Origin of the sequence: Candidatus Blochmannia ocreatus, assembly GCF_023585745.1 — a bacterium.
GTDB lineage: Bacteria > Pseudomonadota > Gammaproteobacteria > Enterobacterales > Enterobacteriaceae > Blochmanniella > Blochmanniella ocreatus.
The window spans coordinates 230,687-346,029 of the sequence record NZ_CP097762.1; the positions used below are offsets into that span (position 1 = coordinate 230,687).

Below are 115,343 nucleotides of genomic sequence, written 5' to 3' on the forward strand. Positions count from 1 at the left end.
TAATAAAATAGTGACTAAATTATAGATTTATACAAGAAAAATATCATTTCTACTTGTTAGTAAAAGACTACTATGCAATTCATACATATATAATCTATAAAAAATTAATCATAAAAATATGCAAGCATCAGATTATATACTTGTAATTTGATCACATTTTAATAATTTAATAAAATTACATAACTTTATATATAGGACGACTACATTTTGATATTAGAAGCCAAATGTAATATATTAAAAAATTTTCTTAAAAAACAAATAATATGTTTTAGAAACAAATTAATTTCAAAAAATTAAATATATACGGATCATAATATTTATAAAGTATAAATATTGTCTATTAATGCAATGCATTATATAAAATTAACAATTTACTATAAAATAGTACAATATTATTAATACTTATAATTAAAAATTAGTATATTTATTTGATAATTTAATTTTTATTACTCAAAAACAATATTTAAAAAATAATAATAAATTTATTAATTTTTCTTAAAAGAAACGTTATTTTTATAACATATGATAAAAATCATTGCACTAATTATAATTAGTATTATATATCATGTTTTAATAAACATTACCTAAAATTCTGAAAATAAATAAATTAGATAATATTATTATCTAATTAATAAATTTATTAAAATAAATAACATTTTATTAAATTTATTTACAACATAAATATATACTTAAAAAGTTTAATAACTATAATTATTACATTTGAAATGTAGCATTAGTGAATCACTTACACTATAAAACATTTAATAAAAATACCATAGTTTAATACTAAATATATATAAATAATTAAATATTATCTTTAATGTATACAACAACAAATAAAATATACACTATTTCTGATACAAAAAATTATTTTCTTGATAAAATCTTGACCTAAAAATAAATTAGTTTTTAATATTTCATAATACTATGAAGAATAACACCACAACAACCAAAGCTCGAGATAAAATATACCTAACACGAGCGTTTCAATTAGCATGGAAAGGGCGATTTACTACGACACCAAATCCTAATGTAGGATGCGTTATAGTTCGTAATAATAAAATTGTAGGAGAAGGATATCATATAAAAGCTGGAGAAGCTCATGCTGAAATACACGCATTACGTGTTGCTGGAAATCTATCACAAGGTGCTACAGCTTACGTTACTTTAGAACCATGTAGTCACTATGGGAGAACACCTCCATGTACTACTGCATTAATTAATGCGGGGATAAAACGAGTTGTTATAGCTATGTTAGATCCCAATTTCTGCTCAAAAGGTAGAGGATTACATTTACTACAACAAGCAGGAATTCAAGTGGAACACAGTCTGATGTTATCAGAAGCTGAATCAATAAATAAAGGGTTTCTGAAACGTGTACGAACTGGATTACCATGGATAAAATTGAAATTAGCTGCTTCTTTAGACGGGAGAACGGCTATGTCTTCTGGAGAAAGTAAATGGATTACTTCTATTCAATCTCGACAAGATGTACAAAATTTTCGAGCAGAAAGTGATGCAATTCTTTCTACTGCGAGTACTATTCTTGCAGATAATCCAAAATTAAATGTACGTTGGACATGTTTTTCAAAAACTATGAAACATACATATGGAAAAAATCAAATTCGGCAACCATTAAGAATAATTATAGATAGTGCAAATAGAGTGCTCCCAACACATCGTTTTATACAATATAAAGGTAAAATTTTATTAGCTAGGTTAAAAAAAGATCATTTAAACTGGCCTTCCTCAGTAGAACAACTATTATTTTCTTCAATGTGCTATCATGGACAATACTATATAAATTTAATAGAACTTATAAAAAAAATTACTCAAATTCATGAAATTAATAATATTTGGGTAGAAGCAGGTGCTACTTTTTCTGGTGCTCTATTAAATATAGGATTAGTTGATGAACTTATCTTATATCAAGCTCTAAAATTTTTAGGTTCCGATGCTCGACCATTATGTTTATTACCAAATATTAAGTGCCTTAATGATATAAAATCATTTAAATTAATTGATATCAAAATCATTGGATCAGATCTACGTTTAAGATTAATGCCAAAAAATACATAATTTATTAAAAGTAATAATATTATGATATGATGTTTAATACAAATATAAATTAATTCGGACCCTAATTATGAATATTATTGAAAGTAATACTATGATAGTAAATAATGCTAAGATTGCTATAATTGTTGCACGAGTCAATCGTTTTATTAATAATAATCTACTTGAAGGCGCCCTAGATATCTTAAAAAAAATAGGGCACGTAAAAGAAGAGCATATAAAAATAATATGGGTTCCAGGAGCTTACGAATTGCCATTAATCGCAAAATTATTAGCTACAGAAAATAAATATGATGCAATAATAACACTAGGAACAATTATAAAAGGATTTACTACACATTTCAAACTACTCGAAAAAATATGTAATCTCAGATTATCTGAAATTTCTATAAATCATACATTACCTATTGGTTGCGGATTATTAACTACAGATAATATAGGACAAGCTATAGAACGTGCAGGTATAAAATCTAATAACAAAGGATCAGAATCTGCTTTAGCTGTTTTAGAAATGATTAATATCATACAATTACTTAAAAAGTAATATTTTTATATTCACTTAAAATAAAGTGAATTTTTTATTACTTTTATCTATTATATAGGAAATATTTTTGAAATCAATTAGTCGTAGACGTGCGCGTGAATGCGCGCTACAAGCATTATATTCTTGGACATTATCTCAAAATGATATTAATTCAGTAGAATTACATATTTTAGTAGAACAAAATATACAAAATTGTAATACATCTTATTTTCATACATTATATACAGGCGTAATAAATTACTCTAAAGAACTCGATCAGTTGATGATTCCATTTCTTTCTAGAAATTTAAATACATTAGGATATATTGAACATTTAGTATTAAGAATTGCTTTATTTGAACTTACAAAATGCCAATCAACCATACCACACAAAGTTGTTATTAATGAAGCTATTGAACTTGTTAAAACATTTGGCGCTGAAAAAAGTCACAAATTTATCAACGGCGTTTTAGATAAAATAACTAAAAAAATTTTTTTACACAATAAAACAACAATGTTAAATAACACTTAATACAAAATTAATTTTAATTAAATTATTAATAATATTACATATCGGTAATACAGATTATGTTACGTGATTTATTGAATACTAAAAAATTTACTAAAACTTGTTATTTATGTGCTACCGGTTTTGGAATCGGTACGATCCCCAAAACACCCACTGGCAGTATTGCATCACTATTCGCTATACCTATATGGTGGATATTAGTAAAATTATTTTCATATAAATTTTATTTTTGTTTTTTAACAATTGGAATAATAATAGGTACATATTTTTGCAATCAAACAAATAAAATAATTGGAATACACGATCATAAATCTATAGTTTTAGATGAATTTCTTGGTATGTGGATTACTCTGATTATAGTACCAACAAATAATTGGTATTATATAATGTTTGCGTTTACATTATTTAGAATACTCGATATAACCAAACCTTGGCCAATATCTTGGTGCGACCGTACAATCAAAGGGGGTTTTGGAATAATTTTTGATGATATAGTAGCTGGTGTTATTTCAGTGTTTTTAATAATTTTATTTAGGCATTTTACTTAAAAAATACATAAACAATGATCCATTATATAGTATCATAGATACTGAATCTTAAAAAATTTTAAATATAATTAATACTACTTTTATTACATTAAAAATATAAAGCTACCCTTATTTTTATGTTTAAATACATAAAAATAAAAATTAACACGCCCAATCTATAATTTTATTGTAAATACCAATACTATCTAATCCTAAATCCGCAAGTATTTCTAATCGTGAACCTTGAGGAATGAAGGAATCAGGAAAACCAATATTTAAAACCGGCGTTAAAAACTTATTCCTCATAAGATACTCATTTACTCCGCTACCTGCCCCACCTAATATAACGTTTTCTTCTAAAGTCACTAAGAATTTATGATGTTTAACAACATACCGTATTAATTTTTTATCTAACGGTTTAACGAATCGCATATCTACTAATGTAGCATTCAGTTTTAACGCAACATCATAAGCTGATTTCAATAAAGCGCCAAAATTAAGAATAGCAATGCAGCGTCCTTCTCGCTTTATTACACCCTTGCTTAATGGAATAGGCGATAATGATTTAACATCATCTATAATTTCATCAGATAAATCAGCAGGACCTTTTGGATAACGTACAACACTAGGACCATCTTGATAACTATATCCCGTATATAACATTAATTGACATTCCTTCGCATTACTTGGAGTCATTATTATTATATTTGGTATACAACGTAAATAAGACAAATCAAACGCGCCTTGATGTGTTTGACCGTCTTCACCAACAATCCCTCCTCTATCAACAACAAATAATACAGATAATTTTTGAATTGCTATATCATGAATTACTTGATCATATGCTCTTTGTAAAAATGTTGAATAAATTGCAACAATAGGCTTATAACCAGCTATAGCTAATCCAGCAGCAAAGGTAACAGCATGTTGTTCAGCAATAGCAACATCAAAATACTGTTTTGGGTATTTTTTAGAAAATTCACTCATACCTGAACCTTCTCTCATTGCAGGAGTAATTCCAATAATTTTTTTATCATTAGCTGCAACTTGACATATCCAATCACCAAAAATAGAAGAATATGTTGTATTATTAATTTTTTTTGAATCTATAAGATATGACGAATCTTTTTGATCTAAATTAAATTTTGGAACCGCATGCCATTTTATAGGATCATTTTCTGCTGGTTTATATCCACAACCCTTTTTAGTAATAACATGCAAAAAATTAGGACCTTTACGCATGTTGCGTATATTTTTTAAAACCAATAACAATTCTCCCATATTGTGACCATTAACCGGACCAATATAAGAAAAACCAAGCTGAGAAAATAGAGATAAAGATTTTTTATTTTTAACGTTCTTATTAAGATATTTAATAAATTTTTTTCTATAAAAATAATTAACAGATATATCTTTATTATCTGATTTTAACGAAAAATATTTTGGTTTAGATATACAAGTACTGTAAGCATTTAACGCCCCTACATTTTCAGAAATGGACATTTTATTATCATTTAATATAATTAATAAATTAGGTTTTATATATCCAGCATGATTAATTGCTTCAAAAGCCATGCCTGCAGTTATTGCCCCATCTCCAATAACACATACTGTGTGTCGACCTAGGTTTTCTCTCTCTGCAGCTATCGCCAATCCTAATCCTGCACTAATAGAGGTAGAAGAATGCCCTACAGATAACACATCATATTCACTTTCATCACGGCATGGAAAAGGATGTAAACCACCCTTTTTTCTAATACTGTAAATGCGTTCTTTTCGCCCCGTAATAACTTTGTGTGGATATGCTTGATGACCAATATCCCAAATTAAATAATCAAATGGAGTATTATATATATAATGTAAAGCAATAGTAAGTTCCACTGTCCCCAGTCCTGATGCAAAATGTCCGCTAGATTTGCTTATGCTGTTTAAAAGAAATTGACGTAATTCATCGCATAATTTTATTAAATCATCCTCAGACAATTTCCTTAATTCTATAGGATTCTGCACTAAATCTAATACAGGATATTTACTGAAATTAAAATTCATATTGAATATATTTAATTGGTGTTATTCGCAGTATTGTAATAATTATTATTTATAATAAATTTTTACTTTAAATAAAATATTAAAATTTTAATACATCAAATTCTTTATAACATAATATAAACACTATTCAAAATATAAATTTTGATTTGTTCATATTTTACATTTTTATGTAATATTTTTAAAAAAATTTTGTTTATCCAAATTAGATATTACACCAAATAATAAATGTTATATTAAACATGAAATTTATATATATAGGATTAATATATTTATCATTAATATATTTACATATGGTTTTGTCATAAAGAAATTCTTAATTTTGATAAATTAAAAAATTTTTTAACAGTTAATATATTATATATTAGAAATATATATATTTTTCTTAACACACAGACATTAATTATATATTATAATCTTTGTAAAATTATTAGCAATAATATTAAAAACCTTATAAATCTCTTATTTATGATTATGTTTATTATTTATGTTTAACTTAAGAATTATTTTTATCAATTTTTTTTTGATATATAAAATATATGTATTTCTCAAAAAAAATATTTAAACACTCAAAAAAAATTTTTATAAAATTACTATAAATTTAATCACTGTATTTAAATATAACACTACATTTTTATGAATATTAGATATTGACACAAAATAAATATCTGCAAAATTACAAAATTAACATAATATATGAATATATTATTGCTAATAAGTTCTATACATATATGCAAACCAATTCTAAATAATCCTTAATTTTAATATTTTAAATAAAACATTATTATAATGATATACTATAGTTTTTATACACTAAATTAAATAACTTTTAATAAAATTAAAAAATCACATATATGTATAACATGCTCTAATTTTACTTAAATTTATACTATCTGAAACTATTGACAAAAAAACTAGAAATTATACATTATAGATCTATTTAAAATTAAAAAAATTCATAATATAATCAATATTTTTAAATTTTAATAAAAAAATATTTTTCATATGAAAATAATTACCAAATTTTCTCCAGAAATTACTATAAAAAGTCGTCCTATAAGAATTTTTTTTATAAATATTCTTATTACAAACATTAAAAATATTTTTAAGAGAAATAACGAACCTATTACTATAATACGACATTGGGATTATCTAGAAATAAAATGTAAAAATAATCAAAGAATATATAATATTTTACAAAATATACCAGGAATTCATCATTTTTTATTAGTTGAAGAATACACATACACCTCATTACAAGATATTTATCAAAAAATCGCATTAAATTTTAATAACAAAAACATTATATTTGCAGAAAAAACTTTTTGTATAAGAGTAAAACGTTACGGTAATCAAAACTTTACTTCAAAAGAAGCTGAATGTTATTTAGGTAATAAAATTATTCAAATGATAAAAAACATAAAAGTTAATTTAACAAATCCTGAAAAAATTATATATATAGAAATTAAACATAATAAACTCTTTATAGTAATTAAACGTTATGAAGGACTGAATGGATTTCCTATCGGTACACAAAAAGAACTATTATCTTTAATTTCTGGAGGATTTGATTCAGCTGTCTCTAGTTATATGTTAATACGTCGAGGATGCACAGTAAATTATTGTTTTTTTAATTTGGGCGGCTCAACACACATTATTGAAGTACAAAAAATCGTATTCTACTTGTGGAATAAATTTAGTAGCTCGCACAAAGTTAAATTTATTACTATTGACTGCGCAGAAATAATTAAAGAAATTTTTTCTAAAATTAAACATAATTATATGGGAATAATATTAAAACGTATGATGATGCGAATTGCATCTGTGATAGCAAATCATTTAAAAGTTAAAGCATTAATAACAGGAGAAGCAATAGGACAAGTGTCCAGCCAAACTTTAAATAATATTACTATTATCGACAATGCTTCCACACACGTAATATTTCGTCCTTTAATTTCTTATGACAAAGAACAAATTATTAACTTAGCTAAAAAAATTGGAACAGAAATTTTCTCAAAAAATATTCCTGAATATTGCGCAATAACATCAAAAAATGCAAGTACAAAAATAAATAAAAAATATATTGAATTAGAGGAAAAAAATTTTGATTTTTCTATACTTGCACGTGCAGTATCTCAAGCTAAAACTATTAATGTACATGATATTCCTAATGATGTAAAAAATAACACTTTTTTTCAAAAAATTAAAACTACACATATTCTAAATAAAAACGATATTTTACTAGACATACGCCCAGAATCTGACAGAAACAAAAAACCACTATTTTTAAACAACACAAAAATACAACACATCCCATTTTACGAATTAATCAATCAATTTTCTAAACTAGATCAAAATAAAACATATTTATTATATTGTGATAACGGTATTATCAGTAGGTCACAAGCAATATATTTATATGATAAAGGATTTATCAACATAAAAATTTATCAACCTACTAAGTAATGCGCCAAAAAATTTAATTATCTTGTTTTTAAACAAGATATAAATAATATTTTGTTAATTTATCACAATACAAATCAATGTAATACTTATAATATAATAATTTTTCATCAAAATTTATTTTTGATACTAAAAATATATATTAACATATGAAATTATGTATTTTATTTATAAAAAGACAATTCTCTTTATTTAAATAAAATATTACATACCAATTTTTATATCAAAAAAATTAACTTATTAAAAATAATAAATATAAAATATTTTTATTTATTTAAAAATACACAAATTGTAGATATAACTACTGCGCAACATAATACTAACCAAATTCCACCTAACTCCAATAAAAATCCACCTAAAATTCCACCACAGCCTAATCCTAAAAACTGTCCGACAGAATAAATACTGATTGTTGTGCTTCTATAGGTATGCGATGATATCTTATGTAAGATAGCAGGTAATATAGATTCAATTAAACTAAATACTATAAAAAATAATTGCATACCAAATAAAAAATTGAAAACAAAATGTGCACTCATGCACATAAGTAATTCTGCCATTAATAAAATAATCATACATTTAAACAATATATGTGTTACACAATGCTTTTTTTCCAAATAAAGAATATATGATAATACCACTATCGATGATATTAACATTATAATACTATAAACTTTCCAATGTACATTTGCAGAAAAACCTAAATTTATCAGTACTTTAGGCATAACAATAAAATTTAATATTAAAATAATATGTATAAAAAAAATATTAAAACTCAATCTTATTAATTGAATATTAGAAACAATTTTTTTAATTTTATTAAAAATAATGAAAAAAGTTTCATTATTTTTTGAAAAATTGTTAGACAATGTTGGTATTATAAAATAAGTTAAAATTATAGCTAATATAGCCAATATTGTGATTCCATGAAATAATCCGTATAATCCATACCTATCAGTAATAATAGGGCCAAATATTATAGAAATAAAAAAAGTAATACCAAAATTTATACCAATAAACGCTACAGCTCGCATATGATGTTGCGATTTTACTGAATCTAATAAAAATGCTATTAGTGATCCGCTGATTGCTCCTGACCCCTGCAATGCGCGGCCAATAATCAGACCCCAAATATGCTGAGTAATAGCAACAATTTCGCTACCAATAGCGAACAAAACTAAACCACCAATAATAACTGATTTATAACCAATTTTATCAGAAATTAATCCACAAGGTATTTGAAAAATTACTTGCATAAAACCATATATACCAATAGCTATACCTAATAAACACCCATTTACTCCCTGTAATAAAAACATATGCGCAGTCAAAACAGGAAGTATCATAAATACTCCTGACATACGCAACATATATATCGCGCTTACTCCTAATATGACGTACAGCTCTTTTTTGCTCATTATTAAACTAATACTATTCAATTAGTAAAGTACATTTTTAATATAGATTAATATTTCAACTATATTAGTAAACAAAATGAAAGTATTCTATTTTAGAGATTAATCATAAAAACATGATTTTAAAATGTTATATAAAATATAATTACTGTAACTGTAATTATATTTTACACCAAAAACATCAGAATGTTATTCATTTAGCTAATAAAAGGAAATCTAAAAATAAAGATAAATTTATGGACAAAACAATAATTACAGATAATAAAAACATTTTTTTTGCCCATAAATAACTATTTTTAATAACTTTATATCCATAAGTTCCAACATATAACCACCATATACTTAGAATACTTGTAGATATTAAAAATATATAACTGGCATATCCTAAAATAGCAAATAACGCAATCATTATAATTAATCCAACTATACAGATAGTCATGTGTGTCTGAGTTAAACTTATACCTTTTTCTGCGGGTAAAACAGGAATGCCGGCTAATTTATATTCACCAATATTTAGTATTAAAATAGAGTAAGAATGAGGAATTTGCCAAAAAATAAACATAAAAAATAATATTATAGCTCCCAAATCCAAATTGTTTGTAACAGCACAATATCCAATTAAAGGGGGTATAGATCCTGATATACTGCCTGCAACTGTACTATAAACAGATTTACGTTTCATCCAAAAACTATATACACCTAAGTATACTAACATACCTATTGCAGCTAAATACACAACTAGTAAATTTTTTGTAAAAATTAAAAACAAAAATCCTAATATACTTAAAATTCCTGCATATAATATACTATTTATATAAATAGTTTTATTGCAACGGACTAAAATTCTATTTTTAGTTCTTTCCATAATTGCATCAATATCTTTATCAATAATATTGTTAAACACGCAACTCCCAGCCACAACCAACGCGCTACCTATCATTGTTTTTATAAATAAAGGCCAAAATATATATCCTTTCAACGCTATTAAAAACCCTCCAATAGAAGAGGTTAAATTCCCTATAACGATCCCAGGTTTTATTAAAAAATAGTAATGCTTAATCATATATTAAAATGAGCTATTTTAGTTAAATCATTACATTATGATGTAAATGTTTCATAATCCATATACTTCCTAAGAATAAAACAGCAGCTATGAACAATGTAAATATTAAAAATATTAAATACCATAATTGCCTTAATGAGCCATATAGATGCAAAAAACACACTAAATGCACACCAATTTGAACCACGGCACATAATATTATAATTGTTATCAATATGTCTTTATGTACCATAGTACATAAAGACATACTAAACGGAAGAATTGTTAAAAACCCAGACAGTATAAATCCAATAAAATACGATTTCTGTGTATAATCATTTTTCATTAATTAAAACACTCCTAATAAATACACTTCAGTAAATACACATATCCATATAATATCAAGAAAATGCCAAAACAAACTTAAACATTGCAATCTTATACGATTTATATATGTCAACCCTTTATACATAATATGTATTACCATTAACACAATCCATATCATACCTATTACTACATGTATACCGTGAGTACCAACTAACACAAAAAAGGCAGAAAAAAAAGCATTACTGCTCGGAGTATTTCCTGCTTTAATTAAATGATAAAATTCATAACATTCCATACTAATAAAAAATAATCCTAATATAAAAGTAATCAACATCCAAACATTTATTTGCTTAATATTTACTTTTTTTACATATATCATCACTTGACCATAAGAAATACTACTGAAAAGTAAACAACAAGTTTCTATAAACACAAAAGGTATTGAAAATATTTCCTCTTTGTTATGCATAACAAGACAATCCATCATACCATGACTTAAGACTGCATATATTGTAAATAAACTAGCAAACAAAATACAGTCACTCATTATATATAACCAAAAACCAAATATAATTTTTTTACTTAAACTATGAAATGTTTGCATTATTATTGTATTCAATTTCTTTAATTTTTTTTATCGGAATAATATATTCTATGTCATCATCAAATGTATGCATTATCCAGATTATCATCATTCCACATATACTAAAAATAACAAGCCACCATATATACCAAATCATACTAAAACCAAATATTAAACTAAAAAAAGATATCAATATTCCAGCGCTAGTATTTTTAGGCATATGAATAGGCTTGTATAATATATCAACCTGACTAGTACAACATCGTTTACTATTATTTTTTACATACCACAAGACATCACGATCTCTTCTGATAACGGGAATAACTGCAAAGTTGTAAAACGGTGGGGGAGAAACAGTTGACCATTCAAGAGTAAACCCATTCCATGGATTACCACTATGATCTTTATACATATCACGATTTAAAACGCTAATAACTATCTGAATAAATTGACACATAATACCCAAGCCAATTAAAACTGTCCCTACTGACGCAGTCAGTAACATAGGTGAGAACTCAGAATCAATATTTTCTCCTAATCGACGAGTCATGCCCATGAACCCTAGAATATATAATGGCATAAATGCTATATAAAACCCAATAATCCAAAACCAAAAAGCCCTCTTTCCCCATGTTTCATTTAAAACATATCCAAAAGCTTTAGGAAACCAATACGTAGCGCCAGCAAAGCATCCAAATAACACACCACCGATTATTACATTGTGAAAATGCGCAACTAAAAACAAACTATTATGCAATATAAAATCAGCACCAGGTACTGCTAATAATACTCCAGTCATACCTCCTATAGAAAATGTAATAATAAAGCCAATAGTCCAAAGCATTGGGGACGTAAAAATAATTTTACCACGATACATAGTAAAAAGCCAATTGAAAATTTTTACCCCAGTCGGAATAGCGATAACCATGGTCATAATTCCAAAAAACGCATTAACATTCGCGCCAGATCCCATGGTAAAAAAATGATGTAACCATACACAAAAAGATAATACTGTAATCGCAACAGTAGCCCCAACTAATGAAGTATATCCAAACAACTTCTTTTGAGAAAAAGTAGAAACAACCTCTGAAAATACACCAAACACTGGTAAAACTAAAATATAAACTTCTGGGTGACCCCAAGCCCAAAATAAATTTATATACATCATCATATTTCCACCAAAATCATTGGTAAAAAAATGAGTTCCTAAATAACGATCTAAAGTTAATAATGCTATAGTAACAGTTAAAATAGGAAACGCCACAATAATTAATGTATTTGTGCATAAAGCTGTCCAGGTAAATACTGGCATTTTCATCATCATTAATCCCGGGGCTCGCATATATAAAATAGTAGTAAAAAAATTTATACCAGTTAAAGTAGTGCCTATTCCAGCAATTTGAATGCTCCATATCCAATAATCTACACCAACTCCCGGGCTATACTCTTTACTAGATAATGGAGGGTAACCAGCCCATCCTGTTTGGGCAAATTCACCTATTCCTAAAGATAAATTTATCAGAATTACTCCTACCATAAACAACCAAAAACTTAAAGAATTTAAAAAAGGAAATGCAACGTCTCGCGCTCCAATTTGCAAAGGAACTATTAAATTCATTAATCCTATGACAAAAGGAGTAGCCATGAATATTATCATAATCACACCGTGCGCAGTAATTACTTGATTATAATGATGTATTGATAAAAATTCATGAGCTCCAACAGATGACAAAGCTTGTTGTGTTCGCATCATAATTGCATCAACAAAACCGCGCAAAAACATAATACATGATACTATAATATACATAATTCCAATTTTCTTATGATCTACAGAAGTAAACCACTCATTCCAAAGATACCGCCATTTTTTCAAATAAGTAATATATCCAATTAACATCATTCCTATAAAAAACATTAAAATTATTGTGGACATAATAATTGTATCTTCATACGGAATCGAATGTATTGTTAATTTTCCAAACATTTTTCATAATATCCTCATATTTAAAATATTATTGTGAATATAATATTTAATTAAAAATGTGAACTATAATTGCAAAATTTTTATATTGATTTAATATTTAAACTTATTAATAACTTCATAAAATAGATTAGTCTGTATACTTGAAAAATAAATTACTGCATTATTTTTGCTAGGAGCAGCTAACTCTTCATAAGTTATCATATTATTGATATGATAAGGAGATTGACGAACTTTTTTAATCCACTTTTCAAATTCCTTTTCAGTGTCTGTCACAATAACAGTAAATTTCATGTTTGAAAATCCTGAACCACTAAAATTAGAAGAAATTCCTTTATACTGCCCTGACTCTTGCGCTATTAAATTTAATTCTGTATGCATACCAGCCATAGCGTAAATTTGACCACCTAATTGAGGGATAAAAAAAGCATTCATAACAGAATTAGAAGTAACATTAAATTTAATCGGCGTATTTATTGGAAAAACTAACTCATTTACAACTGCTATATTTTGTTGAGGATAAATAAAAAGCCATTTCCAGTCCAACGATATAACATCAACAATTATTGGTTGCGTAATAGCAGATACAATGGGTTTTTTAGGGTCTAATTTATGAGTAGACTTCCAGGTTAAAATACCTAAAATTATTATAATAATAATTGGAACAAACCAAATTACAAATTCTATTATTTTAGAATGTGACCAATTGGGAGTATATTGTGCATTTCTAAAATTAGATGCTCTATATTTTAGAGTAAAAAAGAATGTCATTACAATCACTGGAATAATTATTAAGGACATCAAACCAAAAGCAGTTAACACCAAAGAACATTCTTCTGAACCGATTTGCCCTTTAGGATGTAATAATACCAAATTCGCACATCCACTTAAAATTGTTAAAAATATTCCTAATAATAAAAATATACATATTCTACAATATTTATATATACTTATTTTCATAAATCATTAATCTTAATAGATATTACAGTTAGTATTAGACATTACTAAACTTTTATTGTATTTGATAAATTAAATTATACATCTTTAATCTATCAAATCACCACATTATTGATGCAAAATATACATACATTTCTACTATCTTTAAATTTATTAAAAACCATATGATTAAAAAAATCAAATATTTAAATATTATAAATAGATTGAAATATATTTTATTTTGGATAAAAATTTCAAATTTGTTTATTTAAATTTTTTAAAATAAATTTAAATTATTTTAAAATTTTTAACTAATAAAAATCAATATAATTTATGTATAAAATTATTGTTTAAATTAAATTAATTAAAATTTTGGCAATAAAAATTTTCATGTAAGTATTCTTACTAAAAATTTATATCTTCATATATATTTAATATATTCAGTTTATTTTTTATTTTAAATAGTTAAGAAAAAATTTAAAGATACAAATATTAAAACATATCATACATTAAATACAATTAATATCTAATTTATTAGAACATATACTATAAAATATATTGTAATATATATATGTATTAATTTTTTAAAAAATTATTAACTAATATTCTTTATTCTAGAAGAACGTATTTTGCTTTTTCAAAGCGCTCTGATAAATCAAATATGCATTCAACAATTACTCAATTATTAATGAAAAGCTCTTCTAAAATTAAATTTTGAATCTAATCAACTATATCGATACACCACAATATAAGATGGCATATAATTTTTGTAATAAATAGCACATTTTTACATTATTCCGATATAGAAATACACCGAATGTATAATTAAATAAATTTAATCACATGAAGTACTAAAAATTATCTTTAGTACACATTTAAAACTAGTTTTCATCTATTCATTACAAATAATATACAGAAAAATCATAATAACGCGTTAATTAATTCTAAAAAATAAACTTTTCACAATAAAGAACGCAAAGATAACAACATTAATAATTTTGCTATAATACTGAAAAATAATCAACATTGTTTCTATAAAAATACTCAATAAAAAAATTAGAAAAAAATTTAATATTTCTGCTAAAATTTCTACAATCATCATGTAGAGCTGTACATTACATTCTTATATTATTTCTATTATTCAAAATAATAAAATAAAAATTTTTAAATTTATTGGGATTACAATAACACAATTTTAGAAAATTTTTTATAAAAAAATGTAAATAATAATGATTTAAATAATAAACTTACATTTTATAATGTAAACATAAACAACATTATAAAAAATAACAAAAATTAAAATTATAGATCATACGTTATACTTTAATCATATTAATTACTTTATATATATAATTAAAAAATCAAAAAATTACAAAATATTAAAACATTCAAAAAAATAAAAATATCAGATAATTTTTAAAATTCTAATTTTTATATCACTCTAAATCCTGTGTAAAATTTCGTTATTATTTTAACTAATAATTCAAAATTATAAAATATACATAAAACATCATATTCAAAAATATTAATAATTTATTTATTTCAATTAAAATCCTAAAAACAACTTAAATTATAAAAATAGTGAACAACTATATAAACTTCAAATAAGTTTATTCTAAAATATAAAATAGACTTTATTGCAATGAAATTTAAATTTCACACTTAACTGACTAACAAATCTTGAATAAAATATTAAAATTTATATTATAATATTTTAAAATTATATATTATGAAAATTTCAGTTAGAAATGTTTTCTAACTAATTAACACATTAACATAAAAATAATTCTTAGTATTAAACTGTAATAACATTAAATAAAATTAAACTATACATGACACGTGAAATATTTAAAATTATTCGACAATAAGTATATAAACCGCGATAAAATTAAATATAAACAACTAAACTGAATACTATCAATTAATATTATTTTAGATAATAATTTAAAAAAACCAGTAATTTTTTATTATGCAAATATTCAATACTTTATTTATATAAAATCTAAAAATTATTGAAATCATACCTTAAATACAGGAGTATAAATAAATACCATGAAATATTTTAATAATCCCAGAATACCTGCCTATCATAATGCTAACATAATACCGACAATTATAGAACAAACAATTCGTGGAGATCGTGCATATGATATTTTTTCTTTATTACTGAAAGAACGTATTATTTTTCTAACTGGTAAAATAGAAGACTACACAGCACATCTAATTATTGCACAAATGATTTTTTTAGAATCAGAAAATGCAGAAAAAGATATTCACTTATATATTAATTCACCAGGAGGATTAATTACCGCGGGAATGTCCATATATGACACTATGCAATTTATTAAACCTGACATCAGCACATTCTGTATGGGTCAAGCAGCATCCATGAGCGCTTTTCTATTAGCTTCGGGGTCTAAGGGTAAAAGATTTTGTTTACCAAATGCGCAAATTATGATTCATCAACCATTAGGATGTTTTCAGGGACAAGCTACTGATATTGCTATTCATGCTCAAGAAATATTAAAAATTAAAAATAATATTAATACGCTTATGGCAAAACATACAGGACAATCCATAGACATAATCAATAAAGATACGGAAAGAGATTGTTTTTTATCTGCTACAGAAGCTGTGAAATACGGAATAATAGACTGTGTTCTATCTAGAAGATAATAAAAAATTTAATAATTATTTCTAATACTTTATTACTTGAATATCATGTATAAAATATATATCTTATCACTTTCATATTTCAATAAAAATTTAAAATACAAACACAATCAAATAATATGTATAACAAAATAAAGGATATTAAACTGTGAATCGTAATAACCAAGATCATCCACCAAATATACCGCATTGTTCATTTTGCGGAAAAGACCAAAACCATGTATTAAAATTGATTACTGGATTATCAGCGTATATTTGTGATACATGCGTAAATTTGTGTTCTAATGTAATTAATCAAGACAACACAATTAAAAAAAAATTTATCAAGTTTCCTGAACCTTATGAAATTAAAAATTATTTAGATAATTACGTTATTGGTCAGGAACACACAAAGAAACTACTTGCAGTAGCAGTATATAACCATTATAAACGTTTAAATTATCAAAATACAATATCTATCAGTAATAAAGACTGTACCGAACTATCTAAAAGTAACATTTTACTAATCGGTCCAACCGGTAGTGGTAAAACATTGTTAGCAGAAACATTAGCACGATTCCTAAATGTGCCATTTGCAATATCAGATGCTACTACTTTAACGCAAGCAGGGTATGTCGGAGAAGATGTAGAAAACATTATACAAAAATTATTACAAAAATGTAATTATGATATAAAAAAAGCACAACAAGGTATCATTTATATAGATGAAATAGATAAAATTTCTAAAAAATCTGAAAATATCTCTATTACTAGAGATGTATCTGGAGAAGGAGTACAACAATCCTTACTAAAATTAATTGAAGGAACTATAGCAGCAGTACCACCACAAGGTGGTCGTAAACATCCTCAGCAAGAACTTATATATATAGATACAACTAATATTCTTTTTATTTGCGGCGGCACATTTTTCAATTTACATAAAATTATAGAAAAACGCATCAATAATACACGTAGTATTGGATTTAATATCTCGAAAAATAATCACACTGTTTCATCAAAAAATCATTATTTTTCATCATTATTAATGAAAACTGAGTCAGAAGATTTAATTAAATTTGGTTTAATTCCAGAATTTGTTAGTAGATTGCCAATAATTTCTATTTTACAAGAACTACAAGAAAAAGAATTAATTAAAATCTTAAAAGATCCGAAAAATGCTTTAATTAAACAATATAAAATACTCTTTGAGATGGATGGGGTAAAATTAGAGTTTTCAGAAACATCATTAACTGCAATAGCACAATACGCAATTAAAAAAAATACTGGTGCCAGAGGGCTAAGAGCTATTCTTGAAAATATATTATTAGATATAATGTACGAATTGCCTTCTAAAAAGAACATAAGTAAAGTAATAATTGATGAATCCGTAATATCCGGTATATCAAAACCATTACTAATATATAGTAAACATAACATTATCCCTAATGACAACAATCATTCATAAAAAATAATTATATATATTTATGATTAATTTCTGTTAAGAAAAAATAAAATGATATTTTATACACAATAAAAATATTTATATCAAAAAACAATACTCAATTTAACTAAATAATAAAAATATTTTAGCAAAATTTATTTTTTATTTAGATAATGTTCTGCACCAAATAGAAAGAGTTTCATTTCCTTTTCAAGAAAAGCACGATCTAATACTTTTAACATATTCAATTTATTTTCGTTAATTAAAATAGTCTGCTTATTTTGCCATTGTTCCCATGCTTTTTTCGAAATATTATTATAAATATATTGACCTAAACTTCCAGGATAACATAATTTATTTAATCCATCAGCTTTTTTCTTAAAAAATAAACAATAAACTATTCTAGACATTATTAAAATTCTCATTTGTTAAACTAATAAAAATTTTAGACTATTTATTATTATAAATAATATCAGTCACATCACTATTTATTCATAAGTTCTGTAAAATTATAGAAACTGGTTTTGGTAACCCAACATTCGGGGGATCTATTAAATCATACCAAGTCCCATCATGGGAATACTGTAATTTCTTATTCATATCTACTAACACTGGTTGTATAATTAAGTCTATATTACTTAATCTATATTTAAGTATAGATAAATATCTACGGGGATTATGATAAAGATCAACACTTACTAACCAAGCATCTAACATGCTAACATTTTTAAATTCAGGAAAACAAAATAAACCACCCCAAATCATTTTAATTGGACGTTTTTCTAACCATACCATATTAGTATAATATTTATAAATTTTAAGTAACAACAAATAGATGATTTTTTGTAGAAATATTTTCTTAGGTTTTTTCTTTGGGTATTGACTTACACTGTTTCTAAAAAAAGCTTGGCAACCTTTTTGTAAAGGACAAAAATTACATTTTGGATTTCTATTAGTGCATACTAATCTACCAAGGTTCATCATAGCTTGATTGAAAATGGACACTTTTTTATTCGGCAATAATTTAGTGCTTAATAACCATAATTCTTTATTCACATTAGATTTATTGCCTGATAAATAATAATCAAGAGCATAATATCTAATCAAAATCCTCTTGATATTACCATCAAGAATTGCGTAATGTTGATCTAATGTTAATGATAATATAGCTCCAGCAGTAGATTTACCTATTCCAGGTAAAGAAATTAATATATTAAAATCTTCCGGAAATGCACCATTATAGCGTGCAATTATAATTTTTGCTGTTTTATGTAAATTTATAGCTCTGGAATAATAACCCAATCCACTCCATAAACACAATACTTCGTCCAATTCCGATTGTGCTAATTGTGCGATCGATGCAAATTTTTTTAAAAACCGTCCGTAATAAGGAATAACCGTTTGCGCTTGCGTTTGCTGCAACATAATTTCAGAAACCCAAATACTATACATGGTTTTATTCAATTGCCACGGAAACGGACGTAGCGCACACGTATCATACCAAAACAATATGGTTTTCGAAAAATTACCATGTGACACATGCATATATTATTATTTCTAATACGGAAAGTATCATAAATTCTCACAAAAATAAATATATCAAAAATAAAATTACATTTCCATATACTATAGTGCGAGTAATATAAAAACTTAATAGATTAAAAATCTACGGCAATGTATACTATTATCATATAATTAAACATATAAGATGTGTTTATATTTACTGTTGTAAATATTTAAATCGATAACTAAACATCTTATATAACCCTATAAAATTTAGTTTCACAATTAAAATAGTTTAGATAAAACTACTTAAAGTTAATATTTTTCATAATGTATGAATATATAAAATATATTCAGTACAGACAATGCTTTATATTTTAAATAACATAAAATACTTAAATTAATAAAAATTAGTAAACATTGACAGTAATACATTAACATAACTATAGTTATATTATATTAATAACTGCAACACACATTGCATACACATAAACCATTTGATAAATTATAAAAAATTTACACATAACACAATTATTTAATTAAAGTCAATTTTTTTAACATTAATAATTATTATCTCATATTATGAGATAATAATATATTTTTTATATAAAACTATAAATACTACCAAATTATGGTATTGTAATAAATACTATAAAGTATTTAACCAACTTCTTAATATTACTTTCGCTGCGACAGCATTTAATCTGATATCTGTATGCTGCTTTCTAGCATACAAGAAATGATTATTATCATGTTTGAAAAAATATGAACGAGCCTCACTGCTGCTAAAACGTTCATCATGCATTTTAACTGTAATACAAAATCTTTTTTCTAATTGTTTAGCAAATTTTTTTGCTAATATAGTAATATGTTGCTCACTACCATCTACACCTAAAGGCAAACCTACTATTAATATTACTGGTTTCCAAGTGTTACAAATACTTTGAATATCTGACCAATTAGGTTTACCAGATTGAGTTGTCTTCAATACAGTCAGTGGATTGGCGGTACAAGTTAAAGTTTGTCCAATAGCAACTCCAATATATTTAGTACCAAAATCAAATCCCATAATAATGTCAATAACTGCCACTAAGCATGACCTATATGATCCACGACATTACAGATGTCGATACCTAATATTTTTGCTGCCTCTTTCCACCGAGAAACGACAGGAGTACGAAATAAAATTTTTTTATTAGCGGGAACAGTCAGCCAAGTATTCTCCATTAATTCATGTTCTAATTGACCTTTAGCCCAACCAGCATAACCAAGTGCTACTAGCACCTCTTTTGGTTGATTGGGAGTACCCAAAGTCTCCAATATATCCTTAGAGGTTGTAATCATAGCCTCTGCAGAAATATTAATACTAGATCCAAAACCTGTCTTGGGCGTATGTAAAATAAATCCTCTATCATCTAATAATGGTCCACCAGAAAATACGGGTGTATCTAACCTAACAGATGGGTCTCTTATAGCAGGGACAACCTTTAAATTAGTTAGTATAGTCTCTATTGTGCATTTTGCAACAGGTTTGTTAATTACAATACCCATAGCACCAGAGTCATTATGTTCACAAATATACACTACTGATTGCTTAAATAAAGGATCTGTCAATTTTGGCATAGCTACCAAAAAATAATTTTGTAAATTTGTAATTTCATGTGTTTGCATACATTCTCATAAATCCTCTACATAAAAAAAATCAAACTGTAATTTTATTATTTTAAATATTTAACATTAATTAATTATTTTATTCGCATATCCTTTATAAAACTTAACTATAAAATTACACACTATAATATAACCAAAGAACTCTAAAAACATATATAATACTATCAAAATAATGTACACTATATTTTTAGTATATGTCTGTTCATAAAGAACTTTTGCTTCAATATCCATTGTTACTATAATCATAGCATCATATCAATATATAACACCTATAATACTGAAATCTGCAATAATCCATATGCTTATTAAATTAATACTATTTATGTAAATTTAATACATATTATTAATTTTTGGTTCATAACAAACAATCTCCCGCTCAAAATATATATAAATCACTTACACTTTAAACCAACAGCATCACGAAGCACTCCTGCTTTATCTATTTTTTCCCAAGAAAAATGCTCGCGTCCAAAATGACCGTAAACAGCAGTATCTTTATAAATAGGTCTTAATAAATCTAACATAGATATTAAACTATACGGACTAAAATCAAAAAAATTATCTATTAATTTCATTAAAGTGTCACATGAAACTTTCTCTGTCCCGAAAGTTTCAATACTAATTGATATAGGACGTGATAGACCAATTGCATAAACAATTTGTAGTTCACAACGATCTGCTAAACCAGCAGCTACAATATTCTTAGCAGCATATCTAGCGCCATAAGCAGCTGATCTATCCATTTTAGATGGATCTTTTCCAGAAAAAGCACCGCCTCCATGTCTAGCCGATCCTCCATAAGTATCTACAATAATTTTCCGACCCGTTAAACCGCAATCACTCATTGGTCCTCCAATAATGAAACGACCACCAGGATTAATAAAAATTTTTGTATTACTAGATAACCACTGTTTTGGTAAAACCGGTTTAATAATTTCTTCCATAGCTGCTTCTTGTACATCCTTGACAGATATATCACAATGATGTTGAATAGACATAACAACTGCGCTAATACCTAAAACTTTTCCGTTTTCATAAGCAATAGTCACTTGACTTTTAGCATCTAATCCTAACCAAGGTAATATGCCATTTTTTCGTATCTGTGTATTTCTTTCTATTAATTTATGTGCGTAAATAATCGGAGCAGGCATTAAAACAGTAGTTTCATTAGTTGCATAACCAAATATACATCCCTGATCACCTGCTGCTTGTTTTGAAAAACATATAGAATTTTTTTCACAATTATCATTGTTTATGCTATATTTAATTTCAGCAGATTGTTTGTTCAAAACACTTAATATTACACAAGCATTAGCATTAAATACCATATCTGAATTAACATATCCAATATCCCGAATAGTATTCCGAGCTATTTCTTCTATATTAACGCAAGCAGTTGTAGTAATTTCACCTCCTATTAAAACTAAACCTGCCTTTACATATGTTTCACAAGCAACGCGCGCCCTAGGATCTTGCGCTAAAATAGCATCTAATATAGCATCAGAAATCTGATCTGCTATTTTATCCGAATGTCCCTCTGAAACAGATTCAGATGTAAATAAATATTGTGTCATCAATTATATTCCTTGCAATTAATAAAATTTAAAACTTATAATCTAATACTATAAATAGTAGCAAAAATATTTAAAATACATAAATTTAATTTCAAAAACCTACGCAAATTTATTAAACACAAATATTATAAAATTTTAGTCTAATAAATTAATTAATAAAACTTCATGAATAATAAAAAATATTCCTAAAAAAATAGCACTTAATTATATTTTCAAAATACCGTATGCATCACTGTCTTCCATCCATAACAATACATGATTATTTCATTAAAATAAAACAAGTAACCAATACTGAAAATAAATATTAAATTTACTTTTTGCAAAAGACACTATTGGTATAATATGCTGTATATTCTACGAAATGCTTTTGTTACAATTCTATATAAAACTATACCTTATGCATAAGGTTTATGACGCAATAAAACTGAATTTTATAGAAATACTGTATCTGTTCCTAAAACAGAAATTTTATTTAAATACATATGTAAATATGAATAATTTATTAATATCCTTATGTAAATAAAATATATATAAAAAATATTAGTCAAATATTTTTATAAAAATTCAAATGACCTCAACATGAGTATATGAAAAAATTTCAACACACTTCACTCTTCATAGTTAAGTATACGATGTATATATAAAATTCATTTAAGTATTACTATTACAAAAAACAATGCTGATAATATCCGTTTTAAAAAATCTACAAATATTGGTAATAAATTATGCTAAATATACAATTGAAATTGTTTTTGTATATTCAATATTACCTTAGTAAAATATAAAAATTATTTAGTCTTGATAATTATTATAAGATACAACAATACCGAGATATAACATATAAAAAATTTTTCAAATGTTCCTTATTGTTTCATGCAGAAAAATAAAAAACTTCAACTTATACAAATAAAATAAAGCCCTAATAAACAAATATAGCTTTTTAAATAAACGTAAACTAACGTATCACACAGTAATTAATTTTAAAACTAAAAATTACATATTTTATCGGATCAATACTTAATAGGTTCTCTTGCTTATAATAATCTATATTTATTCGAGTAAATAAAAGATCTCTTAAATACACACAACATTATTTTAGACTTCATCAAAATACTTCTAAAAAAGTTATCTCATTATTAAATATATACAACCACTATTTCTTAATTGACATTGTATATCATTGCATCTAGTCACTATATATCAACAACCAAACGATATACTTAAGATATTGAATAATATTAATAAATAAAATTCATTGTGAAGAGTTTTTATTTAAAAATAGCTTTGTATACATATGTCTTTTAGTAAAAATTATGTTGATTAAAAATCAATATTGAAACATTCAAATAACATTATTTTATGTATTTTTCCTGTTTATAAGCAATATAATTTTATAAAACAAATTAAATTAAACGATACATTTTTATAAAACACTCTTGCTACTTGCATACAATCAGTATTACAATACTAAAGAATTTATAAAATGTTGAACGATATATAATATCAGTGCTAAATTAAAAAACTGAATTTAGTATTCTAAACAATTATCACTACTATATAAAATCAGTAATTTTACTATTTACAATAAAACAAGTGTTTTAAGAAATAGTATTTCTATTACAGAATGATCATACATATGACATTATGTATACAAGGTTGCTAAAATGACTATGATTAAAGTAAGCGATTTAAATTTAACAAATAAACGAATTTTAATTCGATCTGATTTAAACGTACCTATTAAGAATGGAATAGTTACTTCTAATAGAAAAATTCAGGCTTCTTTGCCTACAATTAAACTAGCTTTAAACCATAGCAAATATGTCATGGTAACCTCACATTTGGGTAGACCCAAAGAAGAAAATTATGATACACAACTTTCTTTACAACCTATAGTTGAACATTTAAAAAAACAAAAAATTAATAAAAATATCAAAGACATACGTTTAATAAAAAAATACTTAGATGGAGTTAGTTTTGGAGAAAATGAACTCTTAATTTTAGAAAATGTACGATTTAATCGAGGAGAAAAAAATAATGATAACGTACTTGCAAGAAATTATGCCAAATTATGTGACATATTTGTAATGGATGCGTTTGGCAGCGCTCATAGAACGCACGCCTCTACCCACGGTATCATAAACTTTGTACCCGAAGCTTGCTCTGGATTATTATTACAAAAAGAACTAGAAGCTTTAAATAAAGCTCTATATCATCCAGAAAGGCCAATGGTTGCGATAGTCGGGGGATCTAAAGTGTCTACTAAGCTAACTGTTTTAGAGTCCTTATCAAAAATCGCAGATTATTTAATAATAGGAGGAGGTATTGCAAATACTTTTTTAGCAGCTCAAGGAAAAAATGTAGGAAAATCTTTATATGAAGCAGAGCTCATACCAACAGCCAAAAAAATTTTAGAAAATTGTGATATACCAATTCCTATTGATGTCCGTGTAAGTACAGAATTTTCTGAAACAGCACAATCTATAATGAAAACTGTAAATAATATTAAAGATAATGAGCAAATATTAGACTTAGGAGATAGATCTATTGAACAAATACTCAATATTTTACACTGCGCAAAAACTATTTTGTGGAATGGACCCATTGGGGTTTTCGAATTCCCAAACTTTAGAAAAGGGACTAAACTGGTATCTAACGCCATTGCTGAAAGCAATGCCTTCTCTATTGTTGGTGGTGGTGATACATTAATGGCTGTGGATCTATTTGGAATCTCTGAAAAAGTTTCTTATATTTCTACTGGAGGAGGTGCTTTTTTAGAATTTATTGAAGGAAAAACTTTTCCAGCCGTTCAAATGCTTGAACAGCATGCTGAAAAATATTAAAAATATAAATGTAATATTCATTGCAAATCTCAAAAAATATTATTATATTAAATGTACATAAGTTGTATTGTTAATACCGTAAAAATCGCACTTATAACATAAAACAATGAATAAAATTCTTACAGAAATAAAACCAGGCGTTATTTTTGGACGTGATATACAAAAGATATTTACAGCTGCAAAGAAAAATAATTTTGCGTTACCCGCAGTAAATTGCGTAGGAATAGATTCAATAAATGCTGCGCTAGAGGCTGCATCTAATGTAAGATCACCAATAATTTTACAATTCTCCAAAAAAGGATCAGCTTTTATGGCCGGACTTGGGTTGCGTAAACATAAAGATGATTATTATTCTGCATCAATATTAGGAGCTATTTCTGGAAGTTTGCATGTACACAACGTAGCAAAACACTATGGAATTCCGGTAATATTACATACTGATCATTGTACTAAAAAGGATCTATTTTGGATTGACGCATTATTAGATTTAAGCGAAAAAAATTTTTCTAAAACCGGTTATCCATTATTCTCTTCACATATGATTGATTTATCTGCAGAAACTATAGAAAATAATATAAAAATTAGTTCAAAATATTTAAATCGCATGTGTAAATTGGATATGATTTTAGAAATAGAAATAGGACGTACTGGTGGGGAAGAAGATGGAATAGACAATAAGAATATAGACAATAAATTATTATACACTAGCCCTAAAGAAGTAGCCTATGCGTATGAAAAATTACATACTATTAGTTCACAATTTATTATAGCAGCGACTTTTGGAAATATACATGGTGTATATAGCGCTGGTAATGTTAAATTAAATCCGAAAATTCTTCAAAAATCTCAAGAATATGTATCAAATAAATTTTCATTACCCAAAAATTTTTTAAATTTAGTTTTTCATGGAGGATCTGGGTCTAAAATAGAAGAAATTAAAGAATCTATAAGTTATGGTGTTGTAAAAGTAAATATTGATACTGATATCCAATGGGCTAATTGGAAAGGTGTATTAAAATATTACAAAAATAATAAAAGTTATCTACAAAATCAATTAGGAAATCCACATGGACATAATGAACCAAACAAAAAGTTTTATGATCCACGTGTTTGGGTTAGAGAAGGTCAAAAATCCATCATTAAATATTTAGAAAAAACATTTTCCATATTAAATTCCACTGACGTTTTATAACATCATAAATAATATGATTACTCTTAATTAATACATCAAGACTTAATATTAACCTTAAATATAAATACACCAAACCTATATTTGGTCAATATCACTAGTTTCAATATAAAACTTAAAAATTATCTATTATATAACTAATAGCACCTATTGTGTATAGAATATTATTCATATAATATATATATATGAATAATATCATATACAAAATGTAATTTTTATCTGTATAAGCAAATTATTTACTTATCAACAAGATTAAATAATCACTTAACAATCACATCATAATTTACTCGTATACACTGATATATAGGCGCGAGGTATGAAAATAAAAGATAAATTAAAACAATCAGTAGGTTGGGCGGCGCTGCAATATATTAAATCCAACCAAATTATAGGAGTAGGGACTGGTTCTACTGTAAAATATTTTATTGAAGCACTAAATAGCATAAAAGAAAAAATAGATGGAGTGGTTTCCAGTTCTGATCATTCATCTGATCAATTAAAAAAATTAGGCATTCCTATATATAATCTCAATAATCTAAATGAATTAGCCATATATATTGACAGCGCAGATGAAATTGATATGCATATGCAAATGATCAAAGGCGGAGGGGGCGCTTTAACTAAAGAAAAAATTATTGCAAAAACAGCTAAAAAATTTATCTGTATTGTAGATAGCAGTAAACAAGTTGACATACTAGGACGTGGTCCTATACCAATAGAAGTCATCCCCATGGCGCGCTCATTAGTAGCAAAAGAATTAATACGTCTTGGTGGATTGCCAGAGTTCCGGAAAAATGTAATTACCGAAAATGGTAATAATATTTTAGATATTCACAATATGAAAATTATAGATGCGCCATTACTAGAAACAAAAATTAATAATATACCAGGAGTTGTAAGCGTTGGTATCTTTGCGCAAAGAAAAGCAGATATTGTGCTTATTGGAACAGAAGAAGGTATTAAAATAATTAAATAATCTTATTATTATTTCAATATTAACAAAAATATTCATTTTATAATAATAAGTCATTATAATTAGTAATTACCTAATTTTTTAACAAATACTTAAATACATAAAACGTTCACGATAAAATTACGACAATTCAACTTATTTATACCGACTGTATAATATAAAAATATTTGTTAAAAATAAAAAATATCTATTAAGATAAAGACTGATCATATAATAAGCAGTCAATTAAATTTATCTAAATACGAAATGATTCGAAGGTGTAATAATTTCTGGTAAAAATATATCCCATTTTTTTACTGATAATAACTCATGAGGTACTTTTTGAAAATCATACCCTATTCCTATAGGAATATAATGATCTTGATTCTTCTTCCAATGTTTTAAAGTACTATCATAAAAACCACCTCCCATACCTAATCTATATCCACGAGAATCAAAAGCTACTAAAGGAACAAACACAACATCTAAATCTTCTATAGGAATAACTGCATCCATACTATATTGAGGCTCATAAATATTAAAACGATTAAATATCAGTGAAGTAGATAAAGTATACTGTGCAAATAGCAAACATTTAGATTTTAAATTTGTTGATAAAACTGGTAGATATATTTTCTTTCGCATAGACAATAAAGTTCTTATAAGAAAAGTGGTGCTTATTTCTCCATCAAAAGAAAAAAAAACCGCTATACGCTTAGAATTAAATACCCGCTTTATAGTAATAATTCTGTTGGTTATTAATTGAGACGCTACAAATTGCTCTTGAAATGTCAAAGAACACCGTATCATTCGTATATATGCACGCACTATATTATTAAACATAAAAATTCATTTACCTTACATATAAAAATACCATTTACAATGAAACAATAATTCTCTGACTAAGGACACAATATTTAAATCATCAAAATAACGATGACAAAAACACTTCTACAAAATATTTAATATACATAATTAATATGATTTATAGATGATCTGGGCATCCAAGTAAATTATTGGAGCTCTCTGAGATATATGTATGTGTAACTAAATACTTTTCAATAATTTTTTGTAACAATAAAATGTGTTTTTCAACATTTGCTGCATATTTACATGTTTTTAATTTTTCTTGAGCCAATTCATGACACACATTCAAAGCTACTATAAATACTAATTGCTCAACATTAGTAACCCGAGTTCGATTTTTTAAATCCTGTAAACGTTGCGTTAAATCTACTACCGCTTTATCTAAAGCTTCTTTTTGTGTGGACGGACAACTAATTCTTAAGGTTCTCCCAAAAATTTGAATATCTATTGGTTTTTCAGGCATATTTCTTCCGAATTTTATATTTGCATCTTTAAAATAAAAACACTGCGAACATGATATTTATACCATGTCGCATACAAACACATATTATGTGATGTACTTGCTACATATATATTATGTAATCATATACAATATGTATATAATTTTATATAAAAATCAAATATTTTGGACATAAAACATAATATTCTATTATAGAATAGTATATTACAATTATCATACAATATACTAGAACAAAATATATCCACATTATCAGATTCATCGTAGATAATGCATCATTCTTAGTAAGAATGATAACTTTTAATATATATAAAACAATTATCTCATCTTAAAATAATATTGTAAATAATATAAAATGATAATTCATGACCAAACTGTATACTTTGTACAAAGCATGAGTTATTCATATACATATAGATAAACATAAATTTTTTAACAATATTATTTATGTTGTATAAAACTATACATGTAAATTACATATGATACCATGATACATATTAATCTCAGATAAGTATCGATATAAAAATTAATTTATTATTTATTATTATATATTATGTCTATTGTTATACATGGCGGTGGCATGACAGGAGCAATATTAGCTTTCATGCTACATAAATTAACTCAAGGAAATTTAACAATATCCTTGATAGATCAATGTTCTCCATACACTTATGATATGCAATCATCTACAAAAACTACACCGCCTGATGTTGTTGCATTATCTAGAGGAGCATATTATGAATTGATAAAAATTGATATGTATCCAATGCTAAATTCTTGCACTACTGCTATAAAAAAAATAGAAATTAATGCACATAATCAAAACAATACTGTATTTATTAACGCAACAGATTATAATCTATCGGAATTAGGATATGTTATTGAATTAAATACTTTCAGAAAAAACTTATTTGATTTTTTATATAAAAAATCAAATGTAAATATATTTTGCCCTGCTACATTAAAAACAATAAAACGTGAAAAAAAAAATAATTTAATTATATTAAATAATGATCATCAAATAATTTCAAAACTAGTAATTGCGGCAGATGGATCACAGTCTAAATTAGCCACTAATTGTGGAATACAATGGTTTAAAAAAAATTATCATCAGATTGCTATAATGGCTAAAATTTCTACTGAGATTCCTCATCATGGATGCGCTTTTGAAAAATTTACAGAATATGGCCCGTTAGCAATATTACCAACTTCTAATAATTTTAGTTACCTAATTTGGTGTATTTCTTATAAAGAAAAAAAAAATATATCTAAATGGAATACACATAAACTTTCTCAAGAATTTCAAAAAATATTTGGACAAAAATTAGGAAAAATATTAAATATAGGGACACAACATTTTCATAATCTCTGGCTAATATATGCTAAAAATCATATTTCTCATAGATTAGCTCTGGTAGGAAATGCTGCGCAAAAACTACACCCTATTGCAGGACAAGGTTTAAATTTGGGGCTACGTGACATAGTCATTTTATCTAAAATAATTAAAAACGCATTAAACAACAATATAGATATTGGAGATTATTCCGTATTAAGTACATACCAAAAATACAGACTATCAGATCAACGTAGCACTATTCTGTTTACCGATGGGTTAATACGTTTATTTAGTAACCATTGTTTACCAGTAATTATTGCACGAAATATGGGATTATTTTTAATTAGCTGTAATTCTTATTTACGCAATCTCTTAGTATACAAAATGCTAAATTGGAAAACTAACCAAATTTCGTAACAATCTATAATAATATGAAAAACTTTGATATTTTAATTATAAATAAAGGAATTGCTGGATTAGCATTAGCTTGTGGTTTAAAAAATTATTTTCGTATTGCTATAATAGAACATAAACTCAAAACACATATAAATCCTGTGTCAAAACTACTTAATGTTAAAACATCTGTATTAATTAATATTACTAGCGCAAAAATACTCAGTTATTTAAACACTTGGAACAAAAATACTACATACCCTTATAATATAATTTCTAAACTAGAGATTACTCAAAATTATAACACAAAAAAAATTATTTTTAATTCTGGTCATTTAGGTTACCCTGAACTAGGTTATATTAGTGATTATAATCATATTTATAATTCTTTGATAAAAGAAGCGCAAAAATCACAAAACATTTTTTTTATAAATACAAAAATACCTAATACAATAAATTACTATAAAGATGCAGCATTAATTGAAATAAAAAATTATCCTATATTTAAAGTTAAATTAGTAATAGGATCTGATGGAATTAATTCTTGGACAAGAAAAAATGCAAACTTTCCCTTAATATTTAAGGACAAAAAATACTATGAATTTCACACCACTATTTATACAGAAAAACAACACAAAAACACATTGAGATATATAAGCCATGATAACAGTTTACTTATTTTATTACCACTAAATCACACTAATTTATCTGCTGTATTTTGGTTATTACCGACCAACATAGGTATAAAATATTTTTTTAAAAATATATCTAAAGAACATATTAATTCTGATCTAACAAAAATCTGCGCCATGCTAGGCCATTGCTATATATATAATGATATACCATCATATAAAATATTCTTGCCAAGAATTCAATATGCATACAAATTTGTGCAGAGTCGTTTGATCCTCATAGGAAACGCTGCTTATACTATAAGTCCATTTCCTTTCCAAGATATTAACATAGAACTTATAGAGGCTATAACATTATTAAATTATTTAAAAAAATTAAAGAAAAACAACAAAGACATTGGACATTATACATATTTAAAAGATTACGAATACCATAAAAAATATCAAATTTTTAAATACTTTACAAAATTATCAAATATTTTTCCTTTATCACAAAGGAACAATTACATTTCATTGTACACTCAAAATTTCATGTTTAATATTATACAAACTATACCCTCTTTAAAAACTAATATACTAAATCAAATCATGGGTCTAGATGTTATGCCAACTTGGTTGTTATAATGTCAACTAAATATAATACATATAACCATACTAGGTATGGTTATATGTATGTTTTTTATCAACATTAAAAATGATAAAACTATTACTATTATTTATATTAACCAATTTTAATTCTAAACACTCCGATATTGGACGATCTAATACTGCCTGTATCCACAAAATATTACTATTTTTAATTTGGCAAACCTGTAATATAACACCAATATTTCTCCAATTTCGGTCATTCATTTTAAACTCTATCAAATCTCCAGAACTAGGCAACGAATAACTAGTAATAACTTGAATTATCTCACCAGTTAACCAATACAATACTTTCTTATTATGTCCACGATACTGAAGACGCGCAATAGACTCTTGACCAAGATAACAACCTTTATTAAAACTAATACCTTTTAAAATATCCATATTAATAGCCTGAGGAAAAAATAACTCGCTATTAACTAAATCAATAATGGGATATCCTGATTCTATATCTAATAATTCCCATTGACAGCTATTATTAAATTGCATACATAATTTTAATTTATTTATTAAATTATTAAATATTGATATTTCATAAAAAACTAATAAAAATCTTTCTATTGGAGAATTAAAATATAATATGGTAACACCGTAATTATGTACTACAGAATACATTTTATTTGGTAAAATTGAAAAAAAATCACTTAAATACTTTCTTATATTTAATCCTGCAGCACCAATAAGTATTTCCTTACAATTACTCACAATAGTAACATCTGAAAATATTGCATACTTTTTCATCATTGAAATTTGTTTATTATATATACTCTTCCTACATATAAATGCTATTTCTTTATGAGTGATATAAAAAACATACACACTACTAAAAACTTTTCCATTTAAATTACAATATGCAGAAAAACTATATTTAGCAATATCTAAATTTTTAATATCACAAGTAAATTGGTCATTTAAATATTGTATAGAATCATGCCCATGTAATCTGACTAACACCCATTTTTCTAAAGAAATTAATGTTGATAATAGCTCCTGTGAAGGTATAAGACCCTGATGGGGAAACACTGCGTCGTTACACAATACTAACACTCCTATAAAAATATAAGTATTTCATAATATTTGTATTAAATAAGACACCACCACTACAACACAAATATTTCTTAAAAAATATTACAAAAACACTCGAGTTGCATATCTTATAGTACAATAGTTTTCTTGTAAAAACACTGATTTATAATATCAATTATCAATAAATAATCTGATATTATTTATTGATAAAAGTACTTTATACTAAAAATATAAATATAAATTTATCTAAAATTAATATATAATTAAAATATATACTTGTGTTTTAGATTATCATATATAAATATTAATAATAATCAAATCCAAATACATACATTATTTGATAAACATCAGCTGTTATATAAATAAAATAATCGGACAATATTTATGACAGATAAAAATATAATTAAACAAAATATTCTTAATATCCTAAGAAGGATATTAAATTTTAAGGATAGTTTTTAACTATGCACTGAAAAAAAAACATTTACATGTCACAAATTTTAAATTAAAATCATCCAATATTTGGAACAATATGCAGATAGCAAAGACTTTATCTCAAAAATATTCTTCTTTAAAAATTACCATTAATACTATAGATCAACTTTCTAAAAATATAGATGACTTAAATAGTATTCTAGAACTTACAGAAAAACATGATCACCAATTATTGAATGAAATTCAAACTCAATTAACTAAAGCAGAGCATACAATATCACAATTAGAAATTAACAACATGTTTTTGGGAAAATATGATAATAATAACTGCTATATTGATATTCAATCAGGATCTGGCGGCATAGAAGCACAAGATTGGTCTAGGATATTGTTACGCATGTATTTACGTTGGATAGAAAAAAAAGGATTTGACACTGAAATTACTAATGAATCAATTGGAGAAATTACTGGAATAAAATCTGCTACTGTACGCGTTAGTGGTGCGTATGCTTATGGATGGCTACATGTGGAATCTGGAGTACATAGATTAGTGAGAAAAAGCCCTTTCGATTCCTCTAAAAAACGTCATACCTCATTCGCTTCAATATTTGTATATCCAGAATTAGATGAAAGCGTAGATATTAATCTACGTCCAGAAGATATTCGTTACGATGTTTATCGTGCCTCTGGAGCAGGTGGACAACATGTTAATCGCACAGAATCTGCAGTGCGAGTCACACATATACCAACAAATATTGTAACTCAATGCCAAAGTCATCGTTCTCAACATAAGAATAAGAGGCAAGCTATTAAACAACTTAAATCTAAGCTATATGAACTGGAACTACAAAAAAAACGCCACGAAAAACAAATAATAAATAAAAAAAAATCTGATATTACTTGGGGTAACCAAATAAGATCTTATATTTTAGATAATTCTAGAATTAAAGATTTACGTACAGGTTTTGAAAAACGAAATGTTAAAGATGTTTTAGACGGAGATCTAGATGATTTTATAAAAATCAGTATAGAAAAATATTCTAAAGAATTTAATAATAATGATTAAATGTATACACTCGAAAAAACAATCTAATAAAACATTATATACTAATGATATATTAAGTGTTCGACAAGAAAAATTATCAAACATTCGAAAAACAGGAATTGCTTTCCCAAATGATTTTCGACGAAATTCCACTTCTAATCAATTGTATAAAAAATATGCACACAAATCTAAATTAGAATTACAACGTATAAATATTGAAGTAAGTGTAGCTGGACGTATAATAAGCCAACGCATTATGGGAAAAGCCTCTTTCATAACTCTGCAAGATTTTGGCGGAAACATACAATTATATATTACTGTTGACTCATTAAAGAATAATGCATATGAAAAAAATATAAAACAATGGGATTTAGGAGATATATTAGGTGCTACAGGTGTTTTATTTAAAACACGTACTGAGGAATTATCAATATATTGTAATAAAATCAAACTATTAACTAAATCATTACGCCCACTTCCAGATAAATTTTATGGATTAAACAATCAAGAAAAAAAATATCGTCAAAGATATTTAGATCTAATTATCAATAACAATTCTAAAGAAATATTTAAAACACGTTCTTTAATAATTGCTAATATTCGAGAATTTATGCAAAAAAATGATTTTATAGAGGTTGAGACCCCAATGATGCACATGCATGCAGGAGGCGCCAACGCAAATCCCTTTATCACACATCATAATAAATTCGGAGTTAAAATGTATTTACGTATAGCTCCTGAATTATATTTAAAACAACTTATAATCGGTGGGTTTGAACGTATATTTGAAATTAACCGAAATTTCCGTAATGAAGGATTGTCACCCCATCATAACCCCGAATTTACAATGATGGAAATATATATGGCCTATGCAGATTATCAAGATATAATAATATTAGTACAACATTTATTACGTTCATTAACACAAACAATATTAGGACATAGTATTGTAAAATACGGAAATCACCAATTAAACTTTCAAGATCCTTTTACGCAAATCACTATAAAAAATGCTATTTCTTACTACCTGCCAAATACTAAAAATAAAAATATAGATGATATACACGCTATTTCCACTATTGCGGCATCATTTGGAATACAAGTCAACAATCATTGGACTATAAATGAAATACAAATGGCTATTTTTGAAGAAATAATAGCAAAAAAAATTATTCAACCTACTTGTGTGACTACTTATCCGATAGAAATATCTACATTAGCGCGTCGTAACGACAATAATCCGCAATATGCTGATCGTTTTGAACTATTCATTGCAGGTCAAGAAATAGGTAATGGATTTTCAGAATTAAATGATCCAGAAGATCAAAAAGAACGTTTTTTGAAACAAAATAAAACAAAAATAAATAATATCACTGAAAAAAACAATAATACACCATACTATGATGCAGATTATATAACTGCATTAGAATACGGATTACCTCCTACTGCAGGAGTGGGGATAGGAATAGATCGGTTAGTCATGTTATTAACTGATACACATACTATCCGAGATGTAATACTATTTCCTACACTTCGCCCCAGATAAAATTTTTATACTAAATATACTTATAATTATGTAATAACATATTATCACTTATATAAAAATAAGTATATTAAAATAAACTTATACTTATAAATATAACATATCTTATATCACATAAGATATGTGTTCTTTATTTAAAATATAAATCTCAATAGACTAATATTAAATATATAATATGATACATAATACTAACACTAAAACAAAACTCTTTAATTCTAACGACTTAAAAAAACTTTATCAACAATATGATGGACCTGTCTGGGTATATAACGCATCTGTTATAATAAATCGTATTAAAAAATTGAAAAAATTCGATATTATACGATTCGCTCAAAAATCTTGTTCTAATATTCATATTTTAAAATTAATGCGTAATTACGGAGTAAAAGTAGATGCTGTTTCTTTGGGAGAAATAGAACGGGCAATACTAGCTGGATTCAAAACAGGCATAGGAAATAATGAAATAATTTTTACTGCTGATATTTTAAATACAGAAACATTATCCAAAATACTAGCATTAAATATTACTGTTAATATCGGCTCAATAGACATGTTGAAACAATTGGGAGATCGTTCTCCAAAACATAAAATATGGTTACGTATTAATCCAGGTTTTGGATATGGACACAGTAAAAAAACTAATACTGGAGGACCAAATAGTAAACATGGTATTTGGTATTCAGATATTCCAAAAGCTTTATCTTATATATATCGTTATAATTTAAATTTAATTGGATTACATATGCATATTGGATCTGGAATACATTTTAAACAATTATCTAAAGTTTGCTCCGCTATGACTAAACAAATAGAAACATATAAAATAGACGTAAAAGTTATTTCAGCAGGGGGCGGAATAACTATTCCTTATCACCATAATGATACAATTATCAATATAAATGATTACTTTTATTTATGGAATGAAACTAGAACACATATTAGTAAATATTTAGGACATAAAGTTACATTAGAAATAGAACCAGGAAGATTTCTAGTAGCTGAGTCAGGGATATTAATTGCACAAATTAGAGCTGTAAAAAATACAGGAAATCGTCATTTCATATTAATCGATGCTGGATATAATGATTTAATGCGTCCAGTTATGTACGGTAGTTATCATCATATTTCAATAATTCCTGGAGACAATAGAAATATCACAACAGAACCACTACGTGATACGATAGTCGGAGGACCATTATGTGAATCAGGTGATATTTTTACACAAAATAAAACAGGCAACGTTTTAACGCGAAAATTACCAAGCTCAGCAAAAGTAGGAGATTACTTAGTGTTTCACGATACTGGAGCATATGGAGCGTCTATGTCTTCTAATTACAATACTAGACCATTATTACCCGAAGTTTTATTTGAAAATGGAGAAATTCGACAAATTAGACGAAAACAAAAGTTATCAGATCTTTTTATGTTAGAAATAACAGAATAATTTCTTAAAAATTATTTATTTAATGAAGTATTTAATGAGGATCACAGTATATATATTTAATGTTTCAATAAAATACTTACTGAGTATAAGCATTATTACTAATAATATAACTAAATAACTTAACAAAACTATTAATGATTAAAGATTTAATAAAATACTAACCATACAAAGTAGTTAACACTAAATTAGTTACATTTAATAAAAATATTTAACTTAAAATAAATTATGCCTTATATACCACAATTATTTCTTAAAATATTTAACAAAAATAAAATTAATATTCTTTATAATTAAAATATTCAAAAAAATCCATAATATGACTTTAAAATAATTAAAACCAAAATGACTTGAATTAAATTCAATAAACAGATACTATTCGAATAAATTATTGGATAAATCTCAAGATTGTTGAATCATATAAAATATGAATAATTTTACTATAGTTTTTATAATAAAAATAGGAAAACATAGTGATTGACAATCACGGTTACCGATTAAATGTTGGTATTGTTTTATGTAACACTCATAAGAAAGTGTTATGGGCTAGAAAAAAATCTAAACAAAATAATTATTATTGGCAATTCCCACAAGGTGGAATCAATTTCGGAGAAACTCCCAAACAAGCAATGTATAGAGAATTATTTGAAGAAATAGGCTTAAATTATAAAGATGTATGTATCTTGTCTACAACAAGGTATTGGATACATTATAAATTACCTAAAAAATTAATTCGTAAGAATATTAACCCAATTTGTTTAGGACAAAAACAAAAGTGGTTTTTGCTAAAACTTAAATCTAAAGATTCAAAAATTAATGTATATAATCAAAAAAATTATACTTTCGATCAATGGAAATGGGTAAGTATATGGTATCCCATAAGACAAGTTGTATTCTTCAAAAGAAACGTATATAAAAGAATCATACAAGATTTTTCTAATACTATTGGATCACTTAAGTTCTCATAAAACTCACTTAAAATTTTTTAAAAAAATATTTTAAATTTAAAATCTATTATGTTAATAACATTAACACTCTACTAATTTTAATTATCAAATAACATGTACTATTATCATGAACTTAATCCGATAATTTTTTCAATAGGACCAATCTCATTATATTGGTACGGAATGATGTATGTATTAAGTTTTATATACGCTATTCGGATGATAACATATCATAACATAAATTATTCAAACAATATTTTTCTAAATTATAAAGATTTAGAAAACTTATTATGCTTATGTTTTTTAGGAATTTTATTAGGTGGTCGCGCTGGATATGTATTATTTTATCAATGGTCTTTTTTCTCACAACACTTATTAAAAATTTTAAATATATGGGAGGGCGGAATGTCTTTCCACGGTGGTTTAATAGGAGTTATTACAGCAATTAAAATATTCTCATACAAAAAACAAAAATCATTTTTAATGATAACAGATATAATCGTACCAACAGTACCATTTGGTTTAGGATGTGGAAGATTAGGAAACTTTATTAACGGTGAACTATGGGGACGAGTGACAACTGATGTTCCTTGGGCTATGTTTTTTCCTAAATCCATAAACCAAGATTTAATCTCACTAAATACTAATTACTCTACTGAATGGCAAGAATTATTTGATATGTATGGAGCTTTACCAAGACATCCATCTCAATTATATGAGATGTTCCTTGAAGGAATAATACTTCATATTATTATTAATAAATTAACTAAAAAATTTAAACCTACAGGGTATATATCTGGCTTATTCCTTATAAGCTATGGTATACTACGTATCACGGCAGAATTTTTTCGAGAACCTGATGAACAAATAGGTTTATTTATCAACACTATGACTCTAGGACAAATACTGTCGTGTCCTATGATTATAATAGGTTTTGTTATTACTTGCGGTTTTTTTCGACCTAAAAATTAAAAATTTCATTACTTCCTATATGAAGTATAATAATTTTTATTGATTTAGATTATCAATATACTAACTATAACATATACCAACAAAACAATTTTGTTTGTAAAGTATGATTTTTATCAATATCCACAAATAATATTTAAATTATGTTCAATATTTAAAAATCTATTAAATTCTATTTAATAGAATACTAATTCTATAATTAACAATAAAACATTTGTTTATAAAAATTTTTATTTAAAAGCATAAAATAATCTTTTAAAATAAAATCGCTTCATTTTATAAAATATTTTAGATACATTTAGCATAAATACTACAATCTGTATTTTCTAATATTAGTTAAACACTGTTGATTAAATATCTAACATAATTCAATAATACACTAAATGTTAACTATCTATCACTCTAATAACGCAAAAAAAATTAAAAACTTATTAATAGATATTATATCAAATAAACCATTATCTGATCCAATGACACCTGAAATAATATTAGTAGAAAAAAGTATAAAAAGAGAATGGCTAAAAATAGAATTAGCTAACCACTTCGGCATATTATGTAATACTGAATTCGACTCCATCCCAAATTTTATACAAAAAATATACAAAACAATATCATCACATAATTATATTGAAAAAAGTAATTTTTCTTATTCTGTTATGTATTGGAAATTTATGGAAATATTAAACCAAAATAGCATAATTAAAAATTATTCCACAATACAAACATATCTAAAAAATGATATAAACCAAAGAAAAATTGGACAACTTTCCGAGCAACTCGCATATCTGTTCACACAATACTTAATATATAGACCAGATTGGCTAAATTTTTGGAAAAATAACCATACTATAAAATACATAAAAAATGACCATCAAATTTGGCAAGCGGAAATATGGAAAAATTTTTTGAAAAACACAAATTTATATAATAAAGATAGTTTAACAAACATAGAAAAAATCTACATAACACCATTACAACACTGTATATATCTATTAAAACATAACTATAAAAAATATAATATTCCGAAAAGAATATTCATTTTTGGTCTAACAACAATTCCAATTGTATATTGGAAAATAATAAAACTATTAAGTTCACATACTAATATTTATTTATGGTTTATAAATCCCAGTAACTGTAATATACATAATAATTCTCATGTACTTAAAAAAAACACTTATTCTATAAAACAGCTTTCTTCTAAAAGAAAGAATACTATAACATCGCATCAATCTAAATATTCATTTTACGAAAAATATAATAAAACAACTAATACTTTTTCTAATACAGATAATATCTTTTTATATTCCTGGAACAATATTGGACGAAATACTCTATCTTTATTTAAAGAATTTAAAAACAAAATTGAATTTAATTATTTTTATATTCCTAAAAAAAAAACATTACTTTTCTACGTAAAAAAAGGTATTTCAAATTTTTATAAAAATAAAATTCATATAAAATATTTAAACACTAATAAAATATTAAAAAATAAACAAAAAAATATATTTCTGCCGGGAGATAAATCAATAAGCTTTCATATTTGTTATAATCTTCAAAGAGAAATAGAAATACTACACGATAATTTATTATCGCTTATTACAAATGATCCTTCATTATCTCCTGGGGATATATTAGTCCTAGCACCCAATATATCGAAATATGTCACAATCATTAATACTGTATTTAACACCAAACAAAAAAATCAATATTTACCATTTAGTATTTCATGTAAATATAAAAATAATATACATCCAATTATATTAACTTTTCTAAGTATACTTAATTTACCACATAGCAGATGTACATCTGAAGAAATTCTATCTTTTTTAAAAGTACCATCTGTATCAAAAAAATTTAACATAACCATAGAAGAAATAAAACTATTAAACATATGGATAATTGACTCTAATATTCGATGGGGTTTAGATAATATTACCATGAATAAATTCAATTTACCTATTACTAACCAACACACGTGGCAGTTTGGATTAAATCGTATGTTACTAAGTTATGCTTTAAAAAACTCCTCTAAAACTTGGATGAAAATTTTTCCATATTCAAATATAGAAAATAGAGAACATTTTAACCTAATTGGAAAATTAGGACAATTTTTACAAACCTTAAAAAAATGGCGAGACCAATTAGAACAATCTTACGAAATAAAACAATGGACTTTATATTTTAAAGAAATAATCAATGATTTTTTTCATCAAGATCCTGCAAATACAGAAGAAAACAAAGCTTTGCAATTTTTAATAACTTTCTGTCAAGAAATACTACAATCTGGAATACAAGCTAATTATAATCAGAAAATTAATGTCCTCATCTTAAAAGATAAATTATCTTATAAATTAAATCAAAAAAAAACGATATATAAATTTGTACCAAATACAATTAATTTCTGCGATCTTGCTGCAGCATATTGCATACCTTATAAAATAATATACATACTGGGTATGAATGATAATTTTCCTCGAAAAAAGATATCGCCCAATTTTAATTTAATGGCTAAAAAACCACGAAAACACGATAAAAATACATATGAACAAGATTGTTATACATTCTTATTAACATTACTGTCAGCACAAGAAAAAATATATATTAGTTTTATTGGAAATAATATGCAAAATAATACAGTATGTTTTCCTTCCAGATTAGTGAACGAATTATTTGAATACATTGCAGAAAATTTCTACTTTAAAAAAGATGAAAATATAGAAATAAACATTAAAATAAAACGTATACGCCAGCACTTATGTCAACAACATAGTCTTTTTGCTTTCTCTCCAGAAAATTTTTTACCTAATACAGATACTCAAAGCTTCTCGAATGAATGGTTACCCGCAGCAACAGTTATTAATATGACACCTAATTTAAAAAAAAAATATTCACACTTTAATGTTCCAATTATACATTTTTCTACAAAAACAATAAATTTCCAAGATTTATACAATTTTTACTACCATCCAGTACAATGGTGGTTTCAAAAGCGTTTAAACATATATTTTAATAAAAACATAGTAAAAATAATAGATCCTTATCATGTTGAAATAAACAATTTCAATCGTTATAAATTAAATATCAAATTAATTCACTATTTAATTAATAATAAAAATACTAAACAACTATATCAAAATATATATGCTTCAGGCATTCTACCTTATGGTGCTTTTGGTAAACTCTTTTGGGAAAAACAATATGCAAAAATGCTAAAATTAGCACATCAAATACATAAATATTATGTTAATAAACAAAATAATTTAAATATCTCTATAAAACTAAATGAAATAAAACTAACTGGACAATTAACTAGAGTACAAGAAAACGGATTAATACGTTGGACACCAAAAAATATTTCTATGCGCGATGTATTCTTACTATGGTTAGAACACATCACCTATTGTGCTATAGGCGGAAAAGGTGATAGTAGGTTAATTGGTATTAATGATACATGGCATTTTCCGAATTTTTCAAAAACACAAGCAAAAAAAATATTATCAACTTTAATATTAGGTTATTCTAATGGAATTAACACGCCCATATTATTACTGTACCAATCTGGAGGATCTTGGATAAATCACATCTTTAATAAAGTAACAAAATCTATTTCATCTGATCCACTTGTACAACAAGAAGCACGTAAAAAATTAATTTATACTTGGCAACACGGCACAAACCAATTTTCTCCATTTAAAGAAAGTAATGACCCCTACCTTCGTAAACTTATTCCATTTGATCTAAATACAATGGATATTACACAAATTACTAATACAACACAACATTATTTATTCAATATTTTAAAATATAAAATACTTTAATACACACCAAAATAATAAAATATTTTCTAATTGATAATAGAAAGTATATAATGTTATTGTGTTACAAGATTTTTCTTGAGTCTAGAATATAAACCACTATAACGATGTGTAATAGTACGTACACTACGCATGATTATTTGATCTGTGCCATATAAAAAAATACTCTGACGTGCTCTAGTAACAGCAGTATATAATAATTCACGAGTCAATATCGGTGTATATTGATTCGGTAATATTATCGTAATACACTTAAATTCAGAACCCTGAGATTTATGAACAGTCATTGCAAAACAAGTTTCATATGCTGGTAACTGATATATCGGGACAATTTTCATAATATTCGTAGGTAATAAAAAATATGCAGATAATTTATTTTCATTATTTGACAATAATATGCCAGTATCTCCGTTATATAATCCTAACGATGGACTATTCTTTAATATAAGAATAGGGCGACCTATATAGTTTCCAGAATTATGTAATTGAATTAAACCCTCTTCATGTAATAATTGTTCAATATAAGAATTTATTTTTTCTATTCCAAACGGTCCATCACGTAATACACATAAGACTCTATATCTATTAAAATGCTCCAAAATACTTTCAGTAGTCATTACAGAACTTTGCAAAATTTTTAAATATGCTGAATATTTCATAGCACAATTAATAATCATTTTTACATAATTTTTATCTAAACATGACATATCATTATAATATATATCTGTATATGTATTAGAAGTTAATGCAGATAATATATGATTATAATCACCTAATTTTATAAAATAAGCTAACTGCCCAATTCCAGAATTTTCGCTAAACCTATAATTTTTATTTAATGTACATATTCCATCTATAATCCCATTATAATTACTGAAATTAGTATATGTATTACATCCAATAAACTCATCAGTATTAGAACAAACTATATCATGACCAGTGCATTGCTTAACTTCTTGACTGAGTCGATTGGAATAATGAAATTTTTTAAATTTACATAAATCCTGAAATATAAAACCAGGTTCTACTGAAGATAATTGATGTTGATCACCAAAAAAAATCACTTTCGTTTCAGGTTTAAGTGCTAATGCTACTTGAGCTAAAATAGATAAACTAATCATAGAAGCTTCATCAATTACTAATAAATCTAAAGATTTATAACTTAAATTACTATAGTAAAAATTATTCCCTTTATGTAACCAATTTTTAAGAAAACTATGTAACGTCATTGCTTTTTCTGGTATATTGGAAAAATAACATGTATCTAATTGTGAAATACCACCTATCATGCTATTAAACGACGCAGTTAATAAAGCTGCTGCTTTTCCAGTTGGAGCAGTTATCTTAATATTCATAGCGTTATTACTACTATATAATAGTATAGCTGCGATCATTTTAGCGATCATCGAAGTTTTCCCGGTACCAGGCCCTCCAGAGATTAATACTCTATTACGTATTATTCCAATGGCTGCTGCTATTTTATGCCAACTGATCTCAGTGTAATTATCGGGAAATAATTGATTCAAAATATTAAACACTCTTTTTACATGAAAAGTTTCAGAACAGCATTCTTGACTAAAAAAACGAGCTACTATACATTCGTCCTGCCACATATTATACAAATATAAACGACCATTCTCTAGTACCAAAGGAGTTACTAATGCTCCATTGCTAACGGCAGGAGATTTATATAACAAATCTAACCAATCATCTATTGATAGTATCCCTAATTTTTTATGTATTTCGTGTAATAATTCAGAATGCATTTCCGTAAATAATTCACCGGAAACTAATAATGATATAGGAAGGCAAACATGACCAGATCTAACAAATGCACTTAAGCTAACGCTAGCTAACGCTAATACATCTTTCACATTATGATGTAAATTATTGCGGCTCGACAAAGTTAATAATCTCGCAAATTGTATATCTAAAAAATTACATATTCCTAGTTTTAAAAATTTTTCAATAATATATTCCATAAAAAATAAAATTCTAATATCAAATTCAAATATACAAAACTTTAGTTGTCTATAAAAATTTAAATAAAAAATTTTTTACTGAAATTTGAATTTCATAATGCATCAATATTATGTGCAACATAATTATTTTATAATAACGTTGTATACATATATTTATAAATATTTTATTAATAAATTGATTAATAATAAATACGTAACCATACAATCATCCCTGATATATAAAATATTTTTTTATTTTACATATAAAAATTTAAAAAATAAATTTTTATAACTTATATTATTATTTATTTACCTAAAATAAATTATCTAATTTTTCAATAAATTGGAATTTTGGATACGAAAAATATACTCCATTGCTGCATTTTTTTCCATTCATTCCACGTATAAATAAAATATATACTCCGCCAAAATCTTTTTCATATTTATATGATTCTAATCTACTTCTCAAAAATCTATGTAATGCTAAAGTATAAAGTTGATATTGTAATTCATAACGATACTTAATAATTTCTTGTTCCATATTATAATTAATATAAAAATTATTATCTGGACCTAACCAATTTGTTTTATAATCTACTAAATAATACTGTTGATTCCAACGAAAAACTAAATCAATAAATCCATTTAGCATCCCTCTAACTTCTAAAAAATTTAAAGAAGGCGCCATATATGATAAAACATCATATTTCTTACACAAAGCATCTAATTTTTTTAAATTTAAGTTTTTATTAATAGGTAAATAAAATTGTAATTCAGTCCTTTTATCATTAGGACATATTTTTGCAAGAGTTAAATTTTCATAATTCAGAGAAGTATTTACTATTTTATATATCCATGCTCTAATAAGCGCACCCCACATAGTATCAATCTTATATTTATCCATATAAATATATAATCTTTTTATATCAATAGCATCTCTAATGTCTAACACTTCTAAAATATTATGCAAAAAACTTCCAAAAATTCTTCCTTTAGGGAAAAGGTGAGGAGTTAATGATAAAGAATTATGTTGTTCATGAGAAAAATTATCATTAATATCACGCAACATTTGTGTTGTACAACATAATATACCGTTATTACTCTTTTTTAACTCACTAAAACTGGTCATATTCCATGAAATAATATTTTTCAATATTTTTCGTGTTTTTGCCGATAAAACTTGACCAGATGTGGTTAAAGATAAAGCAGAAAAAGATCTTTTCATTTTTGAAATAATACGAAAAGAAATATTCTCTGCTGAATTAATACATAGTTCTATTAAATTTTGTTTTATCTTTTTAAAATCTCCATAACTATTTTTCTGTATTAAATAACCCACCGCACTTCTATGTAACTCATTAATATTAGATTTTTTTTTATATCTATGCGTTATTGCTCCAATACCTATTGAACAATGATAAATACTACGAGTTAAAGCTACATATAGTAATCTTAAATCTTCTAATAAACGTTCTTCATCTGAAAATACTAAATTTGATTCTAACTCATTAAAATCTAAACAAGATTTATATGAATTTCTATCATGAAAAAAAATATTTTTTTTATAATTAAAATCCGCAATAAACGGTAGAAATACTAAAGGAAACTCTAAACCTTTAGACTTGTGTATCGTGCTAATTTTAATTAATGATCGATTACTACCTGATCGTAATTTATAATCCTGTATTTCATTACTTGTATGTCGCGACATATTAGATACTAACCATTCTACAAGCATATATTCATCTTGCAATGAACTCGATGCATCTTGTAATAATTCACCTAAATGTAAAATATTTATTAAACTAGATTCCCCGCCAATTATAGATAATAATTTTTCTGGTACCTTATAATAAAAAATTATTTTTTTTATCATTAGTAAAATTCCATGTTTTTTCCACACTGAATTATATTCAGAAAAATTCTCTAATATAGATTCCCATTTAGATTCATCATTATTGACGCTATCAATCTCAAACGCGCTAAAATTAAAAAAAATAGTTGCTAAAGCAGTACAGATCCTAAAACGATCTAAATATAAAACTGCTTGTAATAATAATAGTAATTCATAAGACTCTATTGTTTCAAAAATACTTTTAGAATTTGATAAAAATACTGCCGATATATTTGCTTGTAGTAAAGCAGTACGCATCAGCAATGCTTCTTTATGAGTACGTACTAATATAGTTATATCCGATGGCTGTAATAATCTCTTATGCGATTTATTTTTTAACCAAGCGTTACCATTATTAATTTCACATAACAAATCATACAAAACAATAGCGCATTCTTCTGCCATTGCATGCTGATAGGACTCAATAGTAATCGTTTCAGAAGGGTGTAACCAAAAACACATTGGTTTTTGTAATTTATTATTTATAATAAACCGATATGCATTGTCATTATCAGCAGATTTAGAAGGAATAAATGGCATATCTGCAAAAATAAAGGGATTAGATATAGATTGGAATAAACTATTAACGGCATTGACCATACCTGATGATGAACGCCAATTAATATTAAAATAGTATTTATCTTTAATAACTTGACGCGCTTTCATATATGCAAACACATCAGCACCACGAAAAGCATAAATTGCTTGTTTTGGATCTCCTATTAAAATTAAACCATTATTTATACGATTATCATATAATACACGAAAAATATTAAACTGTTTCTCATCAGTATCTTGAAATTCATCAATAATAGCTACCGGATAATATCCACGTATTATATCTGCTAAATTATTTTTAACGCTATTATCAGATAAATTACACTCTAACACATTAATAATATCATTAAAAGTAATAGAAGATCTTAAGTACCGCGTTCTATTTAAATCATTACGGATTTCATAAATCGCAATATCAAACACTAATGCTTTAAAAGATGCTAATTTTTTATATAAAATTGTTATTGAATCAAATAAAAAATATAAAGCATTCTTTTTATAATTATTACATATTTTCAGTGCTCTCGTGCTAAATCTGTACAAATCTTTGGGTACAATATGATCAACCGTCGGACAACTAACCCATCGATTAATTCTATCGATCCAACATGATAAATTTTTTTTATTATATATCTTGCGATTAATCTTATAAGAATTAATCGCAATCATTATCTCATATCTATTTATATTCCATGCATTCTTAAGTTGTTTGATATACAAAATTATTTCTTCATAAAAAGAAGAAATTCCTATTCTTTTCGTATGCGTGTCATACCCACAAAATATTGGATATGATCCATATATAAAAGGCAAAATATCATTTAATAAACTATATGAATCTTTCCAATATTCTTGAACTAAACTCACTATATTACACGGAAGCCCATAAAAATTTCTTCTCCAAAAATCTTCACACATTTGTTGATAAAATATTTTTTCATCATCAACAATAGTTGTATGAAATAACATATTTAATTCTATTGCATGACTATTCAAGATATTTTGACAAAAACTATGTATAGTAAATATAGATGCTTGATCTATTTCTTGCTCTGCTGCAGATAATATACAAATTGCGGCAGATATGTTCTTGATTTGCTTTAATAAACTAGAAAATATATAATTCGTACTAAACCCAGATATACAATCTAATCGAAACTGGTGAATACTTTCTCTTATACGATACCGAAGCTCTCGCGCCGAAGATTTCGTGAAAGTCACTACAAGTATTTCCTGTACCGTTAAAGGCCGAAAAAAATCAAATCTGCTACCCAAACATAATAATAATCTAATATAAATTATTATTAAAGCATACGTCTTACCAGTACCTGCAGAAGCTTCTATTAAACGAGTACCATATAACGGTAATTCTAATACATGCAACCTGTACATATATAACTATGCATACATCTAAATTAGAAACACACTTAATTTTTAATTATTAACTGTAACATACATAAAACTTAGTAATTTTTATATTAAAAATAATGATATAATCAAATGTTGAAGTCATATTATCAATTGTTATTATACTGAATTAAAACTAAATAGTACATTATTGACATAATGTAAATGTATCCTATTAAAAATATAATACAACAATATTAAAAATCGACAAACATTACTGTTTAAAAAAATCATTAATCAATCACTATCTACACAATCACGCAATAATTTATTTATCTGAATTTTATTTTTAGTTTTAGAATCTACTCTTTTTACTATCACCGCACAATAAGTATTAACTTTTCCATTCTTATCTGGAAAACTTCCAGGGATCACTACTGAACCCGCCGGGACACGACCATAAAATACACAACCGCTATCACGATCATATATTTTAGTACTTTGTCCAATAAATACTCCCATAGAAATTACGGCGCCTTTTTCAACAATTACTCCTTCTGCAATTTCAGAACGAGCGCCAATAAAACAATAATCTTCAATAATAGTCGGATTAACTTGTAACGGTTCTAAAACACCTCCAATCCCAACGCCTCCCGATAAATGCACATATTTCCCAATTTGAGCACAAGACCCAACTGTAGCCCAAGTATCAATCATTGAGCCTACATCAATATACGCACCAATATTAATATAAGATGGCATAATTACTGTATCATTAGCAATATAAGCTCCATACCGAACAGTAGCTGGTGGAACTACTCGTAAATTTTTATTAATAAAATTCTGGGGATTCCATCTAGAAAATTTTAAAGAAAATTTATCAAAAAAATAATTATCACCCCAATTAGTCAATTTGTTTTCTAAAACAGAAAAAGATAATATGATTGCTTTTTTTAACCATTGATGTGTTACCCAAACACCATTAATATTTTCTGAGACGCGTAACATTCCACTATCTAATAATCTTAAGACTTCTAAAATCGCATCAACAACAGAATCACGATTTTTACTCTTATCATGTTGTAAAAAAAAATCTTTTTTTTCAAAAGCTATTTCTATTATATTTTTTAATATTTGCATATCTTATTAACCTATACAATATAATTACCTCAAAATAACAAATTAACCATAAATCATTTCATAAATATTATATATAATACAGAATTTCATATTAATAAATACACATAAAAAATCCACAATAAAATTGTACTAATATACATGTAACCCCTAAATTTCATTACTATTTATACACTATACTGACACAACGTTTTTAGTAAACTAATCATTAAATTTAAATACTGTAAATATTAAAATATAATGAATAAATTATTCATTATATTTTAATATTACAACATTCCGACATTAAACATTAATAAATATAATAATAAAATTTAATTTTTAAAAATCTCTAAATATTTCAGACAAATCTCATAAATTGGCATGGGTAATAACCTCTGGAAAACACTCTTCATCCCGTAAAGTTAACACTTCACATCCGCTATTAGTCACAGCAATAGTATGTTCATATTGCGCAGATAAGCTATGATCTCGTGTTTTTACAGTCCAGCCATCATTTTGGTCAGTAAAAACATGTCGACTACCTGTATTAACCATTGGCTCTATCGTTAAAGTCATACCAGATTGTAACACACAATTATCATCATCCGCATCATAATGCAATACATGAGGTGGCTCATGAAAAAATTTTCCAGTACCATGACCGCAATATTCCCTAACCACCGAAAAATTTGCGTGTTCAACAAATTTTTGAATAGATCTACCTATATCACGAAGACGTAAACCCGGTTTAATCATACGAATCGCTAAATAAAGGCTCTTTTGAGTTACCTGACATAAACGTTGTCCTAAAACTGTAGGTTTACCTACAAAAAACATTTTAGAGGTATCCGCGTATAATCCATTTTTAATCACTGTAACATCAATATTAATAATATCTCCTGATCGCAATTTAAGCGCGTTATTTGGTATACCATGACAAACTACATCATTAACTGATGTACAAATAGATTTAGGAAACCCTTTATACCCAAGCGGGGCGGGAATAGCATCTTGTACTTGTGTAATATAATTATGACAAATAGTATTTAATTCCTCGGTGCTAACCCCAGGTTTGATATGACGCGCAATCATTTCTAATACTTCCGCTGCTAATCTTCCCGAAAGACGCATCTTTTCTATATCTATAGACGATTTGATAATAATATTCATAATTTAAAAATCCAAAACAAATACATTTGAAACATTTCAGTAATTAAATGCTACAATAGCATACTTAATTCCCTAAATATTTAAATAAATTAACACATATTAGTATATGAAAAATAATTTCATTAACCTTATCTATAGATTACTATTCTGAATCAATCATAATACACTGAAATTAGTATAACATATACAATATAATTTATCCATATTTAGAATATTTAAAATTCTACAATATTGCCACATAATATATCCAACACTTAATTTCATTAGGAGATATATAAAATGGAACAACTTTCTATACGAGATATGCTAAAAGCAGGAGTACATTTTGGACATCAAACACGTTATTGGAATCCTAAAATGAAGCCTTTTATTTTTGGGATACGTAATAAAATACATATTATTAATCTAGAAATAACTATGTTAATGTTTAAACAAGCACTATTTGAATTAAAAAATATTACTTCATTAAAAGGTAAAATTTTATTTGTAGGCACTAAACGCGCAGCTCGAGAAGCAATAAAAAAAACAGCATTATCGTGTAATCAATTTTTTGTCAATCACCGGTGGTTAGGTGGAATGTTGACGAATTGGAAAACAGTGCGTCAATCTATAAAACGTTTAAAAGATTTAGAACATCAGTCAAAAGACGGTACCTTTAAAAAGGTAACAAAAAAAGAAGCATTAATATTAAATCGAGAACTTATTAGTTTAGAAAATAGTTTAGGAGGTATCAAAAATATGGGGGGGCTACCAGAAGCAATTTTTGCTATTGGAGCAACACATGAACAGATCGCCATAAAAGAAGCGCGCAGTTTAGGTATTTCAGTCTTTGCAATAGTAGACACTAATTCTAATCCAGATGGAATTGATTTTATTATTCCAGGAAATGATGATGCAATACGTGCAATTAATCTATATCTAGGAATTGTATCTAATACAATTCAAAATAATTAGACTTAAAATTTATTTTAATCATACACATAATAACTATGCTACTTACTATAGTAACATTACTCTAATGTATAATATTTCTTATGTAAAATCACTATGAAAAAGAATATAGCTAATATTAATAATAATTTAATTAAAGAACTACGCAGGCGCACTAATATTGGAATACTAGAATGTAAACAATCATTAATTCAAGCTAATGGAAATATTGAGTTAGCTATAGAAAATATGAGAAAATCTGGCGCAAAAACTACTGATGACAAATCTAATCGTACAACAAAAAAAGGTATAATTCTAATAAAATTAACACCTAATAAACAACTCGGCGTCATGATAGAAATAAATTGTGAAACTGATTTCGTATCAAGAAATAATATTTTTCAAGAATTTGCTAAAACTGTTATGATGACAGCATTACGTGAAAATATTAATGATGTCAATTTAATAAATACTATGTTTATAAAACAAAAAGCCAATACGATAGCAATACTAGGAGAAAATATAAATATAAATAGACTCATTATTTTACAAGGACAATATTTAGAATATTATATACATGGATTAAAAATTGGCGTCATAATTGCAACTAACAAAAAAATTGGTAATGACATAATAAAGCATATCGCTATGCATATAGCTTCCGAAAAACCAAAATATATTAATGTCGAAGATATTCCAAGTGACGTGATAAAACGTGAATACCATATTCAAATGGAAATTGCCATGAAATCGGGAAAACCAAATAATATTTTAGAAAAAATAGCCAAAGGACGAATGAATAAATTCATCAATGAGATAGTGTTAAAAAAACAAAAATTTATTATGGATACTGATAAAACAATAGAAAATCTATTAAATGACCATAATATTGAAATTAATAACTTTGCGCGATTTGAAATTGGCGAATTTTATATAAATTAATATTTATACAAAATTGACAAATATATACTATCATATATTCTGCTAAATAAGTACTTTAGGTATGATATGTTCTTAACTATTTTAAAAAACTATATTTAATGCATGCATAGATAAGAGGCATCGATATTATATGTATCTGATCCAATAATTTAACTCAATCGATACTTAGTTCTATTTAGTCATTTTGTGAGGAATATGATTAATGGTAACTCACACTCAACCAATTTATCGACGCGTTGTACTTAAAATTAGTGGCGAAGCATTGCAAGGGTCCGAAGGGTTTGGAATAAACATAAGTGTATTAAACCGAATGGTTATAGAAGTTAAAGAACTTATTAAAATAGGCATTCAAATAGGTATAGTAATAGGAGGAGGCAACTTATTTAGAGGAACGGGTTTAGTAAAATCTGGTATAAACCGAGTAGTTGGGGATCATATGGGTATGTTGGCAACAATAATGAATGGATTAGCTATGAGAAGCGCATTAAACCATATGTATGTCCATGCTTGCCTTATGTCATCCATTTCGCTAAACGGCATGTGCGAAGATTATAACTGGATAAAAGCTATTAATTTATTATCCAATAATTGGGTGGTAATTTTTGCGGCTGGCACTGGAAATCCATTATTTACTACCGATTCTGCTGCATGTTTACGAGGTATTGAAGTGCAAGCAGATGCGGTACTAAAGGCCACTAAAGTAGACGGTGTATTTTCTACTGATCCAATAAAACATCCTGATGCTATATTATACGAACAACTAAGTTACCAAGATGTTTTAAATAAAGAATTAAAAATCATGGATCTAACAGCATTTACATTAGCTCGAGATCATGAGTTACCAATACGTGTATTCAATATAAATAAACATGGTGCATTAAAAAGAATAATAATGGGATATAAAGAAGGTACTTTAATAAGTAAATAATATCTAGACACTTTATATACAATTAAATCTAATAAATTAACTTTTTCTTAAATATGAAATAGGTATCTATCTTGATAGAAAAGATTATAATTGAATTAGAATCACAACTAAAAAAATGTATTAACACCTTTAAAAAACACATTAATACTATTCATATAGGTAAAGTGTCTATAAACATGTTAAATAACATACAGATAAACTACTACGGTGCATTAGTGCCAATACGTCAAGTATCTAATATTACTGTAGAAAACCCCCGTACATTAACTGTTAATGTTTTTGATATTAAAATAATTAAATTAGTAGAAAAAGCTATTAATACTTCTGAATTGGAATTAAATCCAATCTCTTGCGGTAATATAATTAAAATTGTATTGCCAATGTTAACGGAAGAACGTCGTATTACTTTAACAAAAGTGGTACGTTCAGAATCAGAAAAAAGTAAAATTTCTATAAGAAATATACGACGTATTGCTAATGATAAAATCAAATTTTTATTAAAAAACAAAGAAATTAATGAAGATATAATGCATAATTATCACAATAAAATTCAAAAATTAACAGATACTTATATTAAAGAAATCAATTTTATATTATCAAAAAAAGAAATGGAATTAATGAAATTTTGAATGCTGCATATGCACTATACATAATCATCTGTATAAAAATATACAAATGTAATTTATACACTTAACTCACTTTTCTAAATTATATTATAAGTATGCAATCTATAACTATACTAGGCAGTACTGGCTCTGTAGGACAGGCTACTATTTCTGTGGTCCAACAACATTCTAGCAAATTTTGTGTACGCGCCTTAGTAGCTAAAAATAATGTATCTATAATGACCAATCAATGTTTGACTATATGTCCTAAATACGCATGTATGATAGACGAAAACGCTGCTAAGATGTTAAAATCAAATTTAATTGCCGCTGGAAAAAATGATATCCAAGTATTATCTGGAATAACTAACGCATGCGCATTAGCAATGCTAGATGATGTAGAGATGGTGATGTCCGCCATAGTTGGAATAGCCGGATTAAAACCGACTTTTTCTGCCATTCGTGCTGGAAAAAAAATTCTTTTAGCTAATAAAGAAACTTTAATTACTTGTGGAAAATTTTTTATGCAAGAGGCTGAAACACATAACGCTACTATATTACCTATAGATAGCGAACATAATGCTATTTTTCAGAACTTACCAATAAAATGTCAAAAAAATCTAGGACGTTTTCCTTTATCTAAATATGGTATATCAAAAATTGTACTAACAGCCTCCGGAGGAGTGTTTAGAAAAATACCTCAAGAACAATTATCTTCAGTAACTCCAGAACAAGCCTGCACCCATCCTAATTGGTCTATGGGCAATAAAATATCAGTAGATTCTGCCACTATGATGAATAAAGGTCTAGAATACATAGAAGCACGTTACTTATTTAACGCCAAATCTAATGAAATACAAATTTTACTACATCCACAATCTATTGTGCATGCTATAGTACATTATACAGATGGAAACATGTTAGCTCACTTAGCTATTCCAGATATGAAAATTCCTATTGCATACGCTATGGCTTATCCTAATAGGATGCCTCTGAAAATGCCGTCTTACATAAATACTAATTGTTTAAACACACTGCATTTTGCAGAATTAGACTATCATAGTTATCCTTGCTTACAATTAGCAATAGACGCAAATAACTCTGGCCAAGCTGCAACTATAATTTTAAACGCAGCTAATGAAATAGCCGTAGAAGCATTTTTACATAAAATTATTTCTTTTAATAAAATACCTGATATTATAAGTAATGTACTTGATGTCGTTCATTTTAATGACCCTAATAATATAGAAGAGATACTTTACATAGACAAACAAGCTCGAGCAAAAACAACATCATTATGTTATGTAAAAAAATAAATAATGATTTGCAAAAACATTTTTTATCATACTCATATATACTGTATATATAAAAGCTATTATGTCATATATATTAAGTAATAGCTAACTAATCACAATTGATGTATGTCAACTAACTAATAAAAAAATTTTTGTATATATTAAGATATTTGATTTAAATAATAAACACGTGTGATATCATCTAAAAATAAACAAAACATTAGCACTTTTTCATCTAATGTATTACCGCGACACGTTGCCATAATAATGGATGGAAACAGACGTTGGGCAAACACTCGAGGGAAATTACGTATTGTTGGACACAAAGCTGGGCTAGATGCAGCTCGCAGAGCTGTAAATTTTGCTATAAATTATAAACTTGATGCATTAACATTATATGCATTTAGTAGTGAAAACTGGAAACGACCCAGCGGGGAAATAAAATCTCTAATGCAATTATTTTCTCATGCTCTAAACAAAGAAATACACACACTCCATAAAAATAATATCAAATTACGCATTATTGGAGATATAAACAAATTTACTGTTGAACTTCAAAAAAATATTAAAAATTCTGAACAATTAACTGCTAAAAATAATGGACTTACACTTAATATTGCAGCAAATTATGGAGGACGTTGGGATATTATCCAAGGTGTTAAACAACTTGCTACACAAGTACAAAAAGGAATGTTGAATCCTAATCAAATTAATGAGGATACTTTATGTAAATGTGTTTGTATGAATGAATTAGCGCCAGTAGATTTAGTAATTCGTACAGGAGGTGAGTATAGAATTAGTAACTTTTTACTCTGGCAAATAGCATATGCTGAATTATTCTTTACAGATGTGCTATGGCCAGATTTCAACGATATGATCTTTAAAAATGCACTCAATACTTTTACTAAACGAGAGCGTCGATTTGGCAGTAATGCATCTGCATAATCTACATCTTATAAAATATAAGAATATAAATATGTGTTAAAACACCGAATTATTAGTACATGTATATTAATACCTGTTATTATATTAACATTAATAACATTATCTACAACACAATTTTCGATTTGTGCAGCTGCTGTTTGTTTAATAAACGCATGGGAATGGGGCAAAATAATGCGTTTTTCCTCAATGAATCAAATAATATGGATCAGTACCATATTTTTTTTGTTAAGTCTCATCATTACAATAGTAGTGACACAAAATATTTTTTCTATAAAACATTGGAAAATTATTTGGTATTTTATCGGAAATATAACTATAATCTGGTGGATATTATCATTTATATTAATAATATATTATCCATACTCTACTTTTTTTTGGAAAAAATCTATTTTTTTACGTTACTGTTTTGGAATATTAATAATTTTACCATTCTTTTTGGGAATATTAACATTACATCAACTTCATTATATTAACAAAAATTTCATTAACACATGGTGGTTACTATACATACTAATATTAGTATGGGTTAACGACTCTAGCGCCTATATTATAGGTCGTACTTTAGGGCAACATAAACTATTACCTTCCATATCTCCTGAAAAAACTTGGGAAGGATGTATTGGTGGAATCCTTATATCTATAGGAACTTCATGGTTATTAATTAAATATATTATAACACATAATACTGTTTTTATGATGTCTCCTCACATCATATTTATTTATTCTATAATTTCCATCATTACTTCCGTAATAGGAGATTTAAACGAAAGCATGTTTAAACGAACATCAGGAATCAAAGATAGCGGTAATATAATCCCTGGACATGGAGGACTACTAGATCGTACCGATAGTGTAACCGCTGCAATACCCATATTCACCTATCTAATATTATTAGATTTGTCTTAACATTATTAAGAATAGAGAACTTATAAAAATTATGTTATCACATTTTTTTTGGAATTTAATCACATTTATTTTAACACTAAGCATATTAATCACTATTCATGAATATGGACATTTTTTAGCAGCACGTTTCTTGAACGTAAAAATAGAAAAATTTTCTATAGGATTTGGTCCAGTGTTATGGAGTTGGAAAGACCAAAAAAAAGATACAGAATACGCAATTTCTGCTATTCTTTTTGGCGGATATATAAAATTATTTGACGCGCCAAAATCAATTAATAAACAATATACTCAAAAATATAATAATACATTTAATTCAAAAAAAACTTGGGAAAAAATTATTATTATAGTTGCTGGACCTATTATGAATTTCCTATTATCAATTATATTATATATAATAATTTTTATTATAGGAACACCAACACACAAACCAATTATACAATCTATTATCCCTGATTCTATCGCAGATCAATCTGGCTTATTATCTAATTTAGAAATCCAATCTATTAATAATGTTCATACACATAATTGGGATGCAATACGATTAGAGATACTAAATAATATTGGAAAAAAAAATATTGTTATTTCCACAATAGAAATATGTCAAAATAATACAAATATAAAAACTTATACTTTAAATATACCTGATAACTGGTTTAATAAATCTATTAATTATATTAACGACCCCGTAATTTCTTTAGGTATTGTACCTATTGATACATATATAATACCAACTATATTTAAAATCCGCCCAAACTCTGCTGCTCAACAATCAGGCCTAAAAATAGGAGATAAAATTATTAAAATTAATGAACAAACAATAACTAATTGGGAATCAGTTATTAAAATAATAAAAAATAACCTTACAAACAACTTAAACATTACTATTGCACGTGAAAATAAAACAATAAATCTAAATTTAAATCTACAATCTAATAAAATACATTGCATTCACCCAAATACAATAGAAGAAATCATTGGATTTATACCAAAAGTTATTTCTAAACCAACAAAAAATTTTTTATTAAAAAATAAATATGGATATTTTGATGCAATATTACATTCTTGTAAAAAAGTTTGGAAATTAATATATTTTACAATCAATACACTATTTCAAGCAATTCTCGGAAATATTAATATCATACAGCTTATAGGAGGACCAATTTCAATAGCACAAAAAGCCGGAGAAACAGCAAAATATGGATTTATCTATTACTTAATGTTTCTATCTGTAATTAGTATTAATTTAGGCATTATAAATCTACTGCCATTTCCATCATTAGATGGAGGACACCTGTTTTTTCTCATAATAGAAAAAATTATCGGAAAACTAATACCTAAAAAAATAAAGCATTTTATCCATATTATAGGATATATAATACTAATGTCCGTAATAAGTATAGCATTGTTTAATGACATAAATAAATTATGGCAATGCTAATCAATACATTTTAACTAAATAAAAATAATAATGCGATGAAAAAGATACTTATAGCATTCTTATTAATCATTAGTAACGCAGGATACAGCGCTGATATTATTGTAAAAAAAATTCTTTTTAATGGATTAAAGAGAATTTCTCCAGATACAATATTATGTAATTTACCCATAAAAATAGGACTTCACATTAATGAAGAAAATATTTCGGATAGTATCAAGACATTATTTGCTACAGGATATTTTGAAGAAATTACTATTTCTAAAGAAATAGAAGATGATGGCGTTCTTTTAATCCAAGTAAAAGAACGACCTATAATTAATAATATTAATATCAATGGGAATAAATTAATTAAAAATGATGTAATAAAAAACATACTGAATTCAAAAAAAATAAAAATAGGAGAACCATTTAATGAACATTCCATTTTTGAAGTAAAACAAGAATTAGAAAAATTTTATCACCACTTTGGAAAATTTTTATCAGTAATTAAAATAGAAAATAAACCTATCTCCAATAATCGTGTTGATTTGTATATCATATTAACTGAAGGTAAAACCGCTACAGTAAAACAAATCAATATTTTTGGAAATCATGTATTCAATAAAAAACAATTATTATCACAATTTACATTATATAAACAGACAAAATGGTGGCATTTTCCATATAAAAAACAATATAAAAAACAGAAATTTTTTCAAGATTTAGATGAGCTACGTAATTTTTATTTAAATCGAGGTTATGCTAAATTCCATATAGATGAAATACAAATTGATTTAACACCGGATAAAAAAAATGTTTGTCTTTCGATATATATTACTGAAGGCACAACACATACCCTTGATTCTATAGTACTCAAGGGTAATATAACAAATTTATTTCCAAACATTAAACAACATATAAACATTGCACCAAACGAACTTTATAGTAATAATAAAATTAAAGAAATAGAATACAATATACGACATATACTAAACACGCATGGTTACGTTAAACCAAATGTTTCAATAAAATCTGATATTAGCAAAAATAAAACAGTAAAATTATATATATATGTTGATACAGGTTATCCTTTTTATGTACGAGAAATTAAACTTGCGGGAAACTACTTCACTAAAGATGAAGTTATCCGCAGAGAAATACATCAAAATGAACAAACACTACTAAATTACATACACACTATTCAAGATCAAAATAGACTGAAAAAATTACGTTATCTCAAAACTGTAAATGCATATATTACCCCGGTACCAAACACACTAAACCAAATTGATATCGTTTATGAAATTGATGAACATAATACTGGAAATATAAATTTAAGCCTTGGAATTGGAACAGAAAGCGGATTAAATGCCCAATTTGGAATGTACCAAAATAATATATTAGGATCAGGCAATACCATATCTATTAATGGGACTAAGAATTATTATCAAACTTACGCAGAAATATCTGCTTTAAAGCCATATTATGGCATTAACAATATTAATATAGGAGGAAAAATATTTTACTATGATTTAAACCGAAACAATACAAATTGGTCAGATTATAATTTAAAAAATTATGGTATTAATATCAACTATGCATATCCAATCACTGAATATAATAAATTTAATATAGGACTAAATTATATATATAATTATCTAAATAAAATATCCCCACAAATAGTAGTATGGCGTTACCTAAAATCTACAGGTATTCATTTTAAAACCTCATCAAATTATAATGATATATACCCCGAAAAAACCATTAATTTCCTTGCAAATGATATTCTGCTGCTATCAGGATGGACGTATGATAACTTAAATCATGCATATTTTCCTACCTCCGGATCAGAAATTACTATATCGAATATCTTAACATTACCCAAATCAGACAATAAATATTATAAGATTATAATTAACAACCATAACTATATACCTTTAGACCAACATCAAAATTGGATACTTAAAAAATCTATATACGCCGGATATGCTGGTAGTATAAATAAAAAAGAAAGCCCTTTCTACGATAACTTCTATGCTGGTGGTATTGAAACAATTAGAGGATTTAAACTAAACAGTATTGGACCAAAAGCCGCATATTATCGCTGTAATAACTCAAATGATGATTATAATCAATGCTCAATAAAAAATTCTCAAGATACGATAGGAGGTAATGCGATAGCCCTTATACAAACTGAACTGATAGTTCCATTAAAATTTTTAAACAAACAATACTCCGATCTAGCACGAATTTCATTATTTTTAGATGCAGGTACAGTATGGGATACTCTCTGGAAAAATACAGAAGCTACAAAATCTGCAGGCATTGAAGATTATAGCAACGCAAAAAATATTCGTATATCTGGAGGAATATCATTAAAATGGATATCTCCTATTGGACCTGTAATTTTTTCTTATTCAAAATTAATAAAAAAACACTCGGGAGATATAGAAGAACCTTTTCAATTTAGTATTGGAAAAATATGGTAAATATATATGCTATATATATATAATATATAATTAAATAATCAGTTTAATATCATTAAAAGTTAAGGAGTCTACAGTGAATAAGTGGATATATATGTTAAGCGCTATTGTTTGGATCACACAAGTGTTGCCTGCTAATGCTGCAAATAAAATTGCAATAGTAAATGTCTCTAGTGTTTTTCAAAACTCTTCACAACGCGCTAAAGTTATTAAACAACTCGAGCACGAATTTAAAGAGCGCGCTAACGATCTAGAAAATATGGAAAATGAATTACAACTACAAATGCAAACATTGCAACGTGATGGAAACACTATGAAAACAGAAGAACGCAATAAACTAGAAAAATCTCTTATAAGTCAACGTGAAATTTTTACTAATAAAGCTAAAGAATTCCAGAAAGATAATCACTCACGTCAAACAGAAGAAAGAGATAAAATACTTAACACTATCCATAATTTAGTAACAAATATTGCTAAACAAGAAAATTACGATATAGTTATCGATTCTAACGCAGTCGTATATAACAATAGTTATATAGCAGATATCACAAATTCTGTAATGAAAAAAATTGGATAAATTATCATGATACGACTAGATGATTTAGCACAAAAACTAAATGCTCAATTATATGGGGATAAAGATATTATTATTACTGGTATTGCCTCCATAAATAATGCGCAAGCAGGGCATATAACGTTTTTAAAAGATCAACGCCTTTTAAATCAACTAGATTCCTGTCGTGCATCAGCAATAATATTATCTAAAAATAATTTAATTTTCTGTAAAATTTCAGCATTAGTAGTAAAAAATCCTTATCTTGCTTATATAAAAACAGCTCAACTAATAGAATCTAATCCTATATTTAACAATCATATCGCATCTGAAGCAAGTATTGCGTCAGATGCGATATTAGGAAAACGAGTAGGAATCGGCGCCTATGTAACTATAGAATCCGGAGTTATCATAGAAGATGATGTAATTATTGGTCCTAATAGCTTCATCGGAAGACATACAAAAATAAGCGCTGGAACACATATATGGGCTAATGTTAGCATACATCACGCAGTAGAAATTGGTAAATTCTGTCGTATACAATCTGGAACAATTATTGGATCTGATGGTTTCGGATATATAAAAAATCATGGAACATGGATAAAAGTTCCACATTTAGGAAAAGTAAAAATTGGAAACAACGTAGAAATAGGTGCATGTACTACTATTGATCGCGGCACACTAGATAATACTAACATTGAAAATGGAGTAATTATTGATAATCAATGCCAAATAGCACATAATGTTAAAATTGGCGAACATACAGCAATAGCAGGTGGAGTCATTATGGGCGGTAGTTTAACTATCGGAAAAAATTGTATGATAGGTGGAGCTAGCGTAATAAATGGACATATAAATATCTGTGATAACGTTACAATTACCGGAATGAGCATGGTAATGAGATCTATAACAAAACCAGGTATATATTCATCAGGTATTCCTGTGCAACCTAACACGACATGGTGGAAGACTGCTGCTTTAATTATACGTATACATAAAATAAATAAACGTATAAAAACTATAGAACAACACATTAAAAAACTATTTTTTCTATTACAAAGCAATAAAAATAATTTTTTATTCATCCTGTTAGGATAAAACAGGATTCATGTTGTAAATACAACTTTTATCTTACACAGGAATACATTTTGATTACCAATGATTGTATTTTACATATTGAAGAAGTTTTAGAACTGTTACCACATAGATTCCCATTTTTATTAATTGATCGTGTATTAAAATTTGAAAAAGGAAAATTTTTAAGAGCAATAAAAAACGTATCTTTTAATGAACCATTTTTTCAAGGTCATTTTCCGGGGAAACCTATCTTTCCAGGAGTGTTAATCTTAGAAGCTATGGCTCAGGCTACCGGTATCTTAGCTTTTAAAAGTACAGGGAAATTAGCTCCAGGAGAATTATATTATTTTGCAGCTATAGACGCAGCACGATTTAAACGTCCAGTGCAACCAGGAGATCAAATGATCCTTGATGTTGAATTTATCAAGGAAAGACGCGGAGTCGCACGTTTTAAAGGTATTGCTACAGTAAATAAAAAAATGGCCTGTGAAGCATCAATGATGTGTGCTCGCAGAAAGGAAATCTAAATAAATGGTTAATAATTCCTCTACTATAATACACCCTAGTTCCATAATAGAAAACGGCGCCATTATCCATGATAATGTACATATTGGACCATTTTGTTTTATCGGCGCACAAGTCGAAATAGGAGCGCGCACTTTACTAAAATCCCATATTGTAATTAATGGAATTACTTATATAGGAGAAGACAACAAAATTTATCAGTTCGCCTCACTTGGAGAAATAAATCAAGATTTAAAGTACGCTAAAGAACCAACCCGTATAGAAATTGGTCACTATAATCAAATTAGAGAAAACGTTACTATCCATCGCGGCACAATACAGGGAAAACAAGTTACTAAAATAGGTAACAATAATTTATTTATGATAAACGTACATATCGCGCATGATTGTGTAATAGGGGATCATTGTGTATTAGCTAATAATGTTACCTTAGGAGGGCACGTACGAATAGACAGTCACACTATTATCGGGGGAATGACTGCAATTCATCAATTTTGCCTCATAGGAGCGCATGTTATGATCGGCGGATGCTCTGGAGTGACACAAGATATTCCTCCATTTATAATAGCACAAGGCAATCACGCTACTCCTTTTGGATTAAATATTGAAGGATTAAAAAGAAGAGGTTTTAATAGAGCTACTATACACGCTATTCGAGATGCTTATAAAATTTTATATCGTAGTAATAAAACGATTGAAGGAGCAAAAATAGCTTTAAAAAGGCTCGCTGTGGAACACCCTATCATTAATGAATTTATAGAGTTTCTCAAAAGATCTCAAAGAGGAATTATTCGTTAAATGATTGTTCATAGTAAACATCGACCAATCATGATAGGAATGGTAGCGGGTGAAATGTCCGGAGATTTTTTAGGAGCAGGATTAATTAAAGAATTAAAAAAACACCTAAAAAACGTATATTTCTTTGGAATAGGCGGCGCTAAAATGCAATCTGAGAATATGCAATCTTGGTATAATATAGAAGAACTATCTATAATAGGCATTATTGAAATTTTAACTAAAATACCCAAAATACTATATATCCGAAAAAATATAATTAGAAAATTTATACAACTAAAAATTGATATTTTCATCGGCATTGATTCTCCAGACTTTAATATTACTTTAGAAAAAAAATTAAAAGCTCATGGAATTCATACCGTCCATTATGTTAGCCCATCAATATGGGCTTGGAGGAAAAATCGTATTTTTAAGTTAAAAAAAGCAATCGATAAAATTCTAGTACTCCTACCGTTTGAAAAAAAAATATATGATCAATACAAAATACCATGTCATTTTGTTGGACACTCTCTTGCAGATCATATACCATTAATCCCTGATAAAATTACAGCACGTCAAAAACTTGGTATTCCTATAAATGCACGTTGCTTAGTATTATTACCCGGCAGTAGAATTACAGAAATAAAAATGTTAACTCCCGATTTTTTAACATGCGCCAAATTATTAAAATATCATTACCCTGATCTAAAAATTTTAGTGCCATTAAATACTCAAAAATCCATTAAAAAATTTATTGATATTTCGGAAAACTCTATTAAATGTCGTGTACTATATACTCAAAAAACATGGGAAATCATAATGGCAGCTGATGTTGCTCTAGTAGCATCTGGAACAGCCACCCTAGAATGTATGTTGGTTAAATGTCCTATGGTCGTAGCGTATCGCATTAATCCATTAACATTTATGTTAATTAAATACTTAATAAAGGTTCCATGGATATCACTTCCTAATCTATTAGCAAATTGTGAATTGGTAAAAGAATTTATCCAACACGATTGTAAGCCAAAAAAATTAACCGAAACATTAATAGATTTATTAAATAATAATAATACACCACAACAAGTGATATTAAAAAATAAATTTACTCAAATACATTATTATATAAAATGTAATGCAAATAAATTAGCTGCTAAAACTATTTTAGAATTAATTAAATAAGTCTAAAATACTTTATTAAAAATATAAACTATTATCTAATAAAGAAAATTGAATTTGATTAAATCACTATAAATAATTTCAGTAATAAACAAAATAAAATCTGAAGATTTATCTAAAATGCGTAATAACTACACAATAATATTAAACCCAAGAACTAATTTTGCATTATAGTTAGTTCACACATTAGATAAACATACAAAATTAAATTAAATAATATAAAAATATTTACTCTCTTAGAGAGATAAAATCCTAATATCAATAAAAATTGATAAATTAAACACTTCATAAATAAAATTGATTTTTGTACGCAACAAATTATATATAATGTAACTATAAAACTAAATCTAGTTCTAATTAATAGATATTGTATTAATACTGAATATAACTAACTTATATTAAGGTTAGATACACTTATTCACGAAAAAAACAAAATAATTTTACTATATTAAAATTATATAAGATATAAATATAATTATATTATATATACAATATATAAAATATAGACTTTTCACAAAAAAAATATTTTCTAATTATTTTGAATTCAAAAAAATAAATACTACAATAGAACTAATGATTGTTGAATAACAATTTTCATAAGAAATATATAATTAACATAAAAATATACTATATTTAGACAATTAAGCATAATTTCTATTCAAATTATTAACAAATGAAAAATACACGTTTTATCCATCTGCATACACATAGCGATTACTCTTTGATCGATGGAGTGTCTACAATTAAAAAATTAATAAATAAAGTTGCATCTCTAAACATGCCCGCATTAGCTCTCACCGACTTTAATAATTTATTCGGATGCATTAAATTTTACGATCTTGCACACACATTCGGAATTAAACCTATCATAGGTGCAGATTTTTTAATAAAAGATAATGATTACAATAACATTGTACTCAATGAGTTAACCTGTTTAACTACTAATAAACAAGGTTTTTATCATTTAATTGCACTTATTTCAAAATCTTACAAAAATAGACGTAACAATATTACGCCTACAATTCAACGAAATTGGCTTACAACGTATAACGCAGGACTAATTATATTATCCGGTGGATGCAGAGGCGATATTGGGCAAGCTTTATTAAAAAAGGAAAAATTAAAAATAGAACAATACGTAAATTTTTATAAAAAATACTTTCCAAATAGATTCTATTTGGAATTAATACGTACTCATAGAAAACATGAAGAGACGTATTTACAAGAAGCAATAGAATTATCAATTAATAAAAATTTACCAGTTGTCGCTACTAATGATATACGATTTGTTGAAAAAGAAGATTTTTTAGCACATGAGATCCGAGTAGCTATTCATAATGGAATAACTCTAAATAATTCTCAACACTCTTCTAAATACAGTAACCAACAATTTATGAAGAGCGAGAAAGAAATGTGTGAATTATTCTCTGATATTCCAGAATCTTTAGAAAACAGTGTAGAAATTGCCTATAAATGTAACGTTACTTTAAAATTAAAAGGATCTTTTTTACCTAAATTTCCTAATAATGATAATCAATCTACTACAGATTTACTCATTGCGCAAGCAAAAAAAGGATTAGAAACTCGACTAATTTGCCTGTTTCCAAATTCTACGGAACGTCATGCGAAAAGAAAACCTTATGATTTAAGATTAAAACATGAACTAAAAGTAATTAATGATATGGGATTGCCTGGATATTTTTTAATCGTTATGGAATTTATAATATGGGCTAAAAATCACGCTATACCAGTAGGTCCAGGTAGAGGGTCTGGAGCAAGTTCATTGGTAGCTTATGCTTTAAGAATCACAGAACTTGATCCATTAAAATTTGATTTACTATTTGAACGTTTTCTAAATCCAGAACGTATATCTATGCCTGATCTAGACATTGATTTTTGCATGGAACACCGAGATTTAGTGATTGAACATGTTATTAACACTTATGGAGCTGAATCTGTATCTCAAATCATTACATTCGGGACTATGGCTGCCAAAGCGGTAATCCGAGACGTAGGACGTGTGTTAGGTCATTCATATGCATTTGTCAATAATATTGCTAAATTAATCCCATTAGAATTCGGAATAACATTAAAAAAAGCTTTTTCTATAGAACCCCAACTAATATCACTTTATAATAATAATGAAGATGTAAAAAATTTAATTGATATTGCTTCTCAATTAGAGGGTATTGTAAGAAATATAAGTAAACATGCTGGAGGACTAGTAATAGCTCCTACAAAAATCACTGATTTTTCCCCTTTATACTATGATAAAGATAGTAATCATTCAATGACTCAATTTGATAAAAATGACATAGAGCGCATTGGTTTAATAAAATTTGATTTTCTCGGGCTACGTACTTTAACGATTATTAATAATACATTAAAAATAATTAACAACAACGTACATATACATCAAAAAAAAACTGCTCTTGATATATATACAATACCACTAAACGATCAAAAAAGTTTTTCTATGTTACAATCCGCCGAAACTACTGCAGTATTTCAATTAGAATCACGCGGAATAAAAGAACTTATTAAACGTTTAAAACCTGATTGTTTTGAAGATTTAATAGCATTAATTGCATTATATCGACCTGGACCATTACAATCCGGTATGGTAGACAATTTTATCAATAGAAAACACGGTCACGAAAAAATTTATTACCCGGATTACCAATGGGAACACAAAATCCTACGACCAGTATTAGAATCTACTTATGGGATTATATTATATCAAGAACAAGTTATGCAGATAGCGCAAGTACTAGCAAATTACACACTTGGTCATGCAGATATACTAAGACGAGCTATTGGTAAAAAAAAACCTGCAGATATGGAAAAACAACGCGCTATTTTCAGAGCTGGGGCTATAAAAAATGGTATAAATAGCACATTAGCAATGAAAATTTTTAATTTGGTCGAAAAATTTGCTGGATACGGTTTCAACAAGTCTCATTCTGCTGCATATGCATTACTTTCATATCAAACATTATGGCTGAAAACACATTATCCCGCCGAATTCATGGCAGCAGTATTAAGTGCTGATATGGATAACTTAAATAAAATAGCGCACTTAATAAGTGAATGTAAAAAAATGAAACTGACCGTTTTACCCCCAAATATCAATACTAGTCAATATCAATTTCATGTTAATAAAAACAAAGAAATTGTGTACGGATTCGGAGCTATCAAAGGTTTAGGCAATACTTCTATAGACACTATAATAACATCTCGTAACCAAGACGGAAATTTTACAGGATTATCTAATTTATGTGAACGTATTAATAATAAAAAAATAAATCATCGTATTTTTGAAAAACTAATTTTTTCTGGAGCTTGTGATACTTTCAAAATACATCGGTCTACCTTAGTAAATTCTCTACATAATACACTAAAATATGCTAATCAGCATAATTGGGAAATAAAAAATAAACAATCCAACATATTTGAAAAAAATATAAAAAATATCGATCTAACAAATATTAAACATTACACTCAAACGACATCAATCTATTCCAATCAAATACTTCTAAAAAAAGAAAAAGAAATGCTTGGATTATATTTAACCCATCACCCTACCGTACAATATAAAAAAATGATAAAACCTTTTTTACCAAATATCATTGATATTTCCAATATTAAATATATACAACCAAATAAAGAAATATATATTTTTGGGCTATTAACATCAATTAAAACAAAATTAAATAATAAAAAAAAACATATTATATTTGGTGTAATAGAAGATCACTCTGAAAAAACAGAAATAATAATATTTGAAAAAATACTTGATAAATATCAGCATTGTTTAAAAGAAAACAATTTTCTACTTGTTAAAGGAATCACTAAAACACATAAAATATATAATAATTGTGCAATAATTGCGCAAAAATTACAAGATATCGATGATATTTATAAAAAACATGCAACTAGTTTATCTATTATACTACAAGAAAAAAATACTAACATTCAATTATTAAATAATATTCGATTTTTTTTAGAAAAAAATCGATTTGGAACATTACCAATATATTTTCTCTATCAAAAAAATAATATACAAATAAGATTATGTTGCGGAACACAATGGTATATTACTCTTAATAATCAATTATTAATTAACTTATGCAATCTTATTGGGGACAAACACGTTAAATTAGAATTTAATAATTGTTGAGACTAGACTATATGAATGTAAATTTTCTTGATTTTGAAAAACCTATTTTAGATTTAGAAGAAAAAATTAATTCTTTAACCGTAATAGCACAATCAGATAAAAAAATTGATAAAAACATCAATGAAGAAATTCATTATCTCTATGTAAAAAAAAATAATCTTATACAAAAGATTTTTTCCAATTTAAACGCCTGGCAAATTTCTCAATTAGCTCGACATCCAAACCGTCCCTATACATTGGATTATATTAAATATATATTTAATGATTTTGATGAATTATCTGGAGATAGAATATACGCGGATGATAAAGCTATTGTAGGAGGAATAGCAAGATTAGATGCTCGTCCAATAATGATTATTGGACATCAAAAGGGTCGAAATACTCCAGAAAAAATCAAAAGAAATTTTGGTATGCCTGCTCCAGAAGGCTATAGAAAAGCATTACGCCTAATGAAAATGGCAGCAAGATTTAAAATGCCTATAATTACTTTTATTGATACTCCTGGTGCTTATCCTGGAATTGATGCAGAAAAACGTGGACAATCTGCAGCAATTGCTAAAAATTTACGCACAATGTCAATATTAAAAATACCGATTATTTGTACTGTTATTGGAGAAGGTGGTTCCGGAGGAGCATTAGCTATTAGCGTAGGAGATAAAATTAATATGTTAGAATATAGTACATACTCCGTAATTTCTCCGGAAGGATGTGCCTCTATTCTATGGAGAAACGTGAAAAAAGCCCCCATAGCGGCTGAAGCCATGGGCATTACTTCATATCGACTAAAAAAACTAAAACTCATTGATAATATAATTCCTGAACCATTGGGTGGCGCACATAGAAATATGTTATCTACATCTATTGCATTAAAAACTCAATTACTGCTAGATTTAAAGGAATTAGATTCTTTAAAAGAAAATGAATTATTAAAACGCAGATATAATAGATTAATGAATTATGGATATTGTTGATATTTATCATAAATAAATACATTAATATTTAAAATTATATAACAACACAGTTTTAAATATTAAATTATTAATTTTTTGATGAAATTAATATATAAAAATAATCTGTATTATACCATATGATTATTACAAATATACCTGAAAAAAATCGCGATCTATATCATAGAGTAGCACAATCTATATCTGGATACAACAAAATTCTACTATCCTATAGTGGAGGGCTAGATTCTACAGTACTATTGGATATTTTAACAACATTAAGAGACCATTTCAATAATTTAGTGTCGTATCCATTCTCTATAAGAGCAATACACATACAACATAATATTAGCAAATACGCCAATGACTGGGCAATACACTGCTTTAAACAATGTAATGTTAGAAATGTCCCACTTTCTGTAGTACATATAAAATATCCAACTACTGACAATAAAAAAAGTAATATAGAATGTTTGGCGCGTAATATCCGATATAACATATTATTTAATCATTTAAATTCTGGAGAAATTCTTCTTACTGCACACCATTTAGATGATCAAACAGAAAGTTTTTTCCTCGCATTAAAAAGAGGAAGCGGACCATTAGGATTATCTGGTATAAAACAAACTATTTTAACAAATAAAAATAAATGTAAATTATTACGACCATTATTAGATTTTTCTCGAAAAGAACTAAAAATATATGCTAATAACAAAAAACTTACTTGGATTGAAGATGATAGTAATTTCAATACCAAATTTGATCGTAATTTTTTGCGAATAAAGATCCTACCATTACTATATAATCGTTGGCCACACTTTAATAAAGTCGTTACACGTTCTGCAAAATTATGTGAAGATCAGGAAAATTTATTAAAAGAACTATTATCAAATACTTTAAAAACAGTAATTAATTCTAAAGACTATTATTCTTTATCATTTAAACCATTATTTCAATATAGCGCATTAAAAAGACGCGCTATAATACGTCTGTGGTTATCTATGCTAGATATAAAGATGCCTTCTTATCAATTAACAAACCGTATTTGGAACGAAGTAGTGTTAAGCAAACAAGATGCGCAACCAAGCTTACAATTAAGTAATTGTATTTGTCGTCGATTTAAAGAAAAACTATATATTTTACCTATAAATATGAAATATTCTTTTAAAACTACGAAACTAGATTGGAATAAAATACATAATACAATATTACTCCCAACTAACTTAGGGTTATTATTACGCTACCCATTAAATATAACACTTCATACACAAAAAAAATTACCATGTCTTAACTCAAGTATCATAAAAAAACTACAACCAAATATTCTTTGTAATTACATTAAAAATTTTAATAAAATATTAACAGTATGCACTGTAAGACCTCCTAGTGCCCATGAACAAGTATCGATATTATTTGGTCACACAAACAATACAATATATATTGTCAACAAACGACATGGAAAATATTTAAAAAAAATTTGGCAAGAATTTAATATACCACCATGGCTAAGAAGTCGTATCCCTTTGCTATTTTATAACAATACTTTAATTAGTGCTATAGGAGTATTTATCACAAAACACGGAAGATATTATAATACTAATAATAAAAAAAACAATACACTATCATGGCAGATATCTTGGGTGCAAGATACATCTACATACAAAATATTTAAACAAAGCATAAAAATTCAATTAGAATAATTTTAAATTAAAGATATAAAAATAAATATCCAAATTATCATACATTATTTATTTTAATACTAAATGAATAGTAACATCATGTATTCTGTAATACAATTATTTATTAAAAAATAAATAATTGTATTACTTTTTTAAAAAGATAAAAATTTTTACCTTATAAATAAAAAATTTCTTTATTTAAAAAATCCACTAACATATTTAATTTAACTTTTCTTACATTTTTACTTTTACGATCCCTATATTCTACTTCTCCTTTAGTTAAACCTTTATCACTAATAACAAGCATGTGTGGTATTCCAATTAACTCCATATCAGTAAATATAGTTCCTAGATATTCTTGACGATCATCTATTAATATATCCATTCCTATTATAGGCATCTGCAAAAGTTTTTCATATACGCTCTCTGCTACTTTTTTGACCTCAACAGAACTATGCATATTAATTGGTATAATCACTAATTTAAATGGAGCTATTATCGTCGGCCATAAAATACCATTTTTATCATAATTTTGTTCAATTAAAACAGCAACAATACGAGTAATTCCTATTCCATAACAACCCATTTCTATTGAAATATTATTTTTGCTACTTTTTTTCACTGTATCATAAATAAAATTTGAATATTTTTGACCTAACTGAAATATATGACCGATTTCTGTGCAATTTTGCATTATAGGCATACTTTTTCCACCATTATGAAAATTAACATCAGATTCTTCACATAAATCTTTTATTATTGGTAATAATATATCTTTATTCCAATTCATATTAAAAAAATACTTACCACTTACATCAGAACCAGCAATAAAATTATCCAAAACAGCTGCATTATAATCTATAATTAAAGGAACAGACAAATTTATAGGACCTAAAAAATTAGGTTGCGCTCCAGTTAACTTATATATTTCTTCTACATTAACATATGATAATAATACATAACCATACCTTTCTAAGATCATCTTAATTTTTTTGTCACTAATTTTAGAATTAGCGCGTATCACTATACCTAAAAAAGAATTAGGGCTTTTCACGTATCTAGTACTAATTTGTAGTAATACAGTTTTTACAATACTATTAACAGATAAATTAAATTTACTAATTAATTCTTCCAGAGAACTAATTGATGAATCTTCTACTAACCGAATCGTCTCATTAATAAATATTTCTTTAAATGGTATCGATGTAAATTTAATGCAAGAAGATAATTTAAGATTACTAAAATTATTATTAAATTCTATAGGCAGCGCAATAGTGTCTTCCCCAGTTTCAGAATATGCTTGAAACTCATGCGATAACATTCCTCCAATCTTACCCGGATTAGCCTGAACAACACAAAATTTTAATCCAATACGATTAAAAATATTAATATATGCTTCATGCATTTCATTATATGTCTTTTGAAGAGATTCTTTATTAATATGAAAAGAATATCCATCTTTCATAAGAAACTCTCTTGCTCTTATTACACCAGATCTTGGTCGTGCTTCATCCCGATATTTAGTATGAATTTGATATACAATTAACGGAAACCTATTATGTGATATAATGTCTTTAGAAAAAACTTTAGATACCAATTCTTCATGAGTCGGACCTAATACAAATCCTTTATTATTACGATTCCTAAAATATAATAATTCTTTACCATATTTTATTAAACGTCCGCTCTTTTCCCATAAATCTGCTGGCTGAACAATAGGCATTAATATTTCCAATGCACCTATTTTACACATTTCTTCTCTAATAATATTTTCTATTTTTTTTAAAACACGTAAACCGGTAGGTAACCAAACATAAAGCCCAGATGATATACACCGAACTAAACCTGCTCGCAACATTAATTTATGACTAATAACCGAACAACTCTTAGGGCTATCTCTAAGAGTAGCTAATAAATATTTGCTAGTACGCATTATCTCTTGCTTTTTTAAATAAAAGATAAAAATGTCTTTTTCTTATAAGAACATATTTAATATTTAAAAATAAGTATTTGTTATGTTAACAACATTTTAAAAAAATAAGATTTTATCTATATCAAATTAACTATAATAATGACTATGCAGAATTTTCTCAAAAAAACTATAAATTTACAGAAATACTAACTAAAAATATTTAATCTTTAAATTAAACAGTTAATATTTTTCAAAATTTCATATTTATACTGAATAAAACTCGTAAAACTGTCTTAAATATAATATAAATAATATTTTTTATGCAACACATCCCAATAAAATCAATCTATATATGCTAACACAGCATATATTACATGATATAATTTAAAATAAAATTTTAATAGAATTATATAATGTAATGAAACTTCTAAAATCTATCTATAATAGAATGTTATACGTTATATAACATCTAAATCAAATATCTAAACTAGAGTCCATATATTAATGTATCTAATTACACTAATTAATAAAAACTAAAATTAAATGAACCATTGTACTACTAATATTTCTGACAAAACTACAAAATATAACCAATACTTTAAAAAAGTAAAACAAAAATTTTTAATTCCATTGAAATCACTAGCCAATTTTACATAAAAACATAATATACTAATTTAATTATAATTGCACTTATACAGCATATAAAATACCACAAACACATCACATTACGTTTAAATATATAAAACATTTCATGTATCACTATTTTATCAAAAATATATTATTTTAAAATTTAAATATTAAATCTACTCTGTAAATAATTAACATTAATACCATCACCTTTCTGGAATAAAGCGTCAGTCAAAATCTTTTTTTGTAATTCAATATTCGTATTTATTCCATCAATTATTAATTCTGATAATGCATTTTTCATACGTGCTATAGCTATATCGCGTGTTTCTCCAAAACAAATTAATTTTCCTATCATAGAGTCATAACACGATGGGACTTCATATCCAGAATAAATATGAGACTCCCAACGCACTCCAAATCCTCCTGGAGCATGAAATCTAGTAATACGTCCAGAACTAGGAAGACAATTCCAAGAATCTTCAGCATTTATTCTGCATTCTATAGAATGACCTGTAGACTTAACCATATTTTGCTTGATATTTAGTGTACACCCAGAAGCAATTCGCAATTGTGCTTTAACTAAATCTATTCCAGTAATCATCTCTGTAATTGTATGTTCTACTTGAATTCGAGTATTCATTTCAATGAAAAAAAAATTATCATTTTCATATAAAAATTCAAAAGTTCCTACACCACGATAACCAATATCATAACACGCTCTTACACAACTTTCTCCAATGCGTTTTTTAATATCAGGATTAATATTTATAGCAGGAGTTTCCTCTATTAATTTTTGATGTCTTCTTTGTATGGAACAATCACGCTCTGTCAAATAAATTACGTTTCCTTTTCCATCAGATATAACTTGTATTTCTATATGCCTCGGATTTTCTAAATATCTTTCAACATAAATTTCATCATTATTAAACATAGCTTTTGATTCCGAACGCACTATCTGCATGGCATATGGTAAATCTGATACTTTTTTAACAACACGCATGCCTCTACCACCGCCGCCGTGAGCAGATTTTACAATTACTGGATAACAAACTTCATGTAAATTTTTATGTGAAAAATTATTATTTGAACATTTGTCAAATTCATAATACCAACCCGGCACAGAAACAATTCCAGATTTTTTCATAGCAGTAATAGCAGATATTTTATTACCCATAATACGAATAGTTTCTGAACAGGGTCCAATAAAAATAAAACCAGAACGTTCAACTTGTTCAGCAAAATCAGCATTTTCTGATAAAAAACCATAACCAGGGTGAATACCAGATGCTCCGGTAATTTCTGCAGCCGTAATAATAGCAGGAATATTCAAATAACTACGTTCTGATTCTGATGGTCCTATACAAATAGTCTCATCAGATAATAATACATGTTTTAAATACCGATCTGCAATAGAATAAACAGCTACCGTTTTTATATTTAATTCTCTGCACGCACGCAATATACGCAATGCTATTTCACCTCGATTTGCAATTATAATTTTATCTAACATTCTAATTCTATTCCTTCACTCAATAACAAATAATGGTTCATTAAATTCAACTGGTTGCCCATTTTTAAGAAAAATGGATTTTATTGTTCCTGATTTATCTGATTGAATTTGATTCATCACTTTCATAGCTTCAATAATGCACAAAATATCTCCCACTTTTACCATTTGACCTACTGACACGAATGGACTAGCCTGCTTGTTAGGGGCCGCATAAAAAATACCCACCATTGGTGAACGTACAATATAACCATTTGTCAATTTAGAATGTTTATAGTTCTTTGTATCTATATTAGTAGAATCACATACCGCAATATCCGATTCTGATTGTACAGATGCATAATTTAATGCAGATGACATATCGCGCGTCAAACGATCAACACGTATCGCTTTATTGCCCTCAACAATTTCTAATTTAGAAATATTAGATTCTTCAATTAATTTAATTATTTTTTTTATTTTACGAATATCCATAACATCAGCCTATATTTATCTATTATTTATTAATTTTTTGCAACAAATGCGATCGAGCCATATGTATAGCACAATAATATCCATGTGCTCCAAATCCACAAATTATTCCAAGCGCAATATCAGATAAATATGAACACTGCCGGAACTGTTCCCTAGCATATATATTGGAAAGATGTATTTCTACAAAAGGTATATTCACTGCTAAAAACGCATCTCGTAACGCTATACTAGTATGAGTAAATGATGCAGGATTAATTATAATAAAATCTGTATTGTCAATACTTTGATGTATACGATCAACTAATTCATGTTCTGCATTAGATTGAAAATGATCCATATACATACCTAAAGATTTAGCAATATCATATAACTCCATAACAATATCAGATAAACTTCGGCATCCATAAATTTTTGGTTCACGTATACCTAATAAATTCAAGTTAGGTCCATTTATTAACAAAATACGAAACATGTTTACCATAACTTATCCTTATACTAGTTCGTAATATAAGTATTATTTTATCATAATTAATATATACAACTATAATAAATTTATTATATAATGTTTTATGTTTTATTTAATATAAAGACACGAATATACTGTTTTTAACTAGCATCTATCTTTTTATAAAAAAGATAATTTTCACAACCAAAATATTACTATGAGCTGTAGAAAATGATACACAATTTCTATTATTATCATATAATAACATTTAATATGACTCTATAATAACACTGGAGTAATAGTGTATATAATAGTTAATATGTTTAATACAAAAGTCACATATCTGACACTTTATTTAACTAGAATTAACTATAATATAGTAACCCATACTATATGGGAATATAACATGAATCAATATAATGATTCTACAAATTATTCACTTACATAAATATATATAATATATAAACTTAAATGACTTACCAACTAAGTTATTTGAAAATTTTAAAAAATTATTTAATGAATATATGTATAATCTAATATTTTTAGAAATAAAATTAATTATATATATTAAACAATACTGTTTTAATTTTTTATGTTTAAAAAATTTCGAGGCATATTTTCTAGTGATTTATCTATTGATCTTGGTACTGCTAATACCCTTATATATTTAAAAGGACAGGGCATAGTATTAAATGAACCATCTGTTGTAGCAATTAGACAAGATCGTGGAGGTATGCCAAAAAGTGTGGCAGCAGTAGGTCATGCTGCAAAACAAATGTTAGGACGCACTCCTGGAAATATCGCTGCTATTCGTCCAATGAAAGATGGAGTAATAGCTGATTTTTTCGTTACTGAAAAAATGTTACAACATTTTATTAAACAAGTGCATAGTAACAGTTTTATGAAACCTAGTCCTAGAGTATTAGTATGTGTGCCAGTAGGCGCGACACAAGTGGAACGAAGAGCTATACGTGAATCGGCACAAGGAGCTGGAGCTCGTGAGGTCTTCTTAATAGAAGAACCAATGGCGGCAGCCATCGGAGCTGGATTACCAGTATCAGAAGCTACTGGTTCTATGGTAGTAGATATAGGAGGCGGCACTACTGAAGTAGCAGTAATTTCATTAAATGGTGTAGTATATTCCTCATCCGTTAGGATAGGAGGAGACAGATTTGATGAATCCATTATCAGTTATATCAGAAAGCATTATGGCTCTTTAATAGGAGAAGTAACTTCAGAACGAATAAAACACACAATAGGTTCTGCTTATGCAGATGATGAACTACGTGAAATGAAAGTACGTGGCAGAAATTTAGCAGAAGGAATACCAAAAAGCTTCACACTAAATAACAAAGAAATTTTAGAAGCATTACAAGAACCATTAACTGGAATAGTAAGTTCAGTAATGGTTGCATTAGAACAATGTCCGCCAGAATTAGCATCAGATATTTCTGAATATGGAATGGTACTAACTGGAGGAGGAGCATTATTAAAAAATATCGATCGTCTTATAACCACAGAGACTAGCATACCTGTAGTAGTTGCAGAAGACCCTCTGACTTGTGTTGCACGAGGCGGAGGTAAAGCTCTTGATATGATTGACTTATATGGAAGAGATTTATTTAGCGAAGAATAAATTTTTCTGTTTTATAAAGATCAATTATCATTTAAAATAACTACAAGATAAACTTGTATATAATATTATATTGCACATGTAATTTTAATTACATTAAAAGAAATAACACAAATCAGGCACTTTTATATGTATAATACTATACACAATAAGTTTCCTCATTTAGAATTACGTCTCTTATTAGCAGTAATAATATCTGGTCTAATTATCGTAACAGATAAAAAATTAAATATACTACTACCGTTAAAAAATTATATAGAAGACTCTATGTATTTATTATATTGTCTATGCGACAAACCTCGATACATATTAAATTTTACTTTAAAAAGACTATCGGAATATAATAATCTAATTATAGAAAATAATATGTTACGTCAAGAATTATTACTAAAAAAAAGCGAATTATTACTAATAGAGCAGTATAAAAAAGACAATTTCAAATTATATGAATTAATAAATACTCCATTAATTTTAAATAAAAAAAAAATAATCACCAGAGTATTATTTATAAATACAGATCCATATAACAATACAATTCTGATAAATCATGGAAAAATTAACGATATTTACATCGGACAACCCGTACTTACTGATAAAGGAATAGTAGGACAAGTAATCTCAACTAATAAACATACCAGTCGTATTTTATTAATTTGTGACCCAAAACATGCTTTATCTGTTCAAATACAACGTAATGATATACGGATTATTTTAGCAGGCTTTGGATATAATGCAGATTTACAAGCAGAACATCTAGGAAAAATTGATGTATCTATAGGAGACATATTAGTAACATCTGGACTAGATGGAAGATTTCCAGAAGGATACCCAGTAGCAATCGTATCAAATATAGTGAAAAATGCAAAAAAAGATCTTACTATAATCCAAGCTCATCCTACGGTAAAATTACAATATTTACGCTATGTAATACTTATCTGGATATAACATAACCCATCATTACCTTTCAAACAATATAAATAAACAGATATAAATGCAACGTACTCACAAATTTCGGACTATATATAGCTCTTTTATAATTGCAATTATTCTGCAACTTATTCCAATTTTTCCGAAAACATGGTATTTCTACCCATCCTGGTCGCTAATGTTATTAATATACTGGACTACAATATGCCCAAATCAAGTAAATATAGGAACTGGATTCATACTAGGATTAATTACAGATATTGCTCTTGGTTCTAATTTAGGTATATGTTCTTTATCTTTTAGTATTCTTAATTATTTAACAATTCGAAAAATTTATTTTTTTAAACATACTCCAATTTGGCAACAATCCTGTATAATTGTATTATTTTCATTCCTGAATCAAAATATTATTTTTTTTGCAAAAATTCTAACAATAGAGATATCATACACACCAAAAATATTTTGTAATTGTTTACTAGATGGTAGTATCTGGGCTATATTTATTTTTGTGCACAAAAAAATTATAAAATTTAACGAATGATATAATATAAATCATTTCTGATAAACATTTTATGTTTTCAACTTTACTAGCATCAATAAAATTAACACAGAAATAATATTATTTATTGTTTTTACAAAAAAAATAACGCATAATAATTGCGATTATAAAAAATATAAAAACAGGATTTTTTTAAAATACAATAATTTTATTAACGCACAATATATAAATATTAAATTGTAAATAGTATAAAATTCTATATACGGTGAAATAATTAATAAAATCATAAAAATAACCCAATACTACAACATAATCTTTCTAAGAAAGCACCTAAAAATCATAAAAATTATTTTAGAATTTTATTGAAAATTCTAAAAACACCACTTGCAAATAGTGCATTTATACTTTGAGTATAAATAAAATGATTCATAATAGGAATGATATGAACTTAAATCTTGTTAGCGAACAATTATTAATCCCTAATGATCTCCAACACGATGACCTCGCATCGATATTAGATATGACTAAAAAATTACAGATAGACTATTCTGATATTTACTTAAAATCGTCTGTACATGAAACATGGATTTTAGAAGATAATATTATTAAATCTGGATCCTATACTATAGATCAAGGCGCAGGGATACGAATAATTATAGGAGACAAAACTGGATTTGCATATACTGATCAATTGAATTTAAATACATTAATGCAAAGTATGAAATACGCCGCTGATATTGCACATAAAAATCCTAAAAATGATAATATACAAAAATATAAATACATTTCTTCTAAAACACAAAAACTCACTAATAATACATATCACAATATAAATCCATTATCTAATATATCCACAGAAGAAAAAATTGAATTGTTAATGTGTATAAATAAAATCGCTAAAATTACTGATTCTAGAGTAAAAACAGTAAAAGCTCATTTATCTGGTTCTTATGAACAAATACTAATAGCAGCGACAGATGGAACATTAGCAGCTGATATACGACCGTTAATATATATTTCTATAATCATACAAGTAGAACATAATGGTAAAATAGAACAAGGTGTAAGCGGAGGAGGCGGAAGATGTGGGTACACTTTCTTCTCTGAACCCTTTAAAAATGGTGACACAAGAATAGAATATTGGACTAAAAAAGCAGTACTCATGGGTTTAGTAAATTTAGAATCTATAGCAGCACCAGCCGGTACTATGACTGTAGTATTAGGATCTGGGTGGCCAGGGATACTATTACATGAAGCAATAGGACACGGATTAGAAGGAGATTTTAATAGACGAGGCAGCTCCGCATTTTCAAAAAAAATTGGAAAACCAATAGCTTCTGAATTATGTACAATAGTAGATGATGCAACAATACCAGGGGCTCGTGGATCATTATTTATTGATGATGAAGGAGTTCCTGGTCAATACAATATTTTAATAAAAAACGGAATTTTAAAAAAATATATGCAAGATAAACTAAATGCAAAATTAATGGATACCCTGCCCACAGGTAATGGCAGGAGAGAAAATTATTCATCATTACCTATGCCTAGAATGACTAATACCTATATGTTACCCGGAACATTAACCCCAGAAGAAATAATTGATAGCGTTATTTATGGAATTTATGCTAAAAACTTTAGTGGAGGACAAGTAGATATCACATCAGGAAAATTTGTTTTTTCTACTTCTGAAGCCTTTTTAATAGAAAAAGGTCGTATTACTAAATCCATAAAAGGAGCGACATTAATCGGTTCAGGCATTGAAATTATGCAGAATATTTCTATGATTGGAAATGATCTATCTTTAGATGCAGGTGTAGGAACATGCATAAAAAATGGTCAAAGCCTACCGGTAGGAGTAGGGCAGCCTACTATAAAACTAAATAAAATTGTTGTTGGAGGAACCAATTAATTTATCAGAACCATATACAAAATTGAAAAAATTTTTATATTTAAATGTTATATAATTCATTTGTAATACTGACCTTCAATATAAATGTAAAAATTTTTAAAATTTTATTATCTACTAAAAATTGGTAATCAATGCTTCTTACGTTAAGTATTATATAATCATTGCAACTCTGACTATATAATTAATAAAAATCAACATTTTTAATTAACTAAAATGTATACTTTGTCTAATTTTAATATTTGTATTATCAGAATGATTATCTGAATTTTTAAATTGTATTTACAATTCACGATCTTTACTATAGGAGTAACACATGCATCATACACATGATATAACACAACAATGCAACTCTTTAAAAGAAACAGTAAACCATGCACTAAATATAGCGCACAAATATTCAAATACAGCAGAAATATCAATTACCAAAACTATAGGTATTACTATAAGTACTAGATACGGTAACTTAGAAAACGTAGAATTTAATAATAATACCATATTAAAAGTTACCGTATTTTGCGGGCAAAAAAAAGGCAGTGCTTTCTCAAGCAATCTCCACGAAAAAACATTAACATACACAATTAAACATGCGATAGATATTGCCACTTATACTTCCTTAGATCCATATTCAGGAATTGCTGATAAAGAATTATTATCGTTCAACGCTATGCATTTAGATTTATGTCATCCAATTAATTTAGACACTAAATTAGGAGCCAATTTAGCTGCTATTTCAGAACAAACAGCATTAAAATATGACAAACGTATTATTTATACTGAAGGGGGAAAATTTTCTAGTTCCCTTACCATTAAAGCATTTGGCAACAGCCATGGTATGCTACAAAGTTACACAAGTACTCAACATTATCTATGTTGTAGTATAATAGCTGAAAGTAACGGTATTATGGAACAAAATTATGCTTATACATTAAGTCGATCCTTAAATGATTTACGTTCACCTGAATGGGTTGGAACAGAATGCGCTAAAAGAACACTAGCTCAATTGCACTCTAAAAAATTAAAAACTATGGAATCTCCAATATTATTTTCTGCAGATATGGCTACAAGTCTATTCCAACACTTAGCAACAGCTATTCATGGAGATAACGTATATCGTAAAACCACATTTTTATTAAATTCATTAAAAACACAAATCTTTCCTAATTGGATATCAATTGAAGAATACCCACATATATTAAAAGGGTGGGGATCCGCGCCATTTGATAATGAAGGAGTACAAACAAAAAATCGTACTATTATAAAACATGGTATATTAAATACTTGGTTGTTAAATAGTTATTCTGCCCGTAAAATAGGATTAAAAAGCACTGGCCATGCTAATAACATCTATAATTGGCATATTAGTTATAAAAATTATAATTTTTCAGAATTAGTAAAGCTTATGAACCGTGGATTAATTGTTACTAATATAATGGGTCAAGGTGTTAATATAATAACTGGCGATTATTCAAAAGGTGTATCAGGTTTTTGGGTAGAAAATGGAAATATCCAATATCCAGTACACGAAATTACTATAGCTGGTAATTTAAGAAAAATGTTTTATAATATTGATTCCATTGGATGTGATATTGAAACACGTGGAAATATCATATGCGGATCCGTACTTATATCATCCATGATGATAGCAGGTATCTAAAAAGCAAAAAATTTTTTTTAATTAAAAAATCAAATTTTCCCATATTCATACTATGAATTGTTATATAAATAACAATCAAATTGGTCGCCCAACAAACACACACTTATGTGTAAGTCTATATCTATTCATACAGAAAATCAATTCTATACTAAATAATAGTAAAATTTTTTATAAAAATAGAATACTAACATATATTATTATATGTATATCAATAACTAAAACTCATTGTGTATTTATACCTAAAATTACACCGATAAATTTATCAAAAAAAATACTATCATTATTATCTTCAATTAATACATACATTTGCATATATTAAAACAGTTATTACCTTACATAATTCATGAGCTTAAGATAAACACTGCCTATATCTGTTAAAATATTTATCCCAGGTACATAACATATCAAAACACACAATCCAAATTGTGATAAATAAAGACCACTAAACATATATGATAACAAAATAAATTCATTAAATAAATAAATTATAATTTTTCATTATATAAATAAATCATCTATATGTATCTAATGTTCTTATAAAGAAGAAATTAATTTTTTAATGTTATTATCTCGTTATATATTTATATATAATTGAATAATATTTTTATTAAAACTTAATTAATTTTACTTAAACAAAATTTAAAAATATATTTTACTAAAATAGAAATTTTAATAATTTTAAAGTTCTAAACACACATATTTAATAAATCTAAAAATAATATTTATATTTCGTATTAAAAATTTTAAAATAACGAAAATATAACTATACTATAATATAATTTATTTATTTTCCCAAATCAGTAAGAAACTATTTATTTCTCTTTTGTAACGAATATATTGAATATAATTAATTCGTCCCCATATATCCAATTATCTGATTACGGAAAAGTCACATGAAAACATCCAGATTGTTGCAATCTAAAAACAAATCAAGAGAGATAATTCCATGAATGTTGAACAACCCAAACGCATAGAAATTCCTGTGTTACCTTTGCGTGACGTGGTGATATATCCCCATATGGTTATTCCATTATTCGTAGGTCGAGAAAAATCTATCAAATGTTTAGAATCTGCAATGAATAACGATAAAAAAATTATGTTAGTAGCTCAAAAAGATGCTTCTACTGATGAACCAAGTATTAATGATTTATTTCTAGTAGGAACAGTGTCAACAATATTACAAATGTTAAAACTTCCAGATGGAACAGTAAAGGTTTTAGTAGAAGGATTAAAAAGAGCCAAAATTATTGAAATTATAGATACCGGTAATCATTTCACAGCAAATGCAACTAGCTCTTTCGAAACCAAAGAACTAAATGAACGTGAACAAAAAGTATTGATGCGGGCTGTTATTCATCAATTTGAAGGATATATTAAATTAAATAAAAAAATACCTTTTGAAGTTTTAACATCTTTAAATAATATCAACAATGCGGATAGACTTGCCGATACTATAGCTGCTCACATGCCCCTAAAATTAAATGATAAACAATCTATATTAGAAATGTCAGACGTTACAGAACGGCTAGAATATTTAATTGCCACAATAGATACAGAAATTGAATTATTACAAATAGAACGTCGCATTCGTAATCGCGTAAAAAAACAAATGGAAAAAAGTCAACGTGAATATTATTTAAATGAACAAATGAAAGCTATACAAAAAGAGCTGGGAGAGCTAGATGACATCATTGATGAGAATGAATCTTTAAAAAGAAAAATAGAAACGGCAAAAATGCCAAAAGAAGCTAAAAATAAAGTAGAATCAGAATGGCAAAAATTGAAGATGATGTCCCCAATGTCTGCTGAAGCCACTGTGGTACGTGGCTACATTGATTGGATACTATCAGTCCCTTGGCACGCAAGAAGTAAAATGAAAAAAAATTTACTAAAAGCGCAAGAAAGCCTAGACAAAGACCACTATGGGCTAGACCGAGTTAAAGATCGTATATTAGAATATCTAGCAGTACAAAACAGAATCAATAAAATGAAGGGACCAATATTATGTTTAGTAGGACCTCCTGGGGTTGGAAAAACCTCCCTAGGTCAATCTATAGCTAAAGCTACTGGTCGTAAGTATGTTCGTATGGCATTAGGTGGTATGCGTGATGAAGCGGAAATTAGAGGACATAGGAGAACTTATATTGGTTCCATGCCTGGAAAGCTTATACAAAAAATTTCCAAAATTGGAGTAAAGAATCCACTATTTCTTTTAGATGAAATAGATAAAATATCTTTAGATATGCGCGGAGATCCTGCTGCTGCTTTATTGGAAGTATTAGATCCTGAACAAAATACTACTTTCAATGATCATTATCTAGAAATAGATTACGACTTATCTGATGTTATGTTTGTTGCCACCTCCAATTCTATGGATATTCCAAGCCCATTACTCGACAGAATGGAAGTAATAAAACTGTCTGGATATACCGAAGATGAAAAATTAAATATAGCTAAAAAACATTTGCTTAATAAGCAAATAGAACGTAACGCTTTAAAACCTGGGGAATTAACAATTCAAGATGATGCATTGATTGGAATAATTAGAAATTACACACGCGAAGCTGGAGTGCGTAATTTAGAACGTGAAATATCTAAATTATGTCGTAAAACAGTAAAAATATTACTAATGAATAAAAAAATTAAATGCATAACTATTGACAAAAATAACCTAAAAGATTTTTTAGGAATACAACGTTACGATTGCACTACATATGACCAAGAAAACAGAATCGGTCAGGTCATAGGATTAGCTTGGACTGAGGTAGGAGGCGATCTATTGACTATCGAAACTGCTTGTGTACCGGGAAAAGGCAAATTAACATACACTGGATCATTAGGTGAAGTTATGCAAGAATCCATACAAGCCGCTCTAACCGTAGTAAGAGCCCGTGCAGATAAATTAGGTATAAACAATGATTTCTACGAAAAGAAAGATATTCATGTTCATGTTCCAGAAGGCGCAACACCAAAAGATGGACCGAGCGCTGGTATAGCTATGTGTACTGCTTTAGTATCATGTTTAACCGGAAATTCTGTAAAAGCTAATATAGCAATGACAGGAGAAATAACGTTAAGAGGACAAATACTTCCTATAGGTGGACTAAAAGAAAAATTACTCGCAGCACATCGAGGAGGTATAAAAACAGTGCTAATACCGTATGAAAACAAAAGAGATTTAGAAGACATACCAAAAATTGTAGTAAATAATTTAAATATATATCCAGTAAAACAAATAGACGAAGTCTTGAAATTAGCTTTACAAAAAAATGCTATTCCCACAAATTTTCCAATAAAATCCACACCTAAAAAAAACCAGCTAGTAGTATAATACTACGTTATCTATTTTTTATTAATAGAACTTATTCATATAAGTATCATAATAATTATGCGATTAATCAAATATACTAAATAAAATAAAAATACCAACACACATTATTAAATAATACAAAAACATATACGTTGTAATAACATAAAAATATAAACAATAATAACCGTTATATTAATTTTCAAACTTATAAAATATCACCATATAATCAATAAAATTCATTTTTAATCCAATACTGTCACTCAGTATAATTAATATAAAAAATTATTTTTTAAAAAAAATACGATTTCATATTAAAACATAAAAATTAGTGTAATCTTTTACAAAAGATAATTTTTATATATTACACAAATATATAATTTATAAAATTATAAATTTTATAGATAACATTCAATTATATTAATAACATATAGCTATAGTAAAATATTTTAAAAAATATATTACAAACTTATATTAATAAGTTTTATTAACCGTATAAAACACAAATTTACTCAATAATAAAATATTATTTTTATTGAAATTTTAAAAAAATATATATAAAATCCAAGCTTGGGATGTTATGTAATTTAATAATAATAATATTTGTAAACCCGGTCAGGTCTGAAAAGAAGCAGCCGTATCAAAGAATTGTTTTAAACATTTTACTTAACATCCCAGATTTATTTTGTAAAAATCACTATCCATTTATACTATATACATAAAATATTTTATATAAAAATTTCTATATAAATAAAAACTAATAAGATTTTAATAAAAATTACAACATATGCATACCAAAAAATATATGTTTATAACGTGTATACGTTAACTACATTAAAATGTATAATTTATAAGGTATAATATATATTTAGTGAATACCATATATGAATATATAAATTAAAAAATCTTTATTAAATCCAAAAAAAATATTTTTATTAAAATATAAATATTTTATTTTATTTAAATTAATTACTTTGCATATCATTAATGATAATTAATTTTATTTGAAATATTAAATAAAAATTATTTTTAATATAGATAATTTATTAATTCTACATCAAAACACAAAATATTTACTGAAATTTTCATTTATTCAAAAAATCTACATTTATATTAAAAATATAATTAAATCTTAAAATCTATAAAATTAATACAATAAAATATATTTAACATATAATATATTCCAAAACGGAAAATAAAAAATTAATAAAATAATAAAATTTAAAAATATAAAATATTCAAAGTTGTTTTTTTAAATAAAAATAATATTTACTAACCATACAATAATTTTATTTATTTTTAATAATATAATTTCTATATGTATATTAATTACATTATTATTTTACTTTAGGCTAAATATGATAAGCGTTGTGAATCAACAATTAGCATTAATTAAAAAAAATATAAAATTTGTACCTAATTATCCTAAAAAAGGCATTTTATTTAGAGATATAACTACTTTATTAAAAAATCCAAAAGCTTACTCTGCTAGTATTACACTTTTAGCTCATCACTATAAAAATTATAAATTAAATAAAATTGTCGGAATAGAAGCTCGTGGTTTTCTGTTTAGCGCACCATTAGCATTAATATTAAAACTGGGGTTTATCCCAGCGCGTAAATCAGGTAAATTACCGCGTAACACTGTTAGTGAACCATATATTTTAGAATATGATAGCGGACGATTAGAAATACATACTGATTCAATTAAACCAGGAGACAAAATACTTATTATAGATGACTTATTAGCAACAGGTGGAACAATCGCAGCTGTAGTCAAATTAATAAGACGTTTAGGGGGAGAAGTCAATCATGCTGGTTTTCTAATAGATTTAAAAAATTTAGGAGGAAAATCATTCTTAAAAACCATAGGAATTAATTCTTATAGCCTAGTGATGTTTTCCGATAATTAAAAATTAAATAATTTGAGTATTATTCTATGAACTATCAAGTACTTGCTCGCAAATGGCGTCCAAAAAAATTTTCAGATGTAGTGGGACAAACCCATGTCATTACAGCGATTAAATACAGTTTCTTATTAAAAAAAATTCATCACGCCTACTTATTTAGCGGAACAAGAGGTATAGGGAAAACTACTATCGCAAGATTATTTGCAAAAGGATTAAACTGTACAACCGGCATAACATATGATATATGCTGCGCGTGCAATAATTGTCATGATATTCAATCAAATTGTTTTATCGACCTCATCGAAATAGACGCAGCATCACGCGCTAAAGTAGAAGAAACAAGAGAATTTCTAGACAATGTACAATATACACCATCTCGAGGTCGCTTTAAAATATATCTAATAGATGAAGTACACATGCTATCTCGACATAGTTTTAATGCCTTACTAAAAACACTAGAAGAACCTCCTAAGCACGTTAAATTTATTTTAGTCACCACTGAATATCAAAAACTACCTGAAACCATATTATCTAGATGTCTTCAATTTCACTTAAAACCTTTAAGTATTTCGCAATTAATTAATCAACTTAAATACATTCTTAGTCAAGAAAAAATCACAATAGAAGCTTATGCCTTAGAAACAATAGCACATGCATCTAAAGGATGTTTGCGGGATGCACTAAGTTTAACAGAACAAGCGATCGTATTAGGAAATAATAATATAACTGATGAAGTTATTAATAATATGTTCGGCATCGTAAACATAAAGCATCCGTTATCCTTAGTTAAAAATTTAATTAATGGTGATATAAATACTATAATGCGCCAAATTCAAAATTTTTCCAATCTAGGAGTTAACTGGGATCTTATTTTAAGCGAAATGCTTACCATTTTACAAAAAATATCCACAAACCAATTTTTAGCAAATTCTGAATTTACACAAATCCCATTATCCGAAACAAATAACTATATAAATCAATGTATATATAAACTAAGTAAACTTATCAATCCAGAAATGGTACAATTATATTACCAAATATTATTATCAGGTCGCAAAGAATTACCTTATGCTCCTAATAATCGCGTAGGAATAGAAATGATTATGCTAAGAGCCTTAGCATTTAAAGCTTCTAATCTAGATCATAGATATTACAAAAAACCACAAAATAACATAGATATAAATATCACAGAGCCAAATCTTAGTACTAAAACATCAGAACAACATGAAAAAAAAAATAATATTACTCATTATATTAGTAATGATCCCACACATGAAAGTCATGATATATTCAACATAATTAAAAAAAACACAACATTACATCTACACTCTAATTCTCATGTATCTAAACACTCACACGATACTGCTATACCACAAATCTCTAAATCTATATCTAAAAATAATCCAAAAAACATTACTATTTACATATTAAAAGCACGAGAAACATTATTAAAAGCTGAAAGACATAAAACATCAAATAAAACATATAATGCTTCTAATACAATAGAAACATTAAATAAAACAACACATAAAATACTAGAAAGATTTTCTAATATTCCCACAAAAACATTAAAAAATCTTCCTTATAATCCTAGTGTAAATAATACTATTTTATATACACCATTTAAAACCAATCTTATAGATAAGAACGCTCCAAAAATCCTAAACAATAATAATAATAAAAAAAATAATGTAATACTGAACAATATACTCAAAGAAGTAATCAATAAAAATACATGGGTCTCACAAATATATAGATTACAATTACCAGAAGATGCAAAAAAATTAGCTATGAACTCTTGGAAAGAACACATCTCTGAAAAAAAAATTTGTTTACATATTCGCTCTCACTATAAAAATTTAAATTTTCAAAAATTAATAGATATAATACAACACGCACTTAGCAAAGATATTGGCCAACCTATTTTACTAATAATCAAAAAAGATGATGATAACTCTATCCAGACTCCACTGGAATATATTAAAACTGTGTATATAAAAAAAATATCAAAAATAAAAAAAGAACTTTCCTATGATTATAACATAAAAATTATTAAAGATTTTTTTTCAGCAAAAATAGATATAAAAAGCACAAAAATTCTTGAATAAAAATTCAAATAAACTGCAAATTATAAAAAGCATATCGTTTGTATTTATATGAAACTTTAATACATAAAGAATATATATCGTTATAATACTAACATCCGCTAAAAATAGTTACATTGACAATAGCATTAAACATAATTAACTCAAAATCTCAACTAACATATTAGCACTGTCATAAAATATAAACTTTATTTATATAATATAATTGATTTTTTAATTTATTAGAATTATTCAAAATATATAAAAATTCATTACTAATAAATATTAAATAATAATTTTGTAACTATCCAAATTAACATATACAACTAATAATATAAATTATTATTATTTTAATAATACTATAAATATATATTTACCACCCTAAAAATTAATATTCATTTTCAACATAAACATGTTATCATCTAGTGTGTATGTTAATTTTAAATATTTATTGGTTTAATTTTTATAATATCCCACTAAAAGGTAATATCTTGTGACACGTATAGTATTATTGGGACCACCTGGTTCAGGAAAAGGTACTCAAGCTCATCTTATTTCACAAAGACATAATATACCGAACATTTCTACAGGAATAATATTAAGACAAGCATTACATCAAAGCTCGTATAATCAAAATGATAATATTCCAAAAAATATTATAAATGTGGTAAAAACTGGACAATTAGTCCAAGACGATATAATCGTACAACTAATAAACACACGTATTAATAAAAATGATTGCCATAACGGATTTTTATTAGATGGATTTCCTAGAACAATACCACAAGCTCTATATATGAAAAAATACAAAATACATATAAATTATGTAATAGAATTTGTAGTATCACAGTCAGTTGTTGTTACTAGAATCACCGGAAGACGCGTACACCTCGCTTCAGGAAGAACTTACCATACTAAATTTAATCCCCCTAAAAATCATGGTCTAGATGATATAACAGGCGATCGTCTTACCATCAGACAAGACGATCGCGCTAATACTATTAAACAAAGATTAAAAATCTATTACAAACATACTAAACCATTAACTCTTTTTTATCAAAAAGAAGCTAAAAACAAAAAAATACAATATTTTTCTATTAATGGAAATCGAACGATCCCTGAAATTTATAAAGAACTAATAAATATAATTCCGAATTAATACAAAAATAGAATATTACTAATTTTAGTATACTGATTTTAATAGTAAAATTTATTTATTTTTAAAATTTAAATATATTTTTTAACTGTAACTTTATAAAAGAACAAACATTCTTTTCATAAAAATGCTAAAACTATAAAATTTACATATCCCAACACAAAAATTTATACAATTCAATACAATTGAATTGTCAACAAAAATTAATATTCTTCAAAAAAAATTAAACTATCTACGTACTACGTTTAATGGAAATTTCAAAAATATAATACTATTATTTTTTTCATCTATTTTAATCATAGATCCATATTTATTCCACTTACCTAATGCTATTATTTTTAATGTATCCGTTTTAGATTTACAAATCTTATAAATAACTGGCTTATGCGTATGGCCATGAATCATAACATCTGCGCGATTTGCAATTAACATATCTATTGCCAATTTTAAACTAATACTAACACTGTTCTTCGGTTTATTTTTAATTTTTCTACACTTTATACACCAAAAACGTACAAAATTAAAAATTTTTAAACGCACAGTTAACGGTAACAATAAAAACAATTTTTGTATCAAAATATTCCGATAAAATTTTCGAAACAATTGATATAATCTATCATTAACACATAATATATCACCATGCAAAATAATTATCTTTATTCCTGATGCTAATTTCAAAACTTTTTCTGCAGGCAATAATATCATACCACAAGATTCTGCATATTTTCTTCCCAATAAAAAATCATGATTCCCATGAATAAAATAACAAGGAATTTTTTTATTTAACTCCTTTAAAGCATTAGCAACATCAATATGTAATAAATTATTATCATCATCTCCTAACCAAATTTCAAATAAATCTCCTAAAATATACAAGGCTTGAGCACGAATTGCCTGATGCTTCAAAAAATATAAAAAACCATTGGTAACATCTGGAGATCGCATACATAAATGCACATCTGAAATAAAAAAAAGAGACATATAATCTATATTAATAGTTGTTGCTCATATATCAACTCAATTAAATGAAAAAATTAAAACATTAACCTTAAATAAATACTCGTGCGTACTAATAAATTCTAATTTACTCAAGATCTAACTATTTAGTAGTTTACATATATTAAACAAAATATCTATAATATTATTATATTAAACATAAGAAATTATATAAAAACTTTTATATATTTTATAATAATACTTTTTTATTAAAAAAAGAAAGATTTGATATTAATTGATTAAATTGTATTTTTTATTAAAATATCCAAAATTAAAAACAAAAAATATAACAATAAATATGTTATTGTTATATTTTAGTTATATAAAATAAAGAAATTAAAATGCTTAAAATCTTTAATACCTTAACAAAAAAAAAAGAAAAAATTGTCCCTATCACTCACGGAAAAATTAACATATACGTTTGTGGAGTTACAACTTATGATTTATGTCATATTGGACATGCAAGAACCTTCATAATATTTGATATTATAATACGTTACCTACGCCATTGCGGTTATCAAATAAATTATACCAGAAATATTACAGATATAGACGATAAGATAATAAAAAAATCTCAAGAAAATCATGAAACTATTACACAGTTCACCGCACGCATGATTACAGAAATGCATATTGACTTAGACGCATTAAACATATTACGTCCAAATCATGAACCAAAAGTTACTGAATATATTGATGATATCATCACATTTATTGGTCAATTAATCAAAAAAAAACACGCATATATATCTCCTAATGGAGATGTAATATTTTCATTAAAAAATATAAGTAATTATGGAATCTTATCTAATCTGCGTAATACTTCTTATAAAACCAATAATACATTTAAAAAATCAATTTTTAAAAAAAATCCTATGGATTTTGTATTATGGAAAACTTCAAAATTAAACGAACCAAGATGGGCATCCCCATGGGGATTTGGCCGTCCTGGCTGGCATATTGAATGTTCTGCAATAAATTATGCTATCTTTGGGACAAAATTAGACATTCATGGCGGAGGATCAGATTTAATATTCCCACATCATGATAATGAAATAGCTCAATCTGAAAGCATTTATCATAGCCCTTATGCTAAAACATGGATTCATACTGGCATGCTATTAATTAATAAAGAAAAAATGTCAAAATCATTAAATAATGTTTTTACCATACGTGATATTTTAAAGCGTTACAATTCAGAAACAATAAGATTTTTCTTACTATCCGCTCATTATCGAAGCCAATTAAAATATGATGAACAAAACCTTAAAAATGCTCACAAATCTTTAAAACACCTCTATATCGCTTTACAAAACACTAATCCAGCCCTCCAACCAATTGGAGGAGAAAATTTTATAGAACAATTTATTTCTGCGATAAATGATGATTTTAACACTCCAGCAGCCTATTCCGTTCTATTTAAAATTGCTAATAAATTAAATAATTTAAAAACTCAAAAACACCCGCTCACTCATGGTTTAGCCTCTACTTTAAAATATTTAGCTAATATTATTGGATTACTATACCAAAAACCAGAAATATTCTTACAACAAAATACATTCATAAAAAAAAATCGTTATGAAAAAATTCAAAAATTAATTCAATATCGTGAATATGCACGTAAAAATAACCAATGGAAACTAGCAGATAGAATAAGAAACATACTAAATAATTTAGGAATAAGATTGGAAGATAATAACACAGGCAAAACAAAATGGTATTTTGATAAAAGATAAAAAATTAAATTTATTACTAAATACCATATAAAATATATAATAATATTATTCACGAATATGATAATAATATGCTTGTAAAGTATTTTGAATGAGTGTTGCTACTGTCATCGGACCAACTCCACCTGGCACTGGTGTTATATAAGACGCTCTTTTGAGAGCACTAGGAAAATGTATATCACCTACAATGCTTCCATCATTTAATCTATTAATACCCACATCGATAACTATCGCCCCTTGTTTTATCCAAGAACCAGGTATAAAATTGGCTTTACCTACCGCTACAATTAGCAAATCAGCATTTTCTATATATATTTTTAAATTTTTAGTAAAACGATGAGTTATTGATACAGTACATCCTGCTAATAATAATTCCATGCTCATAGGTCGACCTACTATATTCGATGCACCGACTACTACTGCATGTAAAATAAACATATCTATATTGTATCGTTCTAATAACGTAATAATACCCCGTGAAGTACAAGGTCTTAACACCGGGGAACGTTGACATAAACGACCAATATTATACGGATGAAAACCATCAACATCTTTATCAGGAGATATACGTTCTAAAATATTTATTTTGTTCAATTTGCTTGGCAGAGGCAACTGCAAAAGAATACCATCCACACGAATATCTTTATTTAAAACATCAATTAACTTAAAAATTTCATACTCTGTAACTGTAATTGGTAAAATATACAGAAATGAAACAAAACCAACCTGTTCACATGCTTTTTTTTTACTAATAACATATATCTCAGAAATTGGATCATGTCCTATCAAAATCATAGCTAATCCCGGAGCTCTATTACCAGAATTAATATTCTTATGAACTTGACATGCTATTTCTTTTTTAATTTCTTCGGAAATATGCTTACCATCAATTATTTTAGCGACCATTTTAATAATTATCCAATTATTATATATTAATATAATATTATTGTAGATATTCATATTAATTATAAATTATGTTGATTTCCTTAATTCACTAAATTTACCTTATAAAAAATATATAAAAGAAAATTTAATATAATTGCAGATATATTAAAATACTTTATACTTAGTATAATATGATTAATGCGCCCTTAACTCAATCGGACAGAGTAACAGCCTTCTAAGCTGTAAGCTATAGGTTCAAGTCCTATAGGGCGCATCATAATAACACAAAACATAAATACAAATAAATAATTTTTGCAATCACATGTATTTACATCACACATTAATAATGCTATTTATTAACAAACACTTTAATAAATAATTAATAATACTATGATTATAGGAATTATGTTTGCTATAATATCTGGATTATTATGGGGTCTAATATTTGTTGGTCCTCTATTAATACCAGAATATCCGAGTATCCTACAAGCATCAGGTCGTTATATTGCGTTTGGGTTAATATCATTACCATTATCATGGTATAATAGAAAATACTTACGACAATTACTTCTACAAGATTGGTTAGAAGCAATAAAATTAGTAGTTACAGGACATTTAATATATTATACATGTTTAACATGTGCTATTCAACGAATAGGAGCTCCGATTTCAACAGCTATCATAGGAACTATACCCTTAACATTGACTATAGTAACATTCATTTTTTATCCAGATAAAAAAATATCAAAAAACACCCTATTAATTTCCTTATTTTTAATTGGAACAGGTTTATTATGTGTCAATATTTCTGAACTTCAGTATAAAAAGTGCATATTCAGTATATGGCAATACATAAGTGGCATAATCTTAGCAATTGCATCAGTATTATGTTGGACATGGTATGCATTAAGAAATACATATTGGTTAAAAACACATCCATCCTGTAAACCTATGACTTGGGCTAATGTGCAAGGAATAGTTATACTGCCATTATCTTGCTTAATTTATTTTCTAGTATGTACCTTATATCCAAATTTAACTCAAGAAGAATTTAAATTACCTTTCGGACCTAGACCAATTTTTTTTATTTTACTAATGATAATAATTGGATTTTGTTGCTCTTGGTTGGGTACGTTTTTTTGGAACGAAGCTAGTCAAAGACTTCCGGCTACATTAATTGGGCCATTAATAATATTTGAAACCATTTCCGGTTTAATTTATTCATTTATACATAGACGATCATGGCCATCACCACTAATAATAGTAGGCATATTTTTACTATTATCTGGAGTAACATATATTACAAAAATTTATAAAAATACACACTAACATATTTATATAAATTACCAAAAAAATTAAGATTTAAAAAAATAACACACATGAACAATTCAATGATTATTTCTTTTTAACTATAAAAATTTAAAAATCATGTGTTAGTAGAACACATGCATAAAGCAAATCTCTATGTAATACTACATAATGTATTCATGTAGCTGTTGTAACTATTACAAAATCTTAGATATCATTTTTCTGTGACCGTTAATTGACATAACAATACCAAATCCTGCCATTAATCCTGACAACGATGAACCTCCATAACTTATTAATGGCAATGGAACACCTACTATTGGTAATAGCCCGCTAACCATACCGATATTTACAATAACACATATGCATAATACTAACATAAATCCTCCTACAATTAATCGACCAAACATATGCGATATACTTATAGCAATAAAAAAACCACGAAATATTATTCCCAAATACAAACACAATAATACTATTATCCCCAAAAAACCTAATTCTTCACCTAAAACTGAAAAAATAAAATCAGTATGACGCTCAGGCAAAAATTCTAACCGTGATTGAGTCCCATGTAACCATCCCTTTCCAGTAAAACCCCCTGAACCTATCGCAATTTTAGATTGAATAATATGATACCCTGATCCTAAAGGATCCAATTCTGGATGTAATAACGTTTTAATTCTATCTTGTTGGTACTTATGCATACAAAATAACCAAAATATAGGAATAACAAAAATTATTAGCAACAATGTTGATACAATTAATTTCCAACTAATTCCAGATAAAAATAATACAAATAAACCAGAACTAATTATCAACATCGCTGTACCTAAATCTGGCTGTAAAAATACAAATACCGTAGGAAAAAATATAAGTAATAAAGTAACACTAATATTCATTAGTGATGGGGGGTGAGAAGCTTTACTCAAATAATTAGCTACCATAAGTAAAACAGAAATTTTTACTATTTCTGATGGTTGAAATCTGATAATACCAAAATCTAACCAACGTTGAGCCCCTTTACTAATTTGCCCCATAATGTTCACTAATATTAATAATATAATACAACAAACATATACATAAGGCGTTAAAACTTCATAAGTCCTAGGAGGAATCTGCGCTAATATTAACATAATTATCATACCACCTATAACTTGCAATATTCTTAAACGTATTATTTCAAAATTTTGTCCACAAGCACTCCACATTATAAAAATACCATATAATAACAAAATAATAATTAACAAAAACAACTTCACATCAATATGATATTTATTCCATATTGAATATCTTCCAATAATTTGTTTCATAAATACATAATAATTAATTGTTTATAACAAACCATGTTTATACTATTTCATCAAAACATAATCAAATATTTTTCTTGTAATCGTGCCTGTCGATAACCCAATTCCTCCGTTTTCTAAAATTATAACTACAGCTACTGTAGGTTTCTCGTATGGAGCAAAAGCAGTCATTAATTTATGATCTTTAAGATATATAGAAATACTATTTTGATCATATTTTTGACTGGATTTTAAACTAAATAATTGCGCAGTACCAGATTTTGCTGCAGCTTTATATGAAGCATCAGAAAAACTGCTATTCACTGTTCCATTAGGACGATTAGCAGCCCCAAACATTCCATCTTTAGCAATTTTCCATACATTAGATTTTGGATCGCCTACTTGATCATATTTTATTTGACGATATGGAATATGATCTTTATCTAAAATAATACTATTAAGCAAATGTGGTATGCGCACATTACCATCATTAATTAATGTTACTAAAGCTTTAGACATCTGAACAGGTGTTGCTGTCCAATATCCTTGCCCTATTCCTACAGAAATAGTATCACCCTGATACCAAGGTTTTTTAAAACGCTGGATTTTCCATGCTTTTGTTGGCATCACGCCTGTCAATTCTTCAAATATATCTATACCAGTAGCTCTGCCATAGCCAAATTTACTCATCCATTCGGATAAATTATCTATTCCCATTTTATATGCTATCTGATAAAAAAAAGTATCAGACGATTCTTCAATTGCTTTAGTAATATTCAACTCTCCATGTCCCCATCGTTTCCAATCTCGAAAACGTTTGTCTGATCCTGGTAATTGCCACCAACCAGGATCAAAAAATAAAAAATTTTTATTAATTATACCCAAAATTAATGCAGATACTGAAATATAAGGTTTTACTGTAGATGCTGGAGGATACATACCTTGAGTAGCGCGATTAAGTAAAGGACAATTGCTATCACGCAGTAATGTACTATATTCTGAATTAGATATACCGTTAACAAATAAATTTGGATCATAACTAGGATGTGAAATTAAAGATAGAATACCTCCATCTCTCGGATCTAACACAATTACAGAAGATCTACTGCCCGTTAATAATTTTATTATATATTGTTGTAAACTAACATCTAATGTTAAAATAATATTTTTTCCTGGTATAGGAGGTTGCTCATATAATTTTCTAATAACTTTTCCACGATTATTAATTTCTACCACTCCATAACCAGGAGTTCCACATAAAATATTTTCATAATAACGTTCAATACCCAATCTACCTATACTAAGAGCATTAGAAAAACAACGATCATTAAATATTCCTAGTTTATTGAATTGTTTTATATCCTCTTTATTAACTTTAGATACATATCCTATAACATGAGTTAAAACTGATCCATAAGGATAATAACGACGTTGATAACCTTTAATTTTTACTCCAGAAAATTTAAATTTATTCACCGCAAAACGAGCCTGTTGCTCCTCAGTTAAATTTACTTTAATAGGTAAATTATCAAATTTAGAGGCTCGCTTAAGTACATGTTCAAAACGTATAATATCATTGTCACTTAAATTTAATAAAGATTTTAACTCATGAATAGTATAATATAAATTATCAGTATTATCTGGAACAATTTCTAATTGATAAACGGTACGATTTGATGCTAATTCCATGCCATTACGGTCATAAATAATACCTCTTTTTGGTAGTATTGGAATAATTTTAATACGATTTTTATTAGAAAAAGTAGTATACAATTGAAAATTCACTATTTGAATTTGATACAAATTAATAAATAAAACACTAATAATTAATAAAATAACAACATACGCAATTACCATACGACGTATAAATAAAACTAATTCAACTGAATAATTATTAAAAATTTGAAAATTACTTACATTCATTACATTAATATTTATTAATATTATTTTCTAAAAAACACTACTTCATTAATTTATGACCAATACATAAATATTGTCTCCTATAACATAAATTTTAAACGATTTTACGCTAACTCCAAAGTTTCTCCAATTCATATTTTTTTCGAATCTCTTCTTGCATAATATGCACTATTACATCACCTAAATCCACCAAAACCCATTCACCTGTTGCTATACCTTCAGTCCCATAAGGTTTTACACCTATACCACGCGATTTACGTAAAATACCTTGTGATATTGAAATCACATGACGAGACGAAGTACCAGTGCAAATAATCATTATATCTGTAATACTACTTTTATTATGCATATCAAAAAATACAATATTTTTTCCTTGCATGATACTCATCATATCAATTAAAAAATCCTTTAAAATATCAGATTGCATAATATATTCCTAAATATACATTTATAACACACGCAAAATACTACTACATAATTTATATACTGACACAGTAAATACTGTATAAATAACATGCAAATTGTTTTAATATTTAATATTACGAATAACATACACCTACATCTAATACTTATTAAAAATAAAAAAAATTTGACAAAATTTATAACCTGTTAAAAACTTTGTCATGATAAATATCAATATCAATGCCTATACCAATATAATACTTATTACATTGTTTATATTATCATTTAGTATCAATCAAGTATTTAATAAAAAGCAATTATTCAAATACAAAAATAATTAACATAAAATAATCTATTATTTTAATTGAAATACGCACAATTCATTTCAAATACTTCGCGCACTACTTTCACGCAATACATTAATTAATAATTAAATTTATATTTAAAAATAAATTTAATTATTATATGCCGCTTTATCATTATATTATTTAATATTTATTTTCATGCAATAATATTTCATGAATTAGATCAATCAAATATTCTATAAACTAGATAAGATCCTTGTATTAAGGATACAATATTTATTTATTTTCTATACAAATTATTATTATAATATCTTTATAATTAAAATATCCAAACTAGATACACATCATATCTAATATTTAAAACAAACAAGCTACACTATACTAATGTGTCTAACATAACATACTAGATAATTCTTCAAAAATTGACTGTGATAAACAAATATAATCTTTTTTATATCGCAATTCAGTTTCTGCTAAAAATCTTACCACTTCATATAATTGAGATACATTTAATCGTCTTGCAGCTTTAAATAACAATGCATAACGATATTTTTTATGAATTTTATATTTTTGAGGCATATCAAACAAAGACCCTTTTTTCAACATAAAATTCTTTATGTCAACTATTACTAATATTTCATATATAATCTTGAAAAATAATCTATCCAAACTTCCTTCTATAAAACTTAATCTTTTTAAGATACGATCCGAACGTTTTTTATCCCCTAATAAAATTGATTCTATCCAATGATTTATGCTAAAACATGATAAATCACTTAAAAATTCCTTAACAATCATACAATCTAAATGCTTATTCGAATAAATTAAAGACAAATTTTGTAACATTTGATTTAATAACTCTAAATTACCCTCATAATAGTAACATAACATTTGACATATTGAATCTTCAACTATTAACTGTAAAGTTTTAGCTTTATTTTTTACCCACGTTATTAATCTTATATCTGTCAACGCATCACAATTAACACATCTTCCTGGTACAGGCAAATAATGTAAAAAAGAAGAAATATGACTGCTAACAATTTTATTTAATGCATTAATATATAAAATTAATATAATATCATCATGAATAACGGAAAATAACAAAGATGCATTTTTCTTAAAATCAGATATTGGATAATTACGTGAAAATATTAATGACAATGTCTTTTTCTTGTCAAACAAATCTGCAGTTTTAAACAAATTAATAATATCATTCCAACATGAGTAAATATTTAATTCAACGATAATATGTCTACTAAAACCTAAAACCTTGGATGCCTCCACAATATTTAAATAACTATCACGTAATATATAAGTATCATTACCCAACAATAAATACATTGATTTAAGTTCTTTCTTTAATTCTGTAACTAATTGTTCGGGGTATATCCAAGGTATCATAATATTATTTTTAATAAATATTAAATCTAAAATTATTCCTTTTATATATGAAAGAATTATTTATTCTAAAATACATAAAGATTTTTTATAAAAAAATAATTTATATATAATTTTTTTCGCTGCATCTTGATACATTTCAGTAATTATATTGTTGTTTTGAACACTTTTAGACAAAGCACTCCTAGGATCTCCTATTAAAGATCGACATAAATGCACTTTAATACACTCCCAATCTTTATTGGGTGGTATTAATATATTGATTTTTACATCCAACATTAATTGATATTCAGCTTCTTCCCCATTTTTAAAGACAGAAGTAGTAATATAGCGCTCTAAAACATTTACAATATGTAAGTAAAAAATATATGAATTTCTAGGAAAAAAATCATTATTTACATCATTAAAAACATTTATTTTTTTCTTATATAATTCAGTTTTAATAGCACTAACAATCGGATGGCATGGATCATAACTACTTAATAATACAGTTTCTATTCCATCAATTGAAGAATTATACAATAAATTGTTAGATGTATTTTTATATAACCTATAACTACATCCTTCTACCATAACACTTGCAATCAAAATATATATTATTAATATATAACATGTAAGATTCATTGTGTAACGATATTAATCGCTTTATTTTTGATATACACTATGTTTATAATTTTTCTTGTAACTAAGATAGTATCTAAAATACCTTTTTCTTCCAAAATTTTATATAAAAAATTTTTATCACTATTCCAAGGAACATAAATTTTATGTCGCATCTTTCCATCCACCTGTACTGATATAAATGTCCTATCATTTTGAATTGCAGAAGCATCTATAGATGGCCACGATACACAATCAATATCTTGTTTTCCGCCTAAGGCTTGCCATAAAACAAAACTAATATGCGGAGTAAATGGATATAATAAACGCACCACAACTAATAATGCTTCCTGTAGGATCGCTCTATCCGGACCACTTGCTTTCTCAGCAGTGTTTAATATATTCACTAATTTCATAATAGCAGCTAAAGCTGTATTAAACGATTTCCTGCGATCTATATCATCAGTGACTTTTTCTATAGTTTTATGTATACTAAAGCGAATAAATTTTTGTGCAGAATTAAGTGATAAATCATCGCATAAATTATCTATTGGACCATTATTATGCACATGTTCATATACTAAATTCCAAACACGTTTAAGAAAACGTTGCGCACCTATCAAACCAGATTCATTCCATTCTAAAGTTTCTGTAATTGGAGCAGCAAACATTATAAAAAATCGCACTGTATCAGCGCCATATTTTTTTATAATTTTACTAGGATCAACCCCATTATTTTTGGATTTTGACATTTTACAAGTACCAGTATAAATAAGATTATGTCCATCTTTATCTATAGCTTTCACAATACGCCCTGCTTTGTCTCTACTCACTATTGCGTCAGTAGAATTAACCCATATGCGCTGATTATCATCAGCAATATAATAAAATGCATCTGATACAACCATACCTTGACATATCAAACTTACTGCAGGTTCATCCGATGATAATAACCCTATATCTCGCATTAATTTATGATAAAAACGAAAATACAGTAAATGCATCACAGCATGTTCTATTCCACCTATATATTGATCCACTGGCAACCAATAATTAGCAGCACATGAATTTAACATACCTTTATTATAATGAGGACAAGAATAACGCGCATAATACCAAGAAGATTCCATAAAAGTATCAAAAGTATCAGTATCACGAATAGCAATACGCCCTTTATAGTTAGTATATATCCAATCAGTATATTCTTTTAAGGAACTATTAATATAATTATTTAATTGATTTTTGGTAAATAATGTTTTTGTAGGTAAAGTTACCGGCAAATTTTCAACAGCTACTGGTTTTACTGATCCATCTTCCAGCGTTACCATAGGAATAGGTACACCCCAATATCGTTGCCTAGAAATATTCCAATCTTTCAAACGATATTTTATTGAATATTTGGCGATACCATATTTAATCAATTTTTTAGAAATCATATTATTAGCCACATTTGAATGAAATCCATTAAATTCATTAGAATTACACAAAATTCCATCACTAATCATTGCTTTTTCACAAATATTATCTTGAGTTCCATCATTATTCTTAATCACTTGTTTAACTGGCAAATTATATTTACGCGCAAAATCTAAATCTCTTTGATTATGCGCTGGTACAGCAGCAATTGCAGATTCTTTTCCTTCTAATTCTATAAAAGAAGAAGAAAAAAAATTAACAATCCAAATTGGTAATATATTATGAGTTATCGGGTGTATTGCATACATATTAGTAAACACACCCTGTTGTTCACGATATGAAAAATCTTTACTATCTATGTCAGAACAAGATATATCATTGCTTTTAACAAAATTAACTACATCAATATTAAATTGAGCAGCTTTTGCAGTGATAGGATGATCTATAGATACTACTACGTAAGTAATTCCCATAAAAATATCTAATCGCGTCATATATATTGATAATACATCATCACAATCTAAAACTTTAAAAGTAACATTCATACCAACTGAACGCCCAATCCAATTACGTTGCATAACTTTAACTTGTTCAGGCCAATGTTTTAATGTATCTAAACCTTGTAATAACTGATCAGCATACATAGTAATCTTTATAAACCATTGAGACATTTTTTTATACTGAACACGAGTTTGACAACGCCAACAACAATTATTAATAACCTGCTCATTTGCTAAAACTGTTAAATGATATGGACACCAATTTACAAATGTTAATTTTTTATATATCAAACCTCTTTCATACAATACAATAAATAACCATTGTTCCCAACGGTAATATTCAGGATGACAAGTAATAATCTCTCTATTCCAATCATACGCAAACCCTAATAATCTTAATTGACGCTTCATAGAACAAATATTAGAATATGTCCAAGATTCTGGATCCATTTTATTTATCATAGCCGCGTGTTCTGCGGGTAATCCAAATGCATCCCAACCTATCGGTTGAAGTACATTTTTCCCTAACATACGCTGATAACGCGAAATTACATCACCAATTGTGTAATTCCTTACATGACCCATATGCAAATTTCCAGAAGGATATGGAATCATAGATAAACAATAATACTTTTCTTGATCACTATATTCTGTTACTGAAAACGTTTTGTTCTCATACCAATGATGTTGCACAACGCTTTCAATTTCACTAGGCGTGTATAATTTCTTCATAAGAATTTAGTTCTAAATATTATTAATTAATAAATTAAATTAATTACAGACATAAATATACTTATAATAATGTATTTTAAGTATACAAATACTAACTAATATAGTAAACGCATAATATGATTATTGTTAGTTATACATCAATGTAAAATATATATGAACATCAGTATATTAAATAATATTTAATCTAAAAAAAAATTAGAATTACGTTTATATATAATTTTAAAATTTAAACATAAAAAAACACATATAAAAAATAAAGAAACACTCCAAAATAATTTTGATCCAAACTTTGCGTACGGTGTTAAACCAGTAGTAGGCGCCACAGTCGCATTAAGTACTGAAGAAATAAATTGTAATAATCGAACTTGCACCGAACCATCGGCATTAATAATTGCAGTAACCCCATTATTTGTACTACACAGCAAAGGTCTACCTAATTCTAAAGCACGCATACGAGCTATTTGCAGATATTGCCATGGCTCTGTAGAATCCCCAAACCATGCATTATTTGCAACAGTTAATAAAAAATCAGTATCAGGACTAAAATTATTACGCATTTGTTTCCCACAAATTATTTCATAACAAATAACCGCAGTTATCTTAACCTGTGACGTAATTAAAGGATTTTGTATATACGAACCTTTTTGCATAAAAAAAACCGGCATATCAAGTATGTTAAACAACAATTTAATAAAACTTTTTTGACAAGGATATGTTTCTGTAAACAACACTAAATGATGCTTATCATATCTATTAATACTCGGATATTTGTAAGGCTGAAAATTTCCCAAAACTATAATACTATTATAATAACAATAAATATTTTTAATATTGTTTATTCCAATAATACCAGTAATTAAATTAGTCTGAAAAGCACTAAGTTTTTTATCTAGGATAGTTAACATATAACTATAATCCTTTTCATTACCTGGAATTGCCGATTCTGGCCAAATAATAATTTTTGTTGTTCCTAAAAGAGTCAAAGTATGTCGAACATATGTTCGTAATATATGCTCAACATAGTTAACATCCCATTTAATTTTCTGATCAATATTACCTTGCACTAAAGATACATGCACTGCACGTTTTGGTTGTACAGAATACCAATGTAGACATGTTAAACACCATAAACATAATAATATTCCTGCAGCAATCATAGCTGGTAATAATGATCTTTGTATTATTGATACCGATAATAATCCACTGATTAAAACTAAAACAAATGTAACTCCTTCCACACCAAAAATTGGCGCTATACTCTTAAGTGGCCCATCAATCTGACTATATCCTAATTGTAACCAAGGAAACCCTGTAAACATATACTCTCGAACATATTCAATAATAGACCATAACACTGGGATAATACTTACTGTATATCGTAATGGCATAATTTTTAAATATGAACGTATAACAGATAAAACTATAGAAAAAAATATAGGAAATAATGCTAAATATAACAGAAAAAAAATAATTAAAATTATTACAATATAATTACTAATATTACTAAATCTATGTAAACTAATATACATCCATTGCAAACCGCTACCAAAAAATCCAATTCCCCAAAAAAATGCATAAAATGCAGATTGTTTCCATGTCGATTCTAATACTTTTATTAATAATATAGTTAGAGAAATAATACTAGCTGGCCAAAAATTATATGAAGAAAATGCTAAAATAGCAAATAATCCAGAAAATAACATTATAAATGCCCAAAAAAATTTCTGGTATCTACAATAAAAACCATAATATTTTATATAATGTTGCATTAAATATCTTCTGCAGACGTATACAATGAATTTTTAGGAATTTTTACATGCAATTGTACGATACGATGACTATCTGTAAGAACTACCTTAAAAATATAACCTAAAATATTAATAGATTCTCCATTTTTGGGTAAATGCCCAAAAGCTTGCACAACAAACCCACCAATAGTATCTATTTCTTCATTATAAAAAGTAGTATTAAACATTTTATTAAAATCTACAACAGGAGTTAAAGCATTAACAATAAAAGCATATTGGCTAATCTGACGAATATCACAATTATTTTTAATATCATATTCATCTTCAATTTCACCTACTATCAATTCTAAAATATCTTCTATAGTAATTAAACCAGACATACCTCCAAACTCATCGATTACAATTGCCATATGACATCGCTGAATACGAAACTCCTTTAGCATTCTGTCTACGCCTTTGTTTTCTGGAACAACTAAAGCTGGACGTAAAATATTATCAATATTGTACAATTGTGATTTATCTAAAATAAATGGTAATAAATCTTTAGCAATTAAAACACCTTTAATTCTATCCTGATTACCATATAATACCGGGAATCTAGAATGAGCAGAATCTATAATAATTTTTAATTGTTCATCCCAAGATTGTGTATTTTTCAGATAAATTATTTGAGCTCTGGGCACCATAATATCCCTAACTTTTTGTTCTACAATTTCCATAACTCCTTCTAACATATCTCGAGTATCTGAATCTATTAAAGAATTCTGCTCAAAATCACGTATTAAACTTAATAAATCATTACGATTTTTAGGGCTACTATGAAAAAGGTGGTGTAATATAAACGTAAAAAAATTTTTTTTACGAATACAACTAACATTTTCCTCCAAATCATTAGCATTCATAATATCATTGTAACATATTTTATAAAAATTTAATCACTTATATGTAGTATAGCAACATGTTTTATATCCACATAATTGAATAATAATGATTTCCATTTTTTGCATTAACAAAGCATCTGTATCGTAAATATGATTATATCCCAATAAATGCAATGCACCATGAATAACTATATGAGCCCAATGCACACGACTATATCTTGGGATGTTTATCTGATTAGATTCATGTTCTATAACTTGACGGCAAATTACAATATCTCCAAGCAATGATGATTTAACATTCATTGGAGGCGCAAAAGGAAATGATAAAACGTTAGTTGGATAATCTTTTCCTGCGTAATACCAATTTAAATAACACATTTCCTCTATATCTACCACACGAATAGTCAATTCTATTTTTTTTTATATGTGGCAAATACATTATTTACCCAAAAAAGAAATTGTTCTTCAGAAGGCAATCCATATAAATTTTTGCACACTAATTGCAAATTTAAAATTATTTTGTTATGAAACATAAATTTATACCTTTATATTTAAAATTATAAATTACATAATTTTTTAAATTATTTATTTATTTAATATTAAAAATAAAATTACATGTATCACTATATAAAATATATAAACAAATAATAACTTCTACTTTTTACACCAAGTCTCATAAGCATCTATTATACGAGTAACTATTGCGTGACGTACTGAATCTTCTTTAGAAAAAAAATTAAAACTAATATCTTTAATTTTAGATAAAACTTGAATAGCATGTATCAACCCAGATAATTGATTTTTTGGTAAATCAACTTGTGTAATATCTCCTGTAATAATCGCAGTGGAATTAAACCCAATACGAGTCAGAAACATCTTCATTTGAGTAACAGTCGTATTTTGACTTTCATCTAAAATAACAACGGAATCATTCAATGTACGACCACGCATATAAGCTAACGGAGCTACATCTATAACATTCTTGTGTACTAACTGCTCTACTTTTTCATGACCAAGTATACTAAATAAAGCATCATATAATGGACGTATATACGGATCAGATTTTTGATTTAAATCACCTGGTAAAAAACCTAATTTTTCCCCTGCTTCAATAGCTGGACGAGTTAAAACAATGTATTTTCTTTTACGACGTTCTAATAAATCTATCGCGGCAGCGATTGCTAAATAAGTCTTACCAGTTCCAGCCGGTCCTATTCCAAATGTTATATCATAACTAAAAATATTAGAAATATATTGCGCTTGATTAGGAGTACGGGGCTTCACTATATTACTTTTCATAATAAATTGTTTTAAGGAATCATAAACATAATCTGTCGATTTTATTGATAATCTTTCTAACCCTTGAATTTGTTTAACAGTCAAATATACTTTCTTTGGACTAATATCATTAATTACTCCAACTTCAACTTCTGTGTCTGAATATAAAGCTAATAAAACATTAGCTGCAGTATTAATAGCAATTAATTTTCCTATTAATTTAAATACATTGTCGTAACGATTAATTACTACGCCTAATTGATGCTCTAACTGTTTTAAATTATCATCAAAAGGTCCGCATAAACTCATTAAACGCCTATTATTAATAGGATTTAATCTAATTTCTTTCTTTACATAATCCAAGTAATATCTCCAAATATTTAAAACATTTCCACTATATTCGGAACACTAATGTTCATTGCTACCATAACTATCTAAAATAAATAGGGTATATTTTACATTAAATATATATATTCTTAATATATAAAACTAATTTATAGATGATGAGGTAATCTCAAAGCATCTGAGATTAAAGTATATCAATCCATACGTCAAGAATATACATTCTCAGTTAAATCAAACAATATGTTATATATTAATATAGATATATTATCTATAATGTATAATATTGCAAAATAAATATATAGTTTTATTAATAAATAAAGCTATAAAAATCCTTTTAATTACGCCACGCTCATATCATATGAATAAACTATTTTGCGATGTATTAATATTTGGAGCCGGTATAATCGGCGCATCATTAGCTTTACAACTTTCAAAATCGGGCATTAAAGTAATCATAATAGAACGTCATCATCTTGCTCCAATTAAAAAACAACCATTAACTCGCATTGCAGCTATTAATTATTCCTCAGCAAAATTTTTAAAAACATTTAATATATGGGAAAAAATTTCTTCTGCACTCTATACTTCATACAATCAATTAGAAACTTGGGAATGGAAATCATCAAAAGTAACTTTTCAAGCTTCATATGCAGGTATATCTACCATGGGTTATATTGTTGAAAACATTCGTTTACAATCAGCACTGTGGGAAAATTTAATATCTCAAACAATAAAATTGTTTTGTCCATCAACATTAGTTTCTATAAGTTACAATAACAACGCTTGGAAATCCATTTTAGATAATAGACAAATAATTATTAGCAAAATATTAGTGGGAGCTGATGGAATACATTCACAAATCAGAAAACAATTAGGTATAGGAATTATGGGTTGGAAATATCAACAATGCTGTATGTTAATAACTATTAAAACATTCTTTAAAAAATCTGAAACTATTTGGCAAATTTTCAGTCCCTATGGTCCTATAGGATTCTTACCGTTATATAACGGGTGGGGATCATTAATGTGGTACAATACCCCTGAACAAATTTATAGTTTGCAAAAACTACCCAGAAGAATTTTGGAAAAAATAATAAAATATAACTTTCATGAACAACTAGGGAATTATGTTAAAATATATAACATTACTGTGGTTCCATTAATTAGTCAAAGAGCATATAAATATACTACTCCTCTGGGAGGAGTATTAGTGGGTGACTCAGCGCACTCTTTACATCCCTTAGCAGGACAAGGAATAAACCTTGGGCTACGTGATGTAATCAGTTTATCTAAATTATTAATAACTAACGTCCGGGTCTTTGAAGAACATTCAAGTATAGAAGAAATATTACACAACTATCAAAATACACGTAAATATGATACCTTTCTCATGCAATCTAGCATAGATATGCTATATCTAATTTTTCATAATAATTATTTTCCTATAAAAATTGCTAGAAATATTGCATTTATGATAGTGGAACGTTCTAAATTTTTAAAAAAACAAATACTGAAATATGCATTAGGGCTATGAAATCAACACTCATAAACATTATACTAACAATAGTTTTTATTAAATAAAATATAAAATTTTTGTTTAAAAATATGTTTAAATTAATTTAATAAATAAAACTTCAATTTTCTAATTGAAAATTAAATTGTTTTGTTTCAGTATCATTCATAAAATCTATATATATCCTTACCTTATATGAATCTTTTATACACAAAACCCTTATACTTTGTATAATTATATTGATATATAATTAATAATCAAATATAAAATCTGGGGCACCAGGATTCGAACCTGGAATCACGGGATCAAAACCCGTTGCCTTACCATTTGGCTATGCCCCAAATCATATCCATATATAAATAAACATTTACTTACAAACTAAAACAATACATACCTATCTATGATACTATCATTAATAACACGAATATATTTTATACGTAAAATACGGAAGGCGAGACTTGAACTCGCATACTTTTATAAAGTATCAGACTCTAAACCTGACGCGTCTACCAATTTCGCCACTCCCGTATAGTTTATATACATCATAAAATATACATAATAACTCTCTTGAGTTATGGTCTTATAGTGTAAAAATAGCTACGACGGGATTTGAACCCGTAACCTCAGCATTATGAGTGCTGCGCTCTAACCAATCTGAGCTACGTAGCTACACAACACAGACGTTTATATTTATCTATAGATAAATATCTATAACTTTAATTAAAGAAAAAATATATATTAGTTATAAATATCATACTTCTGAAAGTATGTAATACCATATACTATTCAAATATAATAATCAATTTTATTCTATAAAATAAGAAGTTACATAATTTATTTTTAATATTAATAATAAAACTATTTTTTCTAAATACTTTTATATATAAATTAAACTTAGAATAAATAATTTAGTAAAATACCACAACCCCAACTGATATTAAATACTATTCAATATAACAATATTAATAATTTTAATATAAATTAATTAAATAATAAGTATAGAAAATACCTTTTATTTCAGAAAATATGAATAATTAAAAATTATACATCCAATACCATTCCATTAACAACAATTTTCTTTATTCGATAATTTTCGTCAAAAATAGTTAAATTAGCAATTTTATTTATCTCGATGCTACCCAAATAACCATCTATACCTATAGACTTTGCAGGATATAAGGTAGCCATACGCAGCGCTTCATCCAATGGTATATTGGCATATTGCACCATATTTTTTATTGCCTGAATCATCATTAAAGTTGATCCACTTAATACGCCTGCATTATCTATACATACACCATTGCTATGGTGTATAATTTTATTAGAGAAATAAAACTTAGTTATTACATTACGTGATCCTGCGGGACCAATAGCATCAGTTACTAAAATTATATGGTCTCTTTTAATTTCTTTTGCATATCGTATATTAGCCCAATGCACATGCAATCCATCCGCTATGATACTACAATATATATCAGACGTATCTAAAATTGCTCCAACAATTCCAGGATCACGAGGAAAAATTGATGGCATAGCATTAAACAAATGAGTACCAAAAGTAATACCATAGGAAAAACTACACTTCGCCTGGGCATAAGTGGCGTTAGAATGTCCAATTGCAACACAAATTCCTGCGTCCTTTAATTCTCTTATGAGAACCATATCTAACATTTCTGGAGCAAGAGTAATTTTTTTTACAACATCACTATTATCACATAAATAGTGAATCATCTTCTTATTAGGGACACGAATAAATACAGCATCATGTATCCCCTTTTTTATAGGATTTATAAAAGGACCTTCTAAATGTAAACCCAAAATTTGATTTTTGTTTCTTGACATAAAACCGCGCACAACTTCAATTGCATGATTCATCACAATCTCGCTACTAGTAATTAAAGTTGGCAAAAAACTAATACAACCAAAACGCTGATTAGTTTTCATCATATTATACAATGTATATTCTGAAACTGCATCCAAATTATCACTAAATTGTACACCACCACATCCATTAATTTGCAAATCTATAAATCCAGGCGATAAAATCAAATCTGAAACATCAAATATGTTTATATATCCAGGTAATTTGCTAATAATACAAATATCCTTAATAATATCATTAGAAATTATAAGTGCATGCTCCGTAAGCAACTCTTTACCAGTATATATTTTACCGTTAACCAACGCGTACATATAATATCATATTAAATAGCACTCTACTTATTCCAATTCCCTAAAGTATTTAACTGTTTTCACCTTTAATTCCATGGTTGATAATTCATCACATACTAATATCGCTTTTGGATGTAATTGTAAACAACTAATAGTCCACATATGATTAATACCATCTTCAATAGCTGCACGAACTGCCGCTGCCTTACTTAAACCTGTTGCTATAATCACTATTTCTTTTGATTCCAATAATGTAGCTAGTCCAATAGTCAATGCAAATTTCGGTACCAAATTTAAATTGTTATTAAAAAATCTAGCATTTGATAAACGAGTGTCCTGACTCAATTTTTCTACTCTAGTGCGCGACTTCAAAGAAGAACCTGGTTCATTAAAAGCAACATGCCCGTCTTTACCAACTCCACCAATAAATAAATTAATACCGCCATAAGATTTTATTTTATTTTCATATTCCTGACATTCATATTCAATATCATTAGTAGTACCATTTAATACATAAACGTTTTGTTTCGGAATATCAATATAATTAACAAAATTCATATGTATAAAACTATAATAACTTCTTAAATCTTCTCGAGATAAGCCCAAATATTCATCCATTGTAAATATC

Annotated in this window: 83 protein-coding genes, 4 tRNA genes, 1 other RNA gene and 1 pseudogene (1 of these 89 cut by a window edge); 49 read left to right on the forward strand and 40 right to left on the reverse strand. The window is 26.8% G+C overall.

The genetic code is table 11. The annotated features are described in order from the left end of the window. The first annotated feature begins 927 nt into the window (after positions 1-927). From ribD to M9405_RS01090, 4 genes are all read left to right on the forward strand, one after another. Positions 928-2,079, forward strand: a complete 1,152-nt coding sequence (gene ribD / locus M9405_RS01075; protein ID WP_250223432.1) for a bifunctional diaminohydroxyphosphoribosylaminopyrimidine deaminase/5-amino-6-(5-phosphoribosylamino)uracil reductase RibD — start codon at positions 928-930, stop codon at positions 2,077-2,079. A 67-nt stretch (positions 2,080-2,146) separates the two neighbouring features. Continuing rightward, a complete protein-coding gene (gene ribE / locus M9405_RS01080) occupies positions 2,147-2,620 on the forward strand; it encodes a 6,7-dimethyl-8-ribityllumazine synthase (RefSeq protein ID WP_250223433.1) in 474 nt (157 codons plus the stop codon). 67 nt (positions 2,621-2,687) lie between these two features. Then, entirely contained in the window at positions 2,688-3,131 is a 444-nt protein-coding gene (gene nusB, locus M9405_RS01085) for a transcription antitermination factor NusB (RefSeq protein WP_250223434.1), read from the forward strand. A 56-nt stretch (positions 3,132-3,187) separates the two neighbouring features. Further along, positions 3,188-3,676 (forward strand): phosphatidylglycerophosphatase A family protein, encoded by a 489-nt coding sequence (locus M9405_RS01090; RefSeq protein WP_250223435.1) that lies wholly within the window; start codon positions 3,188-3,190, stop codon positions 3,674-3,676. A gap of 141 nt (positions 3,677-3,817) precedes the next feature. On the opposite strand, the gene dxs is transcribed toward M9405_RS01090, so the two are convergent. Beyond that, positions 3,818-5,704, reverse strand: a complete 1,887-nt coding sequence (dxs, locus tag M9405_RS01095; protein WP_250223436.1) for a 1-deoxy-D-xylulose-5-phosphate synthase — start codon at positions 5,702-5,704, stop codon at positions 3,818-3,820. Positions 5,705-6,706: 1,002 nt separating this feature from the next. On the opposite strand from dxs, the gene thiI reads away from it, so the two are divergent. Further along, complete coding sequence (gene thiI, locus M9405_RS01100) at positions 6,707-8,167, forward strand: tRNA uracil 4-sulfurtransferase ThiI (protein WP_250223437.1); 1,461 nt, start codon at positions 6,707-6,709, stop codon at positions 8,165-8,167. Positions 8,168-8,430: 263 nt separating this feature from the next. On the opposite strand, the gene M9405_RS01105 is transcribed toward thiI, so the two are convergent. From M9405_RS01105 to cyoA, 6 genes are all read right to left on the reverse strand, one after another. Continuing rightward, entirely contained in the window at positions 8,431-9,582 is a 1,152-nt protein-coding gene (locus M9405_RS01105) for an MFS transporter (protein ID WP_250223438.1), read from the reverse strand. A gap of 190 nt (positions 9,583-9,772) precedes the next feature. Beyond that, the gene (gene cyoE / locus M9405_RS01110) at positions 9,773-10,642 is read right to left on the reverse strand and encodes a heme o synthase (protein WP_250223439.1); all 870 of its coding nucleotides are present in this window, start codon (positions 10,640-10,642) and stop codon (positions 9,773-9,775) included. A 22-nt stretch (positions 10,643-10,664) separates the two neighbouring features. Further along, complete coding sequence (gene cyoD / locus M9405_RS01115; protein WP_250223440.1) at positions 10,665-10,967, reverse strand: cytochrome o ubiquinol oxidase subunit IV; 303 nt, start codon at positions 10,965-10,967, stop codon at positions 10,665-10,667. A 3-nt stretch (positions 10,968-10,970) separates the two neighbouring features. Beyond that, entirely contained in the window at positions 10,971-11,552 is a 582-nt protein-coding gene (gene cyoC, locus M9405_RS01120) for a cytochrome o ubiquinol oxidase subunit III (protein ID WP_284345878.1), read from the reverse strand. Next, on the reverse strand, positions 11,536-13,515 hold the full coding sequence (gene cyoB, locus M9405_RS01125; protein WP_250223442.1) for a cytochrome o ubiquinol oxidase subunit I: 1,980 nt from the start codon (positions 13,513-13,515) through the stop codon (positions 11,536-11,538). The genes cyoC and cyoB overlap by 17 nt, the downstream gene beginning before the upstream one ends. A 90-nt stretch (positions 13,516-13,605) precedes the next feature. Then, a complete protein-coding gene (gene cyoA, locus M9405_RS01130) occupies positions 13,606-14,472 on the reverse strand; it encodes a ubiquinol oxidase subunit II (RefSeq protein ID WP_250223443.1) in 867 nt (288 codons plus the stop codon). A 2,028-nt stretch (positions 14,473-16,500) separates the two neighbouring features. Between cyoA and clpP the strand changes: the two genes are divergently transcribed. Together clpP and clpX are read left to right on the forward strand one after the other, a co-directional pair. Then, positions 16,501-17,124, forward strand: coding sequence for an ATP-dependent Clp endopeptidase proteolytic subunit ClpP (gene clpP / locus M9405_RS01135; RefSeq protein ID WP_284345879.1), 624 nt, complete (start codon positions 16,501-16,503; stop codon positions 17,122-17,124). 145 nt (positions 17,125-17,269) lie between these two features. After that, positions 17,270-18,565, forward strand: coding sequence for an ATP-dependent Clp protease ATP-binding subunit ClpX (clpX, locus tag M9405_RS01140; protein ID WP_250223444.1), 1,296 nt, complete (start codon positions 17,270-17,272; stop codon positions 18,563-18,565). 131 nt (positions 18,566-18,696) lie between these two features. Here the strand turns inward: clpX and M9405_RS01145 are convergent, their stop codons facing one another. From M9405_RS01145 to metK, 5 genes are all read right to left on the reverse strand, one after another. Then, a complete protein-coding gene (locus M9405_RS01145; protein WP_250223445.1) occupies positions 18,697-18,951 on the reverse strand; it encodes an oxidative damage protection protein in 255 nt (84 codons plus the stop codon). A gap of 82 nt (positions 18,952-19,033) precedes the next feature. After that, positions 19,034-20,086, reverse strand: coding sequence for an A/G-specific adenine glycosylase (gene mutY / locus M9405_RS01150; RefSeq protein WP_250223446.1), 1,053 nt, complete (start codon positions 20,084-20,086; stop codon positions 19,034-19,036). 607 nt (positions 20,087-20,693) lie between these two features. Further along, the gene (ruvX, locus tag M9405_RS01155) at positions 20,694-21,134 is read right to left on the reverse strand and encodes a Holliday junction resolvase RuvX (RefSeq protein WP_250223447.1); all 441 of its coding nucleotides are present in this window, start codon (positions 21,132-21,134) and stop codon (positions 20,694-20,696) included. After that, on the reverse strand, positions 21,134-21,715 hold the full coding sequence (locus M9405_RS01160) for a YqgE/AlgH family protein (RefSeq protein WP_250223448.1): 582 nt from the start codon (positions 21,713-21,715) through the stop codon (positions 21,134-21,136). Before M9405_RS01160 ends, ruvX begins: the two co-directional genes overlap by 1 nt. A gap of 392 nt (positions 21,716-22,107) precedes the next feature. Then, on the reverse strand, positions 22,108-23,289 hold the full coding sequence (metK, locus tag M9405_RS01165; RefSeq protein ID WP_250223449.1) for a methionine adenosyltransferase: 1,182 nt from the start codon (positions 23,287-23,289) through the stop codon (positions 22,108-22,110). A gap of 1,664 nt (positions 23,290-24,953) precedes the next feature. On the opposite strand from metK, the gene M9405_RS01170 reads away from it, so the two are divergent. The 3 genes from M9405_RS01170 (at position 24,954) to rpiA (ending at position 28,297) form a co-directional block, all read left to right on the forward strand. Continuing rightward, complete coding sequence (locus M9405_RS01170) at positions 24,954-26,132, forward strand: phosphoglycerate kinase (RefSeq protein WP_250223450.1); 1,179 nt, start codon at positions 24,954-24,956, stop codon at positions 26,130-26,132. A gap of 106 nt (positions 26,133-26,238) precedes the next feature. Next, complete coding sequence (gene fbaA, locus M9405_RS01175) at positions 26,239-27,324, forward strand: class II fructose-bisphosphate aldolase (RefSeq protein ID WP_250223451.1); 1,086 nt, start codon at positions 26,239-26,241, stop codon at positions 27,322-27,324. 313 nt (positions 27,325-27,637) lie between these two features. After that, the gene (rpiA, locus tag M9405_RS01180) at positions 27,638-28,297 is read left to right on the forward strand and encodes a ribose-5-phosphate isomerase RpiA (protein WP_250223452.1); all 660 of its coding nucleotides are present in this window, start codon (positions 27,638-27,640) and stop codon (positions 28,295-28,297) included. Between the two features lie 228 nt (positions 28,298-28,525). Here rpiA and M9405_RS01185 read toward each other — a convergent pair whose 3' ends face one another. Both M9405_RS01185 and zapA read right to left on the reverse strand, forming a co-directional pair. Then, entirely contained in the window at positions 28,526-29,116 is a 591-nt protein-coding gene (locus M9405_RS01185) for a 5-formyltetrahydrofolate cyclo-ligase (protein ID WP_250223453.1), read from the reverse strand. Positions 29,117-29,258: 142 nt separating this feature from the next. Continuing rightward, entirely contained in the window at positions 29,259-29,603 is a 345-nt protein-coding gene (zapA, locus tag M9405_RS01190; RefSeq protein ID WP_250223454.1) for a cell division protein ZapA, read from the reverse strand. 547 nt (positions 29,604-30,150) lie between these two features. On the opposite strand from zapA, the gene ubiH reads away from it, so the two are divergent. Together ubiH and M9405_RS01200 are read left to right on the forward strand one after the other, a co-directional pair. Continuing rightward, positions 30,151-31,350, forward strand: a complete 1,200-nt coding sequence (gene ubiH / locus M9405_RS01195) for a 2-octaprenyl-6-methoxyphenyl hydroxylase (RefSeq protein WP_250223455.1) — start codon at positions 30,151-30,153, stop codon at positions 31,348-31,350. 14 nt (positions 31,351-31,364) lie between these two features. After that, on the forward strand, positions 31,365-32,582 hold the full coding sequence (locus M9405_RS01200) for an FAD-dependent monooxygenase (protein WP_250223456.1): 1,218 nt from the start codon (positions 31,365-31,367) through the stop codon (positions 32,580-32,582). A 30-nt stretch (positions 32,583-32,612) separates the two neighbouring features. Here M9405_RS01200 and ygfZ read toward each other — a convergent pair whose 3' ends face one another. Further along, positions 32,613-33,650, reverse strand: a complete 1,038-nt coding sequence (gene ygfZ, locus M9405_RS01205) for a tRNA-modifying protein YgfZ (RefSeq protein WP_250223457.1) — start codon at positions 33,648-33,650, stop codon at positions 32,613-32,615. A gap of 363 nt (positions 33,651-34,013) precedes the next feature. Here ygfZ and prfB point away from each other — a divergent pair. The 6 genes from prfB (at position 34,014) to recC (ending at position 43,830) form a co-directional block, all read left to right on the forward strand. Continuing rightward, a protein-coding gene (gene prfB, locus M9405_RS01210; protein ID WP_423775044.1) for a peptide chain release factor 2 occupies positions 34,014-35,130 on the forward strand; the annotation gives its coding sequence in 2 pieces (ribosomal slippage) (positions 34,014-34,070 and positions 34,072-35,130; 1,116 coding nt in all). Next, on the forward strand, positions 35,123-36,655 hold the full coding sequence (lysS, locus tag M9405_RS01215; RefSeq protein ID WP_250223459.1) for a lysine--tRNA ligase: 1,533 nt from the start codon (positions 35,123-35,125) through the stop codon (positions 36,653-36,655). The genes prfB and lysS overlap by 8 nt, the downstream gene beginning before the upstream one ends. A 172-nt stretch (positions 36,656-36,827) precedes the next feature. Beyond that, positions 36,828-38,096 (forward strand): diaminopimelate decarboxylase, encoded by a 1,269-nt coding sequence (gene lysA / locus M9405_RS01220; protein ID WP_250223460.1) that lies wholly within the window; start codon positions 36,828-36,830, stop codon positions 38,094-38,096. A 470-nt stretch (positions 38,097-38,566) separates the two neighbouring features. Then, complete coding sequence (gene rppH / locus M9405_RS01225) at positions 38,567-39,061, forward strand: RNA pyrophosphohydrolase (RefSeq protein WP_250223461.1); 495 nt, start codon at positions 38,567-38,569, stop codon at positions 39,059-39,061. 93 nt (positions 39,062-39,154) lie between these two features. Further along, positions 39,155-40,012 carry a prolipoprotein diacylglyceryl transferase gene (gene lgt / locus M9405_RS01230; protein WP_250223462.1) on the forward strand — a complete coding sequence of 286 codons (858 nt, stop codon included), beginning with the start codon at positions 39,155-39,157 and terminating at the stop codon, positions 40,010-40,012. Positions 40,013-40,392: 380 nt separating this feature from the next. Next, complete coding sequence (gene recC / locus M9405_RS01235) at positions 40,393-43,830, forward strand: exodeoxyribonuclease V subunit gamma (protein WP_250223463.1); 3,438 nt, start codon at positions 40,393-40,395, stop codon at positions 43,828-43,830. 53 nt (positions 43,831-43,883) lie between these two features. Here the strand turns inward: recC and recD are convergent, their stop codons facing one another. The 4 genes from recD to map all read right to left on the reverse strand — a co-directional run bounded on the left by recD (position 43,884) and on the right by map (position 51,876). Beyond that, positions 43,884-45,809: an exodeoxyribonuclease V subunit alpha gene (gene recD / locus M9405_RS01240; RefSeq protein ID WP_250223464.1), complete on the reverse strand. Its 1,926-nt coding sequence runs from the start codon at positions 45,807-45,809 to the stop codon at positions 43,884-43,886. A 292-nt stretch (positions 45,810-46,101) separates the two neighbouring features. Then, positions 46,102-49,632 carry an exodeoxyribonuclease V subunit beta gene (gene recB / locus M9405_RS01245; RefSeq protein WP_250223465.1) on the reverse strand — a complete coding sequence of 1,177 codons (3,531 nt, stop codon included), beginning with the start codon at positions 49,630-49,632 and terminating at the stop codon, positions 46,102-46,104. Between the two features lie 252 nt (positions 49,633-49,884). Then, positions 49,885-50,727 (reverse strand): 2,3,4,5-tetrahydropyridine-2,6-dicarboxylate N-succinyltransferase, encoded by an 843-nt coding sequence (dapD, locus tag M9405_RS01250; RefSeq protein ID WP_250223466.1) that lies wholly within the window; start codon positions 50,725-50,727, stop codon positions 49,885-49,887. A gap of 348 nt (positions 50,728-51,075) precedes the next feature. Continuing rightward, the gene (map, locus tag M9405_RS01255; protein ID WP_250223467.1) at positions 51,076-51,876 is read right to left on the reverse strand and encodes a type I methionyl aminopeptidase; all 801 of its coding nucleotides are present in this window, start codon (positions 51,874-51,876) and stop codon (positions 51,076-51,078) included. A gap of 279 nt (positions 51,877-52,155) precedes the next feature. Between map and rpsB the strand changes: the two genes are divergently transcribed. From rpsB to tilS, 17 genes are all read left to right on the forward strand, one after another. Next, the gene (rpsB, locus tag M9405_RS01260) at positions 52,156-52,830 is read left to right on the forward strand and encodes a 30S ribosomal protein S2 (protein ID WP_250223468.1); all 675 of its coding nucleotides are present in this window, start codon (positions 52,156-52,158) and stop codon (positions 52,828-52,830) included. Positions 52,831-52,923: 93 nt separating this feature from the next. After that, positions 52,924-53,748, forward strand: a complete 825-nt coding sequence (gene tsf / locus M9405_RS01265; protein WP_250223469.1) for a translation elongation factor Ts — start codon at positions 52,924-52,926, stop codon at positions 53,746-53,748. 202 nt (positions 53,749-53,950) lie between these two features. Continuing rightward, the gene (pyrH, locus tag M9405_RS01270) at positions 53,951-54,676 is read left to right on the forward strand and encodes a UMP kinase (RefSeq protein WP_250223470.1); all 726 of its coding nucleotides are present in this window, start codon (positions 53,951-53,953) and stop codon (positions 54,674-54,676) included. Between the two features lie 71 nt (positions 54,677-54,747). After that, complete coding sequence (frr, locus tag M9405_RS01275) at positions 54,748-55,305, forward strand: ribosome recycling factor (RefSeq protein WP_250223471.1); 558 nt, start codon at positions 54,748-54,750, stop codon at positions 55,303-55,305. Positions 55,306-55,397: 92 nt separating this feature from the next. Continuing rightward, a complete protein-coding gene (gene ispC / locus M9405_RS01280; RefSeq protein WP_250223472.1) occupies positions 55,398-56,597 on the forward strand; it encodes a 1-deoxy-D-xylulose-5-phosphate reductoisomerase in 1,200 nt (399 codons plus the stop codon). Between the two features lie 174 nt (positions 56,598-56,771). Next, the gene (gene uppS / locus M9405_RS01285) at positions 56,772-57,521 is read left to right on the forward strand and encodes a polyprenyl diphosphate synthase (protein WP_423775049.1); all 750 of its coding nucleotides are present in this window, start codon (positions 56,772-56,774) and stop codon (positions 57,519-57,521) included. A 33-nt stretch (positions 57,522-57,554) separates the two neighbouring features. After that, positions 57,555-58,427, forward strand: a complete 873-nt coding sequence (locus M9405_RS01290) for a phosphatidate cytidylyltransferase (protein ID WP_250223473.1) — start codon at positions 57,555-57,557, stop codon at positions 58,425-58,427. A gap of 31 nt (positions 58,428-58,458) precedes the next feature. Continuing rightward, the gene (gene rseP, locus M9405_RS01295; RefSeq protein WP_250223474.1) at positions 58,459-59,865 is read left to right on the forward strand and encodes an RIP metalloprotease RseP; all 1,407 of its coding nucleotides are present in this window, start codon (positions 58,459-58,461) and stop codon (positions 59,863-59,865) included. 35 nt (positions 59,866-59,900) lie between these two features. Next, positions 59,901-62,333: an outer membrane protein assembly factor BamA gene (bamA, locus tag M9405_RS01300; RefSeq protein ID WP_250223475.1), complete on the forward strand. Its 2,433-nt coding sequence runs from the start codon at positions 59,901-59,903 to the stop codon at positions 62,331-62,333. 73 nt (positions 62,334-62,406) lie between these two features. Then, the gene (locus M9405_RS01305; protein ID WP_250223476.1) at positions 62,407-62,907 is read left to right on the forward strand and encodes an OmpH family outer membrane protein; all 501 of its coding nucleotides are present in this window, start codon (positions 62,407-62,409) and stop codon (positions 62,905-62,907) included. Next, the gene (lpxD, locus tag M9405_RS01310; RefSeq protein ID WP_250223548.1) at positions 62,908-63,981 is read left to right on the forward strand and encodes a UDP-3-O-(3-hydroxymyristoyl)glucosamine N-acyltransferase; all 1,074 of its coding nucleotides are present in this window, start codon (positions 62,908-62,910) and stop codon (positions 63,979-63,981) included. Between the two features lie 50 nt (positions 63,982-64,031). Then, a complete protein-coding gene (gene fabZ, locus M9405_RS01315) occupies positions 64,032-64,487 on the forward strand; it encodes a 3-hydroxyacyl-ACP dehydratase FabZ (RefSeq protein WP_423775046.1) in 456 nt (151 codons plus the stop codon). A 4-nt stretch (positions 64,488-64,491) separates the two neighbouring features. Then, the gene (lpxA, locus tag M9405_RS01320; RefSeq protein ID WP_250223477.1) at positions 64,492-65,283 is read left to right on the forward strand and encodes an acyl-ACP--UDP-N-acetylglucosamine O-acyltransferase; all 792 of its coding nucleotides are present in this window, start codon (positions 64,492-64,494) and stop codon (positions 65,281-65,283) included. Then, a complete protein-coding gene (gene lpxB, locus M9405_RS01325; protein WP_250223478.1) occupies positions 65,284-66,441 on the forward strand; it encodes a lipid-A-disaccharide synthase in 1,158 nt (385 codons plus the stop codon). A gap of 670 nt (positions 66,442-67,111) precedes the next feature. Continuing rightward, positions 67,112-70,618, forward strand: coding sequence for a DNA polymerase III subunit alpha (dnaE, locus tag M9405_RS01330; RefSeq protein ID WP_250223479.1), 3,507 nt, complete (start codon positions 67,112-67,114; stop codon positions 70,616-70,618). 11 nt (positions 70,619-70,629) lie between these two features. Beyond that, positions 70,630-71,589 (forward strand): acetyl-CoA carboxylase carboxyl transferase subunit alpha, encoded by a 960-nt coding sequence (gene accA, locus M9405_RS01335; protein WP_250223480.1) that lies wholly within the window; start codon positions 70,630-70,632, stop codon positions 71,587-71,589. A gap of 116 nt (positions 71,590-71,705) precedes the next feature. Continuing rightward, the gene (gene tilS, locus M9405_RS01340) at positions 71,706-73,265 is read left to right on the forward strand and encodes a tRNA lysidine(34) synthetase TilS (protein ID WP_250223481.1); all 1,560 of its coding nucleotides are present in this window, start codon (positions 71,706-71,708) and stop codon (positions 73,263-73,265) included. A gap of 154 nt (positions 73,266-73,419) precedes the next feature. Here tilS and M9405_RS01345 read toward each other — a convergent pair whose 3' ends face one another. The 4 genes from M9405_RS01345 to aroQ all read right to left on the reverse strand — a co-directional run bounded on the left by M9405_RS01345 (position 73,420) and on the right by aroQ (position 78,248). Next, complete coding sequence (locus M9405_RS01345; protein ID WP_250223482.1) at positions 73,420-75,177, reverse strand: proline--tRNA ligase; 1,758 nt, start codon at positions 75,175-75,177, stop codon at positions 73,420-73,422. 769 nt (positions 75,178-75,946) lie between these two features. Then, a complete protein-coding gene (gene accC / locus M9405_RS01350; RefSeq protein WP_250223483.1) occupies positions 75,947-77,296 on the reverse strand; it encodes an acetyl-CoA carboxylase biotin carboxylase subunit in 1,350 nt (449 codons plus the stop codon). A gap of 15 nt (positions 77,297-77,311) precedes the next feature. Continuing rightward, entirely contained in the window at positions 77,312-77,767 is a 456-nt protein-coding gene (gene accB / locus M9405_RS01355; RefSeq protein WP_250223484.1) for an acetyl-CoA carboxylase biotin carboxyl carrier protein, read from the reverse strand. Between the two features lie 22 nt (positions 77,768-77,789). After that, complete coding sequence (gene aroQ, locus M9405_RS01360; RefSeq protein ID WP_250223485.1) at positions 77,790-78,248, reverse strand: type II 3-dehydroquinate dehydratase; 459 nt, start codon at positions 78,246-78,248, stop codon at positions 77,790-77,792. 556 nt (positions 78,249-78,804) lie between these two features. On the opposite strand from aroQ, the gene M9405_RS01365 reads away from it, so the two are divergent. The 10 genes from M9405_RS01365 (at position 78,805) to adk (ending at position 93,297) form a co-directional block, all read left to right on the forward strand. Beyond that, positions 78,805-79,848, forward strand: coding sequence for a rod shape-determining protein (locus M9405_RS01365; protein ID WP_250223486.1), 1,044 nt, complete (start codon positions 78,805-78,807; stop codon positions 79,846-79,848). 126 nt (positions 79,849-79,974) lie between these two features. Then, positions 79,975-80,790: a rod shape-determining protein MreC gene (gene mreC / locus M9405_RS01370; protein WP_250223487.1), complete on the forward strand. Its 816-nt coding sequence runs from the start codon at positions 79,975-79,977 to the stop codon at positions 80,788-80,790. A 46-nt stretch (positions 80,791-80,836) separates the two neighbouring features. Next, positions 80,837-81,313, forward strand: a complete 477-nt coding sequence (gene mreD / locus M9405_RS01375; RefSeq protein ID WP_250223488.1) for a rod shape-determining protein MreD — start codon at positions 80,837-80,839, stop codon at positions 81,311-81,313. A gap of 400 nt (positions 81,314-81,713) precedes the next feature. Continuing rightward, on the forward strand, positions 81,714-83,183 hold the full coding sequence (gene tldD / locus M9405_RS01380; protein WP_250223489.1) for a metalloprotease TldD: 1,470 nt from the start codon (positions 81,714-81,716) through the stop codon (positions 83,181-83,183). Between the two features lie 313 nt (positions 83,184-83,496). Then, the gene (pmbA, locus tag M9405_RS01385) at positions 83,497-84,837 is read left to right on the forward strand and encodes a metalloprotease PmbA (RefSeq protein ID WP_250223490.1); all 1,341 of its coding nucleotides are present in this window, start codon (positions 83,497-83,499) and stop codon (positions 84,835-84,837) included. Positions 84,838-85,783: 946 nt separating this feature from the next. After that, positions 85,784-88,168: an endopeptidase La gene (gene lon, locus M9405_RS01390; protein WP_250223491.1), complete on the forward strand. Its 2,385-nt coding sequence runs from the start codon at positions 85,784-85,786 to the stop codon at positions 88,166-88,168. Positions 88,169-88,723: 555 nt separating this feature from the next. After that, an RNA gene (gene ffs, locus M9405_RS01395) (signal recognition particle sRNA small type) lies at positions 88,724-88,814 on the forward strand. Between the two features lie 688 nt (positions 88,815-89,502). After that, positions 89,503-90,057 (forward strand): adenine phosphoribosyltransferase, encoded by a 555-nt coding sequence (gene apt / locus M9405_RS01400; RefSeq protein ID WP_250223492.1) that lies wholly within the window; start codon positions 89,503-89,505, stop codon positions 90,055-90,057. Positions 90,058-90,083: 26 nt separating this feature from the next. Then, positions 90,084-92,162, forward strand: a complete 2,079-nt coding sequence (gene dnaX / locus M9405_RS01405) for a DNA polymerase III subunit gamma/tau (RefSeq protein ID WP_250223493.1) — start codon at positions 90,084-90,086, stop codon at positions 92,160-92,162. 469 nt (positions 92,163-92,631) lie between these two features. Next, positions 92,632-93,297, forward strand: a complete 666-nt coding sequence (adk, locus tag M9405_RS01410; protein WP_250223494.1) for an adenylate kinase — start codon at positions 92,632-92,634, stop codon at positions 93,295-93,297. Positions 93,298-93,522: 225 nt separating this feature from the next. Here adk and M9405_RS01415 read toward each other — a convergent pair whose 3' ends face one another. Next, positions 93,523-94,275 carry a UDP-2,3-diacylglucosamine diphosphatase gene (locus M9405_RS01415; protein WP_250223495.1) on the reverse strand — a complete coding sequence of 251 codons (753 nt, stop codon included), beginning with the start codon at positions 94,273-94,275 and terminating at the stop codon, positions 93,523-93,525. 356 nt (positions 94,276-94,631) lie between these two features. On the opposite strand from M9405_RS01415, the gene cysS reads away from it, so the two are divergent. Beyond that, on the forward strand, positions 94,632-96,026 hold the full coding sequence (cysS, locus tag M9405_RS01420; RefSeq protein WP_250223496.1) for a cysteine--tRNA ligase: 1,395 nt from the start codon (positions 94,632-94,634) through the stop codon (positions 96,024-96,026). Positions 96,027-96,071: 45 nt separating this feature from the next. On the opposite strand, the gene folD is transcribed toward cysS, so the two are convergent. Beyond that, positions 96,072-96,929 carry a bifunctional methylenetetrahydrofolate dehydrogenase/methenyltetrahydrofolate cyclohydrolase FolD gene (folD, locus tag M9405_RS01425; RefSeq protein WP_250223497.1) on the reverse strand — a complete coding sequence of 286 codons (858 nt, stop codon included), beginning with the start codon at positions 96,927-96,929 and terminating at the stop codon, positions 96,072-96,074. A 179-nt stretch (positions 96,930-97,108) separates the two neighbouring features. Between folD and M9405_RS01430 the strand changes: the two genes are divergently transcribed. Continuing rightward, positions 97,109-97,182, forward strand: a tRNA-Arg gene (locus M9405_RS01430). 116 nt (positions 97,183-97,298) lie between these two features. Beyond that, positions 97,299-98,237: a DMT family transporter gene (locus M9405_RS01435; RefSeq protein WP_250223498.1), complete on the forward strand. Its 939-nt coding sequence runs from the start codon at positions 97,299-97,301 to the stop codon at positions 98,235-98,237. Positions 98,238-98,413: 176 nt separating this feature from the next. Here the strand turns inward: M9405_RS01435 and rodA are convergent, their stop codons facing one another. The 10 genes and pseudogenes from rodA to M9405_RS01485 all read right to left on the reverse strand — a co-directional run bounded on the left by rodA (position 98,414) and on the right by M9405_RS01485 (position 111,048). Continuing rightward, complete coding sequence (gene rodA, locus M9405_RS01440) at positions 98,414-99,526, reverse strand: rod shape-determining protein RodA (protein WP_250223499.1); 1,113 nt, start codon at positions 99,524-99,526, stop codon at positions 98,414-98,416. A gap of 42 nt (positions 99,527-99,568) precedes the next feature. Further along, positions 99,569-101,425 carry a peptidoglycan DD-transpeptidase MrdA gene (mrdA, locus tag M9405_RS01445; protein ID WP_250223500.1) on the reverse strand — a complete coding sequence of 619 codons (1,857 nt, stop codon included), beginning with the start codon at positions 101,423-101,425 and terminating at the stop codon, positions 99,569-99,571. A 106-nt stretch (positions 101,426-101,531) separates the two neighbouring features. Then, positions 101,532-101,849 carry a ribosome silencing factor gene (rsfS, locus tag M9405_RS01450; RefSeq protein WP_250223501.1) on the reverse strand — a complete coding sequence of 106 codons (318 nt, stop codon included), beginning with the start codon at positions 101,847-101,849 and terminating at the stop codon, positions 101,532-101,534. A 670-nt stretch (positions 101,850-102,519) separates the two neighbouring features. Further along, on the reverse strand, positions 102,520-103,533 hold the full coding sequence (holA, locus tag M9405_RS01455) for a DNA polymerase III subunit delta (RefSeq protein WP_250223502.1): 1,014 nt from the start codon (positions 103,531-103,533) through the stop codon (positions 102,520-102,522). 60 nt (positions 103,534-103,593) lie between these two features. Beyond that, positions 103,594-104,118, reverse strand: a complete 525-nt coding sequence (gene lptE, locus M9405_RS01460) for an LPS assembly lipoprotein LptE (protein WP_250223503.1) — start codon at positions 104,116-104,118, stop codon at positions 103,594-103,596. 32 nt (positions 104,119-104,150) lie between these two features. After that, on the reverse strand, positions 104,151-106,778 hold the full coding sequence (leuS, locus tag M9405_RS01465; RefSeq protein WP_250223504.1) for a leucine--tRNA ligase: 2,628 nt from the start codon (positions 106,776-106,778) through the stop codon (positions 104,151-104,153). A gap of 179 nt (positions 106,779-106,957) precedes the next feature. Further along, positions 106,958-108,481: an apolipoprotein N-acyltransferase gene (gene lnt, locus M9405_RS01470; RefSeq protein ID WP_250223505.1), complete on the reverse strand. Its 1,524-nt coding sequence runs from the start codon at positions 108,479-108,481 to the stop codon at positions 106,958-106,960. A 65-nt stretch (positions 108,482-108,546) separates the two neighbouring features. Next, complete coding sequence (gene corC / locus M9405_RS01475) at positions 108,547-109,428, reverse strand: CNNM family magnesium/cobalt transport protein CorC (RefSeq protein ID WP_250223506.1); 882 nt, start codon at positions 109,426-109,428, stop codon at positions 108,547-108,549. Between the two features lie 33 nt (positions 109,429-109,461). Next, positions 109,462-109,940: pseudogene (gene ybeY, locus M9405_RS01480) on the reverse strand (rRNA maturation RNase YbeY). A gap of 121 nt (positions 109,941-110,061) precedes the next feature. Further along, positions 110,062-111,048 carry a PhoH family protein gene (locus tag M9405_RS01485; protein ID WP_250223507.1) on the reverse strand — a complete coding sequence of 329 codons (987 nt, stop codon included), beginning with the start codon at positions 111,046-111,048 and terminating at the stop codon, positions 110,062-110,064. A gap of 340 nt (positions 111,049-111,388) precedes the next feature. Between M9405_RS01485 and M9405_RS01490 the strand changes: the two genes are divergently transcribed. Then, positions 111,389-112,564, forward strand: a complete 1,176-nt coding sequence (locus M9405_RS01490) for an FAD-dependent oxidoreductase (protein ID WP_250223508.1) — start codon at positions 111,389-111,391, stop codon at positions 112,562-112,564. Between the two features lie 249 nt (positions 112,565-112,813). On the opposite strand, the gene M9405_RS01495 is transcribed toward M9405_RS01490, so the two are convergent. The 5 genes from M9405_RS01495 to nagB all read right to left on the reverse strand — a co-directional run. After that, positions 112,814-112,884 (reverse strand) — tRNA-Gln (locus tag M9405_RS01495). Positions 112,885-112,986: 102 nt separating this feature from the next. Then, positions 112,987-113,071: transfer RNA gene (locus tag M9405_RS01500), tRNA-Leu, on the reverse strand. Positions 113,072-113,137: 66 nt separating this feature from the next. Then, positions 113,138-113,212, reverse strand: a tRNA-Met gene (locus tag M9405_RS01505). A 372-nt stretch (positions 113,213-113,584) separates the two neighbouring features. Further along, complete coding sequence (gene nagA / locus M9405_RS01510) at positions 113,585-114,736, reverse strand: N-acetylglucosamine-6-phosphate deacetylase (RefSeq protein ID WP_250223509.1); 1,152 nt, start codon at positions 114,734-114,736, stop codon at positions 113,585-113,587. A 27-nt stretch (positions 114,737-114,763) separates the two neighbouring features. Beyond that, positions 114,764-115,343, reverse strand: the 3' portion of a protein-coding gene (gene nagB, locus M9405_RS01515; RefSeq protein WP_250223510.1) for a glucosamine-6-phosphate deaminase. Its footprint extends 200 nt past the window's final position; only the last 580 of its 780 coding nucleotides appear in the window; its start codon lies beyond the right edge, outside the window; its stop codon occupies positions 114,764-114,766.

Bases quoted from the DNA above. Each gene is read 5' to 3' on its own strand.
- ribD (WP_250223432.1), top strand. From the start codon at position 928: ATGAAGAATAACACCACAACAACCAAAGCTCGAGATAAAATATACCTA.
- M9405_RS01105 (WP_250223438.1), bottom strand. From the start codon at position 9,582: ATGAGCAAAAAAGAGCTGTACGTCATATTAGGAGTAAGCGCGATATAT.
- lon (WP_250223491.1), top strand. From the start codon at position 85,784: ATGAATGTTGAACAACCCAAACGCATAGAAATTCCTGTGTTACCTTTG.
- dapD (WP_250223466.1), bottom strand. From the start codon at position 50,727: ATGCAAATATTAAAAAATATAATAGAAATAGCTTTTGAAAAAAAAGAT.
- M9405_RS01185 (WP_250223453.1), bottom strand. From the start codon at position 29,116: ATGTTTAATAATATAGTGCGTGCATATATACGAATGATACGGTGTTCT.
- rpiA (WP_250223452.1), top strand. From the start codon at position 27,638: ATGAAAATAAAAGATAAATTAAAACAATCAGTAGGTTGGGCGGCGCTG.
- lpxB (WP_250223478.1), top strand. From the start codon at position 65,284: ATGATTGTTCATAGTAAACATCGACCAATCATGATAGGAATGGTAGCG.
- ispC (WP_250223472.1), top strand. From the start codon at position 55,398: ATGCAATCTATAACTATACTAGGCAGTACTGGCTCTGTAGGACAGGCT.
- lnt (WP_250223505.1), bottom strand. From the start codon at position 108,481: ATGTTATTTTCTGGATTATTTGCTATTTTAGCATTTTCTTCATATAAT.
- rseP (WP_250223474.1), top strand. From the start codon at position 58,459: ATGTTATCACATTTTTTTTGGAATTTAATCACATTTATTTTAACACTA.
- tsf (WP_250223469.1), top strand. From the start codon at position 52,924: ATGAAAAAGAATATAGCTAATATTAATAATAATTTAATTAAAGAACTA.
- leuS (WP_250223504.1), bottom strand. From the start codon at position 106,778: ATGAAGAAATTATACACGCCTAGTGAAATTGAAAGCGTTGTGCAACAT.
- bamA (WP_250223475.1), top strand. From the start codon at position 59,901: ATGAAAAAGATACTTATAGCATTCTTATTAATCATTAGTAACGCAGGA.
- accA (WP_250223480.1), top strand. From the start codon at position 70,630: ATGAATGTAAATTTTCTTGATTTTGAAAAACCTATTTTAGATTTAGAA.
- fbaA (WP_250223451.1), top strand. From the start codon at position 26,239: ATGAATAAAATTCTTACAGAAATAAAACCAGGCGTTATTTTTGGACGT.
- M9405_RS01365 (WP_250223486.1), top strand. From the start codon at position 78,805: ATGTTTAAAAAATTTCGAGGCATATTTTCTAGTGATTTATCTATTGAT.
- dxs (WP_250223436.1), bottom strand. From the start codon at position 5,704: ATGAATTTTAATTTCAGTAAATATCCTGTATTAGATTTAGTGCAGAAT.
- accB (WP_250223484.1), bottom strand. From the start codon at position 77,767: ATGGATATTCGTAAAATAAAAAAAATAATTAAATTAATTGAAGAATCT.
- clpP (WP_284345879.1), top strand. From the start codon at position 16,501: ATGAAATATTTTAATAATCCCAGAATACCTGCCTATCATAATGCTAAC.
- corC (WP_250223506.1), bottom strand. From the start codon at position 109,428: ATGAATGCTAATGATTTGGAGGAAAATGTTAGTTGTATTCGTAAAAAA.
- lysA (WP_250223460.1), top strand. From the start codon at position 36,828: ATGATACATAATACTAACACTAAAACAAAACTCTTTAATTCTAACGAC.
- cyoA (WP_250223443.1), bottom strand. From the start codon at position 14,472: ATGAAAATAAGTATATATAAATATTGTAGAATATGTATATTTTTATTA.
- M9405_RS01435 (WP_250223498.1), top strand. From the start codon at position 97,299: ATGATTATAGGAATTATGTTTGCTATAATATCTGGATTATTATGGGGT.
- tldD (WP_250223489.1), top strand. From the start codon at position 81,714: ATGAACTTAAATCTTGTTAGCGAACAATTATTAATCCCTAATGATCTC.
- M9405_RS01200 (WP_250223456.1), top strand. From the start codon at position 31,365: ATGAAAAACTTTGATATTTTAATTATAAATAAAGGAATTGCTGGATTA.
- ribE (WP_250223433.1), top strand. From the start codon at position 2,147: ATGAATATTATTGAAAGTAATACTATGATAGTAAATAATGCTAAGATT.
- tilS (WP_250223481.1), top strand. From the start codon at position 71,706: ATGATTATTACAAATATACCTGAAAAAAATCGCGATCTATATCATAGA.
- cyoD (WP_250223440.1), bottom strand. From the start codon at position 10,967: ATGAAAAATGATTATACACAGAAATCGTATTTTATTGGATTTATACTG.
- cyoB (WP_250223442.1), bottom strand. From the start codon at position 13,515: ATGTTTGGAAAATTAACAATACATTCGATTCCGTATGAAGATACAATT.
- aroQ (WP_250223485.1), bottom strand. From the start codon at position 78,248: ATGGTAAACATGTTTCGTATTTTGTTAATAAATGGACCTAACTTGAAT.
- recB (WP_250223465.1), bottom strand. From the start codon at position 49,632: ATGTACAGGTTGCATGTATTAGAATTACCGTTATATGGTACTCGTTTA.
- holA (WP_250223502.1), bottom strand. From the start codon at position 103,533: ATGATACCTTGGATATACCCCGAACAATTAGTTACAGAATTAAAGAAA.
- recD (WP_250223464.1), bottom strand. From the start codon at position 45,809: ATGGAATATATTATTGAAAAATTTTTAAAACTAGGAATATGTAATTTT.
- map (WP_250223467.1), bottom strand. From the start codon at position 51,876: ATGAATATTATTATCAAATCGTCTATAGATATAGAAAAGATGCGTCTT.
- folD (WP_250223497.1), bottom strand. From the start codon at position 96,929: ATGGTCGCTAAAATAATTGATGGTAAGCATATTTCCGAAGAAATTAAA.
- M9405_RS01090 (WP_250223435.1), top strand. From the start codon at position 3,188: ATGTTACGTGATTTATTGAATACTAAAAAATTTACTAAAACTTGTTAT.
- mrdA (WP_250223500.1), bottom strand. From the start codon at position 101,425: ATGAATGTAAGTAATTTTCAAATTTTTAATAATTATTCAGTTGAATTA.
- cysS (WP_250223496.1), top strand. From the start codon at position 94,632: ATGCTTAAAATCTTTAATACCTTAACAAAAAAAAAAGAAAAAATTGTC.
- apt (WP_250223492.1), top strand. From the start codon at position 89,503: ATGATAAGCGTTGTGAATCAACAATTAGCATTAATTAAAAAAAATATA.
- mutY (WP_250223446.1), bottom strand. From the start codon at position 20,086: ATGCATGTGTCACATGGTAATTTTTCGAAAACCATATTGTTTTGGTAT.
- rpsB (WP_250223468.1), top strand. From the start codon at position 52,156: ATGGAACAACTTTCTATACGAGATATGCTAAAAGCAGGAGTACATTTT.
- pmbA (WP_250223490.1), top strand. From the start codon at position 83,497: ATGCATCATACACATGATATAACACAACAATGCAACTCTTTAAAAGAA.
- dnaX (WP_250223493.1), top strand. From the start codon at position 90,084: ATGAACTATCAAGTACTTGCTCGCAAATGGCGTCCAAAAAAATTTTCA.
- recC (WP_250223463.1), top strand. From the start codon at position 40,393: ATGTTAACTATCTATCACTCTAATAACGCAAAAAAAATTAAAAACTTA.
- lysS (WP_250223459.1), top strand. From the start codon at position 35,123: ATGATTAAATGTATACACTCGAAAAAACAATCTAATAAAACATTATAT.
- M9405_RS01160 (WP_250223448.1), bottom strand. From the start codon at position 21,715: ATGCAAACACATGAAATTACAAATTTACAAAATTATTTTTTGGTAGCT.
- lpxA (WP_250223477.1), top strand. From the start codon at position 64,492: ATGGTTAATAATTCCTCTACTATAATACACCCTAGTTCCATAATAGAA.
- zapA (WP_250223454.1), bottom strand. From the start codon at position 29,603: ATGCCTGAAAAACCAATAGATATTCAAATTTTTGGGAGAACCTTAAGA.
- accC (WP_250223483.1), bottom strand. From the start codon at position 77,296: ATGTTAGATAAAATTATAATTGCAAATCGAGGTGAAATAGCATTGCGT.
- ubiH (WP_250223455.1), top strand. From the start codon at position 30,151: ATGTCTATTGTTATACATGGCGGTGGCATGACAGGAGCAATATTAGCT.
- metK (WP_250223449.1), bottom strand. From the start codon at position 23,289: ATGACACAATATTTATTTACATCTGAATCTGTTTCAGAGGGACATTCG.
- lgt (WP_250223462.1), top strand. From the start codon at position 39,155: ATGTACTATTATCATGAACTTAATCCGATAATTTTTTCAATAGGACCA.
- dnaE (WP_250223479.1), top strand. From the start codon at position 67,112: ATGAAAAATACACGTTTTATCCATCTGCATACACATAGCGATTACTCT.
- pyrH (WP_250223470.1), top strand. From the start codon at position 53,951: ATGGTAACTCACACTCAACCAATTTATCGACGCGTTGTACTTAAAATT.
- M9405_RS01145 (WP_250223445.1), bottom strand. From the start codon at position 18,951: ATGTCTAGAATAGTTTATTGTTTATTTTTTAAGAAAAAAGCTGATGGA.
- rsfS (WP_250223501.1), bottom strand. From the start codon at position 101,849: ATGCAATCTGATATTTTAAAGGATTTTTTAATTGATATGATGAGTATC.
- M9405_RS01170 (WP_250223450.1), top strand. From the start codon at position 24,954: ATGACTATGATTAAAGTAAGCGATTTAAATTTAACAAATAAACGAATT.
- mreD (WP_250223488.1), top strand. From the start codon at position 80,837: ATGCAACGTACTCACAAATTTCGGACTATATATAGCTCTTTTATAATT.
- thiI (WP_250223437.1), top strand. From the start codon at position 6,707: ATGAAAATAATTACCAAATTTTCTCCAGAAATTACTATAAAAAGTCGT.
- M9405_RS01490 (WP_250223508.1), top strand. From the start codon at position 111,389: ATGAATAAACTATTTTGCGATGTATTAATATTTGGAGCCGGTATAATC.
- cyoE (WP_250223439.1), bottom strand. From the start codon at position 10,642: ATGATTAAGCATTACTATTTTTTAATAAAACCTGGGATCGTTATAGGG.
- rodA (WP_250223499.1), bottom strand. From the start codon at position 99,526: ATGAAACAAATTATTGGAAGATATTCAATATGGAATAAATATCATATT.
- nagA (WP_250223509.1), bottom strand. From the start codon at position 114,736: ATGTACGCGTTGGTTAACGGTAAAATATATACTGGTAAAGAGTTGCTT.
- cyoC (WP_284345878.1), bottom strand. From the start codon at position 11,552: ATGCAAACATTTCATAGTTTAAGTAAAAAAATTATATTTGGTTTTTGG.
- mreC (WP_250223487.1), top strand. From the start codon at position 79,975: ATGTATAATACTATACACAATAAGTTTCCTCATTTAGAATTACGTCTC.
- M9405_RS01345 (WP_250223482.1), bottom strand. From the start codon at position 75,177: ATGCGTACTAGCAAATATTTATTAGCTACTCTTAGAGATAGCCCTAAG.
- M9405_RS01415 (WP_250223495.1), bottom strand. From the start codon at position 94,275: ATGTCTCTTTTTTTTATTTCAGATGTGCATTTATGTATGCGATCTCCA.